101 protein-coding genes, 1 tRNA gene, 2 pseudogenes and 1 riboswitch (2 of these 105 only partly in view) are annotated in these 112,420 nt (G+C 73.6%); of the genes and pseudogenes, 53 read left to right on the top strand and 51 right to left on the bottom strand.

Going from position 1 to position 112,420, the window contains the following annotated elements:
* Positions 1-526, bottom strand: partial view of an MBL fold metallo-hydrolase gene (locus ACZ51S_RS07495; protein WP_468802431.1) — the 5' portion only. Its footprint begins 251 nt before the window's first position; the window shows 526 of its 777 coding nt (coding positions 1-526); it begins with the start codon at positions 524-526; its stop codon lies beyond the left edge, outside the window.
* Between the two features lie 141 nt (positions 527-667).
* Between ACZ51S_RS07495 and ACZ51S_RS07490 the strand changes: the two genes are divergently transcribed.
* The 4 genes from ACZ51S_RS07490 (at position 668) to ACZ51S_RS07475 (ending at position 5,391) form a co-directional block, all read left to right on the top strand.
* Complete coding sequence (locus ACZ51S_RS07490; protein WP_388942602.1) at positions 668-1,072, top strand: hypothetical protein; 405 nt, start codon at positions 668-670, stop codon at positions 1,070-1,072.
* A gap of 179 nt (positions 1,073-1,251) precedes the next feature.
* Entirely contained in the window at positions 1,252-3,417 is a 2,166-nt protein-coding gene (locus tag ACZ51S_RS07485) for a phage holin family protein (protein ID WP_468960062.1), read from the top strand.
* A 75-nt stretch (positions 3,418-3,492) separates the two neighbouring features.
* Entirely contained in the window at positions 3,493-4,908 is a 1,416-nt protein-coding gene (locus tag ACZ51S_RS07480; protein ID WP_468960060.1) for an amino acid permease, read from the top strand.
* Between the two features lie 42 nt (positions 4,909-4,950).
* The gene (locus ACZ51S_RS07475; RefSeq protein ID WP_468802434.1) at positions 4,951-5,391 is read left to right on the top strand and encodes an SRPBCC family protein; all 441 of its coding nucleotides are present in this window, start codon (positions 4,951-4,953) and stop codon (positions 5,389-5,391) included.
* Positions 5,392-5,504: 113 nt separating this feature from the next.
* Here the strand turns inward: ACZ51S_RS07475 and ACZ51S_RS07470 are convergent, their stop codons facing one another.
* Together ACZ51S_RS07470 and ACZ51S_RS07465 are read right to left on the bottom strand one after the other, a co-directional pair.
* On the bottom strand, positions 5,505-7,091 hold the full coding sequence (locus ACZ51S_RS07470; RefSeq protein ID WP_388942593.1) for an RNA polymerase sigma factor: 1,587 nt from the start codon (positions 7,089-7,091) through the stop codon (positions 5,505-5,507).
* Positions 7,092-7,305: 214 nt separating this feature from the next.
* On the bottom strand, positions 7,306-8,067 hold the full coding sequence (locus ACZ51S_RS07465; protein WP_468802435.1) for a methyltransferase domain-containing protein: 762 nt from the start codon (positions 8,065-8,067) through the stop codon (positions 7,306-7,308).
* 57 nt (positions 8,068-8,124) lie between these two features.
* A riboswitch (ZMP/ZTP riboswitch) is annotated at positions 8,125-8,226 on the top strand.
* 60 nt (positions 8,227-8,286) lie between these two features.
* Between ACZ51S_RS07465 and ACZ51S_RS07460 the strand changes: the two genes are divergently transcribed.
* Positions 8,287-9,132 (top strand): bifunctional 5,10-methylenetetrahydrofolate dehydrogenase/5,10-methenyltetrahydrofolate cyclohydrolase, encoded by an 846-nt coding sequence (locus ACZ51S_RS07460; RefSeq protein ID WP_468173116.1) that lies wholly within the window; start codon positions 8,287-8,289, stop codon positions 9,130-9,132.
* 61 nt (positions 9,133-9,193) lie between these two features.
* Positions 9,194-10,453, top strand: a complete 1,260-nt coding sequence (locus tag ACZ51S_RS07455) for an NADH:flavin oxidoreductase/NADH oxidase family protein (RefSeq protein ID WP_468960058.1) — start codon at positions 9,194-9,196, stop codon at positions 10,451-10,453.
* 95 nt (positions 10,454-10,548) lie between these two features.
* On the opposite strand, the gene ACZ51S_RS07450 is transcribed toward ACZ51S_RS07455, so the two are convergent.
* Positions 10,549-11,604 carry a hypothetical protein gene (locus ACZ51S_RS07450; RefSeq protein WP_468960055.1) on the bottom strand — a complete coding sequence of 352 codons (1,056 nt, stop codon included), beginning with the start codon at positions 11,602-11,604 and terminating at the stop codon, positions 10,549-10,551.
* A 563-nt stretch (positions 11,605-12,167) separates the two neighbouring features.
* Between ACZ51S_RS07450 and ACZ51S_RS07445 the strand changes: the two genes are divergently transcribed.
* The gene (locus ACZ51S_RS07445; RefSeq protein ID WP_468960054.1) at positions 12,168-12,842 is read left to right on the top strand and encodes a hypothetical protein; all 675 of its coding nucleotides are present in this window, start codon (positions 12,168-12,170) and stop codon (positions 12,840-12,842) included.
* A gap of 160 nt (positions 12,843-13,002) precedes the next feature.
* Here ACZ51S_RS07445 and ACZ51S_RS07440 read toward each other — a convergent pair whose 3' ends face one another.
* Both ACZ51S_RS07440 and ACZ51S_RS07435 read right to left on the bottom strand, forming a co-directional pair.
* Positions 13,003-14,262, bottom strand: coding sequence for an MAB_1171c family putative transporter (locus ACZ51S_RS07440; RefSeq protein WP_468479229.1), 1,260 nt, complete (start codon positions 14,260-14,262; stop codon positions 13,003-13,005).
* Between the two features lie 82 nt (positions 14,263-14,344).
* Positions 14,345-14,911, bottom strand: a complete 567-nt coding sequence (locus ACZ51S_RS07435; protein ID WP_468802439.1) for a toxin-antitoxin system, toxin component — start codon at positions 14,909-14,911, stop codon at positions 14,345-14,347.
* Between the two features lie 476 nt (positions 14,912-15,387).
* Between ACZ51S_RS07435 and ACZ51S_RS07430 the strand changes: the two genes are divergently transcribed.
* Complete coding sequence (locus ACZ51S_RS07430; protein WP_468479227.1) at positions 15,388-15,813, top strand: hypothetical protein; 426 nt, start codon at positions 15,388-15,390, stop codon at positions 15,811-15,813.
* Here the strand turns inward: ACZ51S_RS07430 and ACZ51S_RS07425 are convergent.
* Positions 15,799-16,602, bottom strand: a complete 804-nt coding sequence (locus ACZ51S_RS07425) for a helix-turn-helix domain-containing protein (RefSeq protein ID WP_468802441.1) — start codon at positions 16,600-16,602, stop codon at positions 15,799-15,801. The two genes, ACZ51S_RS07430 and ACZ51S_RS07425, sit on opposite strands and share 15 nt — an antisense overlap.
* Before the next feature lie 34 nt (positions 16,603-16,636).
* Positions 16,637-18,502 carry a hydroxysqualene dehydroxylase gene (locus ACZ51S_RS07420; RefSeq protein WP_468960052.1) on the bottom strand — a complete coding sequence of 622 codons (1,866 nt, stop codon included), beginning with the start codon at positions 18,500-18,502 and terminating at the stop codon, positions 16,637-16,639.
* 189 nt (positions 18,503-18,691) lie between these two features.
* Between ACZ51S_RS07420 and ACZ51S_RS07415 the strand changes: the two genes are divergently transcribed.
* Positions 18,692-18,997: a 4a-hydroxytetrahydrobiopterin dehydratase gene (locus ACZ51S_RS07415; RefSeq protein WP_468479224.1), complete on the top strand. Its 306-nt coding sequence runs from the start codon at positions 18,692-18,694 to the stop codon at positions 18,995-18,997.
* Positions 18,998-19,023: 26 nt separating this feature from the next.
* Here the strand turns inward: ACZ51S_RS07415 and ACZ51S_RS07410 are convergent, their stop codons facing one another.
* The 5 genes from ACZ51S_RS07410 to ACZ51S_RS07390 all read right to left on the bottom strand — a co-directional run bounded on the left by ACZ51S_RS07410 (position 19,024) and on the right by ACZ51S_RS07390 (position 23,556).
* Positions 19,024-19,449 (bottom strand): RICIN domain-containing protein, encoded by a 426-nt coding sequence (locus tag ACZ51S_RS07410; protein ID WP_468802443.1) that lies wholly within the window; start codon positions 19,447-19,449, stop codon positions 19,024-19,026.
* 7 nt (positions 19,450-19,456) lie between these two features.
* Complete coding sequence (locus ACZ51S_RS07405; RefSeq protein WP_468960049.1) at positions 19,457-20,299, bottom strand: aldo/keto reductase; 843 nt, start codon at positions 20,297-20,299, stop codon at positions 19,457-19,459.
* Between the two features lie 195 nt (positions 20,300-20,494).
* On the bottom strand, positions 20,495-20,578 hold the full coding sequence (locus ACZ51S_RS07400) for an ABC transporter ATP-binding protein C-terminal domain-containing protein (RefSeq protein ID WP_468480152.1): 84 nt from the start codon (positions 20,576-20,578) through the stop codon (positions 20,495-20,497).
* A 55-nt stretch (positions 20,579-20,633) separates the two neighbouring features.
* Complete coding sequence (locus tag ACZ51S_RS07395; RefSeq protein WP_468960047.1) at positions 20,634-22,484, bottom strand: AMP-dependent synthetase/ligase; 1,851 nt, start codon at positions 22,482-22,484, stop codon at positions 20,634-20,636.
* 220 nt (positions 22,485-22,704) lie between these two features.
* On the bottom strand, positions 22,705-23,556 hold the full coding sequence (locus tag ACZ51S_RS07390; protein ID WP_468802446.1) for a LysR substrate-binding domain-containing protein: 852 nt from the start codon (positions 23,554-23,556) through the stop codon (positions 22,705-22,707).
* A 124-nt stretch (positions 23,557-23,680) separates the two neighbouring features.
* Here ACZ51S_RS07390 and ACZ51S_RS07385 point away from each other — a divergent pair, with 124 nt between their 5' ends.
* Both ACZ51S_RS07385 and ACZ51S_RS07380 read left to right on the top strand, forming a co-directional pair.
* A complete protein-coding gene (locus ACZ51S_RS07385; protein ID WP_468960045.1) occupies positions 23,681-24,733 on the top strand; it encodes a bile acid:sodium symporter family protein in 1,053 nt (350 codons plus the stop codon).
* Positions 24,734-24,742: 9 nt separating this feature from the next.
* Complete coding sequence (locus ACZ51S_RS07380) at positions 24,743-25,168, top strand: (2Fe-2S) ferredoxin domain-containing protein (RefSeq protein ID WP_468480147.1); 426 nt, start codon at positions 24,743-24,745, stop codon at positions 25,166-25,168.
* 26 nt (positions 25,169-25,194) lie between these two features.
* Here the strand turns inward: ACZ51S_RS07380 and ACZ51S_RS07375 are convergent, their stop codons facing one another.
* The 9 genes from ACZ51S_RS07375 to fdhD all read right to left on the bottom strand — a co-directional run bounded on the left by ACZ51S_RS07375 (position 25,195) and on the right by fdhD (position 34,585).
* The gene (locus tag ACZ51S_RS07375; RefSeq protein ID WP_468960043.1) at positions 25,195-26,790 is read right to left on the bottom strand and encodes an alkaline phosphatase family protein; all 1,596 of its coding nucleotides are present in this window, start codon (positions 26,788-26,790) and stop codon (positions 25,195-25,197) included.
* A 222-nt stretch (positions 26,791-27,012) separates the two neighbouring features.
* Positions 27,013-28,098 carry a 2-aminoethylphosphonate ABC transporter substrate-binding protein gene (locus ACZ51S_RS07370; protein WP_468960040.1) on the bottom strand — a complete coding sequence of 362 codons (1,086 nt, stop codon included), beginning with the start codon at positions 28,096-28,098 and terminating at the stop codon, positions 27,013-27,015.
* Positions 28,099-28,152: 54 nt separating this feature from the next.
* Positions 28,153-28,950: an ABC transporter permease gene (locus ACZ51S_RS07365; RefSeq protein ID WP_468480143.1), complete on the bottom strand. Its 798-nt coding sequence runs from the start codon at positions 28,948-28,950 to the stop codon at positions 28,153-28,155.
* On the bottom strand, positions 28,937-29,860 hold the full coding sequence (locus tag ACZ51S_RS07360; RefSeq protein ID WP_468480142.1) for a 2-aminoethylphosphonate ABC transporter permease subunit: 924 nt from the start codon (positions 29,858-29,860) through the stop codon (positions 28,937-28,939). The genes ACZ51S_RS07365 and ACZ51S_RS07360 overlap by 14 nt, the downstream gene beginning before the upstream one ends.
* Positions 29,853-30,902 carry an ABC transporter ATP-binding protein gene (locus tag ACZ51S_RS07355; RefSeq protein ID WP_468480141.1) on the bottom strand — a complete coding sequence of 350 codons (1,050 nt, stop codon included), beginning with the start codon at positions 30,900-30,902 and terminating at the stop codon, positions 29,853-29,855. The genes ACZ51S_RS07360 and ACZ51S_RS07355 overlap by 8 nt, the downstream gene beginning before the upstream one ends.
* Positions 30,899-31,618, bottom strand: a complete 720-nt coding sequence (locus ACZ51S_RS07350) for a phosphonatase-like hydrolase (protein WP_468480140.1) — start codon at positions 31,616-31,618, stop codon at positions 30,899-30,901. The genes ACZ51S_RS07355 and ACZ51S_RS07350 overlap by 4 nt, the downstream gene beginning before the upstream one ends.
* A 5-nt stretch (positions 31,619-31,623) precedes the next feature.
* Positions 31,624-32,745 (bottom strand): TIGR03364 family FAD-dependent oxidoreductase, encoded by a 1,122-nt coding sequence (locus ACZ51S_RS07345; RefSeq protein WP_468480139.1) that lies wholly within the window; start codon positions 32,743-32,745, stop codon positions 31,624-31,626.
* Between the two features lie 157 nt (positions 32,746-32,902).
* A complete protein-coding gene (locus ACZ51S_RS07340) occupies positions 32,903-33,673 on the bottom strand; it encodes a GntR family transcriptional regulator (protein WP_468960036.1) in 771 nt (256 codons plus the stop codon).
* Between the two features lie 45 nt (positions 33,674-33,718).
* The gene (gene fdhD / locus ACZ51S_RS07335; RefSeq protein ID WP_468887954.1) at positions 33,719-34,585 is read right to left on the bottom strand and encodes a formate dehydrogenase accessory sulfurtransferase FdhD; all 867 of its coding nucleotides are present in this window, start codon (positions 34,583-34,585) and stop codon (positions 33,719-33,721) included.
* A gap of 205 nt (positions 34,586-34,790) precedes the next feature.
* Here fdhD and ACZ51S_RS07330 point away from each other — a divergent pair, with 205 nt between their 5' ends.
* The 3 genes from ACZ51S_RS07330 to ACZ51S_RS07320 all read left to right on the top strand — a co-directional run bounded on the left by ACZ51S_RS07330 (position 34,791) and on the right by ACZ51S_RS07320 (position 37,978).
* Positions 34,791-35,732 carry a beta-ketoacyl-ACP synthase III gene (locus ACZ51S_RS07330; protein WP_468480137.1) on the top strand — a complete coding sequence of 314 codons (942 nt, stop codon included), beginning with the start codon at positions 34,791-34,793 and terminating at the stop codon, positions 35,730-35,732.
* A gap of 335 nt (positions 35,733-36,067) precedes the next feature.
* Positions 36,068-36,152: transfer RNA gene (locus ACZ51S_RS07325), tRNA-Leu, on the top strand.
* A 155-nt stretch (positions 36,153-36,307) separates the two neighbouring features.
* Positions 36,308-37,978, top strand: coding sequence for a serine/threonine-protein kinase (locus tag ACZ51S_RS07320; protein ID WP_468479015.1), 1,671 nt, complete (start codon positions 36,308-36,310; stop codon positions 37,976-37,978).
* Between the two features lie 308 nt (positions 37,979-38,286).
* Here the strand turns inward: ACZ51S_RS07320 and ACZ51S_RS07315 are convergent.
* Together ACZ51S_RS07315 and ACZ51S_RS07310 are read right to left on the bottom strand one after the other, a co-directional pair.
* Positions 38,287-39,033, bottom strand: a pseudogene (locus ACZ51S_RS07315) (IclR family transcriptional regulator domain-containing protein); the annotation flags it as partial.
* Positions 39,034-39,818: 785 nt separating this feature from the next.
* Positions 39,819-40,349: a sigma-70 family RNA polymerase sigma factor gene (locus tag ACZ51S_RS07310; RefSeq protein ID WP_388930798.1), complete on the bottom strand. Its 531-nt coding sequence runs from the start codon at positions 40,347-40,349 to the stop codon at positions 39,819-39,821.
* A 515-nt stretch (positions 40,350-40,864) separates the two neighbouring features.
* Between ACZ51S_RS07310 and metG the strand changes: the two genes are divergently transcribed.
* Both metG and ACZ51S_RS07300 read left to right on the top strand, forming a co-directional pair.
* Entirely contained in the window at positions 40,865-42,580 is a 1,716-nt protein-coding gene (gene metG / locus ACZ51S_RS07305) for a methionine--tRNA ligase (protein WP_468802454.1), read from the top strand.
* A gap of 160 nt (positions 42,581-42,740) precedes the next feature.
* The gene (locus tag ACZ51S_RS07300; protein ID WP_468887939.1) at positions 42,741-43,934 is read left to right on the top strand and encodes a glycosyltransferase 87 family protein; all 1,194 of its coding nucleotides are present in this window, start codon (positions 42,741-42,743) and stop codon (positions 43,932-43,934) included.
* Positions 43,935-43,998: 64 nt separating this feature from the next.
* On the opposite strand, the gene ACZ51S_RS07295 is transcribed toward ACZ51S_RS07300, so the two are convergent.
* Complete coding sequence (locus tag ACZ51S_RS07295) at positions 43,999-44,664, bottom strand: response regulator transcription factor (RefSeq protein ID WP_388930806.1); 666 nt, start codon at positions 44,662-44,664, stop codon at positions 43,999-44,001.
* Positions 44,652-45,953: a sensor histidine kinase gene (locus ACZ51S_RS07290; RefSeq protein ID WP_468802456.1), complete on the bottom strand. Its 1,302-nt coding sequence runs from the start codon at positions 45,951-45,953 to the stop codon at positions 44,652-44,654. The genes ACZ51S_RS07295 and ACZ51S_RS07290 overlap by 13 nt, the downstream gene beginning before the upstream one ends.
* 344 nt (positions 45,954-46,297) lie before the next feature.
* Here ACZ51S_RS07290 and ACZ51S_RS07285 point away from each other — a divergent pair, with 344 nt between their 5' ends.
* Together ACZ51S_RS07285 and ACZ51S_RS07280 are read left to right on the top strand one after the other, a co-directional pair.
* The gene (locus ACZ51S_RS07285) at positions 46,298-46,873 is read left to right on the top strand and encodes a hypothetical protein (RefSeq protein WP_468960033.1); all 576 of its coding nucleotides are present in this window, start codon (positions 46,298-46,300) and stop codon (positions 46,871-46,873) included.
* Positions 46,874-46,988: 115 nt separating this feature from the next.
* Positions 46,989-47,765, top strand: a complete 777-nt coding sequence (locus ACZ51S_RS07280) for a bestrophin-like domain (RefSeq protein WP_468479020.1) — start codon at positions 46,989-46,991, stop codon at positions 47,763-47,765.
* Between the two features lie 50 nt (positions 47,766-47,815).
* On the opposite strand, the gene ACZ51S_RS07275 is transcribed toward ACZ51S_RS07280, so the two are convergent.
* From ACZ51S_RS07275 to ACZ51S_RS07265, 3 genes are all read right to left on the bottom strand, one after another.
* Positions 47,816-48,991, bottom strand: a complete 1,176-nt coding sequence (locus tag ACZ51S_RS07275; protein ID WP_468802457.1) for an MAB_1171c family putative transporter — start codon at positions 48,989-48,991, stop codon at positions 47,816-47,818.
* Positions 48,988-49,545 carry a toxin-antitoxin system, toxin component gene (locus ACZ51S_RS07270; protein ID WP_388930820.1) on the bottom strand — a complete coding sequence of 186 codons (558 nt, stop codon included), beginning with the start codon at positions 49,543-49,545 and terminating at the stop codon, positions 48,988-48,990. The genes ACZ51S_RS07275 and ACZ51S_RS07270 overlap by 4 nt, the downstream gene beginning before the upstream one ends.
* A 64-nt stretch (positions 49,546-49,609) precedes the next feature.
* Positions 49,610-50,278, bottom strand: coding sequence for a helix-turn-helix domain-containing protein (locus ACZ51S_RS07265; protein ID WP_388930823.1), 669 nt, complete (start codon positions 50,276-50,278; stop codon positions 49,610-49,612).
* Positions 50,279-50,459: 181 nt separating this feature from the next.
* On the opposite strand from ACZ51S_RS07265, the gene ACZ51S_RS07260 reads away from it, so the two are divergent.
* From ACZ51S_RS07260 to ACZ51S_RS07250, 3 genes are all read left to right on the top strand, one after another.
* Positions 50,460-51,485 (top strand): MmyB family transcriptional regulator, encoded by a 1,026-nt coding sequence (locus ACZ51S_RS07260; protein ID WP_388930826.1) that lies wholly within the window; start codon positions 50,460-50,462, stop codon positions 51,483-51,485.
* A gap of 236 nt (positions 51,486-51,721) precedes the next feature.
* Complete coding sequence (locus tag ACZ51S_RS07255) at positions 51,722-53,077, top strand: 6-phospho-beta-glucosidase (RefSeq protein ID WP_468960031.1); 1,356 nt, start codon at positions 51,722-51,724, stop codon at positions 53,075-53,077.
* A gap of 88 nt (positions 53,078-53,165) precedes the next feature.
* Positions 53,166-55,229: an MDR family MFS transporter gene (locus ACZ51S_RS07250; RefSeq protein WP_468960029.1), complete on the top strand. Its 2,064-nt coding sequence runs from the start codon at positions 53,166-53,168 to the stop codon at positions 55,227-55,229.
* 184 nt (positions 55,230-55,413) lie between these two features.
* On the opposite strand, the gene ACZ51S_RS07245 is transcribed toward ACZ51S_RS07250, so the two are convergent.
* The 3 genes from ACZ51S_RS07245 to ACZ51S_RS07235 are packed head-to-tail and all read right to left on the bottom strand — an operon-like array spanning position 55,414 to position 58,107.
* On the bottom strand, positions 55,414-56,289 hold the full coding sequence (locus tag ACZ51S_RS07245) for a glycosyltransferase family 2 protein (protein WP_468479024.1): 876 nt from the start codon (positions 56,287-56,289) through the stop codon (positions 55,414-55,416).
* Positions 56,290-56,317: 28 nt separating this feature from the next.
* Positions 56,318-57,571 carry an MFS transporter gene (locus ACZ51S_RS07240; protein ID WP_468479025.1) on the bottom strand — a complete coding sequence of 418 codons (1,254 nt, stop codon included), beginning with the start codon at positions 57,569-57,571 and terminating at the stop codon, positions 56,318-56,320.
* Positions 57,568-58,107: an ArsR/SmtB family transcription factor gene (locus ACZ51S_RS07235; RefSeq protein WP_468479026.1), complete on the bottom strand. Its 540-nt coding sequence runs from the start codon at positions 58,105-58,107 to the stop codon at positions 57,568-57,570. The genes ACZ51S_RS07240 and ACZ51S_RS07235 overlap by 4 nt, the downstream gene beginning before the upstream one ends.
* A 327-nt stretch (positions 58,108-58,434) precedes the next feature.
* Between ACZ51S_RS07235 and ACZ51S_RS07230 the strand changes: the two genes are divergently transcribed.
* Positions 58,435-59,310: an IS5 family transposase gene (locus ACZ51S_RS07230; protein WP_468960026.1), complete on the top strand. Its 876-nt coding sequence runs from the start codon at positions 58,435-58,437 to the stop codon at positions 59,308-59,310.
* A gap of 16 nt (positions 59,311-59,326) precedes the next feature.
* Here the strand turns inward: ACZ51S_RS07230 and ACZ51S_RS07225 are convergent, their stop codons facing one another.
* Both ACZ51S_RS07225 and ACZ51S_RS07220 read right to left on the bottom strand, forming a co-directional pair.
* A complete protein-coding gene (locus ACZ51S_RS07225; RefSeq protein ID WP_468887809.1) occupies positions 59,327-59,740 on the bottom strand; it encodes a RidA family protein in 414 nt (137 codons plus the stop codon).
* 19 nt (positions 59,741-59,759) lie between these two features.
* Complete coding sequence (locus tag ACZ51S_RS07220) at positions 59,760-60,281, bottom strand: nucleotide triphosphate diphosphatase NUDT15 (RefSeq protein ID WP_468479027.1); 522 nt, start codon at positions 60,279-60,281, stop codon at positions 59,760-59,762.
* A 152-nt stretch (positions 60,282-60,433) separates the two neighbouring features.
* On the opposite strand from ACZ51S_RS07220, the gene ACZ51S_RS07215 reads away from it, so the two are divergent.
* On the top strand, positions 60,434-61,915 hold the full coding sequence (locus tag ACZ51S_RS07215; protein ID WP_468960023.1) for an FAD-dependent oxidoreductase: 1,482 nt from the start codon (positions 60,434-60,436) through the stop codon (positions 61,913-61,915).
* Here the strand turns inward: ACZ51S_RS07215 and ACZ51S_RS07210 are convergent.
* Positions 61,879-62,946 carry an ATP-dependent DNA ligase gene (locus tag ACZ51S_RS07210; RefSeq protein WP_468479029.1) on the bottom strand — a complete coding sequence of 356 codons (1,068 nt, stop codon included), beginning with the start codon at positions 62,944-62,946 and terminating at the stop codon, positions 61,879-61,881. The two genes, ACZ51S_RS07215 and ACZ51S_RS07210, sit on opposite strands and share 37 nt — an antisense overlap.
* Before the next feature lie 75 nt (positions 62,947-63,021).
* Between ACZ51S_RS07210 and ligD the strand changes: the two genes are divergently transcribed.
* Together ligD and ACZ51S_RS07200 are read left to right on the top strand one after the other, a co-directional pair.
* The gene (gene ligD / locus ACZ51S_RS07205) at positions 63,022-64,041 is read left to right on the top strand and encodes a non-homologous end-joining DNA ligase (RefSeq protein WP_467886845.1); all 1,020 of its coding nucleotides are present in this window, start codon (positions 63,022-63,024) and stop codon (positions 64,039-64,041) included.
* 16 nt (positions 64,042-64,057) lie between these two features.
* A complete protein-coding gene (locus ACZ51S_RS07200; protein WP_468960021.1) occupies positions 64,058-64,567 on the top strand; it encodes an HAD domain-containing protein in 510 nt (169 codons plus the stop codon).
* On the opposite strand, the gene ACZ51S_RS07195 is transcribed toward ACZ51S_RS07200, so the two are convergent.
* A complete protein-coding gene (locus ACZ51S_RS07195; protein WP_468479031.1) occupies positions 64,564-65,646 on the bottom strand; it encodes a DUF6183 family protein in 1,083 nt (360 codons plus the stop codon). The genes ACZ51S_RS07200 and ACZ51S_RS07195 overlap by 4 nt on opposite strands.
* A 37-nt stretch (positions 65,647-65,683) precedes the next feature.
* Here ACZ51S_RS07195 and ACZ51S_RS07190 point away from each other — a divergent pair, with 37 nt between their 5' ends.
* Both ACZ51S_RS07190 and ACZ51S_RS07185 read left to right on the top strand, forming a co-directional pair.
* Positions 65,684-66,454, top strand: coding sequence for an MBL fold metallo-hydrolase (locus ACZ51S_RS07190; protein WP_468960019.1), 771 nt, complete (start codon positions 65,684-65,686; stop codon positions 66,452-66,454).
* A gap of 113 nt (positions 66,455-66,567) precedes the next feature.
* Entirely contained in the window at positions 66,568-66,804 is a 237-nt protein-coding gene (locus tag ACZ51S_RS07185; RefSeq protein ID WP_388930883.1) for a WhiB family transcriptional regulator, read from the top strand.
* 182 nt (positions 66,805-66,986) lie between these two features.
* On the opposite strand, the gene ACZ51S_RS07180 is transcribed toward ACZ51S_RS07185, so the two are convergent.
* From ACZ51S_RS07180 to ssgD, 3 genes are all read right to left on the bottom strand, one after another.
* The gene (locus ACZ51S_RS07180; protein WP_468479033.1) at positions 66,987-67,958 is read right to left on the bottom strand and encodes an acyl-ACP desaturase; all 972 of its coding nucleotides are present in this window, start codon (positions 67,956-67,958) and stop codon (positions 66,987-66,989) included.
* A gap of 289 nt (positions 67,959-68,247) precedes the next feature.
* Positions 68,248-69,885, bottom strand: coding sequence for an ABC-F family ATP-binding cassette domain-containing protein (locus ACZ51S_RS07175; RefSeq protein ID WP_468479034.1), 1,638 nt, complete (start codon positions 69,883-69,885; stop codon positions 68,248-68,250).
* 189 nt (positions 69,886-70,074) lie between these two features.
* On the bottom strand, positions 70,075-70,491 hold the full coding sequence (gene ssgD, locus ACZ51S_RS07170) for a spore wall synthesis regulator SsgD (RefSeq protein WP_388930890.1): 417 nt from the start codon (positions 70,489-70,491) through the stop codon (positions 70,075-70,077).
* Positions 70,492-70,834: 343 nt separating this feature from the next.
* Between ssgD and ACZ51S_RS07165 the strand changes: the two genes are divergently transcribed.
* Entirely contained in the window at positions 70,835-71,926 is a 1,092-nt protein-coding gene (locus ACZ51S_RS07165; RefSeq protein WP_468960210.1) for a WD40/YVTN/BNR-like repeat-containing protein, read from the top strand.
* 6 nt (positions 71,927-71,932) lie between these two features.
* Here the strand turns inward: ACZ51S_RS07165 and ACZ51S_RS07160 are convergent, their stop codons facing one another.
* Entirely contained in the window at positions 71,933-72,232 is a 300-nt protein-coding gene (locus tag ACZ51S_RS07160) for a YciI family protein (RefSeq protein ID WP_388930891.1), read from the bottom strand.
* 25 nt (positions 72,233-72,257) lie between these two features.
* Between ACZ51S_RS07160 and ACZ51S_RS07155 the strand changes: the two genes are divergently transcribed.
* Positions 72,258-72,947, top strand: a complete 690-nt coding sequence (locus ACZ51S_RS07155; RefSeq protein ID WP_468960017.1) for an endonuclease V — start codon at positions 72,258-72,260, stop codon at positions 72,945-72,947.
* Positions 72,948-73,295: 348 nt separating this feature from the next.
* Here the strand turns inward: ACZ51S_RS07155 and ACZ51S_RS07150 are convergent, their stop codons facing one another.
* Entirely contained in the window at positions 73,296-74,510 is a 1,215-nt protein-coding gene (locus ACZ51S_RS07150) for a saccharopine dehydrogenase family protein (protein ID WP_468960015.1), read from the bottom strand.
* 95 nt (positions 74,511-74,605) lie between these two features.
* Here ACZ51S_RS07150 and ACZ51S_RS07145 point away from each other — a divergent pair, with 95 nt between their 5' ends.
* From ACZ51S_RS07145 to ACZ51S_RS07120, 6 genes are all read left to right on the top strand, one after another.
* Entirely contained in the window at positions 74,606-74,998 is a 393-nt protein-coding gene (locus ACZ51S_RS07145) for an MmcQ/YjbR family DNA-binding protein (protein WP_468479039.1), read from the top strand.
* 288 nt (positions 74,999-75,286) lie between these two features.
* Complete coding sequence (locus tag ACZ51S_RS07140) at positions 75,287-76,414, top strand: CaiB/BaiF CoA transferase family protein (RefSeq protein ID WP_468479040.1); 1,128 nt, start codon at positions 75,287-75,289, stop codon at positions 76,412-76,414.
* Entirely contained in the window at positions 76,414-77,439 is a 1,026-nt protein-coding gene (locus tag ACZ51S_RS07135; protein ID WP_468887883.1) for an LLM class F420-dependent oxidoreductase, read from the top strand. The genes ACZ51S_RS07140 and ACZ51S_RS07135 overlap by 1 nt, the downstream gene beginning before the upstream one ends.
* A 9-nt stretch (positions 77,440-77,448) precedes the next feature.
* The gene (locus ACZ51S_RS07130; RefSeq protein ID WP_468479042.1) at positions 77,449-78,591 is read left to right on the top strand and encodes an acyl-CoA dehydrogenase family protein; all 1,143 of its coding nucleotides are present in this window, start codon (positions 77,449-77,451) and stop codon (positions 78,589-78,591) included.
* A 97-nt stretch (positions 78,592-78,688) separates the two neighbouring features.
* Positions 78,689-79,903 carry an acetyl-CoA C-acetyltransferase gene (locus ACZ51S_RS07125; RefSeq protein WP_388930909.1) on the top strand — a complete coding sequence of 405 codons (1,215 nt, stop codon included), beginning with the start codon at positions 78,689-78,691 and terminating at the stop codon, positions 79,901-79,903.
* 44 nt (positions 79,904-79,947) lie between these two features.
* On the top strand, positions 79,948-82,119 hold the full coding sequence (locus ACZ51S_RS07120; RefSeq protein ID WP_468960012.1) for a 3-hydroxyacyl-CoA dehydrogenase NAD-binding domain-containing protein: 2,172 nt from the start codon (positions 79,948-79,950) through the stop codon (positions 82,117-82,119).
* Between the two features lie 152 nt (positions 82,120-82,271).
* On the opposite strand, the gene ACZ51S_RS07115 is transcribed toward ACZ51S_RS07120, so the two are convergent.
* Entirely contained in the window at positions 82,272-82,958 is a 687-nt protein-coding gene (locus tag ACZ51S_RS07115) for a maltokinase N-terminal cap-like domain-containing protein (RefSeq protein WP_468479044.1), read from the bottom strand.
* Between the two features lie 10 nt (positions 82,959-82,968).
* Positions 82,969-83,697 (bottom strand): MerR family transcriptional regulator, encoded by a 729-nt coding sequence (locus tag ACZ51S_RS07110; protein ID WP_468960010.1) that lies wholly within the window; start codon positions 83,695-83,697, stop codon positions 82,969-82,971.
* Positions 83,698-83,781: 84 nt separating this feature from the next.
* Here ACZ51S_RS07110 and ACZ51S_RS07105 point away from each other — a divergent pair, with 84 nt between their 5' ends.
* Entirely contained in the window at positions 83,782-85,605 is a 1,824-nt protein-coding gene (locus ACZ51S_RS07105; protein WP_468960008.1) for an AMP-dependent synthetase/ligase, read from the top strand.
* A 143-nt stretch (positions 85,606-85,748) separates the two neighbouring features.
* Here ACZ51S_RS07105 and ACZ51S_RS07100 read toward each other — a convergent pair whose 3' ends face one another.
* Positions 85,749-86,198 carry a spore-associated protein gene (locus tag ACZ51S_RS07100; RefSeq protein ID WP_468479047.1) on the bottom strand — a complete coding sequence of 150 codons (450 nt, stop codon included), beginning with the start codon at positions 86,196-86,198 and terminating at the stop codon, positions 85,749-85,751.
* Between the two features lie 151 nt (positions 86,199-86,349).
* Positions 86,350-87,341, bottom strand: a pseudogene (sph, locus tag ACZ51S_RS07095) (sphingomyelin phosphodiesterase).
* A 130-nt stretch (positions 87,342-87,471) separates the two neighbouring features.
* Here sph and ACZ51S_RS07090 point away from each other — a divergent pair.
* On the top strand, positions 87,472-88,347 hold the full coding sequence (locus tag ACZ51S_RS07090) for an oxygenase MpaB family protein (protein ID WP_468802475.1): 876 nt from the start codon (positions 87,472-87,474) through the stop codon (positions 88,345-88,347).
* A 34-nt stretch (positions 88,348-88,381) separates the two neighbouring features.
* Here the strand turns inward: ACZ51S_RS07090 and ACZ51S_RS07085 are convergent, their stop codons facing one another.
* On the bottom strand, positions 88,382-89,884 hold the full coding sequence (locus tag ACZ51S_RS07085) for a M1 family metallopeptidase (protein ID WP_468960207.1): 1,503 nt from the start codon (positions 89,882-89,884) through the stop codon (positions 88,382-88,384).
* 330 nt (positions 89,885-90,214) lie between these two features.
* Between ACZ51S_RS07085 and ACZ51S_RS07080 the strand changes: the two genes are divergently transcribed.
* From ACZ51S_RS07080 to ACZ51S_RS07055, 6 genes are all read left to right on the top strand, one after another.
* Positions 90,215-91,078 (top strand): SCO6745 family protein, encoded by an 864-nt coding sequence (locus ACZ51S_RS07080; RefSeq protein WP_468479050.1) that lies wholly within the window; start codon positions 90,215-90,217, stop codon positions 91,076-91,078.
* 82 nt (positions 91,079-91,160) lie between these two features.
* Positions 91,161-93,626: a Tex family protein gene (locus tag ACZ51S_RS07075; protein WP_468960007.1), complete on the top strand. Its 2,466-nt coding sequence runs from the start codon at positions 91,161-91,163 to the stop codon at positions 93,624-93,626.
* 267 nt (positions 93,627-93,893) lie between these two features.
* On the top strand, positions 93,894-94,400 hold the full coding sequence (locus tag ACZ51S_RS07070; protein ID WP_468479052.1) for a M78 family metallopeptidase domain-containing protein: 507 nt from the start codon (positions 93,894-93,896) through the stop codon (positions 94,398-94,400).
* The gene (locus ACZ51S_RS07065) at positions 94,390-95,586 is read left to right on the top strand and encodes an MAB_1171c family putative transporter (RefSeq protein WP_468960005.1); all 1,197 of its coding nucleotides are present in this window, start codon (positions 94,390-94,392) and stop codon (positions 95,584-95,586) included. The genes ACZ51S_RS07070 and ACZ51S_RS07065 overlap by 11 nt, the downstream gene beginning before the upstream one ends.
* 22 nt (positions 95,587-95,608) lie before the next feature.
* Entirely contained in the window at positions 95,609-96,391 is a 783-nt protein-coding gene (locus ACZ51S_RS07060; protein WP_468479054.1) for an SDR family NAD(P)-dependent oxidoreductase, read from the top strand.
* A gap of 79 nt (positions 96,392-96,470) precedes the next feature.
* Positions 96,471-96,710 (top strand): hypothetical protein, encoded by a 240-nt coding sequence (locus tag ACZ51S_RS07055; protein ID WP_388930944.1) that lies wholly within the window; start codon positions 96,471-96,473, stop codon positions 96,708-96,710.
* Between the two features lie 22 nt (positions 96,711-96,732).
* Here ACZ51S_RS07055 and ACZ51S_RS07050 read toward each other — a convergent pair whose 3' ends face one another.
* Positions 96,733-98,370 (bottom strand): ABC-F family ATP-binding cassette domain-containing protein, encoded by a 1,638-nt coding sequence (locus ACZ51S_RS07050; RefSeq protein ID WP_468960003.1) that lies wholly within the window; start codon positions 98,368-98,370, stop codon positions 96,733-96,735.
* Positions 98,371-98,428: 58 nt separating this feature from the next.
* On the bottom strand, positions 98,429-99,727 hold the full coding sequence (locus tag ACZ51S_RS07045) for an ArsB/NhaD family transporter (protein ID WP_468479056.1): 1,299 nt from the start codon (positions 99,725-99,727) through the stop codon (positions 98,429-98,431).
* 84 nt (positions 99,728-99,811) lie between these two features.
* On the opposite strand from ACZ51S_RS07045, the gene ACZ51S_RS07040 reads away from it, so the two are divergent.
* Positions 99,812-100,777 carry a GlxA family transcriptional regulator gene (locus tag ACZ51S_RS07040; RefSeq protein ID WP_468960001.1) on the top strand — a complete coding sequence of 322 codons (966 nt, stop codon included), beginning with the start codon at positions 99,812-99,814 and terminating at the stop codon, positions 100,775-100,777.
* Positions 100,778-100,996: 219 nt separating this feature from the next.
* On the top strand, positions 100,997-101,635 hold the full coding sequence (locus ACZ51S_RS07035; protein ID WP_468479058.1) for a DJ-1/PfpI family protein: 639 nt from the start codon (positions 100,997-100,999) through the stop codon (positions 101,633-101,635).
* Here the strand turns inward: ACZ51S_RS07035 and ACZ51S_RS07030 are convergent.
* Positions 101,610-102,359 carry an enoyl-CoA hydratase/isomerase family protein gene (locus tag ACZ51S_RS07030; protein ID WP_468479059.1) on the bottom strand — a complete coding sequence of 250 codons (750 nt, stop codon included), beginning with the start codon at positions 102,357-102,359 and terminating at the stop codon, positions 101,610-101,612. The genes ACZ51S_RS07035 and ACZ51S_RS07030 overlap by 26 nt on opposite strands.
* A gap of 81 nt (positions 102,360-102,440) precedes the next feature.
* Between ACZ51S_RS07030 and ACZ51S_RS07025 the strand changes: the two genes are divergently transcribed.
* Together ACZ51S_RS07025 and ACZ51S_RS07020 are read left to right on the top strand one after the other, a co-directional pair.
* Positions 102,441-103,076 (top strand): HdeD family acid-resistance protein, encoded by a 636-nt coding sequence (locus tag ACZ51S_RS07025; RefSeq protein ID WP_468959999.1) that lies wholly within the window; start codon positions 102,441-102,443, stop codon positions 103,074-103,076.
* 94 nt (positions 103,077-103,170) lie between these two features.
* Complete coding sequence (locus ACZ51S_RS07020) at positions 103,171-103,704, top strand: ATP-binding protein (RefSeq protein WP_468479061.1); 534 nt, start codon at positions 103,171-103,173, stop codon at positions 103,702-103,704.
* A 61-nt stretch (positions 103,705-103,765) separates the two neighbouring features.
* On the opposite strand, the gene idi is transcribed toward ACZ51S_RS07020, so the two are convergent.
* Both idi and ACZ51S_RS07010 read right to left on the bottom strand, forming a co-directional pair.
* Positions 103,766-104,368: an isopentenyl-diphosphate Delta-isomerase gene (idi, locus tag ACZ51S_RS07015; protein WP_388930967.1), complete on the bottom strand. Its 603-nt coding sequence runs from the start codon at positions 104,366-104,368 to the stop codon at positions 103,766-103,768.
* A 128-nt stretch (positions 104,369-104,496) separates the two neighbouring features.
* A complete protein-coding gene (locus ACZ51S_RS07010) occupies positions 104,497-105,810 on the bottom strand; it encodes a methyltransferase domain-containing protein (RefSeq protein WP_468959997.1) in 1,314 nt (437 codons plus the stop codon).
* Between the two features lie 376 nt (positions 105,811-106,186).
* Here ACZ51S_RS07010 and ACZ51S_RS07005 point away from each other — a divergent pair, with 376 nt between their 5' ends.
* From ACZ51S_RS07005 to ACZ51S_RS06980, 6 genes are all read left to right on the top strand, one after another.
* A complete protein-coding gene (locus ACZ51S_RS07005; RefSeq protein WP_468960204.1) occupies positions 106,187-107,977 on the top strand; it encodes a DUF5941 domain-containing protein in 1,791 nt (596 codons plus the stop codon).
* Positions 107,974-108,726: a phosphocholine cytidylyltransferase family protein gene (locus ACZ51S_RS07000; protein ID WP_468479063.1), complete on the top strand. Its 753-nt coding sequence runs from the start codon at positions 107,974-107,976 to the stop codon at positions 108,724-108,726. Before ACZ51S_RS07005 ends, ACZ51S_RS07000 begins: the two co-directional genes overlap by 4 nt.
* Positions 108,714-109,775 (top strand): iron-containing alcohol dehydrogenase family protein, encoded by a 1,062-nt coding sequence (locus tag ACZ51S_RS06995; RefSeq protein ID WP_388930976.1) that lies wholly within the window; start codon positions 108,714-108,716, stop codon positions 109,773-109,775. Before ACZ51S_RS07000 ends, ACZ51S_RS06995 begins: the two co-directional genes overlap by 13 nt.
* The gene (locus ACZ51S_RS06990) at positions 109,753-110,532 is read left to right on the top strand and encodes a CDP-alcohol phosphatidyltransferase family protein (protein WP_468479064.1); all 780 of its coding nucleotides are present in this window, start codon (positions 109,753-109,755) and stop codon (positions 110,530-110,532) included. Before ACZ51S_RS06995 ends, ACZ51S_RS06990 begins: the two co-directional genes overlap by 23 nt.
* Positions 110,533-110,540: 8 nt before the next feature.
* Positions 110,541-111,413, top strand: a complete 873-nt coding sequence (locus ACZ51S_RS06985; protein ID WP_468479086.1) for a glycosyltransferase family 2 protein — start codon at positions 110,541-110,543, stop codon at positions 111,411-111,413.
* 97 nt (positions 111,414-111,510) lie between these two features.
* Positions 111,511-112,420 carry the 5' portion of an ABC transporter permease gene (locus ACZ51S_RS06980; protein WP_388930980.1) on the top strand. The gene runs 20 nt beyond the window's last position, so 910 of the gene's 930 nt are visible here — the first part of the coding sequence; the start codon lies at positions 111,511-111,513; its stop codon lies off the right edge, out of view.

Raw genomic sequence — 112,420 nt, 5'->3', positions numbered from 1 at the left:
CCGGCAGCAGCGCCACGTCCACCGGACCGACCTCCTCGGCCATCGCGGCGAACAGCCCGGTGTCCCCGGCGAAGTACGTCCGCGCCGAACCCTCGACCACGTACCCCAGCGCGGGCGCCCGCTGCGGCCCGAACGGCACCCGCCGCCCGTCGTGCCGGGCGCTCACCGCCCGCACCCGTACCCCTTCCCGTACGCCGACCTCCTCGCCCGGGACCACCTCCGTCACCACCAGCCCCCTGGTCCCCGCCAGCCGCGCCAGCCCCGGCACCGCCCGGCGCGTCCCGCGCGGCACCACCAGCCGGGTGCCCGGAGCCAGCAGCGCCAGCGACGGCAGGTGCAGGTGGTCGGCGTGCAGGTGCGACACCAGCACCACGTCCGCCTCCGCCGCCTCCGGCGGGGGCACCGCACCGCGCCGCCGCCGCAGGTGTGCCAGCCGCCGGGCGAACAGCGGATCGGTCAGCACCCGCACCCCGGAGTCCCGCACCGCGCACGTGGCATGACCCCACCAGGTGATCTCCACCGGCACCCCCGCACCCCCTTCCCTCGACAGGACGAGCCTAGGACCTCCCCCGCCCGACCGCCCGACCGTCCGCCCGACCGCCCGCGCGGAAGCGGAACCCGTCGGCCCCCTCCTCCCCGGGCCCGGATCGGAGTAGGGTCGGGCGCCATGGATGCGCTGCGCGTGGCCGCTATCGCCAGCCTGGCCCCGCTCGAGGACCTCGACGCCGACCCCTTCACCGTGGACACCCGCAGCCAGCACGCCATGTGCGTGCGGTGGGCCGCCGAGCAGGGGTACGTGGTCACCCGGCAGCTGCTCTTCTACGGACTGCGGACCGACCACTGCGGGCTCTGGCGCGACGTGGACGCCGGGCAGGTCGACCTGTTCGTCGCCCCGAACCACCGGGTCCTGGCCCGCGCCCTGCGCTCCGTCGAGGAGTTCACCGCCGAGTGCGCGCGGCGCGGCGTACGGCTGGAGACGGCCGGGCTGGACGAACCGGCCTACACCTCCGCCATGAAGGCCGAGGTGCACCGCCGGCTGTCCATGCCGACCGCCGGCTACGACGGCACCTGACCGCCGCCGCCCGCCGGGCCCGTACTCCCGTGCGCCACCCGTGTCGACCGGTCGCTCCCGCCGCCCTGTGCGACGCTGGCGAGGGGACCGCGGGCCGGGCGCGGGCCGGGGAGCGAGGCGGGTGCGGCGTGTGGCGGGAGCGGTTGCGCTGGCGGCCCGCGGGCCGGGCACTGGTACGCGTGGTGCTCGTCTGGGCGGCGTCGACCCTCACCATGCTCGCGCTCGCCGGGATCCTGCCGGACTTCCGCCTGCAGTCCGCCGACGGTGGCAGCATCACCCGGACGGGGCTGACCGCGGCCTGGGGCGCCGGGGCCTTCGGCGTGCTGAGCGCGCTGGTGTGGCCGGTCCTGGTACGGGCCCTGCTGCTGGTGCCCGCCCTCGTGCTCGGGCTGCTCGTCTTCTTCCTCAACGGCTCGCTGCTGCTGATGGCCCTCAGCCTGATCCCCGCCGGCCGGGGCGCGGCGGTCGCGCCCGAGACGGCGGTGGTCGTCGCCGCCGCGATGTCCGCCGTGGCCTCGGCCACCTCCACCGCGCTCGCGGTGCGCGACGACGAGGCCTACCGGCGCCGGCTGTACCGGCTCGCGGACCGGCGCCGCCGCCGGTTCGGGGCGCCCACCGGCGGCAGCTCCGGGGTGGTCTTCCTCCAGCTCGACGGCGTCGGGTACGAGGCGCTGCGCCGGGCGGCGGCCGAGGGGCTGATGCCCACGGCGGCCGGCTGGCTGGAGCGCAGCCACCGGGTCATGCCCTGGCACACGGACTGGTCCAGCCAGACGGGCGCCAGCCAGCTCGGCATCCTGCACGGCTCCAACTTCGACGTGCCGGCCTTCCGCTGGTACGAGAAGGACACCGGCGAGGTGATGGTCTGCAACCGGCCCACCAGCGCCGCCGAGCTCCAGCGCCGGGCGGTCGCGCGCACCCGTGACGGCGGGCTGCTGTCCCTGGACGGCGCCAGCCGGGGCAACCTGTTCGGCGGGGGCGCCGACCAGCTGGCGCTGGTGCTGTCCGTCGCGGCCCGGCGGGGCCGCGCCCACCGCTCCCGCGCGGGGTACTTCGCGTACTTCTCCGACCCGGCCAACGCCGTGCGCACCGCGCTGTCCTTCGTCGCCGAGGTGGGCCGCGAGATCGGCCAGTCGCTGCGCTCACGGGTCCGGGGGGACCGCCCCCGGGTGGCGCGGGGCGGGCTCTACCCGCTGATCCGGGCCTTCGCGACGGTGGTCGAGCGGGACGTGGTCGTCGCCGCGGTGATCGGGGACATGCTGGCGGGCCGTGCCGCCGTCTACGCCGACCTGGTGGCCTACGACGAGGTCGCGCACCACTCGGGCCCGCAGAGCCGGGACGCCGACCGGGTGCTGGCCCGGCTGGACCGGAGTCTCGCCCTCATCGCCAGGGTCGCCGAGCACGCCCCGCGCGAGTACCGCGTCGTGCTGCTGTCGGACCACGGCCAGAGCCCCGGGGAGACCTTCCTCGGCCGGTACGGGCTCAGCCTGAAGGACCTGGTCCGGGCGGGCTGCGGGCTGCCCGTCTCCCGCCGGGCCGGCCGCACCCGCAGCGGGGCCGAGGCCCGGGCCGCGGTGCTGGCCGCCCTGCACCGGCCCGTGGAGGAGGAGGGGGAGGAGGCCCACCCGGGACCCGGCCGCGGTCCGGTGGTGCTGGCCTCGGGCAACCTCGGGCTGATCTCCTTCCCCGACGTGCCGGGGCGGGCGTCGAGGGCGCGGATCGAGCGGGCGCACCCCGCGCTGCTGCCCACCCTGGCCAACCACCCCGGCGTGGGCTTCCTGCTGGTGGACGGGGAGGTGCTGGGCCGGGACGGGGCGGTGGCGCGGCTGGACGTACCGGGGGAGGCGGAGGAACTGCTGGCCCCCTTCGGCCCGGGCGCGGCGCGGGCCGTGCGCCGGACGGACTCCTTCCCGCACGTGGCCGACATCATGGTCAACTCGGCGTACGACCCGGCGACCGGTGCCGTGCACGCCTTCGAGGAGCAGATCGGCTCGCACGGCGGGCTGGGCGGGGAGCAGGCCCGTCCCTTCCTGATGTGGCCGACGGGGCTGTCGGAGCCGGGCCCGGAGCTGGTGGGAGCCGAGGCCGTGCACGCGGTGCTGCGCCGCTGGCTGCGCGAGGCCGACGGCCCCCAGGTCCCGCTGGACGGCCGGCCCGCGGAGAAGCCCGGGCAGCCGGTGCCGGCGGCCGCAGGCCGGGAGGGCGGGGAGGGCCACGAAGGCCGGGAGAACGCGGAGCCCGGTGGCGAACGCTCCGCGAGGGCCGCCCGGGAGGATTCGCGGCCCGGGGCCGGATCGGGTGGAACCCTTCCTTCCGCAGGGGTGCCCGCGCCGGACGAAACCCGGTGACTTGTCGCGCACTCCGCCGTGGTCAACCATGTGCTGACCTGCCCACCATGTGAGACACCCAGAGGCGCACCACCGATGACCAGCACCGCAGCCCCAGCCGTCGAGGACAGCACCGCCCCCGGGGCCGCCGTACGGATCCCCCTGGCCGCCGGCCCCCGGGGCGACCGGCACACCCGCCGCTTCGGACTGCCGGTGGCCGTCTGCCTGGTCATGGGCAACATCATCGGCGGCGGGATCTTCCTGCTCCCGGCCTCCGTCGCCCCCTTCGGCACCGTCAGCCTGCTGGCCTTCGGCATCCTGACCGTCGGCGCGATCGCCCTCGCCCTGGTCTTCGGCCGCCTCGCCGAACGCCACCCGCGGACCGGCGGCCCCTACGTGTACGTACGCGCCGCCTTCGGCGACTTCGCGGGCTTCCTCGCCGCGTACAGCTACTGGATCACCGCCTGGGTCTCGAACGCCGCCCTCGCCGTGGCTTCCGTCGGCTACCTCGCCGTGCTCTTCCCGGCCGTGGGCGAGCACCGGTGGTCGATGTGTCTGGCCGCGCTGGCCGTGCAGTGGCTGCCCGCCCTCGCCAATCTGGCCGGCACCCGCTACGTGGGCGCCGTCCAGGTGGTGTCGACCGTCCTGAAGCTGGTCCCGCTGCTGCTGGTGGCCGTGGGCGGCCTGTTCTTCTTCGACCCGGCGAACCTCGGCCCCTTCCAGGCCGCCGGGCAGAGCACCATCGGGGCCGTCTCCGCCTCCGCCGCGATCCTGCTCTTCAGCTACATCGGCGTCGAGTCCGCCGCCGTCAGCGCCGGCGAGGTCCGCGACCCGGCCCGCAACGTCGGCCGGGCCACCGTCCTCGGCACCGTCGGCGCCGCCGTCGTGTACCTGCTCGGCACCCTGTCCGTCTTCGGGCTGGTCGCCCACGAGAAGCTGATCTCCTCCCAGGCCCCCTTCACCGACGCCGTCAACGCCGTCTTCGGCGGCACCTGGGGCGGCACCCTGGTCGCCGGCGCGGCCGTGGTCTCGATGGTCGGCGCGCTCAACGGCTGGACCCTGCTCAGTGCGCAGACCCCGTACGCGGCCGCCAAGGACGGGCTCTTCCCCAAGGTCTTCGAGAAGAAGCAGCGCGGGGTCCCGGTCGTCGGAGTGCTGGTCACGGTCGTCCTGGCCTCCTGCCTGACCGTCTACAACTACACCGCGGGCTCCGCGCGGGTCTTCGAGATCCTGGTCCTGGTCACCACCTTCACCGCGACCGTCCCGTACCTGCTCTCCACCGCGGCCCAGCTCTACTTCCTGGCGTCGGGCCAGTCGGAGCGGGTCCGGCGCGGGCAGCTGGTCCGCGACGCCGTCCTCGCCGGCGTGGCCTTCGCCTTCTCCATGTGGCTGGTCGCCGGTTCCGGCTACGCGGCCGTCTACCAGGGCGTGCTGTTCCTCTTCGCGGGCGTCCTCGTGTACGCGCTGATGGCGGCCCGCAAGGGGCGCGCGGCCGTTTCGGCCGGGGAGTAATTTGGAAGGAAAGGCCGGCCAGGGGGGCGCTAAGGGGTCGCCATGTCAGCGATCAGCAACACCATCGACATCGACCGGAGGCCCGAGGAGGTCTTCGCGTACGTGACGGACCCCACGCACCTGCCGGAGTGGCAGGACAGCGCCGTGTCCGCCGTCCCGATGGGCGACCTGCCCGTGCACGTCGGTTCGAGGGTCGCCGTCACCCGGCGGTACGGCAGGCGGAGGATCCCCACGACCCTGGAGTTCACCGAGCTGGACCCGCCGAGGAGCTGGCACGTCCACGGCGTCGACGGCCCGGTCAGGCCGCACGTGCGCGGCAGGATCGAGCCCCTCGACAACGGGACCCGCTCGCGCGTCACCCTCTCCGTCGACTTCGAGGGCCACGGCCTGGGCAGGGGCCTCGTCCCCCTCGTGGTGAAGCCCAGGATGCGCAAGGAGATGCCCCGCAACGAGGAGAAGCTCAAGCACCTGCTGGAGCACTGACCGGCAGCTGTCCGCCGCTGTCAGCGGCGGACAGCCCCGGTGCCCAGGCGGAAAACGCGGAGGCCCGCGCCGTACGGCGCGGGCCTCCGGTGTGTGCCGGTACCGGGAGCGGATCAGTCCAGGTAGTCGCGCAGCACCTGCGAACGCGACGGGTGGCGCAGCTTCGACATCGTCTTCGACTCGATCTGGCGGATGCGCTCACGGGTGACCCCGTACACGCGGCCGATCTCGTCCAGCGTCTTCGGCTGGCCGTCGTTGAGGCCGTAACGCATGGAGACCACGCCGGCCTCACGCTCGGAGAGCGTGCCCAGGATCGACTGCAGCTGCTCCTGGAGGAAGGTGAAGGACACGGCGTCGGCCGGGACGACCGCCTCGGAGTCCTCGATGAGGTCACCGAACTCGCTGTCGCCCTCCTCACCCAGCGGGGTGTGCAGCGAGATCGGCTCGCGGCCGTACTTCTGGACCTCGATGACCTTCTCGGGGGTCATGTCGAGTTCCTTGCCCAGCTCCTCCGGGGTGGGCTCGCGGCCCAGGTCCTGGAGCATCTGGCGCTGCACACGGGCGAGCTTGTTGATGATCTCGACCATGTGGACGGGGATGCGGATGGTGCGCGACTGGTCGGCCATGGCGCGCGTGATCGCCTGCCGGATCCACCAGGTCGCGTACGTGGAGAACTTGAAGCCCTTGGTGTAGTCGAACTTCTCCACCGCGCGGATCAGACCGACGTTGCCCTCCTGGATCAGGTCCAGGAAGAGCATGCCGCGGCCGGTGTAGCGCTTGGCCAGCGAGACCACGAGACGGAGGTTGGCCTCCAGCAGGTGGTTCTTGGCGCGGCGGCCGTCCTCGACGAGGATCTCCAGCTCGCGCTTGAAGGCGGGCTTGTGGTCCTCCTCCTCTTCGAGCTTGTACTCGGAGAACAGACCCGCCTCGATGCGCTTGGCGAGCTCGACCTCCTGCTCGGCGTTGAGGAGCGGCACCTTGCCGATCAGCTTCAGGTAGTCCTTGACCGGGTCGGCGGTGGCACCGGCGACCATGACGGTCTGCGCCGGGGCGTCGTCCTCGTCGTCGTCGGACAGCACGAAGCCCTGGCCGGCCGCCTTGGGCGTCTCCTCCTCGGCGTCGTCGGCGAGGTCCTCGACGGCCCAGTCCTCACCCTCGACGACCGGGGTCTCGGCGTCGTCGGCGTCCTTGGCGCCGGCCTTCTTCGAGGCCGCGGTCTTCTTGGTGGCCGTCGCCTTCTTGGCGGCGGTCTTCTTGACCGCCCGCTTCTTGGGCTCGGCGGCGGCCTCGGCCGACACCTCCTGCGAAGCGGTGGCCGACGGAGCGGATATCGCCGCGGCGGCGGCCGGGGCGGGAGCGGTGGCGGAGGCCTTGCGCGCGCCGATGGGACGCGGTGCGGCGACCGCCTTCTTCGTCACGGTGCGGGCCGGGGCGGCGGCTGCCTTGCGGGGCTTCTTGGCAGCAGCCTTCGTGGCGGGGGCGGCGCTGACGTGGAGGGCGACACCCTCCTCGTCCAGGACCTGGTTCAGGCTGCGCAGGACCCGCTTCCACTGGTCCACCGGGATGCGGCCGGCCTCGAAGGCCTGGCGGACATCGTCACCGTTGATGTGACCCTGCTCGCGGCCGCGCTCGACGAGCGCGACCAGGGCCTCGGATTCGGCGATCTCCGGAGGGAACGTACGGGACGGGCTGAGCGACACAAGGAGCCTCTCGTTGCGAACAGATAAGGAGTGGGCGGGACATCATCGCGCGGACTCGGGAAACAGACCGAAGCGGGTCTGTATTCCGGGGCCGCGCGAGGACACCTGTCGGTTCATCGCCTGCCCGAGTCGATTCGTTACGCGCTGAATTGAGTGACCTGCGCCACGCTGTGCCCGCGCAACCGATCCGGCGGGGATCCGTCGGCCCTCCCGGTCACCCCTTCTTGCGGGCTTCGATGAGGAAACGGGCGGTGTGCGCGACGAACGGACCTTCGCGTCCGATCCGTTCGTGGAGCTCGCGCAGCCGCTCCCGGTACTGCCCGACCGTGAAGCCGGGCACCATCCAGATCACCTTCCGCAGGAAGTAGATCACGGCCCCGATGTCGTGGAACTCCGTACGCAGCCGCTCGGAGCGCAGGTCGACCACCTCCAGACCCGCCTTCGCGGCGTCGGCGGCCGCGTCGTCGGGGTGGCGGGCGCGGCGGACCTCCTCCGGCTGCGGGCCGAGGAAGTACTCGACGAGCTCGAAGACGCTGGCCGGACCCACCTGCTGCGAGAGGTAGGTGCCGCCCGGCACCAGCACCCGGGCGATCTCGTCCCACCAGACGGTCACCGGGTGCCGGCTGACGACCAGCTCGAAGGCCTCGTCGGCGAAGGGCAGCGGCGGCTCGTCGGGGTCCGCCACCACCACCGCGCCCAGCGGGTGCAGCAGCCGGGTCGCCTTCCGGACGTTCGGCGGCCAGGACTCCGTGGCCGCCGTCAGCGCGGGCAGCGGGCCCGCTCCGGCGAGGACCTCGCCGCCGCCGGTCTGGATGTCCAGGACGGAGCCGACCTGTCCCAGACGCTCGCCGAGCAGGCGCTGGTAGCCCCAGGAGGGCCGCTGCTCGGTGGCCCGGCCGTCGAGCCAGGAGAAGTCCCAGCCGTCCACCGAGACGGACCCGGCCTCGGCGACGAGATGGTCGAACGTGCGCGTCATGTCCCGATCGTCCCAGCTCGGTCCCCGCTCTTCCACCGGATATGTCGACTACAGTGGGCACCGGGCCGTGACTGGCGTTCGGGTGGATCACCACCGGGGAGCGGCCCGGTGTGGGCCCGCGGGGCCGTACGCCGTCTGCCGCGCGCCTGGGCGAACCGCGATCCGCAGCGACGTTCAGGAGACCCCGTGACGACTGCCCCCACCGCCACCGCCCAGCTCATGGACGGCACCGCCCTCGCCCGCCGCGTCTCGGAGCGGACCGCCGCCCTCGCGGCGAAGATCACCGAGCGCACCGGTACCGCTCCCTGCCTGGCCACCGTCCTCGTCGGCGAGGACCCGGCCTCCGTCACCTACGTACGGATGAAGCAGAACCGTTGCGCCAAGGCCGGGATCACCTCCCGCCACGTGGAGCTGCCGGCCGCGACCACCACCGAGGAGCTCGTCGCCACGATCACCGCCCTCTCCGAGGACCCGGAGATCAGCGGCATCCTGCTCCAGCACCCCGTCCCGCACCACATCGACGAGCGCGCCGCCTTCGAGGCCATCGCCCCCGGCAAGGACGTCGACGGTGTGACGATGCACTCCTTCGCCGCCATGGGCTTCGGCCTGCCCGGCTTCGTCTCCTGCACCCCCGGCGGCATCATGCGCCTGCTGGAGGAGTACGGGGTGGACCTCACCGGGAAGCACGCCGTCGTCGTCGGCCGCAGCGCGATCCTGGGCAAGCCCGCCGGGATGCTGCTGCTGGAGAAGAACGCCACCGTCACCTACTGCCACTCCCGTACCCGCGACCTGTCTTCGATCGTGCGCCAGGCGGACGTCCTGGTCGCCGCGGTCGGCAAGGCGGAGTTCATCCGGGGCGAGGACATCAAGCCCGGCGCGGTCGTCCTCGACGCCGGGTACAACGAGGGCAACGTCGGCGACGTCCACTTCGAGTCGGCCGCCGCCCGCGCCTCCCTGATCACCCCGGTGCCCGGCGGCGTCGGCCCGATGACGATCGCGGTGCTGCTGGAGCAGACCGTCCGGGCCGCCGCGGCCCAGGCCGGGCTGGACCTCGCGGACCTCTGAGGCGATCATCTTGTGGCGCGGCCCCGCGTGACGGCCGCGCCACGAGCATGGGGGGACCCGGATGGACCTGTTCGCACCGCTGGACCTTCCCGGCGGCACCACCCTCCCCAACCGTCTCGCCAAGGCCGCCATGGAGGAGAGCTTCGCCGCCCAGCCCGGCCAGCTCCCCGACACCCGCCTGGAGCGGCTGTACGCCCGCTGGGCGCGGGGCGGCGCCGGACTGGTCATCACCGGCAACGTGATGGTCGACCGGCGGGCCCTGACCTCCCCGGGCACCGTCGTCCTCGACGCGCGTTCCCCGCTGGAGCCCTTCCGCCGCTGGGCCGACGCCGCGACGTCCGGCGACGCCCGGGTCTGGATGCAGATCAACCACCCGGGCCGCCAGGTCGGCTCCGACATGCCCGGCACCGCGTGGGCCCCTTCCGCCGTCCCCATCCGCCTCGGCCGGCACACCAAGCGCTTCGCCCACCCCACCGCCATGACCGAGGCCGACATCGGCGCGACGATCGCCCGCTTCGCCCTCACCGCCCGGCGGGCCGAGGAGGCGGGCTTCCACGGGGTGCAGATCCACGCCGCGCACGGCTACCTGCTCAGCCAGTTCCTCTCCCCGCTCGTCAACCGGCGCACCGACCGCTGGGGCGGCAGCCTCGACAACCGCGTACGGATGCTCACGGAGACCGTCGGCGCCGTCCGCGCCGGCGTCTCGACGGGCTTCGCGATCGGGGTGAAGCTGAACGCCGCCGACTTCCAGCGCGGCGGTTTCGACACCGAGGAGGCCGCCCAGGTCATCACGGCCCTCGACGGCCTCGGCGTCGACCTGGTCGAGCTGTCCGGCGGGACCGTCGAGAGCCCCGCCAGCATGGGCCACACCACCGACCAGCGGACCCTGGAACGGGAGGCCTACTTCCTCTCCCTCGCGGAACACCTGCTGGGGACGGCGGCCGTGCCGCTGATGCTCACCGGCGGCATCACCCGCCGCGCCACGGCCGAGAAGGCCCTGGCCCGCGGCGTCGCCGTCGTCGGCATGGCCTCCGCCCTCGCCCTGTGCCCCGACCTGCCCCGGCGCTGGCGGGCGGGCGAGGACGCGCGGGTGGACGTGCCCCGGCTCGAGTGGCGCGACCGGAGCCTGGCGGCCGCCGGCACGCTGGCCCTCGTACGCTTCCAGCTGGACCGGCTGGCCCACGGGCTGGAACCCCGCGCCCGGGTCTCCCCCCGCTGGATCCTCACCGCGGACAACATCCGGCACCGGCGCAGGGTCCGAGCGTACGGGGCCTGGCTCTCGCGCGAGCCGGCGTGCGGCACCCCGCGGGGGACCGCCTAGAGCCGGCTCGCGGCACCCCGCGGGGGACACCGCCCCGCAGCCCGGGCCTCACCATCCGGCCCGGCGGGCCTTCCCGGTCACGGCACCGGACCCCTTCACTGCCAGATGACCGCATGCCGGGGGACGTCCCAGTAGGTGACTTGTCCGAGGACCTGCCCGGCATTGTTGATCGCGGCAGCGGAGGAGTTCTGCACGACGTGCCCGGGCTTCTCGTCGGGAAGGAAGGACGCGTTGCCGCCGATGTCCCAGATCGCGGCCCGTCGATCCGAAGAGCCGATGGCGAGGCCGGAGTCGTTGAGCTGAGGGGCCACGTGGATGTCGGTGGTCCCGGGAACGGGCTTGAGCACCACCATGCGGTCGATCTCCCAGCGGACCATGTCCGACCAGCCGTCGGCACGCCTCTGGCTGCCCAGGAACACATCGCGGTTGTTCACGTCGAAGAGCGTGCTGTCCGCGGACGATCCGGGCATGACGCGGAAGACGCAGCAGCGCAGCGCGCGGGCGGCGCGCCAGCTGCCCGTGGTGGGGTCGAACGCGCTGCCGGCGATCGTTCCCCGGTTGTTGATGTCCACGGCTCCGGAGCGCAAGGGGTCGATGCCCAGGTACGTGACCTTCCCGGTGGCATCCCAGCGCACGGCCGCGCCGAGGCCGCCGCCGAAACGGGCCCCTCCGATGATCTCCCCGCTGTCGTTGATACCGGTCGCATGGCTGCCGATGGCACCCTGAGGGCGTTCCAGGAAGGTCACCCTGCCGTCACGGTCCCAGCGCACGGCCCAGATGTCGTGGTAGAGCGTTGCCGTTCCCACCGTCACGTGCTGGTTGTTGATGTCGTCGGCCCAGGACTCCAGGTATCCGGCGGGCTCCTCCAGCCGCTTGGGCGTACCGGAGGCGTCCCACGTGACCGCGTGGTTCTTGTCGTCGGGGGTCGCGGCGTGACCGGCGATGACCCCGTCGTCAGTGATCGCCTTGGGGTCCATCCACTGGGTCCCGAGGCCGCCGAGACGGACGACCGACCCGTCGGGTTCCCACCGCACATGGGTGTGCAGTTCTCCCCGGGCGTCGCTCGCCATGCCGACGGCATGCCCGCCGTTGCTCAGGAGTTCGGGACTGTGCGTCGACGCGTACCCGTCCGGCGGCCGCAGCTCACGCATCACCCTCCCCGCTTGCGGGGCGGGTTGCGCGTCACCGGCCGTCCCCCATGGGGCGATGAGCCCCGCCGTCAGAGCCGCCGCCGTCATCAACCGCGTTGTCACAACGTCCCCCTGCACTGTTGGCGAGAGCGGGGGATCGGACGGACACCCGCTCCGACCGGACATTCTGCGTCGGGCCCTCCCCGGCCGGAAGCGCTTCCCAGGCCAGTCGCATTCAGCCAGGGCCGGGGGCCGCCGGGTCGCGCCGGCCGCTATCCTCTACGTCTTGCGTACGGGTGTGGCCTGGCGCGACGCGTCCATCCGGACTGCGGGTTGCTCGGGCGTGGCCGCCTGACGTCGTCCGAGGGACTGGACGGAAGGCGGCCTCTGGTTCTGCCTGCACGCAGCACTTCTCGCGGTCTGCTCGGACTCGCCCGTGGCATCATCTGCCTCCGACGGCTCGGGCTCGCAGTCACAGTCCAGCAGTAAGCTCCCGGCGCATGACCTACCCCCCATACGACACGCCCGCGACACGTTGCCGCGAGCCCCTCCCCGAGCCCAAGGCCGGGGAGAGGGACGACAACATGCTGATCGAGAGGCTGCGGGCTCGCGCGTGGGACCCGGGCCGGCGCTTCGACGCAGCAGACGTCCCTGTCGCATGGATAACCGAGCGCTACGGCAGCGAGCGGTTGGACCAGGACCGAGACGACATCGTGTCGTACGGCAGCAACGGGACAGTCCAGCTCAAGGCAGGGGCCGAGGAGGTGGCCGTCTACTACGCCGATGCTGCCCGTGGACCGCTGTTCCCGCCGATCGCCCCGGCCGAGGTGGAGAAGGCGGAGCGACGAATCGGACGCCCCCTCCCCGAACTGCTGCGGCGCGTTTACACCGAGGTCGCCAACGGTGGCTTCGGCCCCGACAGCGGGCTCGCCTCCCTGACCGAGGGCAACCGTCCACTCGGGCACCTCCACGACTGGCCGTGTGCGGTCAGCATCCACGAACGGAACCGGACTCGGGGTGTGCCGGCGTCGTGGCTCCACCTCGCGTACGGCGGCTGCACGATGGAGTGGCACCTCTCGTTGACTGCGGTCGACAACCCGGTGCTCCTTTACGACGCTGACGGTTGGGAGCCCGCATGGGGCGAAGACCCGCATGACGGCCTGCGACATTCGTCGTCATCACTGCGACGTTGGCTCTGGATCTGGGCTGATGGCGGCGACGTATGGAACGAGGTCCTCAACCGCCGCTCCGACTGGTAAGGGCTGTCCCGTATCCGCGGTGGGTCAGTGCGCGGTATCGGATGCGGTGCATCCCGAGGCGGAGAGTCGTCCTCATACTGGGCTTATTTGGGCGATCCCGGCAAAGCGGCGAGTTGCCGTAGCCGGCGCCGCGCGCCCGCCGGGGATTACCGGACGGCCCTCAGCCGAGCGTCCCCCTGCGGGCCGCCTCCACGATCGGGGAGTGGCGGAACTCCCGGGCCAGCGCGGCCAGGGGCTGGCCGTCGAGGCGGTACGGGGCGGGTTCCGCGGCGTCCGTAGCGGGGGCGCCCGCACCCTCGGCGGCGGCCCGGACCCGGCAGGCGGCGGCCAGCATGGCCGCGTCCGCCACCACGGAGGCTTCCGCCTCCGTCAGGCCCCGGCGGCGCGCGGCCCCGTACGCCGCCGACCGTACGGCGGGGTCGAACCAGCTCGCGAGGGCCAGCAGCCCGTCGTCGATCACCGACTCCCGGTGGATCAGCCGGATCCCGACCGGCGACCACCAGGTCAGCGGGACCGGCGTCACGCCGCGGTGCGCGAAGCCGCGCAGGGCCCGCCACAGCGGGCGCAGCCGCCGGTACTGGCTGAAGTCCCGCCAGACGGCCGAACCGCCGGCCATCGGGACGATGAACCCGGTGCCCACCAGCAGCGCCGCCGCCGAGGCGAGCGGCGGGGCCACGTACGTGGACAGGCCGTCCCAGTCGTGGCCCGCCCAGCGGGCCCCCACCGCCGCCCACTTCGCGACGAGGTACCCGAGGTCCAGCACCCCGCCCAGGGTGAGCAGCGCCAGCCCGGTCCGCAGCGGCCGCAGCGCGGGATCGACCCGCAGCATCCACTTCAGGCACAGCACGCTCAGCGCGGCGCTGCCGGCGGTGTGCGCCAGCAGGTAGCAGACGATCATCTCGCGCAGCCACGGGGTGTTCGCGTAGTACGTGTCCAGGTCCCGCAGCCGCTCCACGGGCGCGTCCCCGATCACGAACAGGGCCGTGATCAGCACGGTGACCGCGCCGAACACCCCCACCGTCACCCAGGTCGCCCGCCGCAGCCGCGCGGCCGGGCCTCCCGCCCAGTGCAGGATCAGCACGATGGAGGCGCCCGAGAAGGCGGTCAGTACGCCGTACACCAGCGGGGCGGCGAAGTTGACGACGCCGGTGAGCCTGTTGACCGCCGCGAGGGACGGCGGGGCCGCCAGGAAGGTGAGCAGGCAGCCGGCCACCAGCAGCGCGCACACGGCCCGCATCAGCGGCTGGTCCCAGCCCCGGCGCAGGGCCGGGGCCTTGATCAGCAGGGCCAGCACCATCACCGTCCCCGCCAGGTAGAGGGGCAGGCCGTCCTTCACCGCGAGCGGCCGGGGGTCCCGGTACCGGCGGCCGGCACGGAAGCGGGGGAGGGGGCCGGGGTGGCGGCACGGTGGCGGGGGCACGTGGGGGGCATGCGCGGTGCTTTCCTTCGGAGGGTGCGGCGAGGGCGGAGCCCGTGGGGCTCCGGGCGTCGGGGGGACGCGGTCAACGACCCCAGCCGAGGGAGGACTTGATGCGTTCGATCTCCTCGGAGGAGGGCTGCTGCCGGGGCGGGGGCAGGAAGGGCTTCAGGATCTTGCCGAGGTGCAGGCCGAAGGTCTCGGCCCGGATCTCGGCCGGGTCCTCCCGGTCGGCGCGGGCGGCCGCCTGACGGACCACCGAGTCCAGTGCGGAGTCCGGGCGCAGCAGGTCCGTGAGGCTGCCGCGGGGGCCCGTCAGGCGGGCGGCCACCGCCATGCCGGGGCCGTGGCCGTCGCAGGCGCCCTCCTCGATGTGCCACAGCTCGTGGCAGGCGATGACCAGCTGGTGCTCGGGCCGGGTGCGGGCCTCCACTACGACCAGGTCGCGTTCCTCCAGCTCCAGCCACAGCCCGCTGGCCGTTTCCGGCGGGAACGGGGCGAAGCGGAAGTCCACCGGCCGGCCGCAGCTACGGCGCCGCCCGAAGGCCGCGCACAGGCCCCCGATGATCTCGGCGACCCCGGCGGGGGCCGTGAGCCGGGCTTCCGCCAGCAGTTCGGCGCCGAGCTTCCGCATGCTCCGTGTGGTCCTCATCGCGCTTCCCCCTCGGCGGTACGGTCGGGCGCACGGCCCGCGGCTCCGGCCCGGGACCACCGGTCAGGCCCGCCGGCACCGCCGCGTGGCGGGCCCCGGCACCGCCCGGGCCGGGTCGGGCGGCGGCTCGCACCGGAGGTTCTCCGTAGGGCGGCGAGGCGTTCGGGCCGGTGGCTCGGTGTGACTAGGTGTGACTAGGTGTGGCTCGGTGTGGCTCGGTGCGGTGAAGCCTAACCGCCTGTCCCGCCCCCAACCACCGCGTCCCCCGCACGCGCCGCCGGGACGGCCCGCGCCCCGCGCGGATGAGGTGCGGATGAGGCGCGGGTGAGGTGCCGGCACCGCCATGACCCCGGAGGTAATCGACCCCGGCCGGGGCCCGGCGGCACAGTGGGGTCATCGGGTTCCGGGGCCGCGCACTCGGCTCCGGAACCCGTCCCCACCAGCACGTCCGACCCCCGATGGAGGCTGATCCGCCCATGTCCGCGACCCTGCTCGGCAGCATCGCCCGCACCACCGTCCCGCAGACCATGCTGCGCCGCTTCCTCGCCCTCGACGCGGTCGTCACCACCGGCAACGGCCTGGCCTACGCGCTCTTCCCGGCCCCGCTCGGCCGGCTCCTCGGCGTCGGCACGAGCACCCTCCTCGGCCTCGGCCTCTTCCTCACCGCGTTCGGCGCCGGAGTGGCCTGGCTGGCCTCGCGCCGCCGCCCGCCGGTCTTCCCGGTGAAGTTCGTCATCGAGGCCAACTACGTCTGGGCCGCGCTCAGTCTGGTCTCGCTCGCCGCCTGGTTCTCGCCGACCGCGGCCGGCGCGGTGTGGATCCCGGCGCAGGCCCTCACCGTCGCCTCCTTCGCGCTCCTCCAGCAGCTGGCGCTGCGCTCGGCCGGCTCAGGGGCCCAGTGAGCGCAGGTACTTCACCGTCGCCGGGTCGGCCGGGAGGAAGGTCTCGATCGCCAGCTCGGCGACGGTCACGTCCATCGGCGTGTTGAAGGTCGCGATCGACGAGACGAAGGACAGCAGGTGCCCGTCGTGCTCGATCACCATCGGGAGCGCGATGTACGGGACGTGCTCGTCCGGTCCACCGCCGCCCGGGCGTTCCGGCACCGGGTAGACGGACACCTCCTCGTACAGCGCGCGCAGCGGCGCGGAGCGGGCCAGCGCGATCTGCCGCTCCATCTGGGCCAGCAGGTGCGCGCGCCACTGCCCGAGGTTGCGGATCCGCGGGGCGAGGCCCTCCGGGTGCAGGGTGATCCGCATGGCGTTCAGCGGCGGGGTCAGCAGGTGCTCCGGCAGCCCGTCCAGCAGCATGGCGATGCCCCGGTTGGCGGCCACCACGTCGTACACGGCGTCGACGACCAGCGCCGGGTAGGGCTCGTAGCCGGTCAGCAGCCGCTGGACGCCCTCGCGCAGGGTGTCCATGGCCGGGTCGTCGAGCGCGGTGTGCGGGTAGTGCGGGGCGTAACCCGCGGCGAGCAGCAGCGCGTTGCGCTCCCGTACGGGCACGTCGAGCCGGTCGGCGAGCCGCAGCACCATCTCCTCGCTCGGCCGGGACCGCCCGGTCTCGATGAAGCTGATGTGCCGGGACGAGGAGCCGGCGCGGCCCGCCAGCTCCAGCTGGCTGACCCCGCGCCGCTCCCGCCATGTCCGCAGCAGGGCGCCGAGCGTGGGCGTGGTGGAGGCCGTGATGCTCATGACCACGACGGTAACCCGCGCGGCGGCGCTCCGGTCAGCCCAGGTCGAAGACGTTCCGCAGGCCGAGACGGTAGCGCCACAGGTCGTGCCGTTTCGCGGACTCCAGCTCCGGGGGGCGGTAGCGCGGGATGACCGCGCACCGGGGCGCCGTCGAAGCGTCCCGGTCCAGCAGGGCGTTGACCGCGGCGCGGGCCGAGGCGTTCGCGCCCTCCATCGTCGCCAGGTCGATGTCGACGGCCACGTAGTCGCCGCTGAGGAAGAAGTTGGGGACGCGGGTGTCCGCGCTCGGCCGGTCGTGGAAGGTGCCGGTCGGGTGGATCAGCAGCTCGTCCTGGTTGGTGGGTTCCGGGGTGCCCAGGCCGTCCACGCCCGGGTCCAGGAACCACGAGTGCAGGGTGCGGTCGGCCAGCAGGGTCCGCCCGGTGTCGTTGAGGGAGGCCTTCAGCTGGGCCCACACCTCGCGCGCCACCTCCTCCCGGGTGCACTGCTTGGCCGTCTTCCCGTACAGGATGCCGGGCTTGTCCCACTCCGAGATGTCCACCGACAGGCAGTCCACGGCCGTGCCGTCGCCGTAGTCGGCCGGGAAGTCGCGGGCCGGCCAGTGCGCGGCCTGCTGGATCGCCGTCAACGACCAAGGGGAGTCTATGCAGTTGAAGTGCCCGTGCACCAACGGGGCGCGCTCGGTCAGGTAGAACTGGATGCCGGTCATCCAGTCGGTCCGCAGCCGGTCGCAGCGCCCCAGCATCGGGTCGGCGGCCCGCAGTGCCGCGCTCCAGGTGCGGCGGGCGTGCTCCACGGGCAGGGCGCTGACGTAGTGGTCGGCGGTGACGGTCCGCCGGGCCCCGTCGGGGTCCAGGACCGCGACCCCGCTCACGCGGCCGTCCCCGTACCGGACCTCCTGGACGGTCCAGCCGATCCGGAACTCCACGCCGAGGGAGCGCAGGTGCCGCTCCCAGGGGTCGATCCACGCCTCGTTGGTGGGGAGGTTCAGGATCCGGTCCGGCGGGCCGTCCGCGCCCCGGCCGAGCGCGTTGCAGACGAAGGCCTCCCCGAGGGTGCCGACGGTGCGGGTCGAGGCCTCCTCGGCCTTGGTGGCGACGATGTTGCGGGTGATGCCGACGGCCAGGATGCGCTGGTACTCGGCCGACATCCGCGCGGCCCGGGTGAACTCCCACCACGGGGTGCGCTCCCACACCTCGTCACGGCGCTCGTCGCAGCTGGTGAGGAAGACCAGCACCCGGTTGACGAAGTACGCCGTCTCGTGCGCGGGCAGCCGTACCAGGGACTCCAGGATGCCGGTCAGGGCGCGCCGCAGCTCCTCCGGCGTCAGCTCGGCGGGGGAGTGGCCGGGCCAGGGGATGGGTGTGCGCAGGTCCTCGCGTCCGGCGGACCGGGCGAACATCATCTCGGGCGGGGCCACCAGGTTGTCCCACACGCCGTTGGCGTTGCCGGGGAAGGGGATCCGCCGCATGGTGTCCGGGAGGTTGTGGTAGATCCCCGGGATGAAGCGGAAGCCGTGTTCGGCCGGCAGGGGTCTGCGGCCTCCCCGGGCGCTGCCGGGCACGTCCATGCTGCGGGCCTTGCCGCCCAGGGCCCGGCGCTCGTACACCGTGACGGCGTAGCCGCGTTCCGCCAGCTCGTGCGCGGCGGTCAGCCCGGCCACCCCGCCGCCGAGGACGGCGACCGCCCGCCGGTGCGCCGCCGGCGGGCCGGGGACCGCCGCGGCCGGTGCGGCGAGGGCCCCGAGGGCCGGGAGGGTGCCCGCGGCGGCCGCCGCGCCCGCGATGAACGTACGCCTGGAGCTCCCCGTGCCGCCCGCACCCTCCGTGCCGCCGGTGTCCTCGGTGCCGCCCGTGCCTTCCGTGCCGCTCACGCCGCCCGTGCCGTCCGTACCGGCCATGCCCGCCTCCTTGTTACCGGTGGTAATGCTTGGTCCGGCGCTGGAGCATAGGGCGGCCGGCCGGGGCGCGGAAGCGTACGGAAGCACCCGGGCGCACTATGGCGGGAAAGGTTCACCACGGCGCGCGCCGTGGAAAACTGACTGCACATCACAGGAGCACGGCCAGGACGACCGGGAAGGAGACAGCGGATGCCGAGCGAGCCGCTTTCGCAGAAGGAGATCGAGGACCGGCTCCGGGAACTCCCCGGCTGGACCTTCGAGGACGACCGGATCGAGCGCACGTACCGCGTGGACACGCACCGGGCCGCCACCGCCCTCGTCGTCCACGTCGCCGTGGTCCAGGACGAACTCAACCACCACTCCGAGCTCACCCTCGGCTACAACACCGTCCGCCTCTCGGTGAACAGTCACGACGCCGGAGGCGTGGTCACGGAGAAGGACTTCGGCCTCGCCGAACGCGTCGAGGCCCTCGCCCCGGCCCACGGCGCGAGCTGACGCCGCCCCACGCCCCCCGCCGCACGTCAGACGGGTTCCAGCCGCCACCACTGGGAGGGCGAGTCGGTGTCCTCGCCCTGCCGGGTCCGGCCGTCGCCGTCGGCCTCCAGCGGCAGCCCGCTGATGCACGCGATCAGGGACACCACCCCCGGATCGTCCAGGTGCTCCTCCACGAGCCACTCCTGCGCGCCGAAGGCGTTGGCGCGCCAGACCTGTACGCGGGCTCCGCTCTCGGCCGAGGCGTTCGCTACGTCCAGGCGCCGGCCGTTGTCCTCGCTCACCACGTGGAAGACCCCGCCGCCGCTGTGCACGGCGGAGATCCGCCACCGCCGGGCCGCCGCCGGGGCGGGCGGCCCGTCGGGGCCCACCCGTACCCGGGAGGCACCCTCGAGCTGGAGCACCAGCCCGCTGTCCACGTTGCGGATCCGGTAGATCCCGTCAGGAAGGTTCACGCGCGCCTCAGTTGTCGAAGACGGCCGGATCCGGCCCGATCCGGTGCCCGTCCGCCCCCAGCGCGTCCAGCGCCGCCAGGTCGTCGGCGTCCAGCTCGAAGCCGAAGACGTCCAGGTTCTCGCGGATCCGGGCCGGGGTCACCGACTTCGGGATCACGACGTTGCCCAGCTGGAGGTGCCAGCGCAGCACCACCTGCGCGGCGCTGCGGCCGTGCCGGGCGGCGACCGAGGCCACCGCCGGCAGACCGAGGAGCTCCTTGCCCTGGCCGAGCGGGGACCAGGCCTCGGTGGCGATGCCCAGGGAGGCGTGCAGGGCGCGCATCTCGGCCTGCGGGAACAGCGGGTGCAGCTCGATCTGGTTCACCGCCGGGACCAGCGGGCTCTCGGCCCGCAGCCGCTCCAGGTCCTCCGCACGGAAGTTCGACACGCCGACCGCCCGGGCCCGGCCGCTCGCCGCGATCTCCTCGAAGGTCTTCCAGATGGTCACGAAGTCGTCGCGCATCGGGCGCGGCCAGTGGATCAAGTACAGGTCGACGTGGTCCAGGCGCAGCTTGCCGAGCGAGTCTTCGAAGGCGCGCAGCGTCTCGTCCCGGCCCCACCGGTGCCGGGAGCCGTTCCACAGCTTGGTGGTGACGAACAGTTCCTCGCGCGGGATCCCCGAGGCGGCGAGGGCCTTGCCGGTGCCCCGCTCGTTGCCGTACGCCGCCGCCGTGTCGACGCTGCGGTAGCCGGCCTCCAGCGCGGTGGCGACGGCCTTCTGGGCCTCGGAGTCCGGCACCTGCCAGACGCCGTAGCCGAGCTGGGGCATGGATGTGCCGTTGTTGAGCCGGACGGCGGGCACCTGGTTCACGTCGGTCGTTCCCTCGGGTCGGTGGTGCGGTGCGGTGCGGCCGCGCCGTGCCACGGCGTACGCCGGGCGGCAACAGGCCCCGCGCCCAGCCTATTCCCGCCGCCCGTCCGCCACGTCCGGGGCGCGGCGGTCCCGGGGTCCGGCGGGTGCCCGGTGCCGGCGACGGGGCCGACGGCGGGATCCCGGCGCGCGCCCCTACGCCGTCCCCAGGTACGCCTCCCGCACCCGCGGGTCCGCCCGCACCTCGGCCGGGGTGCCCTCGGCGAGGACGGAGCCCAGGTCCCGCTCCCGCGCTCCCGGCGTCGCGGCTGGAGGTGCTGACCGGGCGGGAGCGTCAGATCCCTCTGCCCGACGGTGCCTGTGACGGGTACAGGGCCGCGACCTCCCGCGCGTACGCCTTCTCGATGGCCCCCCGCTTCAGCTTCAGCGAAGGCGTCAGCAGTCCGCGCTCCTCCGTGAACTGCTCGGCCAGCACCCGGAAGACGCGGATCCCCTCGGCCTGCGAGACCAGGGTGTTGGCGGCCACCACCGCGCGCCGGACCTCCGCCGTCAGCTCCGGGTCGTCCGCCACCTGCTCGGCCGTCCGCTGGGGCAGCTTGCGCACGGACAGCCAGTGCGCGACCCCCTCCATGTCCAGGGTCACCAGCGCGGCGACGAACGGCCGGTCGTTGCCGACCAGGACGCACTGCGACACCAGCGGATGCGAACGCACCCGCTCCTCCAGGGCCGCCGGCGCCACGCTCTTGCCGTTGGAGGTCACCAGGATCTCCTTCTTGCGCCCGGTGATGATCAGGTACCCGTCCTCGTCCAGCCGGCCCAGGTCGCCGGTCGCCAGCCAGCCGTCGCGCAGCACCTCCGCCGTGGACCGCGGATCGCCCAGGTACCCCGAGAAGACGTGACCGCCGCGCAGCCACACCTCCCCGTCGTCGGCGATGTGGACCGTGGTGCCCGGGATCGGCGGGCCCACCGTCCCGTACTTGACCGCCCCCGGCGGATTGGCGGTCGCCGCCGCGCAGGACTCCGTCAGCCCGTACCCCTCGAAGACCGTGATCCCGGCCCCGTCGAAGAACAGCCCCAGCCGGCGCGGCATCGCCGAACCACCCGACATCGCGTACCGCAGCCTGCCCCCGAGGGCCTCGCGGAGCTTCCCGTACACCAGCCTCTCGAAGACCCGGTGCTCCATCCGCAGCGCCGCCGAAGGCCCCGGACCGCTCCTGAACGCCTTCTCCTCCCGCGCCCGCGCGTACCGCACGGCCGTCTCCACCGCCCGGTCGAAGGGCCCCCCGCGCCCCTCCGCCTCCGCCCTGCGCCGCGCCGCCGCGAAGATCTTCTCGAAGACGTACGGGACCCCCAGCACGAAGGTCGGTCTGAAGGCGGCGAGATCCGGCAGGAGTTCGGCGGCGGCCACCGCCGGCTGGTGCCCCAGCTTCACCCCGGCCCGTACGGCGGCCACCTCCACCATCCGCCCGAACACGTGGGCCAGCGGCAGGAAGAGCAGCGTCGACGGCTGCCGCCCGTCCGGCCCGGCCCGGAAGACCGGCTCCCACCGCTCCACCAGCGTGTCGGCCTCGAACATGAAGTTGCCGTGGGTGAGTACGCAGCCCTTCGGCCGGCCCGTGGTCCCCGAGGTGTAGATGACGGTCGCGACGGCGTCCGGGGTCACCGCCCCGCGGTGGCGGTGCACCACGTCCTCGGCCACCCCCCGGCCGGCCGCCACCAGTTCGTCCACCGCCCCCGCGTCCAGCTGCCACAGCAGCCGCAGCCCCGGCAGCCGCTCGATCACCGACCCGACCGTCATCGCCTGGTCCTCGTTCTCCACCAGACACGCCGTGCACGCGGAGTCGTACAGGATCCAGTGCACTTGCTCCGCCGACGACGTCGGGTACACGGGCACCGGCTGCGCCCCGATCGCCCACAGCGCGAAGTCGAACAGCGTCCACTCGTAGCGGGTACGGGACATCACGGCGACCCGGTCACCGAAACGGACCCCCTGCGCCAGCAGCCCCTTGGCGAGCGCGAGGACCTCCCCGGCCAGCCGGCGGGCGGTCACGTCCCGCCAGACGCCGTCCGCCTTGCACCCGAGCACCACATGGTCCGGGTCCCGCCCGGCACGCTGGAAGACGGTGTCGGCGAGGCCTCCGGCCGTCGCGCCGGTGACCAGGGGTGGGACGGTGAACTCGCGCACGTTCCGCTCCTCTGCGTGCAGGGCGCCGAGACGCTACCCCACCCGCACCCCCGCCCGGCACCCCCGGGGAAACTTCCACAAGATCCCCCCGTCGTCCCATGCCCCGCCACCTGCGGCGCAGCCGCCCGTACGTCCCCCGGACGGGTGATCCGGGCCGACCCGCCCGTCCCCCACCGCGGGACGCCGCCCCCGCCCCCGGGGGGGCCCGCCCGGACGGCCGCTACGCCGGCCGGCTCAGGCGGTCGCCGCCCGCCAGCACCGCGGCCGCCAGAGCCTCCGCCGCCGGCGTCCGGCGCCGCCCCTGGAGCAGGGCGAACTCCACCGGCCCCAGCTCCGGCAGCCCGCCCACCCGCACCAGCCCCGGCGGGATCAGCCCCCGGGTGTGCGCCATCACCCCCAGCCCGGCACGGGCCGCCGCGATCAGGCCGCTGAGGCTGCCGCTCGTACAGGCGATCCGCCAGGCCCGCCCGTCCCGCTCCAGCACCTCCAGGGCTCGCGCCCGGGTGATCCCCGGCGGCGGGAACACGATCAGCGGCACCGGACGCTCCGGGTCCACCCGCAGCCCCTCGGCCCCGATCCACACCATCCGGTCCCGCCACACCAGCCGCCCCCGCTCGTCCCCCGGCCCGCGCCGCTTCGCCAGCACCAGGTCCAGGCGCCCCGCGTCCAGCCGCTCGTGCAGCGTCCCCGACAGCTCCACCGACAGCTCCAGGTCCACCTCCGGGTGCTCGTGCCGGAAGCCCTCCAGGATCTCCGGCAGCCGGGTCAGCACGAAGTCCTCCGACGCCCCGAACCGCAGCCGTCCGCGCAGCCGGGTCCCCGTGAAGAAGGCCGCCGCCCGCTCGTGCGCCTCCAGGATGGTCCGCGCGAAGCCCAGCAGCGCCTCGCCGTCCTCCGTCAGGCCGACGCTGTGCGTGTCCCGCACGAACAGCGGGCGCCCCGTGGCCTCCTCCAGTCGCCGCACGTGCTGGCTGACCGTGGACTGGCGCACCCCGAGCCGGCCCGCCGCCTGCGTGAAGCTCAGCGTCTGGGCCACCGTGAGGAACGTGCGCAGCTGGACCGGGTCGTACATGACCCCAGCCTATTGCGTTCCGTGATGACAGTCAGAGCGGTGTGCGTGTTTCCCGATGACCACCGACCCGCCACGATGGGCCGTACCCCCGTTCCGACCCCGCACGACAGCGAGTGAGCACCCCATGCGACGCCCCCGTCTCCCCGCCTGGCTGCCCCTGGACCCGTACGTACTGGCCCTGCTCGCCACCGTGGGCCTCGCCGCGCTGCTCCCCGCCCGGGGTACCGGCGCCGCCCTCGCCGGCGGCGCCTCCACCGCCGCCGTGGCCCTGCTGTTCTTCCTCTACGGGGCCCGCCTGTCCACCCGTGAGGCCCTCGACGGCCTGCGCCACTGGCGGCTCCACCTCACCGTCCTGGCCTGCACCTTCGTGCTCTTCCCGCTGCTGGGCCTGGCCACCCGCCTCCTCGTGCCCGGCCTGCTCACCCAGCCGCTCCACAACGGCCTGCTCTTCCTCTGCCTGGTCCCCTCGACCATCCAGTCCTCCATCGCCTTCACCTCGATCGCCCGGGGCAACGTCCCCGCCGCGATCTGCGCCGGCTCCTTCTCCTCCCTCGCCGGCATCCTCCTCACCCCGCTGCTCGCCGCCGCCCTCCTCGGCAAGGACGCGGGCGGCTTCTCCCCCGACTCCCTCCTGCGGATCGCCCTCCAGCTGCTGCTGCCCTTCCTCCTCGGCCAGGGCCTGCGCCGCTGGGTGGGCGGCTTCCTGGCCCGCAACAAGAAGGTGCTCGGCTACGTCGACCGCGGCTCCATCCTGCTCGTCGTCTACGCGGCCTTCAGCGCGGGCGTGACCGCCGGGGTCTGGCAGCGGGTCGGCCTCCCGCGCCTCGGCGCGCTGATCGCCGTGGAGGCCGTACTGCTCGCCGTCATGCTCCTCGCCACCTGGTATGGGGCTCCCCGCCTCGGCTTCGGCCGCGCGGACCGCGTCGCCATCCAGTTCGCCGGGTCGAACAAGAGCCTCGCCGCCGGACTCCCCATGGCCAGCGTCCTGTTCGGTGCGCAGGCCTCCCTCGCGGTGCTGCCGCTGATGCTGTTCCACCAGATGCAGCTGATGGTCTGCGCGGTCCTGGCCCGCCGCCGCGCCCGGGACCCCGAGGCGCTCCACCAGGACCAGCCCGACGCTCGACGTGTGGTGGAGGTCTCGCCCGAGGTCCAACCCCCCGCCGGACAGGGCCGGTAGCGTGCGTCGGTGACCTGGATACGCCCGCTCGCCGCCACCGCCCCGCGCCCCTGCACCCTCGTGGTCTGCCGCGGCTGTTGCTGCGGAGACCCCCGCAAGAACCCCGGCTCCGACCACGCCGGACAGCTCGCCCGGCTGCGGGAGGCCGCCGCCGCGTCCGGCGGGCGCCTCGCGGTCCGTACGAGCGACTGCCTCGGGCCCTGCGCCCAGGCCAACGTGATCGTGGTCCAGCCCACGACGGAGGCCCGCCGCCGTGGCGCGCGGGCCGTCTGGTTCGGCTGGGCCCTGGACGACACCGCGACGGACGAGATCATCGCCTGGGCCGCGTCCGGCGGCCCCGGCAGCACCCCGCTCCCGGCCACCCTCGACCTGCACCGCATCGACCCCCCGGAGCCGAAGCCGGCCGCATCCCCGCGCAGGGGCCGGCGCCGATAGGCGGCGCCGGCCCCGGACGGTGCTCCTCAGCCGAGACGGACGTCGTCGACGGTCCAGTACCAGTTGTTGCTGCCGCTGTAGCGGAAACGGACCTGGACGTCGGTGGCGCCCGCCGGGACCTGGAGGGTGAGGGACTCCGCCTTGGCGACGGCGTCGGCGGTGTACGTCTTCACCACCGCCGGGGTGCCGCCGTTGTACGAGACGAGGACCTGGGCGGTCTGGCCGGCCTCGTGGCGGTAGTGCGTCCGGAAGGCCAGGGTGCGCGTGGTGCCGCCGGCGACCGCCCACTTGGGGGTGACGAGGGTGGAGTCGAAGGCGCCGGTGTGCGCCTTGTCGTCCCACTCGTCGGAGTCGGCGACGGCGAACACGTCGCGGGAGCGGACGTTCAGCTCGCGCCACTGGTCGCGCTGCGCCTGGCTCCAGAACTCGTCGGTGGCGAAGGCCCACCCGGCCCATTCGGTGACTCCGCCCGTGCCCATCCTGGAGTTGTCGACGGACCAGCCGGCGGGCGGGGTGTGCGTGAAGCCCTTGGTGGCGGCGGGGATCCCGGTCTCGTCGACGCGGCCCTGGAGGTTGGGGCGCAGCGTGTCGAAGGGGTCGCTGTCGGGGCTGTCCAGCGGTACGCCGTCCAGGGCGGCCGTGGTGACTCCGACCTGGGCGAGTGCGATCGCGGCGACGTCGGTGAGGCGTACGTCGTCGCGTACGGAGCCGGCCGGGATGCCCGCGCCCTTGGCGATGACGAAGGTGCCGCGCTCCTGGACGGTGGAGCCGCCGTGGCCGCCGCCGTCGGTGTGGCCGTGGTCGGTGGTGACCAGGATCTTCCAGTTCTCCTGGGCGTAGGAGGGGCGGGCCTTGACGGCGGTGAGCAGCTGGCCGACCAGCGCGTCGACGCGGCCGATGGAGTCGAGGTACTGCTGGCTCGCGGCGCCGTAGGAGTGGCCGGCGACGTCGACCTGGCCGAGGTAGACGAAGGCGGCGTCCGGGTTCTGGTCGCGGAGTTCGGCGGCGGCCGCGGCGGCGATCTTCGGGTCCTCGTTGCCGTAGCCGTCGCGGTCGCCCTTGAGGGAGAGCCGCTTGTCGACCTTGGCGGAGAAGATCGGGCCGTTCTGGTCGGTGGAGGTGATGGGCTCCCAGTCGGCGGCCGCGTAGGTGTTGAGGGAGGGCTTGGCGTTCTCGGCGCGGGTCAGGAAGTCGGGGTAGGCGCCGTAGTTCTTGCCGGTGAAGGAGTTGTCCTTCACCCCGTGCTTGTCAGGCCAGACGCCGGTGGCGATGGTGGACCATCCGGGGCCGGAGGAGGTGGCGGCCATCGGGTTCGCGTACAGGGTGCTGCGCGCGGTGAGGCCTTCGGCCATCAGGGCTTTGAGGTGCGGGGCGTTGGCCGCCTTGACGCGGTCGAGGACCACGCCGTCGAGGCCGATGACGAGGACCTTGTCGGTGGTGGCCAGTGCCGCCGCGGGGGCGGAGGCGGCCGCCTTGGCCGCGGCCTCGGCCGCCGCCCTGGCCGGGTCGGTGGGGTTGGGGGTGGCGGCGGCCGTGGTGCCGAGGCCGAGGCTGGTGGCGATCAGGGCCGTGGCGGTGGTGGCGGCCACGGCGAGGGTGCGTCCGGACAGGACAGTGGACACGTGCTCCTCCAGGAGCGTCGGGGAAGGCGCGGCGGATCGAGCGGATGCGTGCGGACGTGCGGGACCTTCCGGACCTGCGGGACCTGTGAGATCTTCGGGACCTGTGGGATCCGCGGGGCCGGCCGGGACGTGCGGAGGGTCCGGACCGGAGGGAGCGCCCTTGGTCCAGACCCGTTACGCACAGGAGACTATTGCGGCCGTGGGTGGCCGCGGGGTTAAAGCTCAGCTTCCGGTCGCGGACTTCCACGCGTCGACGTGGGCGGTGAGGTTCTCGTCGATGTCGGACCAGTCCGGCTGGAAGACCTCGACGCCGGTCATCAGCTTGGTGAGTTCGATGGCGTTGGCGTCGGTCGGCTTGATGTCGGAGCGCGCCGGGAAGCCGCCGCCGATCTCGCTGACCTGCTTCTGCGCTTCCTCGCCGAGCATGAAGTCGAGGAGCTTCCTGCCGTTGTCGGCGTGCGGGGCCTTGGCGAGCAGGCCGGCGGCGTAGGGCAGGGCGAAGGTGGTGGGCTTGCCGCCGTCCTTGGCGGGGAACCAGATGCCGAGGTTGGGCATGGACTTGGACTGGGCGAAGTTCATCTGGACGTCGCCGTTGGCGACGAGCAGTTCGCCCTTGTCGGTCTTCGGCGCGAGCTTGCTGGTGGAGGAGGAGGGGCCGACGTTGTTGGCCTGGAGCTTCTTGAGGTACTCCATCGCCGGCTCCCTGCCGCCGAAGTCGTGCATCGACTTGATGAGGACGGCCGTGCCGTCGCCCGCGACGCCGGGGGTGGAGTACTGGAGCTTGCCCTTGTACTTGGCGTCGAGCAGTTCCTCCCAGGTCCTGGGGGCCTGCCCGAGCTCCTTCTTGTTGTAGACGAAGCCGAAGTAGTTGTTGACGACGGAGGTCCACTTGCCGTCGGCGGCCTTGTCGGCCCCGTTGACCTTGTCGGAGCCCTGCGGGGCGTACGCCTGGAGCAGCCCCTTGCCGTCGGCCTGCTGGATGAAGGGGGGCAGCGTGATCAGCACGTCGGCCTGGGTGTTGGTCTTCTCGCGGACGGCGCGCTGCACCATCTCGCCGGAGCCGCCCTCGACGTACTTGACCTCGATGCCGGTCCTCTTCGTGAAGTCGGCGAAGACCTTGTCGTACCAGCCGTCGCCCTTGGTGCCCTTGAGGCCGTCGGCGCTGTAGACGGTGACCACCTTCTCGCCGCCGCCCTCGCCGGCACCGGGCCCGCCGGCCGTGGTGGAGCCGCCGCAGGCGGTGAGGGAGGAGGCGAGGGCGAGGCCGCCGGTGAGGGCGGCGGCACGGAGGACGATCTTGCCGGTCATGGAACTTCCTTACGGGGAAAGGAATCTGCGGGGACGGAAGGAGCCGGAGGGGGATCAGCGGTACGAGGCGCGGGTGCGGACGCGGGAGACGGCCAGCAGCACCAGGAGGGTGGCGGCCATCAGGACCACGGCCACGGCGGAGCCGCCGAAGAGCGAACCGCGGTCGGTGGCGGTGAAGATCCGGACCGGGAGGGGCATCCAGTCCGGGGGGTAGAGCATCATCGTGGCGCTCAGCTCGCCCATGGACAGGGCGAAGCAGAGTCCCGCGGCCGCGGTGAGGGACGGCAGCAGGAGCGGGAGCCGGACCCGCCACAGCACGTAGCGGGGACGGGCGCCGAGGGAGGCCGCGGCCTGCTCGTACGCGGGGTCGAGACGGACGATGGCGGCGGAAACCGACTGGTAGGCGAACGCGGTGACGAGAACCGTGTGCGCCAGGACGACGATGGAGCCGGTGCCGTTGAGCAGGACGGGCGGCCGGCTGAAGGCGACGAGCACGGCGAGGCCGACGACCACGGACGGCACGGCGACCGGCAGCACGAACAGGGCGTCCAGGCACCGCTTCCCCCGCCTGCCGAGGGAAGCGGCGGCCAGCGCGGCCCAGGTGCCGACGGTGAGCGCGAGCAGGCTCGCGGCCAGGGCGGTGACCAGGGAGGTGGTCAGGGCCTCGAGGGACTCACCGCGGACGGCGGCGGCGTAGTTCTCGGTGGTCGGGCCGGAGGGGAAGGCCCCGGACCAGTGGGTGGCGAAGGAGGCGGCCACCACCACGAGGAGGGGCAGCGCGAAGAGGGGCAGGAAGAGGACGCCGAACAGGCCCCAGGCGGCCCGGCGGCCGCCCTTGCTATGCACCAGCACGCTTGCCCACCACCCGGTAGAGGCCGAACAGGCCGACGGACATCGCGATGTTGACGACGGCGACCACGCAGGCGGCCGCGTAGTCGGATTCGAGGATGGCCTTGCCGTATACGAGCATCGGCAGGGTCGTGACGTCCTTGGCGCCGGTGAACAGGACGATCCCGAACTCGTTGAGGCACATGACCAGGACGAGGCTGCCGCCGGCCGCCAGGGCGGGCAGCGCCTCGGGGAGGATCACCTGCCGGACGATCCGGGCGGGCCCGGCGCCCAGGCCCGCGGCGACCTCCAGCTGAGCGGTGTCCAGCTGGGAGAAGGCGGCGAGCAGCGGGCGCATCACGAACGGGGTGAAGTACGTGATCTCCGCGAGGAGGACGCCCCACGGGGTGGTGAGGAAGTGGAAGGGGCCGTCGGCGACGCCGAGGACGTCGGTCCAGACGCCGTTGGCCATGCCCACCCTGCCGTAGATGAAGAGAAGGGCGAGGGTGATGAGGAAGGAGGGGAAGGAGAGGAAGACGTCGATGAACTTCGCGACCGCCCTGGCCCCGGGGAACGGCACGAAGGCGATGACCAGGGCGAGGGTGAAGCCGAGGAGGAGGCAGCCGGCGGTGGCGCCGACCGCCAGCCACACGGTGGTGCCGAGGGCCTCGCGGAAGGCGTTCGAGGCGAAGACGGCGGAGTAGGCGCCCACGGGGCCGCCGCCGTCGTCGGGGGTGAAGGACTGCTGGACGACCAGCGCCAGGGGGTAGAGGAAGACCAGCGCGAGCACCGCCACCGGGGGCAGCGCCCACACCGCGCGCGGGGTCGCGCGCCGCGGACCGGAGGCGGCCGGCGCCGGCGCCGGTACGGCCGCGGCGGCCCGGGCGGCCGGCAGCGGGGGAGCGGCCGGCAGCGGCGGAGCGGTCTCAGGCATCGGACACCCCCGCCGCCAGCAGCACCGCGTCGCGGGGCTCGAAGTGCAGGGTCACCTCGTCGCCCGGCGCCGGGGTCTCCCTCAGCTCGGGCAGGTCGGCCTTCACCCGGTGCCCGCCCACGTCCACGTACAGCCGGTGCGTCGAGCCGCGCCACTGCACCTCGGTGATCGTGCCGCGCAGGGCGTTCGGCCCCTCGCCGAGCCGGAGCAGGTGCGGGCGTACGCACAGGGTGGCGGCGGAACCCGCTGCCGCGCGCCCGGCGTCGAGGGCCAGCGGGCGGCCCTCGAAGACCGCGCCGCCGTCGCCCACCGTCACCGGCAGCAGGTTGGCATTGCCGACGAAGGAGGCCGTGAACTCGGTGCGCGGCGCCCGGTACAGCTGCTGCGGGGTGCCGCAGTCCTGGAGGCGGGCCCGGTCCATGACGGCGATCCGGTCGGCCAGGGTCAGCGCTTCCACCTGGTCGTGGGTGACGTACAGGATGGAGACGCCGGGCAGTTCGCGGTGCAGCCGGGCCAGTTCCGCCAGCATCCCGGAGCGCAGCTGGGCGTCGAGGGCGGAGAGGGGCTCGTCCAGCAGGAGGACGCCGGGGCGGATGGCGAGGGCCCGGGCGATGGCCACGCGCTGCTGCTGTCCGCCGGACAGTTCGCGGGGGTAGCGGCGGGCGTAGGCGGCCATCCCCGTCATCTCCAGGGCCTCGGCGACGCGGCCGGGGATCTCGGCCTTGGGGGCCTTCCGCGCCCTGAGCCCGAAGGCGACGTTGTCCTCGACGCGCATGTGCGGGAAGAGGGCGTACTGCTGGACGACCATCCCGATGCCGCGCTTGTGCGGCGGGAGCGCGGTGACGTCGCGGCCGCCGATCAGCACCCGCCCGGAGGCGGGCCGTACGAAACCGGCGACCGCGCGCAGGGCCGTGGTCTTGCCGGAACCGGAGGGGCCGAGGAGGGCCATGACCTCGCCGGGCTCGACGGTCAGGTCGAGACGGTCCAGGACGGTGGTGCCGTGGTAGGCGACCGAGACGGAGTCGAAACGGATGCCGCTCACGAGGACTCCGCGGGGGCGGGCAGGCCGAGGAGGGCGGGGAGCCCGGCGACGGAGCCGAGGACGTGGGTCGCGCCGTGCCCGGTCAGCGTGGCGCGGTCGTGGGCGCCGGTGAGGACTCCGGCGACGGTCCCGGCGCCGGCGCGGCGGCCGCTGAGCATGTCGTACGCCGTGTCGCCGGCGACGACGGTCTCGCGTACGTCGGCCACGGCGCCGGTGCGCAGGAACGCCGCCAGCACCATGTCCGGGTAGGGGCGGCCGCGGCCGCCCGCGTCGGCGGGGCACAGGGTGAGGTCGGGGAGGTCCTGCCAGCCGAGGGCGTCGAGGATGGCGTCCTGGGTGACGCGGGCGAAGCCGGTGGTCAGGGCGACGGTGTGGCCGGCGGCGCGGAGCTGCTCGATGGTGGCGCGGGCTCCGGGGAGCGGGGCGACGAGGCCACCGTCGACGAGTTCCGCGTACGCCTCCTCGAAGGCGGAGTTGGCGAGCCGGGCGCGTTCCTCCGTGCCGAAGAGGTGGCGGAAGACGGAGATCTTCGACTCGCCCATGGTGTCGCGGACGTACTGGAGCTTCTCGGCGTGGGCGGGGGTGCCCGGTTCGACGCCGAGGCGGGCGGCGGCGTGCTCGAAGGCGCGCTCGACGAGGCCGCCGTCGGCGACGGTGGTGCCGGCCATGTCGAGGACGACCAGCCTGCGGCCCGTGCCGGCGGGGGTTTCGGTCATGCGGCTCACCAGCCCAGTTCGTTCGCGGTGGTCTCGGCTATGGCGGGCGAGCAGGTCATGCCGCGGCCGCCGGGTCCGGTCACCAGCCACACGCCGTCGGCCACCTGCCGGCGGTGGACGACGCGGGTGGTGTCGGTGCACTGCGCGTACACGCCCGCCCAACGGCGCCCGATCTTAGGCAGGGGGCGGCCCAGGAAGGACTCGGCGACCTCGGCGAGGTGGTCGTAGGGGTCTTCGAGGGTGTCGAACGCGAAGGGGTGCTCGTACTCGTGGGTGTCGCCGATGGTCAGTCCGCCGTCCTGGCGCTGGACCATCAGCAGCTGCATCTTGTGCGCGGCGGCGACGGGGGTCTGCGCCTGGGCGGCGTTCAGCTCGTCCAGGGCGGCGCTCCCGTAGGCCGGGTAGTAGCGGAAGCTGTCGGCGTCGGCGACGGAGGTGGTGAGCGGCTCGCCCAGCGGGGCGGTCTGCATCATCTGGAGCCGGACGCGGCGGACGGGCAGTCCGGGGGCGAGTTCCCGGACCAGGCCGGACAGCCAGGCGCCGGTGGCGAGGACGACGGCGTCACCGCGGTGGACGTCACCGTGGTCGTCGCGGACGGCCCCGGGGCCGGCCAGGCCGCGGACCTCGCGGCCGGGAACGAAGGTGTAGCGGCCGGAGGCGCGGAGGGCCTCGCGGAGGTGGAGCTGGGCGGTGCGCGGTTCCACGGCCGCGTCGCGCTCGCACCACAGGGCGGCCTCGAAGGAGCCGCGCAGGGCCGGGTTGATCCGCCGGGCCCGGGCGGCGGTGACCAGTTCGTAGCCGCGGGCGGCGGCGTCGGGGCGGGCGGCGGCCGCCTCGGCGACCGCGTACTCGCGGGCGTTGCGCACGGGGGTGAGGGAGCCGATGGCGCGGAAGCCCAGGCCGGGCACCTCCGCACCGATCCGCTCCCAGAGCTCACGGGCGCGCAGGGCGGTGTCGAGCTCCTCGCCCCCGGCCCGGCCGCTGACCCATATCTGGCCGAAATTGCGCAGCGAGGCGCCGCGCGCCTCGGCCTCACGCTCGATCTGGACGACCTCGTGGCCGCGTTGGACTGCTTGCCAGGCGTGCATGGTGCCGACCACGCCGCCTCCGACGACTATGACTCTCACGGCGTCCACGGTGGGCGCGGTCCGTGACCCGGGGGGATCGCGGGGGCGACGGGGCAGTGAACAGCCCCCGACGCTTGGACTAGACCCGTTATCATTCCGTGATGTGAATTGCTCCTGGTTGGGGCGTTCTGGGCTGGTTCGGCTGGTGGTCCCGGGGCTACTCGGGCCGCAGACGGGTCGTGAAGCTGAACCGGTCGCCACGGTAGAGCGAACGCACCCGTTCCAGCGGCCGGCCGTCCTGGTCCCGCGAGAAGCGGTGGATCAGCAGCATCGGGAGCGCGGGCGGAGTGCCGATCAGGAGGGCCTCGCGTGGGGTGGCGAGGACGGTCTCCAGCTTCTCGTCCGCGTCCCCGAAGGAAATGCCGAGACTGTCGTGGAGATAGCCGTAGAAGGAGGAGTCCGGCTGGAAATCGACGTCGAGGCGCGGGGCCCGGGCCACCCGGATGTACGTGCTCTCCAGCCCGACGCGCTCGTCGTCGGCGAGCAGGACCCGCTCCAGGTGCCAGACCGGTTCGCCCGCCTCGGCTCCGATGCCGGACGCGAGGCCGGCCGGGCAGGGGAAACGCTCCAGGCCGATGAGGTTGCGGCCGGGGCGGCGGCCCTGGCGGCGCACCCCCTCGGTGTAGCTGGCGAGGGACAGCGGCTGCTCCAGCTTGGGGCCGGCGACCACCGTGCCGCGGCCGGAGCGGCGCAGCCGGCCTTCGAGCAGCAGCTCGCGCAGGGCCTGCCGTACGGTCTCGCGGGCCACCCCGTACCGCTCGGCGAGATCCCGCTCGGTGGGCAGCGGGCCGCCTTCGCCGAGCTCGTCGAGGAGGTCGGCGATACGGGCCTTGACGGCGTAGTACTTGGGGATGCGACCGTGCTCGGGGATGCCGGAGCGGACGGGCGAGCCGGGGCGGTGGGGCGGCTGCGGGTTCGGGTCTTCCACGCTCGGACTGTACGCGGGGCCGCACCGCGCCGTCGGCCCGGCGCCCTACCCGTGCCGCTCCGGCGATACGGCCCGGCCGGTGCCGGGCAGCAGGATCCGTTCCTCGCCCGCGTAGACGTTCATGTCCGGGCCCCGCAGGAAGCCGACCAGCGTCAGCCCCGACTCCAGGGCCAGGTCGACCGCCAGCGAGGACGGCGCCGACACCGCCGCCAGCACCGGGATCCCGGCCATCACCGCCTTCTGCGCCAGCTCGAAGGACGCCCGCCCCGACACCAGCAGCACCGACCCCGCCAGCGGCAGCCGCCCCGCCCGCAGCGCCCGGCCGACGATCTTGTCCACGGCGTTGTGCCGCCCCACGTCCTCCCGTACGTCGAGCAGCTCGCCCTCCGCCGAGAACAGCCCGGCCGCGTGCAGCCCGCCCGTGCGGTCGAAGACCTTCTGCGCCGCGCGCAGCCGGCCCGGCAGCTCCGCGAGGAGCTCCGCGGGGACCCGTACCGGATCGGAAGCCAGCCCCGGGAAACGGGTCGCCGTACGGACCGCGTCCAGGCTGGCCTTGCCGCACAGCCCGCAGGACGAGGTGGTGTACACGTTCCGCTCCAGCGTGATGTCCGGAACGGGCACCGAAGGGGCCAGCTGCACGTTGACCACGTTGTAGGTGTTGGAGCCGTCCTCGGTGGCGCCCTCGCAGTACGTCACGGCCCGCACGTCCGAGGCGTCGGCCAGGACGCCCTCGCTGGCCAGGAAGCCCACCGCCAGCGCGAAGTCGTCGCCCGGGGTGCGCATCGTGATGGCCAGCGGCTTGCCGTTGAGCCGTATCTCCAGCGGCTCCTCCGTGACCAGCGTGTCGGGCCGGACCCCGGCCGACCCGCCCCGGATGCGTACGACACGGCGCCGCTCGGTGACCCGTCCCATCGTGATCAGCCCACCCGTTCCGTTCTCGCGCACACCTGACGAGGACATTGTCCCGGATCCGCCGTGCGGGACCTCCGGCAGGAAGTTGCTCGGAATGCTCCAAATTCCGGAGGCGGAATCCTGTTGGGTCACGCGCACCCGTACCCGCCGGTAGCAGGCAAAGCTGGTCAACCGACTGCCTGCCGTAAAGAGGGGGACCCCGCCCATGACCGGTTCACGCGTGGTGGCGCTAGGGCACTACCAGCCCGCGAAAGTGCTGACCAACGAGGACCTCGCGGCCATGGTCGAGACGAACGACGAGTGGATCCGCTCCCGGGTGGGCATCCGCACGCGCCACATCGCGGGCGCCGACGAGCCCGTCGACGAGCTCGCCCAGCAGGCCGCCGGGAAGGCCCTCGCGCACGCCGGCCTGAGCCCCGACGACATCGACCTCGTCCTGGTGGCCACCTCGACCGCCATCGACCGTTCCCCCAACATGGCCGCCCGCGTCGCCGCCAAGCTCGGCATGCGCGGCGCGCCCGCCGTGATGGACATCAACGTCGTCTGCTCCGGCTTCACGCACGCCCTGGCCACCGCCGACCACGCGATCCGGGCCGGCTCCGCCACCCGCGCGCTGGTCATCGGCTCCGACAAGATGACCGAGATCACCGACTGGACCGACCGCAGCACCTGCGTCCTGACCGGCGACGGCGCCGGCGCGGCCGTCGTCGAGGCCTGCCAGGAGCCCGGCATCGGCCCCGTCCTGTGGGGCTCCGTCCCGGAAATGGGACACGCCGTGCGGATCGAGGGCACGCCCCCCGTCTTCGCCCAGGAGGGCCAGGCCGTCTACCGCTGGACCACCAGCCGGCTCCCGGCGCTGGCCCGCAAGGTCTGCGAGAAGGCCGGGGTGACCCCCGAGGAGCTCGCCGGGGTCGTGCTGCACCAGGCCAACCTGCGGATCATCGAGCCGCTCGCCGCCAAGATCGGCGCCGTCAACGCCGTCGTCGCCCGCGACGTGATCGACTCCGGGAACACCTCGGCCGCGAGCATCCCGATGGCCCTCTCGAAGCTGGTGGAACGCGGCGAGATCCCCTCCGGCGCCCCGGTCCTCCTCTTCGGCTTCGGCGGCAACCTCTCCTACGCCGGCCAGGTCATCCGCTGCCCCTGAGGCCCTGTCGTCAAAGTCCCGCCTGGCCCGCGGCCCCCGGCACCGCACCTCGCCGCGTTGTCGGGGCACCCGAGTACGCGTCCAGTACTCGGGCGCCCCTCCGCCTTGCGACGCACGGCACCGGACGCCGCGGACCTGACCGGCGCTACTTTGACGACAGGGCCTAGCGGCGCCCACGGCGGCCGGGGCCGGACCCCCGCGCCGCCGGGCTCCCGGCATGCCCGCAGGTCAGCGCGGCGTGGCGGACCGGCGGTCGCTCGTAAACGTGGTCGGAAGCCCCTCGATCCTTTGCTATGGTTGTCCATGTCGCCGCGGGAAACCGGGGCCGACCACCGGTCCGGGTGGCGGAATGGCAGACGCGCTAGCTTGAGGTGCTAGTGCCCTTTATCGGGCGTGGGGGTTCAAGTCCCCCCTCGGACACAGACGAAGAACCCCACTCCGGTGGGGTTCTTCCGCGTTTCCGGGCCGTACCCGGACCCCTTCCGGAAGGAAGCCCGGGTGGGCCCGCAGCGGAACGGGGTGGCCGGATCCACCCCGTGCGGCATCATGGGGCCTGACCGGGTCGAGGGGGGAACGTGTCGCAGGACGAACCGCGCAACCACGTCGTGATCGCCGGGCGGTACCGCCTGGGGAAGAGGCTGGGCCGGGGCGGCATGGGGACCGTCTGGCAGGCCTCGGACGAACTCCTCGGTCGCGCGGTCGCCGTGAAGGAACTCCACGTCGGCGAGGGCAAGGAAGCCGTCGGAGCCCTGCGCGAGGCGCGCACCGTCGCACAGATCAAGCATCCGCACGTGGTGGTCGTGCACGACGTCGTCGAGGACGGCGGGCGCCCCTACATCGTCATGGAACTCGTCGAGGGCGGCTCCCTCGCCGACCGCCTCGGCTCCGCCGGGCCCCTCGGCGCCGGCGAGACCGCCCGCATCGGGCTCGCCCTGCTCGGCGCGCTGAGCGCGGCGCACGACCGCGGGGTGCTCCACCGGGACGTCAAGCCCGCCAACGTCCTCATGGAGGCCGGTACCGGGCGGGTCGTGCTGACCGACTTCGGCATCGCCCGCCTCGCGGGCTCCACCACCATCAGCGAGACCGGCGCCTTCGTCGGCTCGCCCGAGTACACCTCACCCGAGCGGATGCAGGGGGCCGCCGCCGGCCCCGCGTCCGACCTGTGGTCCCTCGGCGCCCTGCTGTGCGCCGCGCTGACCGGCGAGTCGCCCTTCCACCGGGATTCGCTCGGCGGGGTCCTGCACGCCGTCGTCTACGACGAGATCCGCCCGCCGGTGCAGGCCGGGCCGCTGACCCCGCTGATCCGGGGCCTGCTGGAACGCGACCCCGAACGCCGGCTGGGGGTGGCGGACGCGCAGCGGCTGCTGTCCGCGTACGTCACCACCGGCAGCCTCCCCCTCCTCGACCGCGCCCCCGGCCCGGGACGCCCGGCCGGGCCCGCCGCCCCGGCGGTGCCCCCCGCCCCGCCGGGGTACTCGCCGACCGAACGGGTCACGGCGCGGTCCGGCCCCGCGCCGGAGCCCGGAACCCGCGCGGCGGGACTGCGCGCCGGGCTGGTCGCCGCGCTCGTCGTGGTGGCCGTCATCGGCGCCGTGGCCGTGACCACCCTGATCTCGGAGCGGACCGGGGACGAGGGCCGGGTCGGCGCGCAGGGCGGTCCCGCCTCCCCGGCCCCCGGCGCCACCGCCCCCTCCGTCCCCCAGCCCCCGACGGGTCAGGGCCCGACCCCGGCCACGGCCACGGCGACGGCCACCGTGACCGCGCCCGCACCGGTGGCGCCCGCGCGGACGGCCTCCGGCAAGCCCGCGCCCGCCGGGTACCGCTTCGTCTCCGACCCGGAGGGCTTCGGCCTCGCCGTACCGCAGGGCTTCCAGCGCACCACCGACGACCAGCGGGTCTTCTACGTCTCCGCGGACGGCGCCATCCGGATCGGCATCAAGGTGAAGCCCGCGTCGGCGGGACCGCTCGCCGCGATGCGGCAGTCCGACGCGAACGGACCGTCCAACAACCCCGGCTACCGCGACAACTCCATCGTCCCCACCACGCACAACGGACTGCCCGCCGCCCTCTGGGAGTTCACCTGGAACGGCTTCACCGCCGCCGAGGGCCCCCGGCACACCTTCGACCTCTGCTGGGACGAGAACGGCCGGATGTACGACGTCTGGGTGTCGGCGCCCCTCGGCCGCCTCACGCAGGCCAGGGGCCACTTCGACGCGGCCCTGGATTCCTTCGTCCCGGTCGGCTAGCCGGCGAGCAGCCGGCCGGGCCGCCGGCGTCAGGTGCCCAGGACCATCAGGCCGTCCGGGGGCGGGGGATTCCCGGGGGTGAGCGGGCCGAGGGTCTGCGGGAGCGCGAGGCCCCCCTCCGGCGGGGCGTCGAACAGGTACGCCGCCCCCGACGCGGAGTCACGGACCAGGTGCGGTCCGCCGTCCGACGCCGTGAAGCGGGTCAGCGGGGTCCGGAAGAGCCGCCCGAGGTGGCGCAGCGTCTCCGGCGTCGTGGCGGGGGCCGGGGCCGGGGCGCCCGCGGGGGTGTCCGGCGGGATCGCCCCGGACAGCAGCAGCGCCAGCAGCACCGGGACCGCCTTGCGGCGCAGGGCCTCGGTGGCGGATTGCAGGCGGTGCGCGTGCGCCGCCGGCAAGGACAGGGCGAGGCTCCCGGCGGCGTCGCCCGTCGCGATGGGCACCGCCGAGCAGACCACCCCGGGGGAGTACTCGCGCAGGTCGAAGACGGGGGCGCCCGGTGCCACCGCGTCCAGGGCGCTGAACAGGGCCCGGCTGTCCGTGATGGTCCGCGGGGTGAGCCGGGCCGGGCGGTGGCGGGCCACGTGGTCGGCCCGGCCGTCGTGGTCGAGCTGCGTCAGCAGGCACTTCCCGACCGCGCTGGCGTGCGCGGCGGCCCGGAAGTCCACCCACTCCCGCACCGGCGGAGTCCCCGGCCCGTCGGCCGTCTGCGTGATCCGGACCTCGCCCTCCGCGTACCGGCTGAGGTACACGGCGGCCCCCGCGCTGTCGCGGGCCAGCGCCAGGGTGCGCTGGAGCTGCCCCGCCAGGCCGGTGCCGCCCGGGGCGGCGAGCCGGTCCAGGGCCGGGCCCGGCGCGTACACCCCGGCGGCGGGGCAGTACGCGTACTCCTCCTCGCGCAGCATCGCCAGGAGCGGGCGCAGTTCCGCCGCCGCCAGGCCCGAGTCCCGGACGATCCGGGCCGCCCGTACCCCGAGCGGGTGGCGCTCCAGGACCCGTACGACGGCCAGCGCGCGCCGTGCCTGCGCCAGGGCCTCGCCGGTGTCGGCCCGGACCACCGTCCCCCGCGCGGCCGACGTCAGCGCGGGGTGACGCAGCGGGCCCGGTCCGGGGCGCGGCCGGGCGGCCGGCGGCGGGGCCGACGGCAGGAACGCGGCCAGCACGGCGGGCAGCCCCGGCCTGGGCAGCGGCACCGGGCCCAGATCGGGGTCGTCGCACTGGTCGACGTACCGCAGGACGGCCGCCTGGGCGCACAGCCGCACCTCGCGCAGCTCGCGGCGGCCGCCGGGCCGGAATCCCCGGCGCCCCAGCTCCCGCGCCCAGAGGAGGGCGTCGTGGTGCTCGCCGCGCCGGGAGTGGTCCAGGAACAGGCAGTAGGCGGCCACGGCGGTGCGCGGCCTGCCGGAGCCCGCGGCGAACTGCCACCAGAAGCGGGAGCCCTCGCGAAGCCCGGACAGGTGCAGCAGGCAGCCGAAGACCACCGCCCCCGGCAGGTCGCTGTGCCGGCTCTGTACGAAGCGCCCCAGGTCGGCGCCGGCGCGCGGGTCCCCGACCACGGCCAGACAGGCGGCCTTCAGGTCCCGGCGGGCCCGCTCCGCATCGAGCGGCAGGTCCCGGGCGGGGTCGCTCCAGCCGAAGGGCCGCCGCCGGGCGCGGGACGGCGGGGACGCGGGGGCGCCGGGGACACCCGGGGCGCGGGGGACCCGTAGGAGGCGGGCCTCGGCCGCGCCCAGGTCGTAGTGCGGGTACCGGTCGCGCACGCCCGCGCGGGCCAGGAACTCCGCCAGGGGGCGCGGGGCCGCCGCCGCACGGCCGTCGCCGGAGCCGGGATCCTCGCCGGGCCTCATGATTCGGCGGACGCGTCGAGCAGCCGCGCGAGGCGCCGGTGGGCCTGGCCGAGCTGCGAGCGGACGGTGGCCTCGTCGACGCCCATCACGGCGGCGGCCTCGCCGGGGCTGCACTGGAGCCCGTAGCGCAGGAGCACGGCGTCCCGCTGGCGCTCGGCGAGGCGGGAGACCGCCGAGTAGAAGCGGATGGTGTCGGCCAGCACCTCGTACTGGTCGGCGTGCGCCTCCTTGAGGGCCGCCTCGAAGGCGCTGGTGTCCATCGGCTCGGGGCCGCGCAGGCGGGGGTCGCGGCGCTGCTGCCAGTCGACGATCCGCTGCTTGAGCACGGTCCAGGCGTAGGCGTCGAGCCGGTCCATGTGGAGCATGCGCAGCCACTGGCTCATGATCGAGTCGAAGGTGGCGTCCACCGCGTCCTCGGCGGCCGCGTCGGAGCCCAGCTGGAGGTACGCGAAGCGCATGTACGCGGGCCGCCGGTTCGCGTGGAACGCCCAGTACGACAGGCGCGCGGTCGGCCCCCACTGACTCATGGGCGTGGGCTGCCGCCGTCGGCTGGGCAGTCCCACGGCCCCACCGGACTCCTCCGGTCCGCCATCGTTCACCGTTCCCCACCTCATCCCCTGTGCGGGGTCCATGAGAGCAGCGCCTACGCCCCCCGAGGGGGCGGAGGAGCAACATGAGGGGATTAGGTGCGGTGCTGATCGCTTCTTGACTGATGCCGATCATGCGAGGAAGCGGCGAGGCCGAACGCATATGCCCGGCCCGCGCCGGGCCCCGCGCCGGGGCGCGGAAGCCGGCCGGGTCCGGGGCGCGGGAGCCGGCCGGGTCCGGAGCGCGGACGCCGGTCGGGGCGGCGGCGGGCCCGCTGTAGCATGGGCCCGACGCGAGGGCCGTGACGGAGAGGTCACAGTCCTCGCTTTTGCGTTGCGTCCCGACCCCGGAGCCCCGGGAAAAGCCGACGCGTGGCCTTTGGGCGGTTCGATACGATGAACCGCGCGTTGTCACGCGTAGATCCGTACAAATGAAACGAATGGAGCATCCGAGGATGGCTCGACACCTGATCACCAGCGCGCTTCCCTACATCAACGGGATCAAGCACCTGGGCAACATGGTCGGGTCGATGCTTCCGGCGGATGTGTACTCCCGGTACCTCCGCCAGCGCGGCCACGACGTCCTGTACATCTGCGCCACCGACGAGCACGGCACCCCCGCCGAACTCGCCGCCAAGGAGGCCGGGATCTCGGTCGCCGAGTTCTGCGCGCAGGCGCACGACGCCCAGAAGGCGGTCTACGACGGCTTCGAGCTGTCCTTCGACTACTTCGGCCGCAGCTCCTCGCAGCAGAACGCCGAGATCACCCAGCACTTCGCGCGGCAGCTCCAGGCCAACGGCTTCATCGAGGAGCGCGCGATCCGGCAGGTGTACTCGCCCGCCGACGGCCGCTTCCTGCCGGACCGCTACGTCGAGGGCACCTGCCCGCACTGCGGCTACGACAAGGCGCGCGGCGACCAGTGCGAGAACTGCACCCGCGTGCTCGACCCCACCGACCTCATCGAGCCCCGCTCGGCCATCTCCGGCTCCACGGAGCTCGAGGTCCGCGAGACCAAGCACCTCTTCCTCCTCCAGTCCAAGCTCCAGCACGAGGTCGAGGCCTGGGTCGCGCGGCACGAGGACGAGTGGCCGCAGCTGGCCTCCTCCATCGCCCGCAAGTGGCTGACCGAGGGCCTGCACGACCGCGCCATCACCCGCGACCTCGACTGGGGCGTCCCCGTCCCGGCCGACACCTGGCCCGAGCTGGCCGCCGAGGGCAAGGTCTTCTACGTCTGGTTCGACGCGCCGATCGAGTACATCGCCTCCACCAAGGAGTGGGCCGACGCCGACCCGGCCGGCCGCGACTACAAGTCCTGGTGGTACGAGGCCGAGGACGTCCGCTACACCCAGTTCATGGCCAAGGACAACGTCCCGTTCCACACGGTGATGTTCCCCGCCACCGAACTCGGCACCCGCGAGCCGTGGAAGATGGTCGACTACGTCAAGGCCTTCAACTGGCTGACGTACTACGGCGGCAAGTTCTCCACCTCGCAGAAGCGCGGCGTCTTCACCGACCAGGCGCTGGAGATCCTGCCCGCCGACTTCTGGCGCTACTTCCTCATCGCGAACGCTCCCGAGTCCGACGACTCGTCCTTCACGTGGGAGCACTTCGCCGCCACGGTCAACAAGGACCTCGGCGGCACCCTCGGCAACTTCGTCAACCGGGTCCTCACCTTCTCCCGGAAGAAGTTCGGCGACGAGGTCCCCGCGGGCAGCCCGGCCGGCGAGGCGGAGGCGAAGCTCGGCGAGCAGATCGCCGAGCTGCTGGCCGAGTACGAGAGCCACATGGAGACCCTCCAGTACCGCAAGGCCGCGGCCGCGCTGCGCGCCCTGTGGTCGGCCGGCAACGCGTACCTGGACGAGAAGGCCCCGTGGCTGGAGGTCAAGACCGACCTCGACGCCGCCGCGCTCACCCTGCGCACCGCGATGAACCTCATCCACCTCTACTCGGTGGTCTCCGAGCCGTTCATCCCGGCGTCGGCCCGCGCCATGCGCACCTCCTTCGAGCTGGCCGGCGACACCGCGACCTGGGTGACCCCGGAGCAGGCCAGGACGCTGGACGCGGTCCCGGCCGGGACGCCGTTCACCGTGCCGCCGGTGCTCTTCGCGCGGATCACCGAGGAGGACCTGGAGTCCTACCGCGAGCGCTTCGGCGGCAACCCGGAGGCCTGAGCGCCCCCGTGACCGCCCGAAGGGGCGCGGCCCGCCCGGGCCGCGCCCCTTCGGCGTACCCGGCGGGCACCGCCGGCAGGGGTAGGTAGGCAAAACCCCACCACGATGACTCCGCCTGGGCGTGCGGACCCGGAGGGGGCCGCGCGGCTGGAATGGGTCCATGACCCCTTCCCCCACCGCCCGGTGGACCGCCGGCTGGCTGCTCGCGGCCGCCTGGGCGCTGTCCTTCCCGCTGTTCTCCGCGCTGGCCCCGCACCGGCTGTGGGGCTGGTGCGCGGCCGCCGGATACCTCGCCGCCGCGGCCGCCACCGCCCTGGGCCGGCGCCGCGCCGCGCTCGCCGCCGCGCTGCTGGGAGCGGTGGCCGTGCCGCTGCTGTACCTGGTGCTCACCGGACAGGGGCAGTCCGAGGTCGGCGTCATCGAACGGTCCGGGCGGCGCCTCCTCGAGACCGGCAGGTTTTACGCGGACCGGCCCGCCGGGGTCGAGGAGTACACCCCGTACCTCCCCGGGACGGCACTCCTCGGCATCCCGCGCGCCCTGCTCGGCGGCGGCTCCGGCGAGGACGGGAGCTGGGCGGTACGGCTGCTGGGCGACGCCCGGCTCTGGTGCGCCGCCGCGCTCTTCGGCGGGATGCGGGCAGGCCGCCGCCTCCTGGGCACCGCCCCCTCACCACTGCTCCCGCTGCTGGTGGCTTCGCCGGTCGTGGCACTCCCGTTGGCGGTGAGCGGGGTGGACCTGCCGCTGGCGGGGCTGTGCTGCCTGGCCCTCGCGGCGGCCGCGTCGGGCCGCCCGGCGGTCGCCGGGGCGGCCCTGGCCGCGGCGTGCGCCCTCAAGTGGACGGCGCTGCCCGCCGTGGCGGTGGTCCTGGCCCTCCTCGCGGCCCGCCGGGGCGGGCGGGCGGCGGGGCGCTGCGCGCTGGTGACGCTGCTGGGCACGGCCGCCCTGGTGGTGCCGAGCCTGCTGGTCCAGCCGGCGGAGCTGTGGCGGCAGGTGTTCGCCTTCCCGACCGGGCGGGCCGAGGTGGCGACCCCGGCGAGCAGCCCCCTGCCGGGCCACCTGCTGGCGGAACTCGGGCCGTGGGGCTGGTACCTGGCGGCAGGCCTGCTGGTGCTGGGCGGGCTGGGGGTGGCGCTGTCGCTGCTGGTGCGCCCGCCGCGCACCGTGGTGGCCGCGGCCGACCGGCTCGCGCTCGGGCTGACCCTGGCGTTCCTGCTGGCTCCGGCGAGCCGTTTCGGCTACCTGGCGCTGCCGCTGCTGCTGGTGGCCTGGGCGCGGTCGGCGGCCCCCGCGGGCCCGGCCGTCTCCCGTGTCGTGGCGCGCTCCCGGGCCAGGCGGACGGCTCCGGCCCGCTGAGGGGGAGGCGCCGGGCGGCGGGACCAACGGGGAGCCGTCGAACGCGGGGAGGGCCGGGACGTGGTCAGCCGGCGGCGCCGCCCGGGGCGCGCAGGTGGGCCAGGACGGCCAGGACGCGGCGGTTGCCCTCCGTCGGGTCCAGGTCCAGCTTCGTGAAGATGTTGCCCGCGTGCTTGACGACGGAGGCCTCGGTGATGAAGAGGCGCGCCGCCAGCGCCTGGTTGTTGAGCCCTTCCGCCATCAGCGCCAGCACTTCCCGCTCGCGCGGGGTGAGTCGGGCCAGCGGCTCGTTCGCCGGCCTCGGCGCGAGCAGGACGCGGACCACCTCGGGGTCGATGACCGTCTGGCCCTCGTGGACCCGCCGGAGCGCGTCGAGGAACTCGGTCACCTCCCCGACCCGGTCCTTGAGCAGGTAGCCCAGCCCGGCCGCCGATCCGCCGGTGAAGAGCTGGGTCGCGTAGGCCGTGGCCACGTACTGCGAGAGCACCAGGACCGGCAGGGACGGGTCCGCGGCGCGCAGTTCCAGCGCGGCGCGCAGCCCCTCGTCGCGCAGCCCGGGCGGCATCCGCACGTCCGTGACGACCACGTCGGGCCGCTCGGCCGCCACCGCCCGCAGCAGGGCGGGGGCGTCGCCGACCGAGGCGAGGACCCGGTGGCCGCCCAGGGCCAGCAGTTCCGCCAGCCCCGCCCGCAGCAGGACGGAGTCCTCGGCCAGGATCACCCGGAGCACGGGACCTCCATCCTCAGTTCGGTCGGTCCGCCCACCGGACTGGACACCGTCAGCCTGCCCCGCAACATCGCCACCCTGTCCGCCAGCCCCGCCAGGCCCGCCCCCGCGCCGGGATCGGCCCCGCCGCGGCCGTCGTCGGTGACGGTGAGGGTGAGCCGGCCGTCCTCGACCCTACCGGCGACGCCGATCCGCGAGGCGCCGCTGTGCTTGGCCGCGTTGGCGAGGGCCTCCGCGACGGTGAAGTACGCGGTCACCTCGACCGGTTCGGGCAGCCGGGGCAGCTCCAGGTCCACCGTCACCGGCACGGGATGGCGCAGCGCCACCTCCGCGACCGCCGCCGCCAGGCCGTGGTCGGTGAGCACCTGCGGATGGATCCCCCGTACCAGGTCCCTCAGTTGCGCCAGGGCCCGCTTGGCCTCCTCGCGGCCCCGGCCCACGAGCGCCGCCGCCTCCGCGGCCTCCGGGTGCTCGCGCAGCCGCAGTTCGGCGAGGCCGAGCGTCATGCTGAGGGCCACCAGCTGCTGCTGGGCCCCGTCGTGCAGGTCCCGCTCGATGCGCCGCCGTTCGGCCTCGAAGGCCTCGACCAGCCGCACCCGCGAGCGGGTCAGCTCCAGCACCCGGTCGTCCTCCTCGCGCGGCCCGAGCAGCAGCCGGGCACACTTGACCTGCGCCCCGGCGATCAGCGCGCCCGCGTACGCGGCCAGCACCAGCCCGGCCAGCCCGACGGCCGTCCCGCCCAGCGCCTCCAGCGGGCCCGCCACCGCCTCGCCGGGTATCAGCATCACCGGCTCCGGGGCGAGGGCCCACACGATGACGGGGGCCGCCACGAGCATGAGCGAGAACGCCACGAGCGAGAGCACCCCGAAGCCGGCCGCCCCGAAGACCAGCCCGAGCAGGGCGGCGTACCCGAACTCCCGCCAGGTGGCGCGCTCGCGCAGCCGCGTCCGCAGCCAGGCGGCGGGGCCGGCCCCGGCGAGCGAGGTGTGCGGGTCCGCCACCGGCTCCGGCTCCACCCACCGCAGCCGGTGCCGCTCCAGCTCCCCGAGCGGCACCGCACCCGCCAGGGCGGCGACCAGCAGCACCAGCCCGACCCCGGCCACCGCCAGCAGCACCCCGAGCCCGACGAGCAGCACCAGGGCGAGCAGCACCCCGTACCCGAGCGGAGCCCCGCTGCCCAGGTACGCCCAGCACCGCCAGGGCCATCCCGAGCCGAGGAACCGCCCGGGCCGCCGCATGACGCGCCACGCGGTGACGGGCGGGGCGGGGCAGGAGGGCGCGGCGGTGGACATGCGGCAAGCCTAGGCGAGCCCCGGCCCCCGCCCTCACGGGCCGTCACGGGCCCGCCCGTGCCGCTGCTTCGCGGCGCCGCCGGGTCCGCCGGTCCGCCGGGGCGGCCCACCCGGCCCGGCCGGTACGCGGTGCCCCGCGCGTGCCCCGCCCCGGCGGGTCGGGGCACGGCCGGGGGCGGGGGCTCCGCGCGGGGGCCACGCGGGAGTTCCGGGCGGGGTTCCGGGCGGGGCGAAGTGAGGTCCCGGACGGGGATCTTGGCCTGCCCGGCGCGTGTCCGAAGCCCCGCCGTGATCGTTTCTTCAGCCGTAACCCTCATATCGGCTGCCGAATCGGGAGGACCGCGGTGACGGCTTGGCAGTACTTCGCCGGGGCGGGGCTGGTGGCCGCGCTCTGCCCGCTGCACGGCCATGTGGCGGTCGCGGGCGACGGCAACGGCCACGGCGCGCGGGTCGACGTGTGCGTGCCGGGCGGGCCGCCCAAGCCGCCCAAGGTGCGGCCGCCCGCCGTGCCGCCGCCGCCCGTGGCGCGGCCCGGGAGCCCGTCGCCGGTGCCGCCGGCCGTACGGGTGACGGTGCCCGACGCCGTCCGGCCCACGGTGCGCCACCCCGGCCACGCGCCGGGGCTGCCGGGGGCGCCCGAGCCCGGAGCGGCGGCGCCGGGCGGGCCGGCGCAGCCGCCGGGGGCCGCGCCGGCCGCGGACGCGGAGCCGGAGCCTGCCCCGGCCGATGCCTCCGCCCCGCCCGCCGCCGACGCCGCCGCCGGGCAGACGCGGAGGTTCCACGTGCGCCCGTACCACTCCGTCGCCCTGGAGCGGCGCGGCCCGGACGGACTGAGCACCATGATGCTGATGGTCGTCGTGACCACCCCGGCCGTGCTGGCCGCCGCCGCGCTGCGCCCCCGCTCCAAGGGCCGGAGCTGATGCCCGCGCCCCCGAGCACCCGCGTCCCGCCCACGGACGCCCCCGCGTCCCCGCGTCCATGCGCCCGTGCATCCGCGCACCACGCATCCACTGACCCACGAACGGGAGACCCCTCGTGTCCGAATGGCTGGTCCTGGCCATCGCCATGGCGCTCGTTTGCGCCCTCGTCCTCGCCATCACCGTGGTCCGGCACCGCCGGGTCGCGGACGACGAGGACACCAGCGAAACCCCCGACGTCATCGAGTACATGACGATGATGGTCGGCGTGGTCTACGCGATCGTCCTGGGCCTGGCCATCGCCGGTGTCTGGGAGGCGCGCGGCGCGGCCGAGGACAGCGTGCGCCGCGAGGCCCAGTCGCTGTACGAGGTCACCCAGCGGGCCGACGTCTACCCCGCGCCCGTCCGCGACCGGATCCGCGGCGAGGTGGACGCGTACGTCTCCCACACCGTCAGCGTGGACTGGCCGCGCCTGGTCTCCGGCCGGGACGCCTCCGCCGAGGGCGCGCAGCTGCTCGGCAAGCTGCGTACCGACGTCACCCACCAGAGCCCCGCCAATGAACTCCAGGCCCAGGCCTACCAGCCGATCCTCGACCACATCGCCGCCGCCGACGACGCCCGGCACTCGCGGGCCCAGAGCGACGAGTCCACCCTGCCGGGCGTGGTCTGGTTCGGGCTGGTGGTCGGCGGCATCGTCACGATCGGGCTGATCTTCACCCTGCAGATCCGGCGTTCGGGGCGCGAGCTGCTGCTGGCCGGACTGTTCAGCGCGCTGATCGTGTTCCTGCTGTTCATGGTGTGGAGCTTCGACGCCCCGTACGGGCGCGACGGCACCGACTCCGCCGAGCCCTTCCAGGAGCTGTTCCCCGCCGTGTCGGTGACTGCCTCCCGCTGATCCCGCGACGGCGCCGGCGGGGACTGGTCCGGGCCTGCGCCGTCGCCGGTTCAGCCCCCCGCCGGGGCCGCCTGCCGCCGCACGGCGGCCACCAGCGGCGAGTGCCGCAGGGCGTGCGAGATCCGTACGAGGTCGCGCGGCCCGTCGGCCAGGAGCGGCACCCGCTCCTCGTCACCGTTCCCGCCCCCCTCCGGGGCGGCGGCGCTGGCCCGTACGGCCGCCACCACCATCGCCGCGTCCGCGACGGCGCGGGCCGTCTCCTCGTCCGCCCCGGCCGACCGGGCCCGCTGGTAGGCGGTGTCGCGGTGGCGCCGGTCGAAGGAGGGGCCGAGCCGCAGGAACCCGTCGTGGATGTCGGACTCCCGCTGGATCACCCGGATCGCGGCCGGGGACCACCAGGACATCCGTACGCAGGGCGTGCCGCTGGGCGCGGTGCTGTGCACCTCGTGCCACAGGGCGCCGAGGTTCCGGTAGGTGCTCCAGGTGCGCCAGCTGTCCGACACGCGCTGGTACACCAGCGGCAGGACGAAGCCCACCGAGCTGACGAGGGCGGCGAAGGCGGCCAGCGGCGGGGCGAGGTAGGTGCTCAGGTCGTCCAGGTCGTGGCCCAGCCAGCGGGCGGCGACGGCGGACATCTTGGCCGCGTCGTAGGCGAGGCTGATGGTGTACCCCGCGACGATGATCACCAGGCCGGCCCGGAGCCAGCCGCTGACCCGCAGGGACCAGCGCCAGCACATCGACACCATCATCAGCACGGCGGCGTTGTGCGCCAGCAGGTAGGCGGCGATCATCAGCCGGATGTAGGGGGTGTTCGCGTAGTAGGTGTCGAAGTCGCGCAGCCGCTCGACCGGGGCCTCACCGAGGGCGAACAGGACGATGATGGCCACCACGACCACGGCGTAGCCGGCGATCCAGCGCTGGGAGGTGCGCCGGATCTCCTGCCTCGGGCCGCCGCGCCAGTTGAAGACCAGGACGAGGCAGGAGGCGCTGAAGGCGGTCATGAGGCAGTAGACGAGGGGGGCCGAGAAGTTGGGGACGCCGGTCCAGCGGTTGACGGCCGCGATGGTGGGCGGGGCGGCGAAGGTGAACACCGCGCCGCCGAGGAGGAGCAGGACGAAGACGGACCGCAGGAGCGGATCGCGGCCGTTGGTGCGCAGCGCCGGAAGCTTGCACACGAGGGCCACCGCCATCGCGGCCGCCGGGATGTAGTAGTCCGGTCCGCTCAACGGTCGTTCCTGTGCCCCCGGTAGCCGAGAGAGGTCTCGATCCGGCCCGCCAGCTCGTCGCGGTGGGCCGGCGGCCGGTGGCCCGCCGACCCGGCCAGCCAGGTGCGGCACCGGCTGCCCAGCAGCAGCCCGAAGCTCTCCGCCTCGGTCTCCTCCCGGACGTCGGCCCGGGTGCGGGCGGCGACGCTGCGGACCGTCTCGCCGAGGTCGGCGCCGTCGGTCAGCAGCCGGGCGGCGACGGCGGCCCCGTCGACGTGGTGGCTGCAGTGGCCGGCCTTCATGTGCCACAGCTCGTGGCCCAGGATCACCAGCTGGTGGTCGGGTGCCGTGCGCTCCTCGATGACCACCAGGTCGCGGTCCGCCATGTCGAGCCACAGGCCGCTGGCGGTCCCCTGCGGGAACGCGGCCATCCGGAACTCCACCGGGCGGCCGCGGTGCCTGCTCATGCCCTCGCAGAGGGCGGCGTAGAGGTCCACCGGCTCCACGGGGGCGGCCAGCTTGATGCCGGACACCAGCTCCGCGCACAACCGCCGCTGCGCTCTGCCTATGCTCACCGTTCTCCCCGTCGGCGCGGATCCGGATCAGGACTCAAGGATCAGATCCAGACTTTCGACTGGGTCATGATTCGTTCGGTTTGACGCTTTCGAGAAGCATGTCCAGCCATTCGGTCACCTTGTCCCGGTGCTTGTCGCTGGGCAGTTGCGCGGCGCGCCAGGCGATGCCCCGCACACCGTGGTTCTGCAGGAGTCTTGCCAGCGGATCGCCGGTCGAAGCCGCCTCGGCCGGTACGGTCTGCCGCTCGCGCCCCGCGAAGTCCTGGAGCAGCTGCTGCTCGGTGCGCTGGAGGGCGTCCGTGAGGGCGTCGGCGTCATGGGCGGTGAGGAAGCCCGCGTGTACGCCGAAGAACCGCTGGATGGCGTCGCAGTGCTCCATCGTGGGCCGCCGGTCGCCGTTGATCAGGGCGCCCGCCTGCTGCCGGGACATCCCGGCGCCGTCGGCGATCTCCTGCTGCGTGTAGCGGCGGCCGTTGGGTTTGACCCGGGTCCGCCGGAGCAGGTCCAGGCGCTGGAGGAAACGCGCCTGCAGGTCGGGTTCGCCGGCCCGCCGGCCGTCGAGCAGGGTCCTGATCACATCAGTGGGAACCCCCGACGCCTCCGAGAGCCTGCGGAGGTCGAAGACCTGGTTCGGGTCGCGGCCCATTTTGTTCGCCAGTTCGGCGACCCGCGTGACGGTCGCTGCCAGGGGCGCGTTGGCCACCGCGACGGGAGCCGGGAAGCCGTCTGTCACCAGTGGTTCTCCTAGATCGCGCGAGGTCAGTGGGCACGTGTCGGCCTCAGGGAATCTATCCGGTTTGTTTTGGGAGAGCCAGAACTTGCCACAGCTGTGGCGGGAATGAGCTGTCGCTCGGCTGGAATTGCCACAATAGTTGACACTCGAATGAAGTCGGTAGCAGGATCGCCACACGGAAATGAAGATCCAGACCGTTGAGGAGGGGGAGCTCTCGGTGCCACATCTCGCAGCGGTGGGCCCGTCTGATGGCCTCGTCCGAGCCGGTGAGGAGCGCCTGGCGGGCGAGGAACCCGCCCGCGGCGCAGTGCGGTCGGAGCGGCGCAAGGAGATTTTGCGCCAGCGCCGCGAAGAACTGGGCCTGAGCCAGGAGGACGTCGCGTCGCGGCTGCACATCAGCGTGCGCGCGTACGGAAACTGGGAACGCGGGCTCGTCAAAGAATGGACGGACCGCAAGCTCCTCGCCCTGGCCGAGGCCTTGGAGATGAGCGAGCGGCAGTGCTTCTGGCTGTTCAGGGTCATGGTCGACCGCGATCCGCCGCCCACCTGGCGTGCGGCCGAGGAGAACCGGCTGCCCCAGGACCCGGCCCAGCGCGACTACCTCGTGGACTACGCGGCCCTCATGGAGGCCGTGCCCTACCCGAGCTTCCTGGTGGACCACCGGTGGGACGTCGCCCTCACCAATTCGGCCTTCGACCGGCTGTTCCAGTCGGTCCGCCCCCATCCGACGGCCCTGCCGGACGACAACTTCCTGCGCTTCGTGCTCTTCCACCCGGATGCCGCGGCCGTGCTGGAGGACCACGAACCGGCCTGGTGCGTACCGCTGCTGGCCCAGTTCGCGACCGCCCTGGCCGGGGCTCCGGACGACGAGGGGCTGCGGAGCATCCGTCAGGAGGTGGCCCGTGACCCGTTCATGGAGGCCGCCTACCGGTACGGGGTCCCGCACTGGCTGACCACCCACGGGGAGGGCGCGGCCGAACAGGACGGCGCGGTGCGGACGGTGCGCCATCCGGACCCGGGCTGGGGCCTGGTGCGGTGCCGGATGGTGGCGGAAACCAGCCGAATGCTGGGAGGGATGGGCCTGACCCGGATCACCCTGGTGCTCTCGGCGCCGCAGGGTCTGCCGGCCGGTCCGGTGCGCGGCGGAGCCGGCTCCCCGCAGCAGCAGGGCGCGCGTCTGCGGGCCGTGCCGCCGCTGGGGGAGTGACACCGCGGGGGAGACTGGCCCCCTGAAGCGCGTGCCACGGCCCGTGCCACGGCGGGGCGGCGGCACCGAGCCGTACCGACCGCCTGGTTCGGTCCGTGCGGTGCCACGATCCGCGACGCCGCGCGGATGCCACGGATCGTGGCATTCCGGCGGTGCCGCCGGAATCGTGGCACCGCCCGTGCCCGGGAATCCCCGGGCCGTGGCCGCGGCCACGACGGCGAAGGGCGGAACAGGGCATGCGGTTGACCATCCTCGGCGGGGGCGGATTCCGCGTCCCGCTCGTCTACGGGGCACTGCTGGGCGGCCACGCCGAGGGCCGGGTGTCCCACGTGACCCTCTACGACGAGGACCCCGCCCGGCTCGCCGCCATGGCCCGGGTCCTGGCGGACCAGGCCGCGGCCGCCGCGGGGGCGGATGCCCCGGCCGTCACCGCCACCGGCGACCTGGACGAGGCCCTGCGCGGAGCCGACTTCGTCTTCTCCGCCATCCGCGTCGGCGGCCTGGAGGGGCGCGCGGCGGACGAGCGGATCGCGCTGGCCGAGGGAGTGCTGGGCCAGGAGACGGTCGGCGCGGGCGGCATCGCGTACGGCCTGCGGACGGTGCCCGTGGCCCGCGAGATCGCGCGCAGGATCGCCCGAACCGCCCCCGGAGCCTGGGTCATCAACTTCACCAACCCCGCCGGAGTGGTCACCGAGGCCATGGCCGCGGAACTGGGCGACCGGGTCATCGGCATCTGCGACTCGCCCGTGGGCCTCGGCCGCCGGATCGCCCGGCTGCTCGGCGCCCGGCCCGGCGAGGCCTGGATCGACTACGTGGGCCTCAACCACCTGGGCTGGGTGCGCGGCCTGCGGATCGGCGGGCGCGACGAGCTGCCCCGGCTGCTGGCCGACACGCGGGCGCTGGAGTCCTTCGAGGAGGGACGGCTCTTCGGCGCCGACTGGCTGCGCTCGCTCGGCGCGATCCCGAACGAGTACCTGCACTACTACTACTTCAACCGTGACACGGTACGGGCCTACCAGGAGGCGAAGCAGACGCGCGGCGCCTTCCTGCGCGACCAGCAGCGCGGTTTCTACGCCGAGGCCGGCCGGCCGGGACAGCCCGCCGGGGCGGCGCTGGCCGCCTGGGACCGCACCCGGGCCGAGCGCGAGGCCACGTACATGTCGGAGAACCGCGAGGTGGCGGGCGTCGGGGAGCGCGAGGAGAGCGACCTGGAGTCCGGCGGCTACGAGAAGGTCGCCCTCGCGCTGATGCGGGCCATCGCCCGGGACGAGCGGGCCACCCTCATCCTCAACGTCCGCAACGGCGCCACCCTCTCCGTGCTCGACGCGGACGCGGTCATCGAGGTGCCGTGCCTGGTCGACGCGAACGGCGCCCACCCGGTCTCCGTGGCTCCGCTGCCGCTGCACGCGGTGGGGCTGGTCACCTCGGTGAAGGCGGCGGAGCGGGCGGTGCTGGCCGCCGCTTCGAGCGGCTCGCGGGCGGACGCCGTGAAGGCCTTCGCGCTGCACCCCCTGGTCGACTCGGTGGCGGTGGCCCGGCGGCTGCTGGACGGGTACGCGGCGGAGCACCCGGGTCTGGCCTACCTGCGCTGACCCCCTTCCCCGGGGCGCGGCCGCGGGGTTCACCCGGACGGCGGCTTGCGGGAGGCGGTGCGGTGGGGGTGCTGTGAGAGTGCGAGATGTGACCAGTGCCCCCGCCGTCGCCGCGCCGCCGCCCGTGCTCGACCGGCGGCGGCGCAACGTCGTCTTCGGCACGATCATGCTGGGCGTACTGCTGGCCGCCCTCGACCAGACGATCGTGGGCACGGCCCTTCCCACCATCGTGGCGGACCTCGGCGGCGCGGCCCACATGGCCTGGGTGGTGACCGCGTACCTGCTCGCGGAAACCGTCGCGACGGTCCTGGTGGGCAAGTTCGGCGACCTCTTCGGCCGGAAGCTCATCTTCCAGATCTCCGCCGTCATCTTCATCACCGGCTCCTTCCTGTGCGGCCTCGCCGGCAACATGACCCTGCTCATCCTGTGGCGGGGCCTCCAGGGCATCGGCGCCGGCGGCCTGATGGTCACCTCCATGGCCCTGATCGCCGACGTGGTGCCCCTGCGCGAACGGGGCAAGTACCAGGGCGCCATCGGCGCCGTCTTCGGAGTCGCCACCGTCATCGGACCCCTGCTGGGCGGCCTGTTCACCGACCACCTGAGCTGGCGCTGGGCCTTCTACGTCAACGTCCCGATCGCCGTGCTCGTCGTCGTGGCGGCCGCCCGCACCATCCCCTCGGTCCGCGCCGCCGGCCGGCCCGCCATCGACTACCCGGGCATCACCCTGATCGCCGCCGGTTCGAGCGCGCTGATCCTGGCCACCAGCTGGGGCGGCAACGAGTACGCCTGGAGCTCACCGGTGATCACCGGGCTCTTCGCGGGCGGCGCGCTGGCCCTCGCCCTGTTCTGCGTGGCCGAGACCCGGCCGGCCGAACCGATGCTGCCCATGCGGCTCTTCCGCAACCCGGTCTTCACGGTGTGCTCGGTCCTCAGCTTCGTCGTCGGCTTCGCCATGCTCGGGGCGATGACCTTCCTGCCGACCTACCTCCAGTACGTGGACGGCGACTCGGCCACCCTGTCCGGCGTACGGACCCTGCCGCTGGTCATCGGCCTGCTGCTCGCGTCGGTCTTCAGCGGCAGCGCCACCAGCCGGACCGGCCGATACCGGATCTACCCGATCGCCGGCTGCGCGGTGATGGGCGCGGGCCTGTACCTGCTGTCGCTGATGGGTCCCGGGACCGGCGGGTGGCCGGAGTCGGCGTACATGTTCGTCCTCGGCACCGGCATCGGGCTGTGCATGCAGGTGCTGACCATCGCGGTGCAGAACACCGTGGACTACGCCGACCTCGGCACGGCGACCTCCGGCGTCACCTTCTTCCGTACGCTCGGCAGCTCCTTCGGCACCGCCGTCTTCGGGACGATCTACGCCAACCGCCTGGAGCCCGAACTGCAGGCCGGGGTCGCCGAGGCCGCCCGCGCCACCGGCGCCGATCCGGCTGCCCTCGCCGCCGCCGCGCAGAGCCCGCAGGGCGTCCACGGACTGCCCCCGGCCGGGGCGGGCCCGGTCATCGACGCGTACGCCGACGCCCTGCACACGGTCTTCCTGTGGACGGTTCCCGTGGCGGCCGTCGGCTTCGTCGTCGCCCTCTTCCTCAAGCAGGTCCGGCTGCGCGACAGCGCCCGGGCGGGCTCCACGGACATCGGCGACGGCTTCGCGTCCCCGGCCACGGCCTCGGGGGACTCGGCCAAGCTGCTGGAACTGGCGGTGGGCAAGCTCGTACGGAACATGGGGCCCGACACGGCGCGCGCGATCGTCCACGCCTCCGACACGCGGCTGGACATGGCGGGGGCGTGGGCGGTGATGCAGGTGGACCTGATGACCCGGACCGTCGGGCACGCCGGCCTGGGCCTCATCGCGTCGCGGCTGTCACTGCCGCCGGAGGTGCTGCTGCCGGTCTTCGACCGGATGGTGGAGGAGGGGTTCCTGACCCGGCAGAACGGCTTCTTCGCCCATACCCGGGCGGGTGAACGGGAGGCGGCGGTGATCTCGCGGGCCTGGGCGGACTGGCTGGGCGACCGGCTGGAACAGGACCGCGGCCGGCCGCGCAGCGAGGAACTGCGGGCGGCGGCGGACGCCATCGCCAAGCGGCTGCTGGCGGAGGACCTGCGCGAGGGCGGCTTCGCACCCCGGCAGGGGGCGCGGGAGGTCTGAGGAGCCCTGGGGCTGCGGGGGTGCCAGGACGCCCCGGGGCCGTCCGGCAGTGCTTCCCGGGCGGCCCGGTGCTACTTGATCTGGGTCAGGGATGCCAGGGCGTGGATCTCGGTCAGGGATGCCAGGGCGTGCGCGACCGGCACGGCCCACGGGCCCAGGGCCGGCCGCGGGAGACCACCGTCGGCTAAACGACCGGCGGCCGGCCCAGCCGGGTCATGCGCCACACCGTCCGCCACCGCATGGGGCGCCGGGGGCCGCCGGAGGTGCGGACGCCCTCGGCGAACCCTGCGAACCAGGCCCGCAGGCCCGTCAGGGAACGCGTACGGGCCACCGTCAAGGCCACCCACGCACCGAGGTAGACGGGGACGAGCGGTGCGGGCAGGTGCCGCTTGGCCAGCCAGACCCGGTTGCGGGCCGTCATCCGGTAGTACACGGCGTGCCGGGCCGGGGAGGTCTTCGGGTGCTGGAGGACCAGCCGGGGCTCGTACAGGACGTCCCAGCCCCGGTCGATGGCACGCCAGGCCAGGTCGGTCTCCTCGTGGGTGAAGAAGAAGGCGTCCGGCCAGCCCCCGGTCTCCTCCAGCATCGGCATCGACAGGGCGTGGCCGCCGCCCAGGAACGTCGTCACCAGGCCCCGCCGCATCGGGTCGCGGGCGCGCAGGCGGGGAACGTGGCGGCGCTGGGTGGCACCCGTCTCGTCCGCGATCCGGAAGGAGACGATCCCCAGGCGGGGGTCGGCCTCGCACAGATCGGCGATCCGCCGGAACACGTCCGCCTCGACGAGCAGGCCGTCGTCGTCCAGGTCCACCAGGACATCGACGTCCCCGAACTCCCGCAGCCGGCGCCAGGCGACGTTCCGGCCGCCCGACACCCCGAGGTTCTCCGCCAGCTCCACCCCGGTCACGCCCTCGGGGAGGCCGGGCAACGGCGTGCCGTTGCCGACGACCACGACCCGGGCGGCGCCCTCGTCCTGCCCGGCCACCGAGGCCAGCAGCGCCAGCAGCTCCGGCATCCGATCGCCCATGGTCAGCACGGCGACACCCACACGCGGCCGGGTCACGACGACCACCACTTCCTTCGGCGTCGGGTCAAAGGGCGAGCGTACCCTCGGCCGGGGCGGCGGCACGCAGCGCCGCTTCGACCCGGCGGTTGCTGGTCATGGACGCCGTGACGGCCGTCATCGCCAGGAGGAGGCCGGCGGCGGCGTAGAGCGGGGTGCGGATGTCGTAGGCGGTGGCCAGCCAGCCGCCGAGGAAGGCCCCGGCCGGGGCGGCGCACATGGCCAGCATGCGGGAGGTGGAGGCGACCCGGCCCATGAGGTGGCCCGGGACGACCGCCTGCCGGAGGGAGGGCCCGAGCACCATCGTGGCGCCCATGCCCGCCCCGCAGACGGCGAGCGCCAGCCCGGCCGCGTACGGGTTCGGGGCAGCGGCGAGGCCCAGGATGGCAAGCCCCTCGACGACGGCCGTGCAGGTCAGGGCGGTGCCGGTGCCGAGTCGTCGGCCGAGGCGGGAGGCGATGCCCGCACCGGTCAGGCCGCCGGCGGCCTCCGCCGTGAGGAGCAGGCCGAAACCGTAGGTGTCGATGCCGAGGCGGTCGTGCGCGAAGAGCGCGAGGACGGTCTCCACCGCCAGGAAGGCGACGTTCCCGACCGCCGGGCGGAGCGCGAGCCCGAGCAGCAACCGGTCCCGGAAGACGTACGAGGCCCCGGCCCGCGCCTGCCGGAGCAGCGACTCGCGGACCTGCGGCACGGGCCGGGGCACGGCGGGCAGCGTACGTACGAGCAGGGCGGAGAGCAGGAACGACAGCGCGTCGGCGAGCAGCGGAACCGCCCGCCCCAGCGCGAGCAGCGCACTGCCCGCAGGCGGCCCCGCGAAGCCGGACATGGCGGTCTGGGCCCCGCGCAAGCGGGAGTTGGCGCGCTCCAGGAGTGCCGGGTCGCGGCCGAGCAGATCCGGCAGGTAGGCCGTGGCGGCCGTGTCGAAGAAGAGTCCGCCGAGGCCGAGAAGGAAGGCGACGGCGGCGAGCAGCGGAATGCTCAGTACGTCGAGCACGGCCGCTGCCGCCGGTATCGCGAGCAGCGCCGCCCGGGCCGCGTCCACGACCCACATCGTGCGCCGGCGGTCCCAGCGGTCCACCAGCGCACCGCCGAGCACCCCGAACAGCAGCCACGGCAGCGTTCCGGCGGCCGTGACGACGGCGAGCGTCATCGGATCCCGCGTCAACGTCAACGCGAGCAGCGGCAGCGCGGCATGCGACACCCCGTCACCGAGCGAGGACACCGTCTGCGCGGTCCAGAGCCGCCCGAAGCCGGTCGGCAACTTCTTCTCGCTGGAGGTCACTTGGCGTCCCCCTCGGCCCGGTCGCGCGGCGCCGGGCGGAACAGCGCGAAGACGAGTGACGCGTCCGGCAGCGACGGATCGGACAGCGCCCGGTACTCGTCCGCCAGTGCCTCCAGCCGCGCCCCCAGCTGCGCGAACTGCTCCTCGGTGAGCCGCAGATGCGCCATCCGTACGTGCCGCTCGGCATCCAGCGGGGCCGCCTCCAGGTCCGCCACCGCATGGCGCATCAGCACGTCCGGCCCTCCCTCGCCCGGATCCGGCAGCACGATCGACCGCGCGGCCATCGCGTAGTACCGCTCGGTGACGCCCCGCACCTTCCGCGTCCGTACCACCTTCACCAGGCCGGCCCGCTCCAGCAACCGCACGTGATAGCTGGAACTCCCCTTGGCGAGCCCCACCCGTTCGGCGATCTGCGTGATCGTCGCCGGCTCGAAGCGGAGCACGGCCATGATCCGGTGGCGGGTGAGGTTGGAGACGGCGCGCAGCTGCTCGTCCGTGGTGACGTGGAACGTCTCGGGAAGATCGTCGGTAGGCATGCGAGCAATGGTCAACGTTTCTTGACCATTAGGCAAGGGGTTTCGTGCGGAGCTCCGCGATCCGCCGCCCGGCGTGCGAGACCTGGAGGCCGGCCGGTTCGGGCCGTGCCGGACCAGGAACCGGTGCACCGCCGAGGCGGGCCGCCCCCGGCCCGAGTGGCCCCCGTCCCGCCGACGGCCACCCGCGTGTGGGCGTGAGCCTCCGAAGAAGGCGCCTGCCCCGGCGCGCTGGTGTGCCGCCCCGGCCGCCGGGGAGGCGTGATGGTGCCGGGAAGGTCCTAGGCCGTGTGTCGAAAGTGGATCTTGAGCTGTGAATGATCACGGCTCATGGGGCGGGGAGATCTCACGGACGAGCAGTGGGCGGTGCTGGAGCCGTTGTTGCCGAAGGGTGCCAGAGCGGGGCGGCCGCCCGTCTGGCCTCGGCGGCAGCTGATGGACGGCATACGGTTCCGGGTCCGCACCGGTGTCCCGTGGCGGGACGTGCCCGTCGAGTACGGACCGTGGATCTGGGTCTACGACCTCTTCCGCCGATGGCAGCGAAACGGCACCTGGCAACGGATCCTCACCCAGCTCCAGTCCCTGGCCGACGCGAAGGGTGCGATCGTGTGGGACCTGAGCGTCGACTCCACGGTGTGCCGCGCCCATCAGCATGCGGCCGGAGCCCGCAAGCAGGGCGACTTGCAGAAGGAAAAACCGGGCGGCATCTTGACCGAGCCCCGTGATCATGGGCTGGGAAGGTCGCGCGGCGGGTTCACGACCAAGCTACACCTGGCCGTCGAGCAGGGCCAGAAGCCCATGTCGATCGTGGTCACGGCCGGGCAGCGCGGCGACTCGCCGCAGTTCGAAACCGTGCTGGAGAAGGTCCGCGTGCCCCGCATCGGGCCGGGCCGGCCACGCGTCCGCCCCGATCGGGTCCGCGCGGACAAGGCGTACGGCTCCCACGCCAACCGCGGCTACCTGCGCCGACGCGGCATCCGCTGCACCATCCCGCTGAAGCGCGACCAGATCGCCAACCGCAAGAAGCGCGGCTCTCTCGGCGGGCGGCCCCCGAAGTTCAACAAGGACGACTACAAAGAGCGCCACGCGGTGGAGTGCGGGATCAATCGCCTCAAGCGCCATCGCGCAGTGGCTACCAGGTACGACAAGCTCGCCGTCCGCTGCGAAGCCACAGTGCTGATCGCGGCCATCAACGAGTGGCTGTGACCAGTGCTTTCGGGAGTCAGTCGAGGATGGCGTCAAGCTCCACTTCAACGAGCCATTCTGGATCGATGAAGCGTGAGACCTCAACGAAGGTGCAGGCCGGACGGACCGACGCGAACCGCTCTCCGTGTGCTCGTGCGGCTTCTTTCCAGCGAGTCACGTCGGTGAGCATGATGCGGGTCCGCACGACGTCCTCCAGCGACGCCCCCGCTGCCTCAAGTGCGGCGTCTGCGATGTCCAGACATCTAACCGTCTGGGCATAGACGTCGCCTCGTCCTACGGTCGTTCCGTCGTCCCCGATGGGAGCGGTCCCGGCGACCGCGACGTGCGCCCCCTTGCGGATTGCCCGGGAAAAACCGATTTGGGGTTCGAGCGGCGAGCCAGAACTAACCATCTGCCGAACATGAGCCATCGCACCATGCTCCCAGATCACCGCACTTTCGAAACACCCCCTAGCGCCGGTGGGTGGGGTAGTCGTGCGAGGGCACGTGGGGGAGGCACGCGAGGTCGGGGCGCCAGGCGCGCAGGACCGCCGCCGAGGGCGGGTAGAGGCCGGCGGGGATCTCCTCCGGGGCGAACCACCGCCAGCGGGCGATCTTGTGCGGTTCGGTGACGGCGGGGCTGCCCTGCGCCGAGCGGGTGAGGGCGGCCACCGTCACCCGCGTCGGCGGCGTGGGGTCCGCGTAGATCTGGACGGCCAGCAGCTCGATGCCGGCGGGATCGGCCCGCAGGGAGGTCTCCTCGGCGAGCTCCCGGGCGGCGGTCCGCTCGAAGTCCTCCCCGGGATCGACCTTGCCGCCGGGCAGTTCCCAGTTGCCGTCGTGGGCCTGGCCGAGCAGGACGCGGCCGTCGGGGCCGAGCACGATCAGGCCGACGCCGACGATCGCGTTGGGCTGCGGGACGGCCCGCTGGGGCGGGGTGCCGGCTCCGGTACGGGATGCGGTGCCGGGTGCGTGCTCGTGTGGGCTGGCCATGGGGTCATTTTCGCCGGTCGGGTGGCGGGGCTGCCCGCGGGGCGGGCCCCTTCCGGCCGGCCCCGGACGCGTGTGCGAGTTTCGGCCGGGGTGTGCTCGTGCAAGCTCTGGACGGTCAGATCGTCATACGGAACGCCCGTTCGGGGGACGCCATGGCACATGTGCTGGTCATCGGCGGGGGCATCGCGGGGCTCGCGACCGCCCTCCTCTCGGCCCGCCGGGGACACACCGCCGAGGTCTTCGAACGCGACACCCGCGCCCCCGGCACCGCCCTCGACCGCGACTTCTTCGGCTGGCGCCGCCCCTCCGTACCCCAGGCGGCCCAGCCGCACGTCCTGCTCGGCGCCGCCCGCAAGCTGCTGCGCGCCGAACTGCCCGACGTACACGCCGAGATGCTCCGGCTCGGCGCCCGCGAGCGGCACGAGCTCGACTGGTTCGACGTACGGCCTCCCGCGCGGCCGGGCGACGAAGACCTGGTCATGGTCCAGGCCCGCCGCATCGTGCTGGAGAGCGCGCTGGCCGGGGCCCTGCGCGCGGAGCCCGGCGTGGTGGTGCGGTACGGGGAGCCGGTCGCCGGCCTGACCGGGGAGCGGGCGACCCGCGCGGAGCCGTGGGTCAGGGTCACCGGCGTCACCACCCCGGGCGGCGCCTACGCGGGTGACCTCGTGGTGGACGCGGCCGGCCGGCGCGGAGGCTCCCGCGGCCTGCTGGCCGGGGCCGGCTGCCGCCCGGCCCCCGTCGAGCGGCACCGCACGGGCCTCGCGTACTTCTGCCGCTGGTACCGGCTGCCCGGGGGGACCGAGGAGGGGCCGCGCCGGCCGTGGACGGTGACCGGCGGGGCCTTCGCGGGCTGCGCGGTCTTCCCGTCCGACAACCGGGTCTTCGCCGTCACCGTGTTCGCGCACACCGGGGACCCCACCCGAGCCGCCCTGCGCGACCCGGCCGTCTTCGAAGCCGCCGCCCGGACCTTCCCGCCCGGTGCGGCCTGGCTGGAGCTGGGCGCCGAGCCGCTGTCGGGGGTACTGGCCACCGCCGGCCTGGACAACCGGTGGAGCCCCCTCGTCGACGGGCGGGGCCCGGTGGTGACCGGGATGGTGCCCGTCGGGGACGCGCTCACCCACACCAACCCGACCCTGGGACAGGGGACGTCGCTCGCGCTGTGGGCGGCCGACCGGGTGGCCCGGACGGCGCACCGGGCCCCGGGGTCCGCCGAGTTCGCCGCCGGGTACCACGGCTGGGCGCTGCGCACGCTGAAGCCCTGGTTCGACCTCCAGGTCGGGGCCGACGCGGCGGTCGGGGAGCGGCTCGCGGCCGGGGGAGCGGGCCGTGCGTGCGGGGCGGCGGCCAGGGCGCGGGAGGCGGCCGCGCTGTTCGAGTGCGCGCTGGAGGACCCGGAGGTGATGCGGGCGCGGGCCAGGGTGCGGCACCTGGCCGAGGCGCCCGGGCGGGCCTACGCGGACCCCGCGGTCCGGGCGCGGGTCGCGCGCTGGCTCGCGGACCGGCCCGGCTGGGTGCCGCACGCGGTGGGGCCGGGCCGGGCGGAATGGGAGGAGCTCACCGCGACGCCCGGGGGCGGCCGGGCGGTTCACCCGGGCCCTCAGCCGGGAGTGCCCAGGACCTCGGCGAGGTCATAGCCGACGACCTCCTCCAGTTGGGCGTACGTGCAGCTCTCGGGGGTGCGGTCGGGGCGCCAGCGGGCGAACTGCGCGGTGTGGCGGAAGCGGTCGCCCTCCATGTGGTCGTACCGCACCTCGCAGACCCGCTCGGGGCGCAGCGGCACCCAGGAGAGGTCCTTCTTCCCGGTCCAGCGGCTCTGGGCGCCGGGCAGCCGGGCGCTCTCGTGCGCGGACTCCTCGGTCCAGGAGGCCCACGGGTGGCCTTCGACGTCCGGCATCCGCAGGGGTTCGAGCTCCGTGACCAGTTCGGCCCGGCGCTTCATCGGGAAGGCCGCGCAGACGCCCACGTGCTGGAGGGCGCCGTGGTCGTCGTACAGGCCGAGCAGCAGCGATCCGACAATCGGACCGCTCTTGTGGAAACGGAAACCGGCGAGGACGACATCGGCCGTACGCTCGTGCTTGATCTTGAACATCAGACGGGCGTCGGGCCGGTAGGGGAGATCGAGGGGTTTCGCGACGACCCCGTCGAGCCCGGCGCCTTCGAACCGCTCGAACCACTCCCGCGCGAGCGCGGCATCCGTGGTCGCGGGCGCGACGTGGACGGGGGGCCGAGCTGTGGAGAGTACGCGGACCAGGGCGCTGCGGCGTTCGCCGAGCGGGGTGGCGAGCATGGAGTCGTCGCCGAGCGCGAGCAGATCGAAGGCGACGAAGCTGGCCGGAGTGGTCTCGGCGAGCAGTTTCACCCGGGAGGCCGCGGGGTGGATCCGCTCGCTGAGCCGGTCGAAGTCGAGCCGGCCGCCGTGGACGATCACGATCTCCCCGTCGACCACGCAGCGGGGCGGCAGGCTCTCCTTCAGCGCCGCCACCAGCTCGGGGAAGTACCGGACCAGGCTCTTGCCGGTACGGCTCCCGATCTCCACCTCCGCCCCGTCGCGGTACACGATCGCCCGGAAGCCGTCCCACTTGGCCTCGTACTGCATGCCCGGCGGGATCGTGCTCACCGACTTGGCGAGCATCGGCTTCACGGGCGGCATCACCGGCAGATCCATACACAGGATTCTGCGGCGGTACGTCCGGGCCCGCCCGGTGTGCGCGGCCGGCCGCGCACGCCTACCGTGGCGCACATGGGTGCTGCGGGTGGTGCGATCGAGCTGGAGGCGGGCGGGCGGACGGTACGGCTGTCCAGTCCGGACAAGGTGTACTTCCCGGAGCGGGGCCTCACCAAGCGGGACGTCGCCGAGTACTACCTGGCCGTCGCGGACGGGATCACCCGCGCCCTGCGCAACCGTCCCACCACCCTGGAGCGGTACCCGGACGGAGTGGAGGGGGAGTCCTTCTTCCAGAAGCGGGCCCCGAAGAACCTGCCCGACTGGATCCCCACCGCGCACATCGCCTTCCCCAGCGGCCGTACGGCCGACGAGATCTGCCCGACCGAGCCGGCCGCCGTCCTGTGGGCCGCCAACCTGGGCTGCCTGACCTTTCACCCCTGGCCGGTGCGCCGGGAGGACACCGACCGGCCGGACGAACTGCGCATCGACCTCGACCCGCAGCCGGGCACCGACTACCACCACGCGGTGGCGGCCGCGCACGAACTGCGGGCGCTGCTGGACGAGCTGGGGCTGCGCGGCTGGCCCAAGACCTCGGGTGGCCGGGGCCTGCACGTCTTCGTCCCGATCGCACCGCGCTGGACCTTCACCGAGGTCCGCCGCTGCGCGATCGCCCTGGGCCGGGAGCTGGAGCGGCGGATGCCCGGCAAGGTCACCACGGCCTGGTGGAAGGAGGAACGCGGCGAGCGGATCTTCGTCGACTACAACCAGACGGCGCGTGACCGGACCATCGCCTCGGCGTACTCGGTCCGCCCCCGCCCGCACGCCCCGGTCTCGGCGCCGCTGCGCTGGGACGAGGTGGACGACGCGGAGCCGCGCGACTTCGACATCGTGACGATGCCGGCCCGCTTCGCCGAACTGGGCGACCTGCACGCCGACATGGACGAGCACGCCTTCAGCCTGGACGCCGTACTGGAACTCGCGGCCCGGGACGAGCACGAGCACGGCCTCAGCGACATGCCGTATCCGCCGGACTACCCGAAGATGCCGGGCGAACCGAAACGGGTCCAGCCGAGCCGGGCGAAGCACGAGGACTGAAGGCTAGCCTGGCGGCATGTCCGCTTCTTCCCCGCACCCCTTGCTCTTCCTCGATGTGGACGGCCCGCTGATCCCCTTCGGCGGGACGGGCCACCCCACGGCCGCCGACCCCTGGGAGGGGTCCGGCAACCCCCTGCTCGCCAGGCTCGACCCCGCCCTCGGGCCCCGGCTGCTCGCCCTGCCGTGCGAGCTGGTGTGGGCCACGACCTGGGCGGACGAGGCCAACGAGACGCTCTCCCCGCGCCTGGGCCTGCCCCGCCTGCCGGTGGTCGACTGGCCCGAGCCCTCCGACGACGAGGGCCGGGACGGCCTCCACTGGAAGACCCGGACGCTCCTGGCCCGGGCGGCCGGGCGCCCGTTCGCCTGGGCGGACGACGAGATCACCCCCGCCGACCGGGCCTGGGCGGCGGCCCGTCACCCGGCCCCCGCCCTCCTCCACCGCGTCGACCCCCGCACGGGCCTGACGGACGCGGACTTCGACACCCTCGCCCGCTGGCTCGAGCGGGCGGCGGCCCCGGCCCGTTAGTCCGTGTCGGTGGCCGCGAGGACCGCGAGGCGGCGGCGGTCCGGGGAGAGGGCGGCGATGCCGAAGTCGCAGCCGATCTCGTTGTGGAACCACTCCGAGTCGGCCTCGAAGCGGAACCAGGTCGTCTCGCGTGCCAGGCGCTCCACCTCTTCCGCGCCGGCGCCCGCCGGGGCGCCGGCCAGGCCCGCCATCGAGCGCCACGCCCACATCCGTCCGTAGGCTCCGCCGACTCCCCCTCCGTACACCCCGCCCATCGAGGCGGTGGCGAAGAGCAGCCGCCAGACCTCGCCGAGCGGGCTGAGCGCGACCTCGAAGCGGCCCGTCGGCCCGACCTCGGTGCAGGGCATGGGCAGCGCCGGCAGCAGAGCGGGCACAAGCCCGGGGGCGAGGTCCTCGTCCAGCCGGAAGACCCAGGCGTCGAAGTGCCCCCAGTCGCCGGCCTGCGGTGCGGAGACGATGCTCTCGTGGACCTCCACGGTGGCCGTGTTCCGCAGGGCCGAACGCTCGGTGGTACGCGGCACCGGCGGGTCGAGGCGTCCCTCGGCGGGCATCGCGGTCCCGGACCCGCGGGCGGAGCCGTTGACCGTGCGGCGCGGGAACGCGGCGCCGGCCTCGAAATCGCGCAGCCGCGCCGGCAGCCAGGCCAGGGTGTGCGAAGAACGCGGCTGCGGGATTCCCCGCATGTCCGCGCTCCGGAGCAGCAGCTCGTGGAAGAGGCACGGGGCCAGCTCGTCGGCCGTCCTGGCGCCGGGGCGGCCGAAGACGGTCGCGGCGAGGTCGGCGGGCCGCTGGTGCTCCGCGAGGAGCGAGGCGAGCTCGCGGGGGTGGGACGGAGGCCGCTTCTCGTCGACGAGCCGCATCAGCTCCACGAGGCTTTCCCGGCCCGGTGTGAGGGCGAGTACCCGTATCACGTGCCCGAGCTGGTGCGCGTACGTCCGTGCCCGTTCCGTGGTGTCCTGGTACTGCTCGCTGAGCCGGGCCCCCAGCTCCCGCAGGTATGCGACGTCGCCCAGCGCGGCCCGGCGCTCGGCCTCGCCCCATACGAAGGCGCCGCCGTGATCGTCCTGAGTCTCTTCCATGATCGTCAGCCTAGTCCCCGCGTTCTAGACTCCACGGATGACCAGCGACCTCCTCGAGCTCACCGTCCTGGGCTCCGCGACGCCCTATGCCCGCGTGGACAACCCGTGCTCCGGCTACCTGGTGACCGGCGGCGGCACACGGGTGTGGGTGGACGCGGGCAGCGGGACGCTGGCGCAGTTGCAGCGCTATGTCCGGCTGGACGGCCTGGACGCCATCTGGATCTCGCACCTGCACGCCGACCACAGCGCTGATCTGCTCACCGCGTACTACGCCGCGCTGTTCGCGGACATACGGCTGACCGCTCCCATCCCCCTGTACGGCCCTCCGGGCACCGCCGACCGGCTGGCCCACTTCCTGACCAACGGCTCGACCCGCAGCCCGGTCGAATCCGCCTTCGCCGTCCACGAACTGCACGACGGACACCGGGCCCGGATCGGGGCCCTCACCCTGACCAGCCGGGCCGTCGCGCACGGCGTCCCGGCCTTCGCCCTCCGGGCCGACGGTGCCGGCGGGTCGCTGGTCTACTCCGGGGACACGGCGCCGTGCCCCGCCCTGACCCGGCTGGCCGAGGGCTGTGACGTACTGCTGTGCGAGGCGGACAGCGAACGGCCGCCCGCCGACGGCGAGCCGGTGCACCACACCCCGGAGGACGCCGGCGACACGGCGACCGCCGCCCGGGCGGCCCGGCTGGTTCTCACCCACGTCGGCCACGCCCTCACCCCCGCGCAGGCGGTGGCCCGGGCCGCCGCACGCTTCGAAGGTCCCGTGTCCTACGCCGCCCCCGGGGCCGCCTTCCCGATCGCCTGAACGGCGGGGGCACGCGTGCCGGCCGCACCGGCGGCCGGAGGGCGCCCGAGGCCGTGGCCCGGTGTTGATGAGGTGTTGATCGGACGTCCATCCGGCCCGTTCACGATCGGCACATGTCGATGAACTCCACTGCCGCCCCCGCTTGGTACGAGCAGGCCCTGTGTGCCCAGACCGGCCCCAGCTTCTTCTTCCCGGAGCCGGGGTCCTCGCTCCAGGACGCGAAGCGGCTCTGCGGGGCGTGCGAGGGCAGGGCGGCGTGTCTGGAGTACGCGCTGGCGAACGACGAGCGCTTCGGGGTGTGGGGCGGACTGTCGGAGGCCGAGCGGTACGCGCTGCGCCCGCGCGGCTGACCGTCGCCCTGAGCCCGCTGACCGGGACGGCCGGCCGCGCGCACCAGACGGAAACCCTGCGGCCCGGCGGGAACCCCCTCCCCGGCGGAGACCCCCCGTCCCGGCGGAAACCCCCGGGCCCGAAGAAACCCCCCCGACGCGGCGGAGCCCCCGGCTCGGCCGGGGGCTCGGGGTGGCGCGGCTCAGCCCTTGCGGGCGGCCAGGCGCGCGGCGCGCGCGGCCAGGCGCTCGTCGAACTTGCGGGCCTCGCCGTCCAGGCCGTTCATGAAGAGCCCGAGCTCCTCCTGGGCCTTCTGCCCCTCCGGACCCAGGCCCTGGATGTCCATGATCTTGAGGAAGCGGATCACGGGGCTCAGCACGTCGTCGTGGTGGATCCGCAGGTTGTAGACCCCGCCGATCGCCATCTGCGCGGCCATCCGCTCGAAGCCGGGCATGCCGTGGCCCGGCATCCGGAAGTTGACGACGACGTCCCGCACGGCCTGCATCGTCTGGTCGGGGGCCATCTCGAAGGCCGCGGCGAGCAGGTTGCGGTAGAAGATCATGTGCAGGTTCTCGTCCTGCGCGATGCGGGCCAGCATCCGGTCGCAGACCGGGTCACCGGACTGGTGGCCGGTGTTGCGGTGCGAGATGCGGGTCGCGAGCTCCTGGAAGGCGACGTACGCGACCGAGTGCAGCATCGAGTGGCTGTTGTCGGACTCGAAGCCCTCGGACATGTGCTGCATCCGGAAGGCTTCCAGCTTGTCCGGGTCCACGGCGCGCGAGGCCAGCAGGTAGTCGCGCATCACGATGCCGTGGCGGCCCTCCTCGGCGGTCCAGCGGTGCACCCAGGTGCCCCAGGCGCCGTTGCGGCCGAAAAGGGTCGCGATCTCGTGGTGGTAGCTGGGGAGGTTGTCCTCGGTCAGCAGGTTCACGACCAGGGCGATCTTGCCGATGTCGGTGACCTTGGACTGCTGCGGGTCCCAGGCCTCCCCGTCCTCGAAGAAGCCGGGAAAGTTCCGGCCGTCGCTCCACGGGACGTACTCGTGGGGCATCCAGTCCTTGGTGACCTTCAGATGGCGGTTGAGTTCCTTCTCGACCACCTCTTCCAGCGCGTACAGCAGCTTGGCGTCGGTCCACGCCTCCGAGCTGCCGAGGTGGGGAGAGGTGATCGTCACGGGTACTCCTGGGGGACAAAGCGAATTACCTACGGTTCCGTAGCCTACGGAGTCGTAGGTTAAGCGCGACATCAAGGAGCGCCAAGTCCCAGGCATCGTTCTGCCCGGCTACATCCGGTTATCCATGCAGTTGGAAGGGGTCCCAGGCTGCTCCACAGCGGTGAGAATCACGCAAGAAGGTGGTTCCCGGCTCCCGCCTTGACGGCGGAAACCTTGACGGCGGAAGCCACGGGGGCCGGGGCCCACCCGGGTCCTGACCCTGCCCGGCACGGGTCAGGACCGGGCGGCGCTACTGCCCCATGGCGGCCCGCACCTCCTCGGCGCTGGTCGGCCGGAGCCCGCCGTCGAGCGCCAGCCACCGCGTGATGCCGATCGACTCCAGGAACGGCACGTCGTGGCTGGCCACCAGCAGCGCGCCCTCGTAGGACTCCAGCGCCCCGCCGAGCTGCCGTACGCTCGCCAGGTCCAGGTTGTTCGTCGGCTCGTCCAGCATCAGCAGCTGGGGAGCCGGCTCGGCCAGCAGCAGTGCCGCCAGGGTCGCCCGGAAGCGCTCGCCGCCCGAGAGGGTCCCGGCCGCCCGGTCCGCCCGCCCGCCCCGGAACAGGAAGTGCGCGAGGCGCGCCCGGATCACGTTGTTCGTGGCGTGCGGGGCGAACCGCGCCACGTTCTCCACCACCGAGCGCTCGTCGTCCAGGACGTCGAGCCGCTGTGGCAGGAAGCGGGCCGGAACGTGCGCCACCGCCTCCCCGGACGCGGGCGGCAGCAGCCCGGCGATGGTCCGCAGCAGGGTCGTCTTGCCCGAGCCGTTCGCGCCGACCAGGGCGATCCGCTCCGGACCGCGCACCTCCCACTCGCCCGCCGCCCCCGCGCCGTGGGCCAGGCGCAGGTCGCTCAGGGTCAGCACCCGCCGGCCCGGTGGGACCTGGGTGGCCGGCAGCTTGATCCGGATCTCGGCGTCGTCGCGTACCGCGTCGACGGCTTGGTCCAGTCGCTCCCGGGCGTCCGCCAGTTTCTCGGCGTGCATGATGCGGTGCTTGCCCGCCGACTCCTGGGCGGCGCGCTTGCGGGCGCCCATGACGATCTTCGGCTCGCGCTTGTTCTCGTTCATCTTCTGGCCGTACCGCTTGCGCCGGGCCAGCTTCACCTGGGCTTCGGCCAGTTCGCGCTTCTGGCGCTGTACGTCGGCCTCGGCGACCCGGACCATCCGCTCGGCCGACTCCTGCTCGGCCGCGAGCAGCCGCTCGTAGTCGGTGAAGTTGCCGCCGTACCAGCGGACTTCGCCGTCGCGGAGGTCGGCGATCTGGTCGACCCGCTCCAGCAGCTCGCGGTCGTGACTGACCAGCACCATCACCCCGGACCAGGACTCGACGGCCGCGTAGAGGCGGCGCCGGGCCCGCAGGTCCAGGTTGTTGGTGGGCTCGTCGAGGAACAGGACGTCCGGCCGGGCGAGCAGCAGCGCCGCCAGCCGCAGCAGGACGCACTGGCCGCCCGACAGTTCGCCGACGGTCCGGTCCAGGCCGATCCCGGCGAGGCCGAGCTGGTCGAGCGCGGCCAGGGCGCGCTCCTCCACGTCCCAGTCGTCGCCGACGGCGGCGAAGTTGGCCTCGGTGGCCTCACCCGCCTCGATGGCGTGCAGGGCGGTGCGGGCGGTGCGGATGCCGAGCGCGTCGTCCACCCGCAGGGCGGTGTCGAGGGTGGCGTCCTGCGGCAGGTAGCCGATGCTTCCGGCGACCGACACCTGTCCCGAGGACGGGGCCAGCTCGCCGGCGAGGAGCTTCAACAGGGTGGACTTGCCACAGCCGTTGAGTCCGACGAGGCCGGTCCGGCCGGGCCCGACGGACAGGTGGAACCCGTCGAAGACGGGAGTGCCGTCGGGCCAGTCGAAGGAGAGGTCGGAGCAGGTGGCGAAAACAGGGGCATGACTCATGGAGGCCTCCAGGTTGCGTGAAAGGTGCGTGCAACGCGGGGAGACAGCCGACTGTCACGGGGATCGCGAGGATGCGGTGGTGGTGGTCGGTGTCTCGGACCTCAGAAGAGCAATGTCCTACTCCGTTTCGGCGACTACAGGGCCTTCACGAAGGTACGGACGGGCGGGAGCCGCCCGCAAACGAATAAATCAGCAGGAGCCGCGCATCAGCTCGGCGAGGCTGTGGTCCATGTCGAGGTAGCGGTGTTCCAGCCCCGGCGGTACCAGCGCGGAGGTGCGTTCGAGGAACCGCTGGAGCTCGCCCGTGGTCATCAGCACGATCGCCACCCCCTCCGGGGCGTGGAACTCGACCGTCGTCCGGTCGCCGTCGTACGGCCGCACCCGTACGTCGCCGCAGCCGGCCGGGTGGCGGAGCCCGGACATCAGCAGCTCCCGGGCGAAGGTCCAGGAGACCTCGACGCCTTCCAGCGTGGCCAGGGCGGGGAAGGCCATGCGGACGGCGAAGGGGTCCGAGCGGTCGTAGCAGAGGGTGACGGGGACGGTCTCGACCTTCGGTGCGGTGGCGATCAGTCGGGCCTGCACGGCCTGCTCGATGACAGTGATCAAGGCTCGCTCCCTTGCGGCGGATCTGCTGCCGGGCCCTGGGGTGGAGCCCGGCAACCGGATAGACGCCGGAATCGGCACATCCGTGCATGGCGGATGACGTGAGCTGGGTCACCGATTGGCGGGATCTCACCCGTCTGATCGCACAGAGTGAGGGTGCGTGCCGTATGGGTAAAGGGTGCCGCACGGCTCCGAGTCCCGCGCGGCGATTTCAATACGTCCGGTATTCGATCGCTCCAGCGGCGTAAGCGGATGCCGGAAGGGGCCGGAGGGGCGGGGGAGGCGCCCTGGACGGGGCATGCCGGGTGCGTTAGCTTCCCGCGCCATGAGACTTCTGCGAGTTGGCATGTGCGCGGCAGCCCTGCTGGTCGGTGTGGCCGTGGCGCCGGCGTGGGCGGACACCGCCGCGGACCCGTCCCCGGCGATGCCCGGACCCGGCCTGCGGGGCGCCGGCTGGGCGGTCAAGGACACCGGGCAGGAGGGCGCCGAGGGCGTCCGCTTCCGCGGCCTGGCGGCGGTCAGCCGCAGCACGGCCTGGCTGGCGGGATCCAAGGGCAGGGTCCTGCGCACGAGCGACGGCGGCCGCGGCTGGCGGGACGTCTCGCCGCCCGGGGCGGTGGCCGAGGGGCTGGAGCTGCGCGACATCGAGGCCTTTGACGGCCGGCGTGCCGTGGCCCTGTCCATCGGGGAGGGAGAGGCCTCCCGGATCCTGCGCACCGAGGACGGCGGCGCCACCTGGACCGAGACCTTCCGCAATCCCGATCCGCGTGCCTTCTACGACTGCCTGACCTTCTTCGACTCCCGGCACGGGCTCGCCGTGAGCGACCCGGTCGACGGCAGGTTCCGTCTGCTGGCCACCGACGACGGCGGGCGCAACTGGCGGGTGCTCCCGGACGCCGGGATGCCGCCGGCACTGCCCGGCGAGGCCGGATTCGCGGCGAGCGGCCAGTGCCTGACGGCCGCCGGGCCGCGTGACGTGTGGCTGGCCACCGGCGGCGGTCCCACCGCGCGGGTGCTGCACTCCGCCGACCGGGGCCTGACCTGGCGGGTCGCCGATTCCACGGTGCCGGGCGGCGACCCGGCGCGCGGGGTGTTCGCCCTGGCCTTCCGCGACCGTACGACCGGCCTCGCGGTCGGCGGCGACTACCGCACGGGCCAGGCCTCGCCCCGGGCCGCGGCCCGCTCCGCCGACGGGGGCGGGAGCTGGACCCAGGCGGCGACCCCGCCGCCGGCCTACCGCTCGGGCGCGGCCTGGTACCCGTACGGGCACGCCACGGCCCTGGCGGTCGGACCGACCGGCACGGACGTCACCACGGACGCGGGACGCACCTGGCGGCCACTGGAGACGGGGTCGTTCGACACCGTCGACTGCGCCGCCGACGGCGGCTGCTGGGCGGCGGGGGAGAAGGGGCGGGTGGCACGGCTGGAGAGGCGCTGAGGCGCCTTACGACGGGAGGGTCTCGCGGACCGGATCGAGGTGGGACGAGGTCCGGGAGGCGATGAACTCCGTGATGCGGTACGCGCAGACGCCCGCCACCGCGAAGGGGTCCTCCGAAGCGATCTTCTCTATCTCGGCCCGGGACACCCCGCGGGCCAGGATCATCCCGCCGTCGCGCGGGACCTTGCGGCCCGAGGCGAGGAAGACGCCGGAGGCGTAGTGACCGTCCAGCCAGGCGACGTGCGCGTCCATCCGCGCTTCGACGGCTTCGACGGGCGCGGTGTAGGTGAGCTCCATGACGAACATGATCGCCAGGCTACTCTCGCACCCCATGACGACTGTGAAGACCCCCGCCGACGAGGCCGAGGCCCGGGCGATACAGGATGAACTGCGCGACCTCGTCGTGCTCGACGAGGCCGGCCCCCTGCCCGGGCGGGGGCTGGTCGCCGGGGTGGACGTGGCCTACGACGACGAACGCGACCTGGTCGCGGCCGCCGCCGTGGTGCTCGACGCCGCGACCCTGGAGGTCGTGGCCGAGTCCACCGCCGTCGGGCACGTCAGCTTCCCCTACGTCCCCGGCCTGCTCGCCTTCCGCGAGCTGCCGACCCTGCTCTCCGCCCTGGAGGCCCTCCCCGTCACCCCCGGCCTCGTCGTCTGCGACGGCTACGGCCTCGCCCACCCGCGCGGCTTCGGCCTGGCCTGCCACCTCGGGGTGGTCACCGGCCTGCCCAGCATGGGCGTCGCCAAGAACCCCTTCACCTTCACCCACGAGGAGCCGGGCGCCCCGCGCGGCGAAGCCTCCCCGCTGCTCGCGCCCGACGGCACCGTCGTCGGCCGGGCCCTGCGCACCCAGCACGGGATCAAGCCCGTGTACGTGTCCGTCGGCCACCGGATCTCCCTGGACAACGCCTGCGCCCACGCCCTCGCGCTGAGCCCCCGCTTCCGCATCCCCGAAACCACCCGCCACGCCGACTCCCTGTGCCGCCGGGCCCTGCGCGAGGCGGTCGACGCCGCTCAGTGACCGGCGGCCGACGGCGCTTGGTGACCCGCGGTCGCCCGCTGGTCCCGGGCGAGATCGACCAGGCGGTGCATCACCGCCGGCGGCAGTGCCGGGTTCGCCGCGGCGGCGCCCGCGGTGGCCGGTACCGCGAGGCCGGAGCAACTCGTCGGCGGGGAACCTCCGGTCCGCCACCGCCCTGTTCGCGACGCGGTGATCGGGGTCGTCCGCGAGCCGCAGCAGGAGCTCCGGACCGGCGGCCGGATCGTCCATGGCGACGTACCGCAGCCGCGGGTCGGGATGGCCGGCTACCGGGCCAGGCCGCCGGGCCCGGGTCGGAACGGGCGCCCGGGCCGCGCCGTCGTGCGGGGGTTACGCCTCCGCCGCCACCCGGAAGCGGATGCCTGCCTTCTGGAGCCGGGACAGCAGGGCGTCGCCCATCGCCACCGCCGTCGTCAGCTGGCCGGAGCGGTCCGGGAGGGAGTCGTGGGCCAGGCACAGCGCCGACTCCGCCAGCATCTTCGCCGTCTCCCCGTAGCCCGGGTCGCCGCCCGAGACCTCGGTGAACACGCGGCGGCCGCCGCCCTCGCCGACGAAGCGGACGGTGAACCAGCTGCGGGCGCGCCGCTCGGCGTCCGGGCCGCGGCCCGGTTCCCAGTGGCTCAGCAGCCACCGCCGGCCGGCCGGGACCTGCGCCAGCGCCGCCGTCGCGCCCACCGCCGCCGTCAGGCCCACCGCGACCGGCAGGTGCCGTACGGAGGCGTAGTGGCGGTAGCGGAAGTCCGGCCCGTACCGCTCCAGCGCGGCCGCCGACCGGGTCACGATCCGCGGGTCCAGCACGGGCAGCGGCAGCGCCCAGGTCCCGGTCTCCCGGCTGAACCGCGGGGCGCCCACGGGTCCGCGTACCCGGCGCCCCGGCAGCCGGGGCTCGTGCAGCCGGCGGGCCCGGGCGGCCGCCAGGGTCTGGGGCCCCCGGCCCAGCGCGGTGACGGCGGAGGCCAGGGTGCCGCCGGAGGCCAGCGCGCCGGCCCGCAGGAACCCGTCCACCCGCAGCGGCACCCCGGAGGGCAGCAGGCCCACCGTGAAGTACGCCCCGAGATCGGCCGGGATCGAGTCGAACCCGCACGCGTGCACCAGCCGCGCCCCCGTCTCCCGGGCCCGCGCGTCGTGCTCGACGTACATCCGGTCCACGAACTCCGGCTCGCCGGTGAGGTCCACGTAGTCGGTGCCCGCCTCGGCGCAGGCCGCGACCAGCTCCGCCCCGTACCAGACGTACGGCCCGACCGTGGTGGCCACCACCCGGGTGCTCGCGGCCAGTTCGCGCAGGGTCCCCGCGTGCCCGGCGTCCGCCCGCAGCAGCGGCAGGTCCGCGCAGGCCGGGTTCAGGGCGGCCAGCCGTTCGCGCAGCCGCTCCAGCTTGCCGGGGTCGCGTCCGGCCAGGGCCCACCGGCAGCCGGCGGGCGCGTGCTCGGCGAGGTACTCGGCGGTCAGCGCGCCGACGAACCCGGTCGCGCCGAAGAGCACGAGGTCGAAGCCCCGCTCCGGACGGACCCCGCGGACGGGCTCCTCGTGGACGTGCTCGGTCATGAACCGCTCCTCCCAGCTGGTGTCGGTGGCTGAGGTTAGCGTTGGAGCCGACTGTCCGTGCGAGCAGGTGTGACCGGCGGAAACCGGAGGTGCCGATGAAGGCTGCGGTGCGCAAGTGGGAGGCGGTGCGCGCGTTCGCGCTGGGGCTCCCGGAGGCGGTGGAGGAACATCCCTGGGGGCCGGAGGACGGCGTCGTGAAGGTCAACAAGAAGATCTTCGTCTTCCTGGGGAACGCGGACGGCCCCCGCCCGCCCGGCCTGTCCGTCAAGCTGAAGGACGAGGACCTGCACGGGCACGCGATGACCGCCCCCGGCGCCGAACCCACCGGGTACGGCCTGGGCAGGGCGGGCTGGGTCTCCGTGCCGCTGGGGGAGAAGGGGGCGCCGTCGGTGGAGGTGCTGTGCGAGTGGGTGGAGGAGAGCTACCGGTCCGTCGCCCTCAAACGGCACGTCGCGCTCCTCGACGCCCGGACCGCGGAAGGGGCCTGACGGAGCCGGGGACGGTACGGGGACTCCCGGCCGGAACGGCGCCGGGACTTCCGGTGGCAGCCGGGCGGGAACTCCCCACTCGAACGCCGCTCGCTCGAATGCCGCTCGCTCGAACGCCGCATGCCAACGGCGCCCGCGCTCCCGGCGCGAACGAGCCATGGGCGAAACCGGCTAAGCGCTTGCTCTTGTGCTGAGTGGTACGCGTTCCTAGCATCACTGGTGTTACATCAGTTGTGTCACACACACGCGCACGCACACCCACCCTCACACCAGGATGCCGGGGGCTCGATGGCAGTGACAGCAGGCCCGCTCGCGGGAGTACGCGTCGTCGAACTGGCGGGCATCGGCCCCGGCCCGTTCGCCGCCATGCTCCTCGCCGACCTCGGCGCCGACGTCGTCCGCGTGGACCGGCCGGGCGGCGGCGGTCTCGCCATCGACCCGGCCCACGACGTCACCAACCGCAACAAGCGCTCCGTGCTGGTCGACCTGAAGGCCGCCGGGGGTCCCGCCCGGGTGCTGGACCTGGCCGAGCGCGCCGACGTACTGATCGAGGGGTTCCGCCCCGGGGTCGCCGAGCGGCTCGGCGTCGGCCCGGACGACTGCCTCGCCCGCAATCCGAAGCTGGTCTACGGCCGGATGACCGGCTGGGGCCAGGAGGGACCGCTGGCCCACACCGCCGGGCACGACATCGCGTACATCGCCGTCACCGGCGCGCTCGGCATGATCGGCAGCCCCGGCGAGCCCCCGGCCGTCCCCGCCAACCTGGTCGGCGACTACGCGGGCGGTTCGCTCTACCTCGTCATCGGGATCCTCGCCGCCCTCCAGCACGCCCGCACCCCGCAGGGCGCCGGCCAGGTCGTGGACGCCGCCATCGTCGACGGCACCGCCCACCTCACCGCCATGATCCACGGCATGCTCGCGGCCGGCGGCTGGCAGGACCGGCGCGGGGCCAACCTCCTCGACGGCGGCTGCCCCTTCTACGGCACCTACGAGACCTCCGACGGCGGGTACATGGCGGTCGGCGCGCTGGAGCAGCAGTTCTACGACACCTTCGTGGAACTGCTCGGCATCGGGGACCGGGCACCTGCCCGCAAGGACCTCGCCCGCTGGGGCGAGCTGCGCGAGGCCGTCGCCGCCCGCTTCAAGTCCCGTACGCGCGAGGAGTGGACGGCGGTCTTCGAGGGAACCGACGCCTGTGTGGCGCCCGTGCTCTCGCTGCGCGAGGCCCCGCACCACCCCCACCTCGCCTCCCGGGGGACCTTCACCGAGTACGGCGGGATCACCCAGCCCGCCCCCGCCCCGCGCTTCTCCGCGACCCCGACCCGCGTCACCTCCGGACCCGCCCTGCCCGGCGCGGACACCGCGTCGGTGGCCGCCGACTGGGGCGTCCCCGCGCTGCTCCCGAAAGAGGCCTGATGGAACTGTCCATGCTGCTCGACTACGCCGGTGACCCCCGCCGGGCCGCCGACGAGGCGGCCGCGCTGGAGTCCGCCGGTCTCGACGCCGTGTGGGTCGCCGAGGCCTGGGGCTTCGACTCCCCGACGATCATGGGCTACCTGGCGGCCCGCACCGAGCGGATGAAGATCGGCTCGGCCATCGTCAACGTCTACTCCCGCACCCCCGCCCTCATCGCCCAGACCGCCGCCGGCCTGGACGCGGTGTCGGGCGGCCGGGCCCTGCTCGGCCTGGGGGCCTCCGGCCCGCAGGTGATCGAGGGGTGGCACGGCAAGCCGTACGACAAGCCGCTCGGCCGGACCCGCGAGACCGTCGAGCTGTGCCGGCGGATCTGGCGCCGCGAGACCATCGACCACCACGGCATCACCGACATGCCGCTGCCCGCCGCCAAGGGCGGCCGGCACGGCAAGCCCCTGAAGATCCTCACCCGCCCCGTCAGGGACGCCATCCCCGTCTACATCGCCTCCCTCGGCCCGGCGAACGTGGCACTCACCGCCGAGATCGCCGACGGCTGGCTCCCCACCCTCTTCATCCCCGAGAAGGCCCGCGCCGTGTGGGGCGGCGCCCTCGCCGAGGGCACCGCCAAGCGGCCGCCGGAGCTCGGCCCGCTGCGGACCGTCGCGGGCGGCCTGCTGGCCATCGGCGAGGACGCGGCCGCCGTACGGGACCTCGCCCGGCCCCAGATCGCCCTGTACGTCGGCGGGATGGGCGCCGTCGGCAAGAACTTCTACAACGACCTCGCCGTGGCCTACGGGTACGGGGAGCAGGCCCGCCGGATCCAGGAGCTGTACCTCGCCGGCCGCAAGCGCGACGCGGCGGCGGCCGTCCCGGACGAGTTCTGCGAGCTGATGACCCTCTGCGGCCCCGAGGGGTACGTGCGCGAGCGCGTCGAGGCCTTCCGGGAGGCCGGGGTCACCATGCTCAACGTCACGCCGGTCGGCCCGGAGCCGGCCCGGCTGATCGAAACCGTCAAGAGCTGGCTGTAGGGGGCCCCGATGCAACGACGCATCTACGACGCCGACCACGAGGCGTTCCGCGAGACCGTACGCACCTTCCTCCACAAGGAGGTGCTGCCGCACTACGAGCAGTGGGAGAAGGACGGCATCGTCAGCCGGGACGCCTGGCGGGCCGCCGGCCGGCAGGGCCTGCTGGGCCTGGCCGTCCCCGAGGAGTACGGAGGCGGCGGAAACCCGGACTTCCGCTACGCGGCGGTGCTCGCCGAGGAGTTCACCCGGGCCGGGACCCCGGGGCTGGCGATCGGCCTGCACAACGACATCATCGGTCCCTACCTGACCTCGCTCGGCACCGAGGAGCAAAAACGCCGCTGGCTGCCCGGCTTCTGTTCCGGCGAGACCGTCACCGCGATCGCGATGACCGAGCCGGGCGCGGGTTCCGACCTCCAGGGGATCCGCACCAGCGCCGAGGACCGGGGCGACCACTGGCTGCTCAACGGCTCCAAGACCTTCATCTCCAACGGCATCCTCGCCGACCTGGTGATCGTCGTCGCGAAGACCACCCCCGAGGGCGGGGCGCACGGACTGTCCCTCCTCGTCGTCGAGCGCGGCGCGGAGGGCTTCGAACGCGGCCGCAACCTCGACAAGATCGGCCAGAAGGCCCAGGACACCGCCGAACTGTTCTTCAACGACGTACGCGTCCCCAAGGAGAACCTGCTCGGCGAGCCGAACGGCGCCTTCCTCCACCTGATGACCAACCTCGCGCAGGAGCGCCTCGGCATCGCGATGGCCGCCATCGCCGCCGCCGAACACCTGCTGGAGATCACCACCACGTACGTCAAGGAGCGCGAGGCCTTCGGCAGGCCGCTCTCCAAACTCCAGCACGTCCGCTTCGAGGTGGCCGAAATGGCCACCGAGTGCGCGGTCACCCGTACCTTCCTCGACCGCTGCATCACCGACCACGCCAACGGCGAACTGGACCACGTCCACGCCTCGATGGCCAAGTGGTGGGCCACCGAACTCCAGAAGCGGGTCGCCGACCGCTGCCTCCAACTGCACGGCGGTTACGGCTACATGACCGAATACCGGGTCGCGCGGGCATTCACCGACGGCCGCATCCAGACCATCTACGGCGGCACGACCGAAATCATGAAGGAGATCATCGGCCGCTCCCTCCTCGGCTGACCACCCTCCGGCCGCACCGGCCCCGGGACCTCCCCCGGGGCCTCCCCGCGGACCATCCCCCGGCCCACCCCTTGGACACCTCCGAAAGGCTTGACCAGTGAGCACCGAAGCTTACGTATACGACGCGATCCGCACCCCGCGCGGCCGCGGCAAGGCCAACGGCGCCCTGCACGGCACCAAGCCGATCGACCTGGTCGTCGGCCTCATCCACGCCCTGCGCGAGCGCAACCCGGATCTGGACCCGGCCGCCATCGACGACATCGTGCTCGGCGTCGTCGGCCCCGTCGGCGACCAGGGCTCCGACATCGCCCGCATCGCGGCCATCGCCGCGGGCCTGCCGGACACGGTGGCCGGCGTACAGGAGAACCGCTTCTGTGCCTCCGGCCTGGAAGCCGTCAACCTGGCAGCCGCCAAGGTCCGCTCCGGCTGGGAGGACCTGGTCCTCGCCGGCGGAGTGGAGTCCATGTCCCGCGTCCCGATGGCCTCCGACGGCGGCGCCTGGTTCGCCGACCCCATGACCAACTGGGACACCGGCTTCGTCCCGCAGGGCATCGGCGCCGACCTCATCGCCACCATCGAGGGATTCTCCCGGCGCGACGTGGACGAGTACGCGGCCCTCTCCCAGGAACGGGCCGCCACCGCCATCAAGGAGGGCCGCTTCGCCAAGTCCGTGGTCCCCGTCACCGACCGCAACGGCCTGGTCGTCCTGGACCACGAGGAGTTCGTCCGCCCCGGGACCACCGCCGACACCCTGGCCAAGCTGAAGCCCTCCTTCGCCGACATCGGCGACCTCGGCGGCTTCGACGCCGTCGCGCTCCAGAAGTACCACTGGATCGAGAAGATCGACCACGTCCACCACGCCGGCAACTCCTCCGGCATCGTCGACGGCGCCTCGCTCGTCGCCATCGGCACCCGCGAGGCGGGAGAGCGGGGCGGCCTCCGCCCGCGCGCCCGGATCGTCTCGGCCGCCGTCTCCGGCTCCGAGCCCACCATCATGCTCACCGGCCCCGCCCCGGCGACCCGCAAGGCCCTCGCCAAGGCCGGGCTGACCATCGACGACATCGACCTGATCGAGATGAACGAGGCCTTCGCCGGCGTCGTGCTGCGCTTCGTCAAGGACATGGGCGTCTCCCTGGACAAGGTCAACGTCAACGGCGGCGCCATCGCGCTCGGCCACCCGCTCGGCGCCACCGGAGCCATGCTGCTCGGCACCGTCATCGACGAACTGGAGCGCCAGGACAAGCGCTACGGCCTCGTCACCCTCTGCGTCGGCGGCGGCATGGGCGTCGCCACCATCGTCGAACGCGTCTGACCCGTCCTGATCCCCGATCCGCCCCTCACACGGAAGTAGCGAACATGAGCGAGTCCACCACGATCCGCTGGGAACAGGACGAGACCGGCGTCGTCACCCTGGTCCTCGACGACCCGGACCAGTCCGCCAACACCATGAACCAGGCCTTCAAGGACTCCATCGCGGCGGTCGCCGACCGCGCCGAGGCCGAGAAGGACTCCATCCGCGGCATCATCTACACCTCCGCCAAGAAGACCTTCTTCGCGGGCGGCGACCTCAAGGACATGATCCGGCTGCGCCCCGAGGACGCCGGACTCGCCTTCGAGACCGGGAACGCCATCAAGCGCTCGCTGCGACGCATCGAGACCCTCGGCAAGCCCGTGGTCGCCGCCATCAACGGCGCCGCCCTCGGCGGCGGCTACGAGATCTGCCTCGCCTCCCACCACCGCGTCGCCCTCGACGCGCCCGGCTCCAAGATCGGCCTGCCCGAGGTCACCCTCGGCCTGCTCCCCGCCGGCGGTGGCGTCACCCGCACCGTGCGCCTGATGGGCATCGCCGACGCCCTGCTCAAGGTGCTGCTCCAGGGCACCCAGTACGACCCGCGGCGAGCCCTGGAGAACGGCCTGGTCCACGAACTCGCCGCCACCCCCGAGGAGATGCTGGCCAAGGCCCGCGCGTTCATCGACGCCAACCCCGAGTCGAGGCAGCCCTGGGACGTCCCCGGCTACAAGATCCCGGGCGGTACCCCGTCCAACCCGCGTTTCGCCGCGAACCTCCCGGCCTTCCCCGCCAACCTCAAGAAGCAGCTGAACGGGGCCCCGTACCCGGCGCCGCGCAACATCCTGGCCTGCGCCGTCGAGGGCTCCCAGGTGGACTTCGAGACCGCCCTGACCATCGAGGCCCGGTACTTCACCGAGCTGGTCACCGGGCAGACCGCCAAGAACATGATCCAGGCGTTCTTCTTCGACCTCCAGGCCGTCAACGCCGGCCGCAGCCGCCCCCAGGGCACCGAACCGCGCAAGGTCACCAAGGTCGCGGTCCTCGGCGCCGGGATGATGGGCGCGGGCATCGCCTACTCCTGCGCCCGCGCGGGCATCGAGGTCGTCCTCAAGGACGTCACCCCCGAGGCCGCCGCCAAGGGCAAGGCGTACTCCGAGAAGCTGCTCGACAAGGCCCTCGCCAAGGGCCGCACCACCGGGGCCAAGCGGGAGGAGCTGCTCGCCCGGATCACCCCGACCGCCGACGCCGCCGACCTGGCCGGCTGCGACGCCGTCATCGAGGCGGTCTTCGAGGACACCGCCCTCAAGCACAAGGTGTTCCAGGAGATTCAGGACGTCGTCGCCCCCGACGCGCTGCTCTGCTCCAACACCTCCACCCTCCCCATCACCGGACTGGCCGAGGGCGTCGCGCGTCCCGCCGACTTCATCGGGCTGCACTTCTTCTCGCCCGTCGACAAGATGCCGCTGGTGGAGATCATCAAGGGCGAGCGCACCGGTGACGAGGCCGTCGCCCGCGCCTTCGACCTGGTCCGCCAGATCAACAAGACCCCGATCGTGGTCAACGACTCGCGCGGTTTCTTCACCTCCCGCGTCATCGGCCAGTTCATCAACGAGGGCGTGGCGATGGTCGGCGAGGGCATCGAGCCGGCCTCCGTCGAGCAGGCCGCCGCCCAGGCCGGCTACCCGGCCAAGGTGCTCTCGCTGATGGACGAGCTCACCCTCACCCTGCCGCGCAAGATCCGCAACGAGACCCGGAAGGCCTTCGAGGCCGAGGGCCGCGCGTGGACCGAACACCCCGCCGACCGGGTCATCGACCGCATGGTCGAGGAGTTCGGCCGGCCGGGCCGCAGTGGCGGGGCCGGCTTCTACGAGTACGACGAGACGGGCAAGCGCGTCCGCATCTGGCCGGGCCTGCGCGAGCACTTCGCCAAGCCGGACGCCCGGATCCCCTTCGAGGACATGAAGGAGCGCATGCTCTTCTCCGAGGCCCTGGACACCGTCCGCTGCCTCGACGAGGGCGTGCTCACCTCCATCGCCGACGCCAACATCGGCTCCGTCATGGGCATCGGCTTCCCCGCCTGGACGGGCGGCGTGATCCAGTACATCAACGGCTACGAGGGCGGCCTGCCCGGCTTCGTGGCCCGCGCCCGTGAGCTGGCCGCCACGTACGGCGAGCGCTTCACCCCGCCGGCCTCCCTCGTGGCGAAGGCCGAGCGCGGCGAAACGTACGCCGACTAGCGAAACGTACGCCGACTAGCGAGGCGTACGCCGACTAGCGAGGCGTACGCCGACTAGCGAGGCGTACGCCGGCCGGCGAGGGCGTACGCCGGCCGGCGCTGGCTGCCGGCGCTGCCCGCCCGGGCCCGCGGAGGCGGGCCCGGGACCCGGGCCTACGGCCGGAGGTACGCGAACGCCCCGCGCCGCCCGGAGCCGTCCGGGGCGGACCAGCCGGCCAGCACCTGCGCGAGCAGGCCGTCCGAGGGGGCGGGTCCGGGACGCAGTACCCGGTTCAGGGCCAGGGTCAGGGTCGGGGCGTCCAGGCCCGCCGGGCCCACCACGACCTCGGTGTGCCCGGCGGCGTCCGTCACCGTCCCGGGGCCGGTGAGGCCCGCCGGCGCGCCGGAACCCTCGGAGCGGACCTCGACCGTCGGGTCGGGGGTGTCGCTCTCGCTCTGGGCCTGGGCCGTCACCCGGCCCGCCAGCAGCGCCAGCAACTGCTCGACCATGACCGGGTCGTGGGCGCCGTCGTACACCCAGCGCCTGCCCAGCACCCCGTGCTCCAGGGTGCCGACCAGGCCCGCCTCCGCGCCCTCCAGCGGGGCGCCCCGGTAGGTGAGCGGCACCAGGTAGGCGACGGGCTCCGCGTTGGATTCGGTGCCGGAGCCGGAGCCCGAGGAGTCGGTGACCACCATGAACTCGACGCCCACCTCGCCCTCGGGGTCGTCGAGCCGGAAGCCGCCCGCCCTGGCCAGCGGCGCGGTCTTCTCCGTGCCCCGGTACCAGGGCCTCAACGGCAGCCAGTCGGCCAGGAGTTCGAGTTTGGTCGGGGACAGCGTGGTGTGGTGGATGATCGCCATACGGCCGAACCTACCCTCCCTCCGAGGCGAACGCCGCCCGCAATTCCTCCTTCAGCGACCGCTGGAAGGCCGTCACCAGCGCCTGCACCACCATCGGCTGCATGTGCGCGGACAGCGCCTTCATCGACTCCACCCGCTCCGGGTCGTCCTCGTCCTGGGTGAACGGCCCCCACACCTCGTCCCGGAACAGCGCCGTGAGCTGGTGCGCCGCCGTCCGCGCGTGCTCCAGCAGGATGCCCCGCGCCACCAGCAGCGTCTCGTGGGCGATCGGTACGTCCAGCAGCGCGACCCCCAGCCGCAGCAGACCCAGGTCCACCCGGAACCCCTCCCCGGAGGGCGACACCACGTTCATCGCGGCCAGCCGGCGCAGGTCCCCGTCCGACAGGCTCCGCCCCGCCCGCTTCTCCAGCTCCGCCCGCGACGCCTCCTGCGCCGCGTCCGGCGCCCAGGTCGCCACCAGAGCCCGGTGGATCGCCAGGTCGTGCGCGCTCAAGTCGTCCGGCAGGGCGTCCAGATAGCGCTGGATCGCGGACAGGGTCATCCCCTGGTGCTGGAGCTCCTCGATCAGCGCGAGCCGGGACAGGTGCTCCGGGCCGTAGTGCCCCACACGACGCGGTCCGATCACGGGAGGGGGCAAAAGCCCGCGCGTGCTGTAGAACCGTACGGTGCGGACGGTGACACCGGCCCTGGACGCCAGTTCGTCCACGGTGAGCATCGGCTCGGTCGCCCGGTCGGCCATCGTCTGCGCCTCGCTCTCTGCTCCACGGCTTGGTTCAACAGTATTGCTGTCGCACCAACGATGTGAAACGTCCAGGAGCTGCCCATGACCACGAACCTGCGACTGCCCGGACAACCCTCCGACCTCACCCTCCCCGCCCTGCTGGCCCGCAACGCCGCCGAACATGCGGACCTGCCCGCCCTCTCCTGGCGCGAAGGGGACGGCTGGACGACCCTCACCTGGGGCGAGGTCCGCCGCCGGATCGCCGTCCTCGCCGCCGGCTACGCCGCCCTCGGGGTCGAGCGCGGCGAACACGTCCTGCTGATGATGGGCAACCGCCCCGAGCACTGGCTCAGCGACCTCGCCCTCGTCCACCTCGGCGCCGTCCCCGTCACCGTCTACGGGACCTCCGCGCCCGAACAGATGGCCCACATCGCCCGCCACAGCCGGGCCAGGGTGGCCGTCGTCGAAGGCGCCCGCGAACGCGACTGGTGGGCGCCGCTGCTCGACGACCCCGGGATCCCGCTGGAACGCCTCGTCATCGCGGAGGCCGCCGAGGCCGGCCCGCACACCGCCTACGCCTCCGTGTACGCGAGCGGCGCCCGCCCGCACCGCGCCGACGACTTCGAGAAGGCCTGGCAGGAGATCCGCCCCGAGGACCCCCTCACGGTCGTCTACACCTCCGGCACCACCGGCGACCCCAAGGGCGTCCGCCTGACCCACCGCAACATCCTGCTCCAGTCCGTCCGCCTCGACCGCAACGTCCAGCTCCCCGAGCACGCAGAGCACGTCTGCTACCTGCCCTTCGCGCACATCGCCGAGCGGATCCTCGGCATCTACCTGCCCCTGCTGCGCGCCGCCCACGTCCGGCTGGTCGCCGACCCCACCGGCGTGGCGGCCGCGGTCCGCGAGCTGCGCCCGGTGCAGTTCTTCGGGGTGCCCCGCGTGTGGGAGAAGCTCGCCGCGGGCGTACGGGCCGTCCTGGCCGGCCTCCCCGAGGAGCAGCGGCGTGCCGTCGAGGACGCCGGGGACGTGGCGCGCGCCCGCGCCGGCCACCGGGAGCGCGGCGAGGAGGTGCCGGCCGCGCTCGAAGCCTCGTACGCCGGGGTGAAGGAGCGGGTGCTGGACCCGCTGCTGCGGCTGGCGGGGCTGGACCGGCTCGTCTGGACGGCCAGCGCCACCGCGCCGATGCCGATCGACGTGGTGCGGTTCTGGGCCGGCTGGGGGATCACCATCATGGACGCCTGGGGGCTGACCGAGACCGCCGGTGTGTGCACCGTCAACAGCGACACCCCCGACGGGTTCCGGCTGGGCTCGGTGGGCCGGCCCATCGAGGGGCTGGAGCTGAAGGTGGCGGCGGACGGGGAGATCCTGACGCGCGGTGCGACCGTCTTCGACGGCTACCTGCGCCCCGACGGGTCGGTGGAGAGCGCGGCCGACGCCGAGGGCTGGTTCCCCACCGGGGACATCGGGCGGCTCGACGAGGACGGCTTCCTCTGGCTGACGGACCGCAAGAAGGAGCTGATCATCACCTCGAACGGCAAGAACGTCTCGCCGGCCCTGGTGGAGAACACCGTCAAGGAACACCCGCTGATCGGCCAGGCCCTGGTGCACGGGGACGGCCGCTCCTACCTGGTCGCCCTGCTGGTCCTGGACCCCGAACTGGCCCCGGCCTGGGCGGCCGCCCGAGGCATCCGGGCCGCCTCCCTCGCCGAGCTGGCAGAGCACCCGGCCGTCCTGGAGGAGACCGACCGTGCGGTGGCCGCCGCGAACGCCCGCCTCAACCGCACCGAACAGATCAAGCGGTACCGGCTGCTGGCCGAGGAGTGGGGCCCGGAGACGGGTGAGCTCACCCCGTCGCTGAAACTGCGGCGCAGGGTGGTCCGGGAGAAGTACGGGGCGCTGATCGAGGGGCTGTACGAGGCCTGACGGGCCTGACGGGCCTCTCGGCGACGAGGCGGGGGGCCGGGGCGCGGCGGACCACGGCGGTTCCGATGCGGTCGTCGGGGGCGCAGTCCTGCCCCCGACGACCGCACGACGGCACAGAACGCCGCGGTCAGGAGGAGCTCGGGTCAGCGGACCTCGGTGACCCGGTGCTCCTTGCGCGCGCCACAGTTGGAGTTGTACACCTGCACGTGCACGTTGCTGATGCCCCCGCCCCAGTCGACGCAGTGGCCCTTGCCGTACACGTAGGCCGGGCCCGCGTACGACGTGTACCGGCCGTAGTCCTCGCCCCGCTCCCAGGTTTCGGGAACTTCGATCCAGAGGGCCATGTCCACGGCCGTCCCCGGGTTGTTGCGGATGGTCGCGACGCAGTTCTTGCCGTTCGCGGCGTTGTACGTCAGGTAGACGGTGCCCAGCGATCCGATGGCGGCCGAGTTCACGGTCTTGTAGGCGCTTCCGCAGACCTTCTGCGGCGTGGTGTTGGGCGCGGCGGTGGCGGGTGCCGCCAGCGCGGTCGTCGCCCCCAGCGCCAGGGCGGCGAATGCGGTGGTGGTGACGACGGAACGGGTGAACCTCATGTTGTTTCCCCCTGCTGGTCATGGGAGTGGTCGCTCCTGCATGGTGTGACACGCAGGACGGCGGAACGGTTCCGGCATCGCCCGCGAAAGATGTGACCGCGCCGCCTCACGAGGGGGCGCGGTGGCCGGTTGGGGCGCGGTGGAGCGGGGGCTAGCGGCCGATGACCGGGTAGTGGTCCGAGAGGTTGGCGTACGTGTAGGACTTGCCCCAGCTGGAGACCGTCCAGGGGGCCGACTCCTCCTTGACCACGTTGTTCTCCCAGCCCGCCGGGCGGGCGTTGCCCTTGCGGTACAGGACGTAGTCCAGGTCCTCGCGCGGGTCCGTCGGGTAGCGGTAGCTCGCGATCGTGTTCAGCGCCGTGTCGAAGGAGTACGGGTGGCCCGTGCGCGAGTCGGTGCCGGCCAGGTCGGCGTCCGCGAGCATGGAGGCGTACTCGGGGGTGCGGGAGTCCACGTTCAAGTCGCCCGCGACGATGACCTGCTCGTTTGCCGGGATGTTCTTGGCGTCGAGGAAGGCGTCTATGTTCTTGAACTGCCGGCTGCGCATCAGCGCCGCCTCGCCCGCGCCGCAGCCCGGGTCGGTGGACTGGGCGTGGTGCCGACCACGTGGACCTTGGCCCCGTTCACGTTCAGCACCACGTACGCGAAGCCCTTGTTGGACCACCAGTCGGCGCCGCAGGCGTCCTTGTAGACGACCTGCTCCTTGCGCAGGATGGGCCACTTGCTCAGGATCGTGACGCCGCCGTCCTCCGGGGTGGTGGTGGAGTAGGAACCTCCCGTGGCGTCCCAGCCGGTCTTGCCGCGGCCCACGACCGGGGTCTGGTACGGGTACTGCGCCGCGGAGTTGGCCTGCAGCGCGTCCGAGGCGCCGTTGTCGAAGGCCTCCTGGAGCACCACCACGTCGTGGCCCTGGTAGAAGGAGGTCTTGGGGATCTCGGCGGCCCGGTGGTCCTGGCCCCAGTTCGGGTAGAGGCTCTTGCTCATCAGGAACACGTTGTACGTGAGGACGCTCAGCCGCGGGGCCGCGGCGGTGCCCTCGGCGGCGGTGGCGGCGGGCGCGGTGGTGAGGGCGAGTGCTGCGGCGGCGGTCGCGGCCACGGCCGTGGCGGCGGCGCGGCGCGGGCGGTGCGAGATCTGCGGCATGGAGGTCTCCGTCATTCCTGCGGGGGAAGATCGACGCCGTAATCCAAGCAGCCGCGGTTACCTCTGGGTAACACCCATGACAAGACTTTCTGTCCGGACCGAGGACTTCTCGCGCTCGCATAATTGACCCATGAACGACATGGCCCGCATCACCGGGCGCCTCGACCCCGAGCCGCCGCCGCCCGGCGGGGTGCTGTGGACCACCACCGGCGACATCCGCTCGCTGCTGACCCTGCCCGCCGCCTTCACCCTGCAGGTCGCCCACCCCGCCGTCGGGGCCGGCGTCGACCAGTACTCGGTCTTCCGCACCGACCCCTGGGGGCGCGGCGAGCGCTCCCTGCGGTCCGTGATGCTGTGGGTCTACGGCGGGGCCGAGGCCGCCGCCGAAGGGCGCCGGGTGCGCCGCCTGCACAAGGGCATCCGGGGCACCGACACCCGGGGCCGGGGCTACCACGCCCTCGACCCCGCCTGCTACGCCTGGGTGCACGCCACCGGCTTCCCCGTCGCCGTGTACGCCGGACGCTACCTCTTCCGCCGCATCACCCCCGCCCAGGAGCGGCAGCTGTACGCGGAGTGGCTCCGGGTCGGCCGGATCCTCGGGCTCCGCGACCGGGACATGCCGCAGAGCGTCGAGGAGTTCTGGCCGTACTACCACCGGATGCTGGCCGAGGAGATCGAGCCGACCAAGGTCGCCCGGGAACTGCTCTCCACCGAGGTGGACCTGCCCCGCCCCGAGACGGCCTCCCCGGTCCTGCGGCTGCTGCTGCGGATGACCTGGCCGGTCCTGCGCGTCGGCTACCTGCGCTTCCGGGCCTTCGTCACCGTCGGGTACATGCCGCCCGACGCCCGGGCCGCCATCGGCCTGGAGTGGACCCCCGCGCAGGAGCGCCGGCTCCGGCGGTTCAGCACCGCCGTACGGCTCCTCGTACCGGTGCTGCCCGAGCGGCTGCGCTACCTGCCGAGGGCCCGCGCCGCGCGGGCGCGGTGGCGCGCCGGCACCTTCTAGGGCGCCGGCGCGCGGGTCCGCGTACCGCCGTGGGTCAGTGGTCGTGGACCGAGTTCGTCGCGGCGATCTTCTTCCAGGACTTGGGCTCGGCGACCGGTCCGGCCGGGGACTGGAGGGCGCGGGCGCCGGCCTTGGCGGCCGGCGGGGCGAAGGCCGGCTTGCCCGGGGTGTACAGCCAGGTCTCGAAGAGCTGCGCGAGCGGCTTGCCCGAGACCTTCTCCGCGTACCGGACGAAGTCCCCGACCTTGGCGTTGCCGTAGGCCCGCTCGGTCGGCCAGCCCTTGAGGATCGTGAAGAACTTCTCGTCGCCGATCTCGTTGCGCAGCGCCTGGAGCGCGAGCGCCCCACGGTCGTACACCGCCCCGTGGAACTGGTTGTCCGGACCCGGGTCACCGGGCTTGACCTGCCAGAACGGGTCCTCGGCGGGGCGGGAGGCGTACGTCCATTCGGCGAGCTCCTGGGCGGTGCCCTCGCCGTCCTTCTCCGACCAGAGCCACTGGCTGTAGCGGGCGAAGCCCTCGTTGACCCAGATGTCCTTCCAGTTGTCGACGGACACGCTGTCGCCGTACCACTGGTGGGCGAGCTCGTGCACGACGACCGAGACGTTGGCGCCGTTCGCGAACTGGCGCGGGCTGTAGAACGGCCGCGTCTGGGTCTCCAGCGCGAAGCCGCTGGGCACGTTCGGGACGTAGCCGCCGAGCGCGTTGAAGGGGTAAGGGCCGAAGACCCCCTCCAGCCACTCCGCGACCTCGCCGGTCCGCTCCACGCTGGCGCGCGCCGCGCCGGCGTTGTCGCCGAGGTCCTTGCTGTACGCGTTCAGGATCGGCAGGCCGTTCGCCGTCTTGCCGGTGGTGATGTCGAACTTGCCGATCGCGAGCGTGGCCAGGTAGGTCGCCTGCGGCTTGTTGGAGCGCCAGTTGTAGCGGGTCCAGCCGAGTCTCGAACTCTGCGACTGGAGGACGCCGTTGCTGATGGCCTGGGTGCCGTCCGGGACGTTGACCGACACGTCGAAGGTGGCCTTGTCCAGGGGGTGGTCGTTGCTGGGGAACCACCAGGCGGCCGCGTCGGGCTCCTGGGCCGCCACGCCGCCGTCCGGGGTCCGCTGCCAGGCCGACCAGCCGTCGACCTTGAACTCCGAGGGCTTCCCGGCGTACTTGACGACGACGGTGGCCTGACGGTCCCTCTGCAGCGGCTGGGCGGGCGTCACTTCGAGCTCGTGCGCGCCGGAGGTGGCGAACTTCGCCTTCACCCCGTTGACCCGGACCTCGCTGACCTTGAGGCCGAAGTCGAGGTTGAACCGGGACAGGTCCTGCTTCGCGGTGGCCAGCAGGGTGGCCGTGCCCTCCAGCAGGTCCGTCCCGGGCTGGTACTTCAGGCGCAGGTCGTAGTGGGAGACGTCGTAGCCGCCGTTCCCGCTGGCCGGGTAGTAGCTGTCGCCGATGCCCGGGGATCCCGGCCCCGCGCCGGCCGCCGACGCCGGGATCACCAGCAGGAGGGAGGCGGCCAGGACGCTCGGGGCGATGACTTTGCGGTGCACGAAGAGCTCCAAGGGGTAGGGGAGGCGCGTCGGTTCGGGGTCCGACGTCCGGGGTTCGCCGTTCGTCGCGACGTCGTTCGTCGTTCGACGGTATTCACCCGTGATCGCTCCCGTCATGTCCATGGCCCCTGCTGTCACACGATCGCCATTCGGACGTCACGAACCCGGCCCAGCCCACCCGCCGCCGGCCGGGCGTAGCGCCCGAGCTGCACCGATGCGCGGGCGACGGCAGGGCACAGAGTGGCCGGAACAGCGCGGTTCCCGGAGAGCCGGAGGCGGGGGAGGGGCCGCCGTCCCGCGACATACTGAGCAGTCGGTAACCTGCGGCGCATGACGCTTCCCCCGCACGCCGCGCGCCGCGTCTGGCACGCCGCCATCAACCCCCTCCACGCCACCAGCTACTTCTCCCCGGACCTGGCCACCGAGCTCGGCGCCCTCGGCATCACCCACCGGGTCGCCGTCAACCTCGCCAGCCGCTCCGCCGCCATGGGCGCCGTCGGCCCCGGCGTGGTCACCGCCGCCTTCTACAACTACCGGCACGACCTCGTCGCCGCCCACCTCCCCGCCGTCTGGGACACCGCCACCCCCGAACAGGTACTCGCCGCCCGGCTGCGCGCCGCCGACAGCACCCTGCGCCGCCTCCTCGGGGACGAGGTCATCGCCTCACCCGAACTCGCCGAAGCCGCCGGCCTCGCCCTGCGCGCCACCGAGGCCTGCACCCGCCACGGCCGGGCCCTGTACGCCGCGCACGCCGACCTCCCCGTCCCCGAGGAGCCGCACCTGCGGCTGTGGCACGCCACTACCCTGCTGCGCGAGCACCGCGGCGACGGACACCTCGCCGCACTGCTGCTGACCGGCCTGGACCCGCTGGAGGCGCTGGTCAGCCACACCGCCACCGGCCGCGGCATGGCCCCCAAGTGGGTCAAGAGCATCCGCGGCTGGGACCAGGCCGACCTCGACGCCGCCGCCGGCCGGCTCCGCGACCGCGGCGTCCTCGACGCCGACGGCGAGCTCACCGAGGAGGGCCGCGCGCTGCGCGAGCGCCTGGAGACCGAGACCGACCGCCTCGACGCCGCCCCGTACGAACACCTCGGCGCGGCCGGCCTCGCCCGGCTCGGCGAGCTCGGCGGCGCGTTCGTCACCCGGGCCATCGGCGCCGGCGCCTTCCCCCGCGACCTCTTCGGAAAGGGCTGAGGGGCTCCCCGGGTCCGCGCGCGGCACCTGCCACAATTGACAGCCTTCCACGCAAACGCACGAAGGCAGGCGGGACCGCACTGTGACCATGTCCATCGAAGGCAGGATCGCCGAGGAGCTCGGCGTACGGGAACGGCAGGTCAGGGCCGCCGTCGAGCTGCTCGACGGCGGCTCCACCGTGCCGTTCATCGCGCGCTACCGCAAGGAAGCGACCGAGATGCTCGACGACGCCCAGCTGCGCACCCTCGAGGAGCGGCTGCGGTACCTGCGCGAGCTGGAGGACCGCCGCGCCGCGATCCTCGACTCCGTACGCGAGCAGGGCAAGCTCGACGCCGCGCTGGAGGCCCGGATCAACGAGGCCGACACCAAGGCCCGGCTGGAGGACATCTACCTCCCCTTCAAGCCCAAGCGCCGCACCAAGGCGCAGATCGCCCGCGAGGCCGGCCTGGAACCCCTCGCCGAAGGACTGCTGGCCGATCCGTCGGTGGAACCGGCCGCCGCCGCGGCCGCGTTCGTGGACGCGGACAAGGGCGTCGCCGACGCGGCCGCCGCCCTGGAGGGCGCCCGCGCCATCCTCACCGAGAAGTTCGCCGAGGACGCCGACCTGATCGGCGACCTCCGCGAGCGCATGTGGAGCCGCGGCCGGCTCGCCTCGAAGGTCCGCGAGGGCAAGGAGGAGGCGGGCGCGAAGTTCTCCGACTACTTCGACTTCGCCGAGCCGTTCACCGCTCTCCCCTCCCACCGGATCCTCGCCATGCTGCGCGGCGAGAAGGAGGACGTCCTCTCCCTCGACCTGGAGCCCGAGGAGCCCTCCGACACGCCCGGTCCCTCCACGTACGAAGGGCTCATCGCCCGCCGCTTCGGCATCGCCGACCGCGACCGACCCGGCGACAAGTGGCTCGCCGACACGGTCCGCTGGGCCTGGCGCACGAAGATCCAGGTGCACCTGGGCATCGACCTGCGGACCCGGCTGCGCGCCGCCGCCGAGGACGAGGCCGTACGGGTCTTCGCCGCCAACCTGCGCGACCTGCTGCTCGCCGCCCCGGCCGGCACCCGCGCCACGCTCGGCCTGGACCCGGGTTTCCGTACCGGCGTCAAGGTGGCCGTCGTCGACGCGACCGGCAAGGTCGTGGCCACCGATGTGATCCACCCCCACGTCCCCGCCAACAGGTGGGACGAGTCCCTGGCCAAGCTCGCCCGGCTCGCGAAGGAGCACGCGGTCGAGCTGGTCGCCATCGGCAACGGCACGGCCTCCCGCGAGACCGACAAGCTCGCCGGGGACCTCATCACCCGCCACCCCGAGCTGGGACTCACCAAGGTGATGGTCTCGGAGGCCGGCGCCTCCGTGTACTCCGCCTCGGCCTTCGCCTCGCAGGAACTCCCGGACATGGACGTGTCGCTGCGCGGCGCGGTCTCCATCGCCCGCCGCCTCCAGGACCCCCTGGCCGAGCTGGTCAAGATCGACCCGAAGTCCATCGGCGTCGGCCAGTACCAGCACGACCTGTCCGAGGTGAAGCTGTCCCGCTCGCTCGACGCGGTCGTGGAGGACTGTGTGAACGGCGTCGGCGTGGACGTCAACACCGCCTCCGCCCCGCTGCTCTCCCGGGTGTCGGGCATCAGCGGCACCCTGGCCGAGAACATCGTCGCCCACCGCGACGCCAACGGCCCCTTCCGCAGCCGCAAGGGCCTCAAGGACGTGGCCCGCCTGGGCCCGAAGGCGTACGAGCAGTGCGCGGGCTTCCTGCGGATCCGCGGCGGGGACGACCCGCTGGACTTCTCCAGCGTGCACCCCGAGGCCTATCCCGTGGTCCGGGCCATGGGCAAGGCGGCGGGTGCCGAGGTGGCGGCGCTCATCGGCAACACCTCCGTCCTGGCCTCCCTGCGGCCCGAGCAGTTCGTCACCGAGGCCTTCGGCCTGCCGACCGTCACCGACATCCTGCGCGAGCTGGAGAAGCCGGGCCGCGACCCGCGCCCCGCCTTCAAGACGGCCACCTTCAAGGAGGGCGTGGAGAAGATCGGCGACCTGGCGCCCGGCATGATCCTGGAAGGGGTGGTCACCAACGTGGCCGCCTTCGGCGCCTTCATCGACATCGGCGTCCACCAGGACGGGCTGGCGCACGTGTCCGCCCTGTCGAAGACCTTCGTCAAGGATCCCCGCGACGTGGTCAAGCCGGGCGACATCGTCCGGGTCAAGGTCATGGACGTGGACATCCCGCGCAAGCGGATCTCGCTCACCCTGCGGCTGGAGGACGAGGCCGGCGCCGAGCGCGGCGCCGGAGCCCCCAGGCAGCGGGACGAGCGCCAGGGCGACCGCCGAGGCGGCGGCCGGCCCCCGCGGCAGCGCGGCGGCGGCCAGGCCCAGGCCCAGACGCAGGGCCAGGGCCCGCGTGGCGGCGACGGCAGGCGGCAGGGCGGCCAGGGCGGCGGCCAGCGCCAGGGCGGCGCGGGCCAGCGCTCCGGCGCCCCGGCCCCCGCCAACAGCGCCATGGCCGACGCCCTTCGCCGGGCCGGCCTGACCGGACCGGAGGAAGGCCGGGGGCGCCGCTAGCGGCACACCGGGCATCGGCCCGGCCAGGCGACCGGCAGGGGTGGCCGAATAGCCACCCCCGCCAGGGGGACGCGCTTGCCAACTCCCCCGGATGATCGGTAGGGATGGTGGAACGTCCGTTCGCCCGTTCGCCCGCGCGGACGGGCGTTCCCGCTCCCCCTCCGGGACCGCCCCCCCCGAGGCCGCCTCCAGGCACAGGACCCCATGCCGATGCCCACCCCCCACGCCTACCGACGCTGCCCGAGAAAGGGCCCGAAGAGGGATCGCATGCCCTATCGGGACCTCGGTCTGCGCAAACGCTGCGCGACGATTCTCGGTCACCTGGATCTGACGCCCCCGTTCTCCCTGGAAGGCCTCTGCGCGCACATGGCCGACCGGCGCGGCCGGCCCATCCGGCTGCACCCCCTGCCCAGCGAGGCCGCCGGATCCGGCGTCTGCGGGCTGTGGGTCGGCACCGACACCGTGGACTACGTCTTCTACGAGGCCCGGACCACGCCCCTGCACCGCGAGCACATCGTGCTCCACGAGCTCGGGCACATCCTCTTCGGCCACCACTCCCTGGAAGGGGAGGAGACCGACGGCCGGGCCCCCGTCGTCCGCGGCCGCACCGACTACACCACCCGCCAGGAGCAGGAGGCGGAGATGCTCGCGAGCATGATCCGCGTCCACACCTCCGCCCCGGGCCGCCCCTGCCGCGCCACCGCCCCCCGGGGCTCCCTCGACCGGCTGGAATCCGCCATGGGTTACGCACGGGGTCACCGCGATGGCAGCTGAACTCGCCGCCCTCGGCGACTGGCTCGCCGTCCCCGGCGTCGTCTGCCTGTGGATCGCCGTCCTGCTCCGGGCCCCCGGCGCCCTGCGCTCCCCGGAACAGCGCGGACTGTGGCTCGCGGTCGCCACCGCGGCCGCCGCGATGACCCTGAACCTGCCCGCCGTCGTCCGGTACGCCATGACCGCCGGGCCCTCGTACGCGCACACGGTCGGCCTCGTCCGCAATCTGATCGGCGTCCTGTCGGCGGGCGCCGTGCTCTACTTCGTCGCCGCCGCCACCCGCGGCCGCAGGCTCCAACTCGCCTCCTGGGCGGGCACCGTGCTCTGGATCGGCGTCCTCCTCACCCTGGACGCCGCCGCGCCCGGGCACGGCACGCACACCATCCCGCCCGCCGGGAGCCCGGTGCCCTCCCTCGCCTACTGGCTCGTGCTGATCTCCGCCCACCTGATCGCCAACACCATCTGCGTCCACGTCTGCCGGCGCTACGGCCGCCGCTCCGAGAGCCGAGCGCTCGCCCTCGGACTGCGCCTGTTCGGCCTGGGCACCGCGCTGGCCTGGGTGTTCTGGTTCGTGTACCTGCTCAAGGCCCTCTTCGGCAGCACCTGGGCGCTGCCCGCACTGCCACTGCTGATGAGCCTGCACGGCCTGCTGCGCGCCGCCGCCATCCTGGTGCCGACCCTGTTCACGCTGCACCGCGCCCTCGCCGACACCACCACCGCCTGGCTGCTGTGGCCGCTGTGGCGGGACCTGGTCCAGGCCGTCCCGTACGTGGCGCTCACCGAGCCCCGGACCGGACGGCTGCTGGAGCTGCTCTGGCCGCCCGTGCCGCGGGACCTGCTCGTCTACCGCAAGGTCATCGAGACCCGCGACGCGATCCTGATCCTGGGGGAGTACGTCCCCCCGGGGCTGCCCGAGCTCGCGCGCCGCCACGTCGCCGGTACGGACGTCCCCGAGCGGCAGCGCGCGGCCGCCGCGCTGGCCTGCGTACTGAAGGAGGCCCGGCGGACGAAGCTCGCCGGACTGCCCGGGCAGACGTCCGGGGCCACCGCGCTGGAACTGCCGGCCGCGATGATGACCTCCATCGAGGGCGGCGGCCTGGAGGACGAGGCCAGGTTCCTCGTGGACGTCGCCCGCGCCTACCGCTCGCCCGCGGCGGCCGCCTTCGCCCCCGCCACCCGGACCGCCTGAACGCCCAGGAAGCGAACGCCACGTGCCCACCACCGTACTGATCACCGGGGCCAGCGCCGGCCTCGGCGCCGCCTTCGCGCGGGCCTTCGCCGCCAAGGGCTGCGACCTGGTCCTCGTCGCCCGGGACAAGGACCGCCTGGAGGCCCTGGCCGCCGAACTCACCCGCCGGACCGGCAGCGCCTGCGAGGTGCTGCCCGCCGACCTGCTCGACCCCGCCGCCCGCGCCACCGTCGCCGACCGGCTCGCCGACACCGAGCGGCCCGTCGACGTCCTGGTCAACAACGCCGGATTCGGCCTGCCCGCGCCCTACCCGTACAACCCCGTCGAGGACGAGGAGCGCATGCTCGACCTCCTCGTGAAGGTCCCGCTCCGGCTCACCCACGCGCTCCTGCCGGGCCTGCGGGAGCGCCGCCGGGGCGCCGTGCTCAACGTCTCCTCCGTCGCCGGCCTGCTCCCGACCGGGACGTACGGGGCGGCGAAGGCGTGGATCACCGCCTTCAGCGAGTCCCTCCGGATCGACATGGAGCCCTACGGGGTCCGGGTCCTCGCGGTGGTCCCGGGCTTCACCCGTACCGAGTTCCAGGAACGCGCCGGCATGGACGTCAGCGCCCTGCGCGACGCGGTGTGGCTGGAGCCGGAGGCGGTGGTCGCCAAGGCCCTGCGCGACCTCGCCCGCCGCCGCCCGATCAGCGTCACCGGCCGCCACTATCAGGCGTACGCCTTCGCGGCCCGCCACCTCCCGCGCACCTTCGTGGCCCGCAGGATGGCCCGCGACCGGCGCCCCCCGTCCGGCCCGCCGGCCTGAGCGGACCGGTTTGCGGGGCCGCCGTCCGGGCAGCCGCCGGAGGAGGGGGACAGCGGCCCTCGGCAGAGGAGGACGTGCCATGGACGAGCAAGGCGGCGCCGGAGGCGTCCCGCTCCACGGCGAGGACGAAGGACAGCAGCAGCGCAAACCGCACCCCGGGCGGCAGCACACCTCCCGGGGATCCGGGCCGAAGCCGGGGCCCGGCCCCGTCCGGGCCGAGGACACGGACGAGGCGAGCCGCCTCGACCACCCCGGGGCCCAGGACCCGGACGAGCCGCGCAAGCACCGCAGCCACGGCAAGGGCCCGAAGGAGTTCTAGGGTCCGCCCCGGAGCTCTCGGCTCAGAGCTCGGTGACCTTCCCGTCCGCCACTTCCAGCCTGCGGGCCACGCGCACCGCCTCCAGCATCCGGCGGTCGTGCGTGACCAGCAGCAGCGTGCCCTCGTAGGCCTCCAGGGCCGACTCCAGCTGCTCGATCGCCGGCAGGTCGAGGTGGTTCGTCGGCTCGTCCAGCACCAGCAGGTTCACCCCGCGCCCCTGGAGCAGGGCGAGGGCCGCGCGGGTGCGCTCGCCGGGCGACAGGCTCGCCGCCGGGCGCAGCACGTGCGACGCCTTCAGGCCGAACTTGGCCAGGAGCGTACGCACCTCCGCCGGCTCGGTGTCCGGGACGGCCGCGCAGAAGGCCTCCAGCAGCGGCTCACCGCCGAGGAACAGGCCGCGGGCCTGGTCCACCTCGCCGACCAGCACGCCCGAGCCGAGCGTGGCGGAGCCCGAATCCGGGGCCAGCCGGCCCAGCAGCACCGCGAGGAGGGTGGACTTGCCGGCGCCGTTGGCCCCGGTGATCGCCACCCGGTCCGCCCAGTCGATCTGCAGGCTCGCCGGGCCGAAGGAGAAGTCGCCGCGTTCCACGGCCGCCTCGCGCAGGGTCGCCACCACCGACCCGGAGCGCGGGGCCGCCGCGATCTCCATGCGCAGCTCCCACTCCTTGCGGGGCTCCTCGACGACCTCCAGGCGCTCGATCGCCCGCTGCGTCTGGCGGGCCTTGGCGGCCTGCTTCTCGCTGGACTCGCCGCGCAGGTTCTTGCCGATCTTGTCGTTGTCGCTCGCCTTGCGGCGGGCGTTGCGGACGCCCTTGTCCATCCAGTTGCGCTGCATCTGGGCCCGGCCCTCGAGCGCGGACCTCTTGCCCGCGTACTCCTCGAACTCCTCGCGGGCGTGGTCCCGGGCGCGTTCGCGTTCCTCCAGGTACGAGGCGTAGCCGCCGCCGTAGAGGTTGATCTGCTGCTGTGCCAGGTCCAGTTCGAGGACCTTCGTGACGGTCCGGGCCAGGAACTCGCGGTCGTGGCTGATGACCACCGTGCCCGCGCGCAGCCCCGTCACGAACCGCTCCAGCCGCTCCAGCCCCGCCAGGTCGAGGTCGTTGGTGGGCTCGTCCAGCAGGAAGACGTCGTAGCGGGACAGGAGCAGCGAGGCGAGACCGGCCCGGGCGGCCTGCCCGCCGGACAGCGCCGACATCGGCAGGTCCAGGCTCACCGCCAGGCCCAGCTCGTCCGCCACCTCCTGGGCGCGCTCGTCGAGGTCGGCGCCGCCGAGGTCCAGCCAGCGGTCGAGGGTCTCCGCGTACGCGTCGTCGGCGCCGGGGGTGCCGTCCACGAGGCCCTGCGTGGCCTCGTCCAGCGCCGCCTGCGCGGCGGCCACCCCGGTGCGGCGGGCGAGGAACTCCCGCACCGACTCGCCGTCGCGCCGCTCCGGCTCCTGCGGGAGGTGGCCGACGGCCGCGCCGGGCGGGGAGAGCCGCAGCTCACCGGTCTCCGGGGTGTCCAGCCCGGCGAGCAGGCGCAGCAGGGTCGACTTCCCGGCGCCGTTGACGCCGACGAGTCCGATGACGTCGCCGGGCGCGACGACGAGGTCGAGACCGGCGAAGAGCGTGCGCTCACCGTGCGCGGCGGTGAGGTTCTTGGCGACGAGGGTTGCAGTCATGATGCCCCGATCCTATCGGCGCGCCGCCGCGGGCCGGGCGGGACTCTGACGACAGGGCCTACCGGCCGGTCAGCCGCAGCCCCGCCCACAGGGCCGTCACCGCCGCCGCGAGGGACACGGGCGTGGTGAGCAGCCCGAGCCGGGTGAACGCGCCCAGCCGGACGTCCTCGCCGTGCGCGTGCAGGAGCCGCCGCCACAGCAGGGTGGCCAGGGAGCCGACGTACGTGAGGTTCGGGCCGATGTTCACGCCGATCAGCACGGCCAGCACCACCCCGGCCCCGCCGGGCGCGGCCAGCGGCAGCAGCGCGAGCACCGCGGGCAGGTTGTTGATCAGGTTGGCCAGTACGGCGGCCACCCCGGCCACGGCCAGCAGCGCGGGCAGCGAGTCCCCGTCGGGCAGCAGCCACTGGAGCCCGTCACCGAGCCCGTGGTCCACCACGGCCCGTACGACCACCCCCAGCGCCAGCACGAAGAGGCAGAACGCCGGCGCGGTGGAGGCCACCAGCCGCCGCGGGGTGGTCTCGCGGCGGCGCAGGGCCCGCACCCCCAGCGCCACGGCCCCGGCCAGCGCGGCCCACGCGGGGCTGGCCCCCACGAGGGAGGCCAGCGCGAAGCCCGCCAGCGTCAGCAGCAGCACGGCCAGGGCGAAACGCGGCACCGGCGCCGGTTTCGCCGCCTCGGGCCGGTGCTCGGGCGGGGCTGCCAGGTCCGCCCGGAAGAAGCGGCGGAACACCGCGTACTCCACCGCGATCGCGGCGGCCCACGGCAGCGCCATCAGCGCCGCGAACCGGGTGAAGGTCAGCCCGCTCGCGGCGAAGGCCAGCAGGTTCGTCAGGTTGGACACGGGCAGCAGCAGCGACGCCGAGTTCGCCAGGTGCGCGGTGGCGAACACGTGCGGGCGGGGCCGGGCGCCCAGCCGGGCGGACGTCGCCAGCACCACCGGCGTCAGCAGCACCACCGTGGCGTCCAGGCTCAGCGCGGCGGTGACCGCCGAGGCCACCAGGAACACCCCGCCCAGCAGCCCGGCCGGCCCGCGCCCGGCGGCCCGGCGGGCCACGGCCGCCCCGGCGGCCCGGAACAGCCCCTCGTCCGCGCACAGCTGCGCGAGGGCCAGGATCACGGCCAGGAACCCGACCACGGGCAGCAGCTCCCGCGTCTGCTGCCAGGCATCGGCGGGGGGCACCACACCCAGGGCGACGAGCAGCCCGGCGGCCGGCACGGCGGCCGCCGCCTCGGGCAGCCCCCGCGGCCGCAGCACGGCGAAGGCCAGCACGGCGAGCAGCAGGACGACGGACAGGGACTCGGCGAGGACGGTGTTCAGGGTGGCGCTCCGGACGGCGGGACGGGGAACGCCCAAGGATCGCACCCGCGCCGACGCCCGTCCGTATAGGTGGGACACCCGTCATTGCGGCCACGACGAGCGTGGTCACAGGATGGAGGCATGTCACCGCGAAACGTGCTCGTCGTCCTCTACGACGGGGTGCAGAGCCTGGACGTGACCGGCCCCGTCGAGGTCTTCGACGGAGCCGGCCGCCTTCCGGGGCAGGAGGGGTACGCGATCCGTACCGTCTCCCCGGGAGGCGCGCCGGTACGCACCAGCAGCGGACTGACCCTGCTGGCCGACGGGGACCTGGAGAGCGCCCGCCCCGGCCCCGGGACCACGCTGCTGGTACCCGGCGGCCGCCGCACGGCGGACTTCGAGCCGAGGCTCACCGACTGGCTGCGCGCGTACGGGGGCGGCGCGGGCAGGCTGGTGTCGGTCTGCACCGGGGGGCTGCTGCTGGCCGAGGCCGGGCTGCTGGACGGACGGCGGGCCACCTCCCACTGGTCGGTCTGCGAGCGGATGGCACGGGACTACCCCCGGGTGTCGGTGGAACCGGACCCCATCTACGTCCGGGACGGCCCCGTCTCCACCTCGGCCGGGGTCACCGCCGGGATCGACCTGGCGCTGGCGCTGGTGGAGGAGGACCTCGGGCGGGACGCGGCCCTGCTGATCGCCCGCCACCTGGTGGTGTTCCTGCGCAGGCCCGGCAACCAGGCGCAGTTCAGCGCGCAGCTGGCGGCGCAGACGGCGCGGCGGGCACCGCTGCGGGACGTCCAGCAGTGGATCAACGAGCATCCGGGCGGGGACCTGAGCGTGGAGGCCCTGGCGGCGCGGGTGGCCCTCTCGCCGAGACACTTCGCGCGCGCCTTCCAGGCGGAGACGGGCGTGACTCCGGGCAAGTACGTGGAGCGGGTGCGGGTGGAACACGCGCGGCGGCTGCTGGAGGACAGCTGCGAGGGCGTCGCGCAGATCGCCCAGTCCTGCGGCTACGGGACGCCGGAGGCGCTGCGCCGGGCCTTCGTCAAGACCCTGGGCCAGCCCCCGGCCGAGTACCGCCGCCGCTTCGGCCGCCGTCCTTCCTGACGCGGCGCCCCGCCGTCCGTCCTGACGCGGCGGCCCTGCCGCCGTCCCTCCTGACGCCGCCCCCTGCCCGCGCGCGCCCTGGCGCCGCCCGGCGCCGGCGCGGAAGAACGCGCGGCGTGCGGAAGGCGTGCCGCCCGGCACCGTACGGGCGTTGTCACAGCGCCCCGCTCATCGACCTCCGCCCCACGACCGGGGGCGGCCTACCGCTCCGGAGGAGCCATGCAGATCGCCGTACTGCTCTACGACCGCTTCACCGCGCTCGACGCCGTCGGGCCCTACGAGACCCTCAGCCGCGTGCCGGACGCCGAGACCGTGTTCGTCGCGGAGCGCCCGGGCCCCGTGCGCACCGACAACGGGGCGCTCGCCCTCGTCGCCGACAAGGCGCTCGAGGAGGTGACCCGGCCGGACATCGTCATCGTGCCCGGCGGGCCGGACCCCGAGGTGGAGATGGAGAACCCCGCCGTGATCGACTGGCTTCGGGCCGTGGACGCGACGAGCACCTGGACCACCTCCGTCTGCACCGGCTCGCTGCTCCTCGCCGCGGCCGGCCTGCTCGACGGGCGGCGGGCGACCAGCCACTGGCTCTACCTCGACCGGCTGGTCCCCTTCGGCGCCGAGCCCACCGGTGAGCGGGTCGTCTTCGACGGCAAGTACGTCACCGCCGCCGGGGTGTCCTCCGGCATCGACATGGGGCTCGGCCTGCTCGGCCGGATCGCCGGGGACCCGTACGCCGAGGCGGTTCAGCTGCTGTGCGAGTACGACCCCCAGCCGCCCTACGACGCCGGTTCCCCGGAGAAGGCCCCGGCCGAACTCGTCGCCCGGCTGCGCGCCGCTAATCCCCTGACGGACGCCAGCTGAATTCCGGAGCGCGCCGCTCCAGGAACGCGGCGACACCCTCGGCGGTGTCGCCGCTCGCCGCGGCCTGACCCGCCCAGTACGCCTCCCGTCCGGTGCGGCCGTCCGCGTACTCCTTGGCGGCGGCCTGCGTCAGCAGCGAGCGGGTGGCCAGGATCCCCGCGAACTCGGCCACCCGCTCCTCCAGCCGGCCCGCCGGCAGCAGCTCGTTCAGGAACCCGGCCCGCAGGGCCGTCCCGGCATCGATCAACTCGGCCGAGAACAGCAGGTACTTGGCCCACGCCGGGCCGACCACCGAGGCCAGCCGCCGGGTGGAGGAGGCCGGGTAGACGATGCCCAGCTTCGCCGGGGTCACCCCGAACGTTGCGCCCTCCTCCGCGAACCTCAGGTCGCAGGCGGCCGCCAGCTGGCTGCCGCCCCCCACGCAGAACCCCCGGACCGCGGCCACCGTCGGCCTCGGGAAGGCGGCCAGGGCCTCCTCCGCGGCCACCGCCAGGGCCTGGGGGTCCTCCTTGCCGGTGAGCGAGGAGATGTCGGCCCCCGCGCAGAAGGTCGGGCCCGCCCCGGTCAGCACCAGCACCCGTACGGCCTCGTCGGCGGCGAGGAGCTCCAGCAGCTCCGGAAGGGCCCGCCACATCGAGGCGGTCATGGCGTTCCGCTTGGCGGGGTGCGAGATGACGACGGTGGCGACCCCGTCGGCGACCGTGTGGTGGAGGGCTGCGTCCATGCGCCGGATGCTATCCCGGGCAGCCGATCCTATGATCAAGGGGAATCCGACCCAGGGGGGTGCCGAGGAGGTGGCACGTCCATGGGCGCCGACCGCAGCGACCCGCATCCGCAGCAGCGGGAGAAGAAGGAGCTGAAGCGCAGCTTCGGGCTTCTGGCCCTGCTCGGGGTGATCCTCGTACTGGCCGGCCTGGTGGGCCTGGTCTACACGGGCGTGGCCACCCTGACCTCGATGTTCCTCTTCGGCTGGCTGCTGCTCATCGGCGGTGTCGTCGGCCTCGCGCAGGCCGTGCAGTCGCGCGGGACCAGCTACTTCTGGCTGGCCGTCATCGTCGCCGCGATCAACCTGGCCGCGGGCTTCGTGATCCTGCGCCGCCCCGAGGCGAGCGCCGAGGCGCTGACCATGTTCGCGGCCCTGCTCTTCCTCACCGGCGGGGTCTTCCGCCTCGTGGGGGCGCTGGTGGTGCGCGGCGCCAACTTCGGGATCTCCCTGGTCCAGGGCGCCTTCGGGCTCCTGCTGGGCATCCTGATCCTCGCGGGCTGGCCGGGCGACAGCCTGTACGTGATCGGAACCTTCTTCTCGCTCGCCCTGCTGTTCGACGGACTCAGCCTGATGGGACTGGGTCTGGGGGCCCGCCGGATCCTCGGACTGGTCAGGGAAGAGGAGACAGACGCTGCCAACCGGAGCCTGCCGGATCAGGAACAGACCAACAGCTGACTCCGTCATAAGCCAGTGGTCAGAAAGCGTCCGATTGACGCTGACTTCTGGTCAGCAGCGTGGTCGGCACCAGGGTGTTCCCCACTCTTGACGCGTGGAGACGATCGAGCGTGAAGACGGGGGCCGGAAGATGAACGACAGCGGGAGCATCCCGTCGGCCGGGGGAGGTGAGGTGTCGGCTCCGGCCGACCCTCCCGCCGCTTACGAGGGGGTGTGGCGTTTCACCGCACCCGCGGTTGAAGAATCCGTTCCGCAGGCCCGCCGCGCGGTCCGCGAGCTGCTCGGCCGCCAGGGGGTGCCCGCCCAGCAGGACCTGGTGTACTCCCTGCTGCTGATCGTCTCCGAACTGGTGACGAACTCGGTCCGGCACGCGGCCCTGCTCTCCCCGGAGGTCGCCGTCGAGGTGGCGGTGGGCCGGGAGTGGGTACGGGTGGCCGTCGAGGACAACCACCCGTACCGGCCCAAGGCGCTGGAGGCCGACTTCGGCCAGACCGGCGGCCGGGGCCTGCTGCTGGTCCGGGAGATCACCCGGGAGGCCGGCGGGGTGTGCGACGTCGAACACACCGCGACGGGAGGCAAGGTGATCTGGGCGGCGCTGCCGCTCCCCGCCCGGACGCCCGGGGCCTGAACCCCGGGGACCGGCCCGGGACTGCCCGCACCCGGGCGTCCGCACCTGAACGGCGCAGCGGCTACCAGCCGGCCGCGTCGCCGGTCAGCTCGCGGATCGCGGGGCGCGCCGCGTCCAGCACCGTCATGAACCAGGCGGAGAAGGGCTGCTCCGCGTGCTGCTTCGCCAGCTCCTCGGCCGTGACGAAGGCGGTGTCGCCGACCTCCTCCGGATCCGGGTCCAGCGCGGCCTGGGCCAGTCCCACGAACAGGTGGTTGTACTCCTGCTCCACCAGTCCGGACGCCGGGTCCGGGTGGTTGTAACGGACCGTCCCCGCCTCCGCGAGCAGCGAGGGCGAGAGCCCGAGCTCCTCATGGGTGCGCCGGGCCGCCGCCGCGAACGGCGACTCCCCGGGATAGGGGTGACCGCAACAGGTGTTCGACCAGACGCCGGGGGAGTGGTACTTCCCGAGGGCGCGCCGCTGGATCAGCAGCCGCCCCTGCTCGTCGAAGAGGAACACGGAGAACGCCCGGTGCAACAGGCCGGGCGCCTGATGCGCGGCGAGCTTCTCCGCCGTGCCGATGGTGTTGCCGGACTCGTCGACCAGTTCGAGCATGATCGATTCTCGAGCTCCGGTGCCGGCGGACGCGCTGCTGGTGGCGTCGGTGGCTGGTGTGGTCGGCATACCCATCCTTCGCTTCGGACTTCGGCCCTCAGTCTGCCGTACAAAAGCGGCTTGTCCCCACTTCGGCGATCCACGCATGTCCGCCCCCGCCGCGTGGTAGGCGGCGGGGGCGGAAGTCCGCCGGGGGATCAGATCCCGAAGGGGGCCGGATAGGAGATCGTGCCCGCCGGCACCGGAACCGAATCGTCCAGCACCAGGGCCATCATCGCCTCGTCGGGCACCTCGAAGGGCGCCCTGATCCCGAACCGCGAAGCGGGCACGAAACCGAACCGCGGGTAGTACGAGGGATGCCCCAGCACCAGCACCAGCGCCTCCCCGCGCTCCCGCGCGGCCGCGAGCAGCGCCCGTACGACGGCACCGCCGGCGCCCGAGCGCTGGACGGCGGGATCGGCGGCCACGGGCGCGAGGGCCAGCGCGGGCACCCCGTCCACCGTGCAGCGGGTCAGCAGGGCGTGCGCCGCCACCGACCCGTCCGGGCCCTCCGCCACGTACGAGAGCCCCGGCAGCCAGGCGCCCGGGTCGGCGCGCAGCGCGTCCACCAGATCAGCCTCCAGCGGGGTCCCGAAGGCCGCCAGGTTGACGGCCCGTACGGCCGCCGAGTCGGCCGCGGTCTCCGGGCGGGCCCGCCAGCGGCCGTCCTCCCCGGCGGTCACCGGGGCCAGCACGTAGCCGGTGTACCCGTACTCGTGCCCGTACCGCTCCCGTGCGGCGAGCTCCTCGCGTACGCGGCCCAGCGCGGCCTCCTCTGGCGCGGAGGCGGCCCTGGCCGCCCGGACCCGCTCGCCCAGCGGGCCGTCGTACTCGGCCGGGCCGGAGTCGGGCCGCGGCCACGTACCCAGGACCCGGTAGCCGGCGGCCTGGGCGGCCGCGGTGTTGCGGGCGGTGGAGCGCGGCGGGTGCCGCGGGTCCCGGAAGGCCCGGGCCCCGGCCGAGGGCTCCTCGACGGTCCACTCGCACGCGCTGAGCACGAGCCGGCCGCCGGGAGCGAGGAGGCGCTTCCATTCGGCGAGCGCCCGGTCGAAGCCCGGGGACACCTCCCCGCGGAAACCGGGGGAGAAGGCGGAACCCTCCGCCCACACGAGGTCGAAGGAGCCGTCCTCGAAGTCCGCGCGGGGGAGTGCGCCGAGGTCCGCCGGCACGGCGCGGACCCGCCCGGCGAGCCCGCGTGCCGCGGCGGCCGCGCGCAGCTCGTCGAGGAACGGCCCGTAGGGGCCGACGGCGGTCACCTCGGCGGGGCCCGTCCCGCCCGCCTCGGCGGCGAGCAGCAGGGCGTCGCGGCCCGGGGCGCACCCCAGGACGAGGACACGGGGCCGCTCGGGCAGCGGTCCGCACAGGGAGAGCAGGTGCCGGGTGGAGGCGTCGGAGCCGGGGGACTGCCGGGGCAGCCCGCGGTGCAGCTCCATGAAGGCGGCGAAGGAAGGAGAAACGGTGTGGTCGGTCAACGTGAACCCTTGGAGACGGGGGTTCCGGCCGACGGGGCCTTACCGGTGTGGGGTCAGACCCGGCCGGACACCCGGGAGGAAACGGGGACGTACCGGAGTTCGCCGCTCACGGCGGCGACCACTGCGACGGTCATCGACCCACCTCCACGGAATTCGGCCCTCGTGCCGATTCTTGCCGCGCGCCCGGTGATCACGCGCGCGCCGCCGTCCACCCTAACACCCGCCTCCGAAGGGGCCCGATCGCTCCGGAAGAGCTGGTGAATGTGCCCTTCCATTCATCCGATAGCCTCTGCCGACAGCCCTGCCGACGTGCTGCCGCCGCCCCCACCCGGGGCGCCCGCCCGTCGGGAATGTCCGTCGCAAGGAGTGAGTTCGTCTGCCGACCGTCATCCTCACCGGCCCGCCGGTACCCGGATCACCGCTCGAGGACGAGCTCCGGTCGCTCGGGTTCGACGTCCGCCCGGCCACCGGTCCCGAAGACACCGCCGCCGCCCTCGCCGCAGTCCCGGCGCAGGAGCGGGTGGCGGTCGTCGACAGCGCCTTCGTCGGGCATCCGCACGCCCTGCGCCTCGCGCTGACCGACCCGCGCTTCGACGCCTGCGCGGTGACCGGCGCCTTCGCCGTCCAGGCGGGAGCCCGCGCGGCCCTCGACAAGGCCGCCGGCCTGGCCCCGGCGGGCACCGGCCCGTACGCGGACCGGCTCGCCGCGACCGTGGAGGCCGCCGGGACCGCCGTACAGCGGCCCGAGCTCGGCAGCCTGGTCGCAGCCGTGCCCGACGGGGAGGCGGAACGCGCGCAGGCCCTCGCGGCCGTCGCCGCCGTGGACGACGAGGCGGTGCGCCTGCGCACGGCCGTGAAGTCCCGCGACGGCTTCTTCACCACCTTCTTCATCAGCCCGTACTCGCGCTACATCGCCCGCTGGTGCGCCCGCCGGGGCCTGACACCGAACCAGGTCACCACCGCCTCCCTGATCACCGCGCTGATCGCGGCCGGCTGCGCCGCCACGGGAGAGCGCTGGGGCTACGTCGCCGCCGGTGTGCTGCTGCTCGTCTCCTTCGTCCTGGACTGCACCGACGGGCAGCTCGCCCGGTACTCGCTCCAGTACTCGACGATGGGCGCCTGGCTGGACGCGACCTTCGACCGCGCGAAGGAGTACTCCTTCTACGCGGGCCTCGCGCTCGGCGCGGCCAGGAACGGCGACGACGTCTGGGCCCTCGCGCTCGGCGCGATGATCCTCATGACCTGCCGGCACGTGGTGGACTTCTCGTTCAACGAGGCCAACCACGACGCCACCGCCGCCGGGAAGTCCGTCACGGGCAGTCCGACGGCCGCCCTCTCGGACCGGCTCGACAGCGTCGGCTGGACCGTCTGGGCCCGCAGGATGATCATCCTGCCGATCGGCGAGCGCTGGGCCATGATCGCGGTGCTGACCGCCGTGACCACCCCGCGGACCGTCTTCCACGCCCTGCTGATCGGCTGCGCCTTCGGCGCCCTCTACACCACCGCCGGCCGCGTGCTGCGTTCCGTGACCCGCAAGGCCACCCGGACCGACCGGGCCGCGCGGGCCCTCGCGGACCTGGCCGACTCGGGCGTGCTCGCGTGGACCGGCTCCCCCCGCCCCGGGAAGCGGCCGGGCCCCGCCGCGCTGTGGCCGGCGCTCGCCGGCTCGGTGCTGATGGCCGGCGGTGCCGTGACCCGCGGCTTCGGAGACCCCTGGCTGATCGCGATCGCCGTCGCGTACGTGTTCCTCGCCGGCGCGGCGGTGGCCGGCCCCCTCAAGGGCCCCCTCGACTGGCTGGTCACGCCGCTCTTCCGGTTCGCCGAGTACGTGACGGTCCTGGCGCTGGCCGCCCGGGCGGACGTCCCCGGGGCGCTCCCGGCCGCATTCGGACTGGTCGCGGCGGTCGCCTACCATCACTACGACACGGTCTACCGGATCCGTGGCGGCTCGGGCGCCCCGCCGCACTGGCTGGTGCGGACGACCGGCGGCCACGAGGGCCGGGTCCTGCTGACCGTGGTCCTCGCCGCCGTCCTCGCCCGTGACGCGTTCCCCGTCGCGCTCACGGCCATGGCCGTGTTCGTGGCACTCGTGGTGCTCGTCGAGAGCATCCGCTTCTGGGTCTCCTCCGGGGCACCCGCCGTACATGACGAAGGAGAACCAGCATGATCGGCCTCGTCCTCGCTGCCGGTGCCGGACGCCGCCTGCGTCCCTACACCGACACCCTGCCCAAGGCCCTCGTGCCCGTCGGCCCGGAGGGCCGGGAGGACAGCCTCACCGTCCTCGACCTGACCCTGGGCAACTTCGCCGAGGTCGGCCTCACCGAGGTCGCCGTCGTCGTCGGCTACCGCAAGGAAGCCGTCTACGAGCGCCGGGAGGCCCTGGAGGCCAAGTACGGCGTCAAGATCACGCTGATCGACAACGACAAGGCCGAGGAGTGGAACAACGCCTACTCCCTGTGGTGCGCGCGTGACGTCCTCAAGCAGGGCGTGATCCTCGCCAACGGCGACACCGTCCACCCCGTCTCCGTCGAGAAGACCCTGCTCGCCGCCCGCGGCAACGGCCAGAAGATCATCCTCGCCCTCGACACGGTCAAGAGCCTGGCCGAGGAGGAGATGAAGGTCGTCACCGCCGACGGACAGGGCGTGCGGAAGATCACCAAGCTGATGGACCCGGCCGACGCGACCGGTGAGTACATCGGCGTCACCCTCATCGAGCCCGAGGCCGCCGAGCAGCTCGCCGAGGCCCTGAAGACCACCTTCGAGCGCGACCCCGACCTCTACTACGAGGACGGGTACCAGCAGCTCGTCAACGACGGCTTCACCATCGACGTCGCCCCCATCGGGGACGTCAAGTGGGTGGAGATCGACAACCACGACGACCTCGCCAAGGGCCGGACGATCGCATGCCAGTACTGACGCGGCTGATCCCCTCGCCGGTCGTCGTCGACATCAGCCGCGGGGCGATGGACAAGCTGGACGGCATCCTCGCCGACCAGCGGATCTCCACGTCCGGCCGGCTCGCGATCGCGATCAGCGGGGGCTCCGGACAGGCGCTGCGCGCCCGCCTGGAGCCGGCCCTGCCGTACGCCGACTGGTACCCGGTCGTCGACGGCACCATCGACTCGGCGGTCAAGCTGGCCGACGACATAAAGGGCCGCCGCTACGACGCCGTCGTGGGGCTGGGCGGCGGGAAGATCATCGACGTGGCGAAGTACGCCGCGGCGCGGGTCGGCCTGCCCATGGTGGCCGTCGCCACCAACCTCTCCCACGACGGCATCTGCTCCCCGGTGTCCATCCTGGACAACGACAACGGCCGGGGCTCCTACGGCGTCCCCACGCCGATCGCCATGGTGATCGACCTCGACGTGATCCGCGAGGCCCCCACCCGCTTCATCCGCGCCGGCGTCGGCGACGCGATCTCCAACATCTCCGCCATCGCCGACTGGGAGCTCTCGCACCGCGTCACCGGCGAGGCCGTGGACGGCCTGGCCGCCGCCATGGCCCGTACCGCCGGAGAGTCGGTGCTGCGCCATCCCGGCGGATGCGGCGACGACGAGTTCCTCACCGTGCTCTCCGAGGCCCTCGTCCTCTCCGGCATCGCCATGTCGATCAGCGGGGACAGCCGTCCCTCCTCCGGGGCCTGCCACGAGATCAGCCACGCCTTCGACCTGCTCCACCCCGGGCGCTCCGCGCTCCACGGCGAGCAGGTCGGCATCGGCGCCGCCTTCGCCATGCACCTGCGCGGGGCCGCCGAGCAGTCCGGCCTGTTCACGGAGGTCCTGCGCCGCCACGGCCTGCCCGTGCTGCCCGAGGAGATCGGGTTCAGCGTGGACGAGTTCGTCGCGGCGGTCGAGTACGCCCCCCAGACCCGCCCGGGACGCTTCACCATCCTGGAGCACCTCAACCTGTCCGCAGCCGAGATCAGGGACGCTTACGCCGACTATGCCCAGACCATCCGTAGCTGAACTCCGGCCCGTCGTTCACCCGCCGGGCGTCAAGGACCGGCGCAGTGGCGAGCACTGGGGCGGTCGCCTGTACATGCGCGAGATCTCCCTGCGCATCACCCGCCTGCTGGTCACCACCAAGATCACGCCCAATCAGCTGACCTACGTGATGACCCTCGCCGGTGTCCTCGCCGCCCCGGCCCTGCTGGTGCCGGGCGTGCTCGGCGCCGCCCTCGGCGTGGTCGCGGTCCAGCTGTACCTGCTGCTCGACTGCGTCGACGGCGAGGTCGCCCGCTGGAAGAAGCAGTACTCGCTCTCCGGTGTCTACCTGGACCGGGTCGGCGCCTACCTGTGCGACGCGGCCGTCCTCGTCGGTTTCGGGCTGCGCGCCGCCGACCTGTGGGGCAGCGGGCGGACCGACTGGCTCTGGGCCTTCCTCGGCACCCTCGCCGCCCTCGGCGCGATCCTGATCAAGGCCGAGACCGACCTGGTCGGCGTCGCCCGGCACCAGGCCGGGAAGCCCGTGGTCCAGGAGTCCGCCGCCGAGCCGCGCTCGTCCGGCATGGCGCTCGCCCGCCGGGCCGCCGCCGCGCTCAAGTTCCACCGGCTGATCCTCGGCATCGAGGCCTCGCTGCTGATCCTGGTCCTGGCCGTCGCCGACCAGGTCCGGGGCGACCTGTTCTTCTCCCGGCTCGGCGTCGCCGTACTGGCCGGCATCGCCCTGCTGCAGACCCTGCTGCACCTGGTGTCGGTCCTGGCCTCCAGCAGGCTCAAGTGACGGCCCCGATGCGGCTGGGCGCCGTGATCATCACCATGGGCAACCGCCCCGACGAGCTGAAGGCGCTCCTCGACTCGGTCGCCCGGCAGGAGGGCGACCCCGTCGAGGTGGTCGTCGTCGGCCAGGGCGTCGAGGTCACCGGGCTCCCGGAGGGCGTGCGCACCGTCTCCCTCCCCGAGAACCTGGGGATCCCCGGCGGCCGCAACGTCGGCATCGAGGCCTTCGGGCCCGGCGGCGCCGAGGTCGACGCCCTGCTCTTCCTCGACGACGACGGGCTGCTGGAGCGCACCGACACCGCCGAGCTGTGCCGGCAGGCCTTCGCCGAGGACCCGCGGCTGGGCATCGTCAGCTTCCGCATCGCCGACCCGGAGACCGGCACCACCCAGCGGCGCCACGTGCCCCGGCTGCGCGCCTCGGACCCGATGCGCTCCTCCCGCGTGACCACCTTCCTGGGCGGCGCCAACGCCGTCCGCACGAAGGTGTTCGAGCAGGTCGGTACGCTGCCCGGGGAGTTCTTCTACGCCCACGAGGAGACCGACCTCGCCTGGCGGGCGCTCGACGCCGGGTGGCTGATCGACTACCGGGCGGACATGGTGCTGCTGCACCCGGCGACCGCTCCCTCCCGGCACGCGGTGTACCACCGTATGGTGGCCCGTAACCGGGTGTGGCTCGCCCGTCGGAACCTGCCCGCCCCGCTGGTCCCGGTCTACCTGGGCGTCTGGCTCGCGCTGACGCTCGTGCGCAGGCCCTCGGCGCCCGCGCTCAAGGCCTGGTTCGGCGGGTTCAAGGAGGGCTGGACCACACCCTGCGGCCCCCGGCGTCCGATGAGGTGGCGCACGGTCTGGCGGCTGACGCGGCTGGGCCGGCCGCCCGTGATCTGACAAGCTCGGGTCTGGGACCATGGGCCTCATCACGGGTCCGGCGCTCCAGCCCCCGACGTCCCTCCTGCCGCATCTTGAAGACGGAAAGTTTCAACTTGTGAGTGACACAACCCACGACGGCGCCCTCGCCACGAGCAAGCCGCCGTCCGACGACGCGGGGCTCAGTCCCGAGGAGCTCGCCAGGAAGTACGGCCTGTCCGTCAGTGGCGCCCGGCCCAGCCTGGGCGGATACGTGCGGCAGCTCTGGGGGCGGCGCCACTTCATCATGGCCTTCTCCCGGGCCAAGCTGGTGGCGCAGTACAGCCAGGCCAAGCTCGGCCAGCTCTGGCAGGTGGCGACCCCGCTGCTCAACGCGCTGGTCTACTACCTGATCTTCGGCCTCATCCTGAACGCGGGCCGCGGCATGGAGAAGGGGGTCTACATCCCCTTCCTGGTGGTGGGCATCTTCGTCTTCACCTTCACCCAGAACTCGCTGATGGCGGGCGTCCGGGCTATCCCCTCCAACCTCGGCCTGGTCCGGGCGCTGCACTTCCCGCGCGCCTCCCTGCCGATCTCCTTCTCGATGCAGCAGCTCCAGCAGCTCATGTACTCGATGATCGTGGTGCTCGTCGTCACCGTCGCCTTCGGGAACTACCCGCGGCTGTCGTGGCTGCTGGTGATCCCGGCGCTGGTCCTGCAGTTCGTCTTCAACACCGGGCTCGCGCTGGTCTTCGCGCGGATGGGGTCCAAGACCCCCGACCTGGCGCAGCTGATGCCCTTCCTCACCCGTACGTGGATGTACGCGTCCGGCGTGATGTTCTCGATCAACGAGATGCTGAAGGACAGGCCGGCCTGGATCGCCGACGTGCTCCAGTGGAACCCCGCCGCGATCTACATGGATCTGATCCGCTTCGCGCTGATCGACGGATACGGCCGGGAGAACCTCCCGCCGCACGTGTGGGCCTTCGCGGCCGGCTGGGCCGTGCTGATCGGCCTCGGCGGCTTCGTGTACTTCTGGAAGGCTGAGG

It is taken from the genome of Streptomyces sp. NPDC034043 (assembly GCF_055575675.1).
The sequence above is the reverse complement of the archived record's forward strand: the minus strand, read 5'-3'. Positions and strand labels throughout refer to the sequence as shown.

Coding starts and splice junctions, on each gene's coding strand:
- ACZ51S_RS07490 (WP_388942602.1), top strand. CDS start 668: ATGGATGCGCTGCGCGTGGCCGCTATCGCCAGCCTGGCCCCGCTCGAG.
- ACZ51S_RS07480 (WP_468960060.1), top strand. CDS start 3,493: ATGACCAGCACCGCAGCCCCAGCCGTCGAGGACAGCACCGCCCCCGGG.
- ACZ51S_RS07475 (WP_468802434.1), top strand. CDS start 4,951: ATGTCAGCGATCAGCAACACCATCGACATCGACCGGAGGCCCGAGGAG.
- ACZ51S_RS07465 (WP_468802435.1), bottom strand. CDS start 8,067: ATGACGCGCACGTTCGACCATCTCGTCGCCGAGGCCGGGTCCGTCTCG.
- ACZ51S_RS07460 (WP_468173116.1), top strand. CDS start 8,287: ATGGACGGCACCGCCCTCGCCCGCCGCGTCTCGGAGCGGACCGCCGCC.
- ACZ51S_RS07455 (WP_468960058.1), top strand. CDS start 9,194: ATGGACCTGTTCGCACCGCTGGACCTTCCCGGCGGCACCACCCTCCCC.
- ACZ51S_RS07450 (WP_468960055.1), bottom strand. CDS start 11,604: ATGCGTGAGCTGCGGCCGCCGGACGGGTACGCGTCGACGCACAGTCCC.
- ACZ51S_RS07445 (WP_468960054.1), top strand. CDS start 12,168: ATGCTGATCGAGAGGCTGCGGGCTCGCGCGTGGGACCCGGGCCGGCGC.
- ACZ51S_RS07435 (WP_468802439.1), bottom strand. CDS start 14,911: ATGAGGACCACACGGAGCATGCGGAAGCTCGGCGCCGAACTGCTGGCG.
- ACZ51S_RS07430 (WP_468479227.1), top strand. CDS start 15,388: ATGTCCGCGACCCTGCTCGGCAGCATCGCCCGCACCACCGTCCCGCAG.
- ACZ51S_RS07425 (WP_468802441.1), bottom strand. CDS start 16,602: ATGAGCATCACGGCCTCCACCACGCCCACGCTCGGCGCCCTGCTGCGG.
- ACZ51S_RS07420 (WP_468960052.1), bottom strand. CDS start 18,502: ATGGCCGGTACGGACGGCACGGGCGGCGTGAGCGGCACGGAAGGCACG.
- ACZ51S_RS07415 (WP_468479224.1), top strand. CDS start 18,692: ATGCCGAGCGAGCCGCTTTCGCAGAAGGAGATCGAGGACCGGCTCCGG.
- ACZ51S_RS07390 (WP_468802446.1), bottom strand. CDS start 23,556: ATGTACGACCCGGTCCAGCTGCGCACGTTCCTCACGGTGGCCCAGACG.
- ACZ51S_RS07385 (WP_468960045.1), top strand. CDS start 23,681: ATGCGACGCCCCCGTCTCCCCGCCTGGCTGCCCCTGGACCCGTACGTA.
- ACZ51S_RS07370 (WP_468960040.1), bottom strand. CDS start 28,098: ATGACCGGCAAGATCGTCCTCCGTGCCGCCGCCCTCACCGGCGGCCTC.
- ACZ51S_RS07360 (WP_468480142.1), bottom strand. CDS start 29,860: ATGCCTGAGACCGCTCCGCCGCTGCCGGCCGCTCCCCCGCTGCCGGCC.
- ACZ51S_RS07350 (WP_468480140.1), bottom strand. CDS start 31,618: ATGACCGAAACCCCCGCCGGCACGGGCCGCAGGCTGGTCGTCCTCGAC.
- fdhD (WP_468887954.1), bottom strand. CDS start 34,585: ATGGGACGGGTCACCGAGCGGCGCCGTGTCGTACGCATCCGGGGCGGG.
- ACZ51S_RS07330 (WP_468480137.1), top strand. CDS start 34,791: ATGACCGGTTCACGCGTGGTGGCGCTAGGGCACTACCAGCCCGCGAAA.
- ACZ51S_RS07310 (WP_388930798.1), bottom strand. CDS start 40,349: ATGAGTCAGTGGGGGCCGACCGCGCGCCTGTCGTACTGGGCGTTCCAC.
- metG (WP_468802454.1), top strand. CDS start 40,865: ATGGCTCGACACCTGATCACCAGCGCGCTTCCCTACATCAACGGGATC.
- ACZ51S_RS07300 (WP_468887939.1), top strand. CDS start 42,741: ATGACCCCTTCCCCCACCGCCCGGTGGACCGCCGGCTGGCTGCTCGCG.
- ACZ51S_RS07290 (WP_468802456.1), bottom strand. CDS start 45,953: ATGTCCACCGCCGCGCCCTCCTGCCCCGCCCCGCCCGTCACCGCGTGG.
- ACZ51S_RS07260 (WP_388930826.1), top strand. CDS start 50,460: ATGAAGATCCAGACCGTTGAGGAGGGGGAGCTCTCGGTGCCACATCTC.
- ACZ51S_RS07255 (WP_468960031.1), top strand. CDS start 51,722: ATGCGGTTGACCATCCTCGGCGGGGGCGGATTCCGCGTCCCGCTCGTC.
- ACZ51S_RS07235 (WP_468479026.1), bottom strand. CDS start 58,107: ATGCCTACCGACGATCTTCCCGAGACGTTCCACGTCACCACGGACGAG.
- ACZ51S_RS07230 (WP_468960026.1), top strand. CDS start 58,435: ATGGGGCGGGGAGATCTCACGGACGAGCAGTGGGCGGTGCTGGAGCCG.
- ACZ51S_RS07220 (WP_468479027.1), bottom strand. CDS start 60,281: ATGGCCAGCCCACACGAGCACGCACCCGGCACCGCATCCCGTACCGGA.
- ACZ51S_RS07215 (WP_468960023.1), top strand. CDS start 60,434: ATGGCACATGTGCTGGTCATCGGCGGGGGCATCGCGGGGCTCGCGACC.
- ACZ51S_RS07210 (WP_468479029.1), bottom strand. CDS start 62,946: ATGGATCTGCCGGTGATGCCGCCCGTGAAGCCGATGCTCGCCAAGTCG.
- ligD (WP_467886845.1), top strand. CDS start 63,022: ATGGGTGCTGCGGGTGGTGCGATCGAGCTGGAGGCGGGCGGGCGGACG.
- ACZ51S_RS07200 (WP_468960021.1), top strand. CDS start 64,058: ATGTCCGCTTCTTCCCCGCACCCCTTGCTCTTCCTCGATGTGGACGGC.
- ACZ51S_RS07195 (WP_468479031.1), bottom strand. CDS start 65,646: ATGGAAGAGACTCAGGACGATCACGGCGGCGCCTTCGTATGGGGCGAG.
- ACZ51S_RS07190 (WP_468960019.1), top strand. CDS start 65,684: ATGACCAGCGACCTCCTCGAGCTCACCGTCCTGGGCTCCGCGACGCCC.
- ACZ51S_RS07185 (WP_388930883.1), top strand. CDS start 66,568: ATGTCGATGAACTCCACTGCCGCCCCCGCTTGGTACGAGCAGGCCCTG.
- ACZ51S_RS07175 (WP_468479034.1), bottom strand. CDS start 69,885: ATGAGTCATGCCCCTGTTTTCGCCACCTGCTCCGACCTCTCCTTCGAC.
- ACZ51S_RS07165 (WP_468960210.1), top strand. CDS start 70,835: ATGTGCGCGGCAGCCCTGCTGGTCGGTGTGGCCGTGGCGCCGGCGTGG.
- ACZ51S_RS07160 (WP_388930891.1), bottom strand. CDS start 72,232: ATGTTCGTCATGGAGCTCACCTACACCGCGCCCGTCGAAGCCGTCGAA.
- ACZ51S_RS07155 (WP_468960017.1), top strand. CDS start 72,258: ATGACGACTGTGAAGACCCCCGCCGACGAGGCCGAGGCCCGGGCGATA.
- ACZ51S_RS07150 (WP_468960015.1), bottom strand. CDS start 74,510: ATGACCGAGCACGTCCACGAGGAGCCCGTCCGCGGGGTCCGTCCGGAG.
- ACZ51S_RS07145 (WP_468479039.1), top strand. CDS start 74,606: ATGAAGGCTGCGGTGCGCAAGTGGGAGGCGGTGCGCGCGTTCGCGCTG.
- ACZ51S_RS07140 (WP_468479040.1), top strand. CDS start 75,287: ATGGCAGTGACAGCAGGCCCGCTCGCGGGAGTACGCGTCGTCGAACTG.
- ACZ51S_RS07135 (WP_468887883.1), top strand. CDS start 76,414: ATGGAACTGTCCATGCTGCTCGACTACGCCGGTGACCCCCGCCGGGCC.
- ACZ51S_RS07130 (WP_468479042.1), top strand. CDS start 77,449: ATGCAACGACGCATCTACGACGCCGACCACGAGGCGTTCCGCGAGACC.
- ACZ51S_RS07120 (WP_468960012.1), top strand. CDS start 79,948: ATGAGCGAGTCCACCACGATCCGCTGGGAACAGGACGAGACCGGCGTC.
- ACZ51S_RS07115 (WP_468479044.1), bottom strand. CDS start 82,958: ATGGCGATCATCCACCACACCACGCTGTCCCCGACCAAACTCGAACTC.
- ACZ51S_RS07110 (WP_468960010.1), bottom strand. CDS start 83,697: ATGGCCGACCGGGCGACCGAGCCGATGCTCACCGTGGACGAACTGGCG.
- ACZ51S_RS07105 (WP_468960008.1), top strand. CDS start 83,782: ATGACCACGAACCTGCGACTGCCCGGACAACCCTCCGACCTCACCCTC.
- ACZ51S_RS07100 (WP_468479047.1), bottom strand. CDS start 86,198: ATGAGGTTCACCCGTTCCGTCGTCACCACCACCGCATTCGCCGCCCTG.
- ACZ51S_RS07090 (WP_468802475.1), top strand. CDS start 87,472: ATGAACGACATGGCCCGCATCACCGGGCGCCTCGACCCCGAGCCGCCG.
- ACZ51S_RS07080 (WP_468479050.1), top strand. CDS start 90,215: ATGACGCTTCCCCCGCACGCCGCGCGCCGCGTCTGGCACGCCGCCATC.
- ACZ51S_RS07070 (WP_468479052.1), top strand. CDS start 93,894: ATGCCCTATCGGGACCTCGGTCTGCGCAAACGCTGCGCGACGATTCTC.
- ACZ51S_RS07065 (WP_468960005.1), top strand. CDS start 94,390: ATGGCAGCTGAACTCGCCGCCCTCGGCGACTGGCTCGCCGTCCCCGGC.
- ACZ51S_RS07055 (WP_388930944.1), top strand. CDS start 96,471: ATGGACGAGCAAGGCGGCGCCGGAGGCGTCCCGCTCCACGGCGAGGAC.
- ACZ51S_RS07050 (WP_468960003.1), bottom strand. CDS start 98,370: ATGACTGCAACCCTCGTCGCCAAGAACCTCACCGCCGCGCACGGTGAG.
- ACZ51S_RS07040 (WP_468960001.1), top strand. CDS start 99,812: ATGTCACCGCGAAACGTGCTCGTCGTCCTCTACGACGGGGTGCAGAGC.
- ACZ51S_RS07035 (WP_468479058.1), top strand. CDS start 100,997: ATGCAGATCGCCGTACTGCTCTACGACCGCTTCACCGCGCTCGACGCC.
- ACZ51S_RS07030 (WP_468479059.1), bottom strand. CDS start 102,359: ATGGACGCAGCCCTCCACCACACGGTCGCCGACGGGGTCGCCACCGTC.
- ACZ51S_RS07025 (WP_468959999.1), top strand. CDS start 102,441: ATGGGCGCCGACCGCAGCGACCCGCATCCGCAGCAGCGGGAGAAGAAG.
- idi (WP_388930967.1), bottom strand. CDS start 104,368: ATGCCGACCACACCAGCCACCGACGCCACCAGCAGCGCGTCCGCCGGC.
- ACZ51S_RS07000 (WP_468479063.1), top strand. CDS start 107,974: ATGATCGGCCTCGTCCTCGCTGCCGGTGCCGGACGCCGCCTGCGTCCC.
- ACZ51S_RS06995 (WP_388930976.1), top strand. CDS start 108,714: ATGCCAGTACTGACGCGGCTGATCCCCTCGCCGGTCGTCGTCGACATC.
- ACZ51S_RS06990 (WP_468479064.1), top strand. CDS start 109,753: ATGCCCAGACCATCCGTAGCTGAACTCCGGCCCGTCGTTCACCCGCCG.
- ACZ51S_RS06985 (WP_468479086.1), top strand. CDS start 110,541: ATGCGGCTGGGCGCCGTGATCATCACCATGGGCAACCGCCCCGACGAG.